The 115343-nt window shown below is 71.3% G+C and carries 84 protein-coding genes, 2 pseudogenes and 1 riboswitch (1 of these 87 cut by a window edge); of the genes and pseudogenes, 40 read left to right on the top strand and 46 right to left on the bottom strand.

Annotation, left to right across the window (positions count from 1 at the left end):
* Positions 1–1655, top strand: the 3' portion of a protein-coding gene (locus tag RPQ07_RS33765; protein ID WP_313949116.1) for a penicillin acylase family protein. It extends 676 nt beyond the left edge of the window; 1655 of the gene's 2331 nt are visible here — the last part of the coding sequence; its start codon lies beyond the left edge, outside the window; it ends in the stop codon at positions 1653–1655.
* A gap of 18 nt (positions 1656–1673) precedes the next feature.
* Here the strand turns inward: RPQ07_RS33765 and RPQ07_RS33760 are convergent, their stop codons facing one another.
* The 3 genes from RPQ07_RS33760 to RPQ07_RS33750 all read right to left on the bottom strand — a co-directional run bounded on the left by RPQ07_RS33760 (position 1674) and on the right by RPQ07_RS33750 (position 5608).
* Complete coding sequence (locus RPQ07_RS33760; protein ID WP_313948041.1) at positions 1674–2774, bottom strand: calcium:proton antiporter; 1101 nt, start codon at positions 2772–2774, stop codon at positions 1674–1676.
* A 186-nt stretch (positions 2775–2960) separates the two neighbouring features.
* Positions 2961–4502, bottom strand: a complete 1542-nt coding sequence (locus tag RPQ07_RS33755; RefSeq protein WP_313948040.1) for an acyl-CoA synthetase — start codon at positions 4500–4502, stop codon at positions 2961–2963.
* Positions 4502–5608 carry a nitronate monooxygenase gene (locus RPQ07_RS33750; protein ID WP_313948039.1) on the bottom strand — a complete coding sequence of 369 codons (1107 nt, stop codon included), beginning with the start codon at positions 5606–5608 and terminating at the stop codon, positions 4502–4504. Before RPQ07_RS33750 ends, RPQ07_RS33755 begins: the two co-directional genes overlap by 1 nt.
* Positions 5609–5763: 155 nt before the next feature.
* Between RPQ07_RS33750 and RPQ07_RS33745 the strand changes: the two genes are divergently transcribed.
* Complete coding sequence (locus RPQ07_RS33745; protein ID WP_313948038.1) at positions 5764–7602, top strand: serine hydrolase; 1839 nt, start codon at positions 5764–5766, stop codon at positions 7600–7602.
* Between the two features lie 7 nt (positions 7603–7609).
* Here RPQ07_RS33745 and RPQ07_RS33740 read toward each other — a convergent pair whose 3' ends face one another.
* The 3 genes from RPQ07_RS33740 to RPQ07_RS33730 all read right to left on the bottom strand — a co-directional run bounded on the left by RPQ07_RS33740 (position 7610) and on the right by RPQ07_RS33730 (position 12400).
* The gene (locus RPQ07_RS33740) at positions 7610–9163 is read right to left on the bottom strand and encodes a phytoene desaturase family protein (RefSeq protein WP_413777861.1); all 1554 of its coding nucleotides are present in this window, start codon (positions 9161–9163) and stop codon (positions 7610–7612) included.
* A gap of 94 nt (positions 9164–9257) precedes the next feature.
* A complete protein-coding gene (locus RPQ07_RS33735) occupies positions 9258–11492 on the bottom strand; it encodes a tetratricopeptide repeat protein (protein WP_313948036.1) in 2235 nt (744 codons plus the stop codon).
* Positions 11474–12400: an oxygenase MpaB family protein gene (locus RPQ07_RS33730; RefSeq protein ID WP_313948035.1), complete on the bottom strand. Its 927-nt coding sequence runs from the start codon at positions 12398–12400 to the stop codon at positions 11474–11476. The genes RPQ07_RS33735 and RPQ07_RS33730 overlap by 19 nt, the downstream gene beginning before the upstream one ends.
* A 149-nt stretch (positions 12401–12549) precedes the next feature.
* On the opposite strand from RPQ07_RS33730, the gene RPQ07_RS33725 reads away from it, so the two are divergent.
* Entirely contained in the window at positions 12550–13356 is an 807-nt protein-coding gene (locus RPQ07_RS33725) for a glucose 1-dehydrogenase (RefSeq protein WP_313948034.1), read from the top strand.
* Positions 13357–13717: 361 nt separating this feature from the next.
* Here RPQ07_RS33725 and RPQ07_RS33720 read toward each other — a convergent pair whose 3' ends face one another.
* The 3 genes from RPQ07_RS33720 to RPQ07_RS33710 form a co-directional block, all read right to left on the bottom strand.
* The gene (locus RPQ07_RS33720; RefSeq protein ID WP_313948033.1) at positions 13718–14830 is read right to left on the bottom strand and encodes a cation diffusion facilitator family transporter; all 1113 of its coding nucleotides are present in this window, start codon (positions 14828–14830) and stop codon (positions 13718–13720) included.
* Between the two features lie 143 nt (positions 14831–14973).
* Positions 14974–15465 carry a hypothetical protein gene (locus RPQ07_RS33715; protein ID WP_313948032.1) on the bottom strand — a complete coding sequence of 164 codons (492 nt, stop codon included), beginning with the start codon at positions 15463–15465 and terminating at the stop codon, positions 14974–14976.
* Between the two features lie 331 nt (positions 15466–15796).
* Positions 15797–16102 (bottom strand): hypothetical protein, encoded by a 306-nt coding sequence (locus RPQ07_RS33710; protein WP_313948031.1) that lies wholly within the window; start codon positions 16100–16102, stop codon positions 15797–15799.
* Between the two features lie 54 nt (positions 16103–16156).
* On the opposite strand from RPQ07_RS33710, the gene RPQ07_RS33705 reads away from it, so the two are divergent.
* Positions 16157–16888, top strand: coding sequence for a MerR family transcriptional regulator (locus RPQ07_RS33705; RefSeq protein ID WP_313948030.1), 732 nt, complete (start codon positions 16157–16159; stop codon positions 16886–16888).
* Positions 16889–16990: 102 nt separating this feature from the next.
* On the opposite strand, the gene RPQ07_RS33700 is transcribed toward RPQ07_RS33705, so the two are convergent.
* Positions 16991–18124: a glutathione-independent formaldehyde dehydrogenase gene (locus tag RPQ07_RS33700; protein ID WP_313948029.1), complete on the bottom strand. Its 1134-nt coding sequence runs from the start codon at positions 18122–18124 to the stop codon at positions 16991–16993.
* A 153-nt stretch (positions 18125–18277) separates the two neighbouring features.
* Between RPQ07_RS33700 and RPQ07_RS33695 the strand changes: the two genes are divergently transcribed.
* Positions 18278–18469 (top strand): hypothetical protein, encoded by a 192-nt coding sequence (locus RPQ07_RS33695; protein WP_313948028.1) that lies wholly within the window; start codon positions 18278–18280, stop codon positions 18467–18469.
* 435 nt (positions 18470–18904) lie between these two features.
* On the opposite strand, the gene RPQ07_RS33690 is transcribed toward RPQ07_RS33695, so the two are convergent.
* The gene (locus RPQ07_RS33690; RefSeq protein WP_313948027.1) at positions 18905–20245 is read right to left on the bottom strand and encodes a lysine N(6)-hydroxylase/L-ornithine N(5)-oxygenase family protein; all 1341 of its coding nucleotides are present in this window, start codon (positions 20243–20245) and stop codon (positions 18905–18907) included.
* A 75-nt stretch (positions 20246–20320) separates the two neighbouring features.
* Between RPQ07_RS33690 and RPQ07_RS33685 the strand changes: the two genes are divergently transcribed.
* Entirely contained in the window at positions 20321–21268 is a 948-nt protein-coding gene (locus RPQ07_RS33685) for a methionyl-tRNA formyltransferase (protein WP_313948026.1), read from the top strand.
* A gap of 115 nt (positions 21269–21383) precedes the next feature.
* Here the strand turns inward: RPQ07_RS33685 and RPQ07_RS33680 are convergent, their stop codons facing one another.
* Genes RPQ07_RS33680 through RPQ07_RS33670 form a run of 3 tightly spaced genes read right to left on the bottom strand, consistent with a single transcriptional unit; the run spans position 21384 to position 24365 of the window.
* Positions 21384–22280: an ABC transporter ATP-binding protein gene (locus RPQ07_RS33680; protein ID WP_313949115.1), complete on the bottom strand. Its 897-nt coding sequence runs from the start codon at positions 22278–22280 to the stop codon at positions 21384–21386.
* A gap of 19 nt (positions 22281–22299) precedes the next feature.
* Entirely contained in the window at positions 22300–23364 is a 1065-nt protein-coding gene (locus RPQ07_RS33675) for a FecCD family ABC transporter permease (protein ID WP_313948025.1), read from the bottom strand.
* A 2-nt stretch (positions 23365–23366) separates the two neighbouring features.
* Entirely contained in the window at positions 23367–24365 is a 999-nt protein-coding gene (locus RPQ07_RS33670; RefSeq protein WP_413777860.1) for a FecCD family ABC transporter permease, read from the bottom strand.
* A 201-nt stretch (positions 24366–24566) separates the two neighbouring features.
* Between RPQ07_RS33670 and RPQ07_RS33665 the strand changes: the two genes are divergently transcribed.
* Both RPQ07_RS33665 and RPQ07_RS33660 read left to right on the top strand, forming a co-directional pair.
* The gene (locus RPQ07_RS33665; RefSeq protein WP_313948024.1) at positions 24567–43532 is read left to right on the top strand and encodes a non-ribosomal peptide synthetase; all 18966 of its coding nucleotides are present in this window, start codon (positions 24567–24569) and stop codon (positions 43530–43532) included.
* A gap of 36 nt (positions 43533–43568) precedes the next feature.
* Positions 43569–43778 carry an MbtH family protein gene (locus RPQ07_RS33660; RefSeq protein WP_313948023.1) on the top strand — a complete coding sequence of 70 codons (210 nt, stop codon included), beginning with the start codon at positions 43569–43571 and terminating at the stop codon, positions 43776–43778.
* A 114-nt stretch (positions 43779–43892) separates the two neighbouring features.
* Here RPQ07_RS33660 and RPQ07_RS33655 read toward each other — a convergent pair whose 3' ends face one another.
* The 4 genes from RPQ07_RS33655 to RPQ07_RS33640 all read right to left on the bottom strand — a co-directional run bounded on the left by RPQ07_RS33655 (position 43893) and on the right by RPQ07_RS33640 (position 49385).
* On the bottom strand, positions 43893–44957 hold the full coding sequence (locus RPQ07_RS33655; protein WP_313948022.1) for an iron-siderophore ABC transporter substrate-binding protein: 1065 nt from the start codon (positions 44955–44957) through the stop codon (positions 43893–43895).
* A gap of 59 nt (positions 44958–45016) precedes the next feature.
* Positions 45017–46921, bottom strand: a complete 1905-nt coding sequence (locus RPQ07_RS33650; RefSeq protein WP_313948021.1) for an ABC transporter ATP-binding protein — start codon at positions 46919–46921, stop codon at positions 45017–45019.
* The gene (locus tag RPQ07_RS33645) at positions 46918–48612 is read right to left on the bottom strand and encodes an ABC transporter ATP-binding protein (RefSeq protein WP_413777803.1); all 1695 of its coding nucleotides are present in this window, start codon (positions 48610–48612) and stop codon (positions 46918–46920) included. Before RPQ07_RS33645 ends, RPQ07_RS33650 begins: the two co-directional genes overlap by 4 nt.
* Before the next feature lie 149 nt (positions 48613–48761).
* The gene (locus RPQ07_RS33640) at positions 48762–49385 is read right to left on the bottom strand and encodes a hypothetical protein (RefSeq protein ID WP_313948019.1); all 624 of its coding nucleotides are present in this window, start codon (positions 49383–49385) and stop codon (positions 48762–48764) included.
* Between the two features lie 81 nt (positions 49386–49466).
* On the opposite strand from RPQ07_RS33640, the gene RPQ07_RS33635 reads away from it, so the two are divergent.
* Both RPQ07_RS33635 and RPQ07_RS33630 read left to right on the top strand, forming a co-directional pair.
* Complete coding sequence (locus tag RPQ07_RS33635) at positions 49467–51044, top strand: amidohydrolase (protein WP_313948018.1); 1578 nt, start codon at positions 49467–49469, stop codon at positions 51042–51044.
* 190 nt (positions 51045–51234) lie between these two features.
* Entirely contained in the window at positions 51235–51429 is a 195-nt protein-coding gene (locus tag RPQ07_RS33630) for a DUF6381 family protein (RefSeq protein WP_313948017.1), read from the top strand.
* 140 nt (positions 51430–51569) lie between these two features.
* Here the strand turns inward: RPQ07_RS33630 and RPQ07_RS33625 are convergent, their stop codons facing one another.
* From RPQ07_RS33625 to RPQ07_RS33615, 3 genes and pseudogenes are all read right to left on the bottom strand, one after another.
* Positions 51570–53363, bottom strand: a complete 1794-nt coding sequence (locus RPQ07_RS33625) for a serine/threonine-protein kinase (RefSeq protein WP_313948016.1) — start codon at positions 53361–53363, stop codon at positions 51570–51572.
* A gap of 258 nt (positions 53364–53621) precedes the next feature.
* Complete coding sequence (locus RPQ07_RS33620) at positions 53622–53780, bottom strand: hypothetical protein (protein WP_313948015.1); 159 nt, start codon at positions 53778–53780, stop codon at positions 53622–53624.
* A 41-nt stretch (positions 53781–53821) separates the two neighbouring features.
* Positions 53822–54345: pseudogene (locus RPQ07_RS33615) on the bottom strand (ATP-binding cassette domain-containing protein); the annotation flags it as partial.
* Between the two features lie 291 nt (positions 54346–54636).
* Here RPQ07_RS33615 and RPQ07_RS33610 point away from each other — a divergent pair.
* From RPQ07_RS33610 to RPQ07_RS33590, 5 genes are all read left to right on the top strand, one after another.
* A complete protein-coding gene (locus tag RPQ07_RS33610; RefSeq protein WP_313948014.1) occupies positions 54637–55221 on the top strand; it encodes a sigma-70 family RNA polymerase sigma factor in 585 nt (194 codons plus the stop codon).
* The gene (locus RPQ07_RS33605) at positions 55212–55799 is read left to right on the top strand and encodes an Asp23/Gls24 family envelope stress response protein (RefSeq protein ID WP_313948013.1); all 588 of its coding nucleotides are present in this window, start codon (positions 55212–55214) and stop codon (positions 55797–55799) included. Before RPQ07_RS33610 ends, RPQ07_RS33605 begins: the two co-directional genes overlap by 10 nt.
* Positions 55800–55831: 32 nt before the next feature.
* Positions 55832–56251: an Asp23/Gls24 family envelope stress response protein gene (locus RPQ07_RS33600; protein WP_313948012.1), complete on the top strand. Its 420-nt coding sequence runs from the start codon at positions 55832–55834 to the stop codon at positions 56249–56251.
* The gene (locus RPQ07_RS33595) at positions 56248–56568 is read left to right on the top strand and encodes a hypothetical protein (RefSeq protein ID WP_313948011.1); all 321 of its coding nucleotides are present in this window, start codon (positions 56248–56250) and stop codon (positions 56566–56568) included. Before RPQ07_RS33600 ends, RPQ07_RS33595 begins: the two co-directional genes overlap by 4 nt.
* Before the next feature lie 98 nt (positions 56569–56666).
* The gene (locus tag RPQ07_RS33590) at positions 56667–57152 is read left to right on the top strand and encodes an Asp23/Gls24 family envelope stress response protein (protein ID WP_313948010.1); all 486 of its coding nucleotides are present in this window, start codon (positions 56667–56669) and stop codon (positions 57150–57152) included.
* Positions 57153–57190: 38 nt separating this feature from the next.
* Here RPQ07_RS33590 and RPQ07_RS33585 read toward each other — a convergent pair whose 3' ends face one another.
* From RPQ07_RS33585 to RPQ07_RS33575, 3 genes are all read right to left on the bottom strand, one after another.
* On the bottom strand, positions 57191–58180 hold the full coding sequence (locus tag RPQ07_RS33585; protein WP_313948009.1) for an SRPBCC family protein: 990 nt from the start codon (positions 58178–58180) through the stop codon (positions 57191–57193).
* Positions 58181–58186: 6 nt separating this feature from the next.
* Positions 58187–59008: a histone protein gene (locus RPQ07_RS33580; RefSeq protein WP_313948008.1), complete on the bottom strand. Its 822-nt coding sequence runs from the start codon at positions 59006–59008 to the stop codon at positions 58187–58189.
* Positions 59009–59382: 374 nt separating this feature from the next.
* The gene (locus tag RPQ07_RS33575) at positions 59383–60432 is read right to left on the bottom strand and encodes an acyl-CoA desaturase (RefSeq protein ID WP_313948007.1); all 1050 of its coding nucleotides are present in this window, start codon (positions 60430–60432) and stop codon (positions 59383–59385) included.
* A gap of 545 nt (positions 60433–60977) precedes the next feature.
* Between RPQ07_RS33575 and RPQ07_RS33570 the strand changes: the two genes are divergently transcribed.
* Positions 60978–63116: an FG-GAP-like repeat-containing protein gene (locus RPQ07_RS33570; RefSeq protein WP_313948006.1), complete on the top strand. Its 2139-nt coding sequence runs from the start codon at positions 60978–60980 to the stop codon at positions 63114–63116.
* Between the two features lie 139 nt (positions 63117–63255).
* Here RPQ07_RS33570 and RPQ07_RS33565 read toward each other — a convergent pair whose 3' ends face one another.
* The 4 genes from RPQ07_RS33565 to RPQ07_RS33550 form a co-directional block, all read right to left on the bottom strand.
* Positions 63256–65283, bottom strand: a complete 2028-nt coding sequence (locus tag RPQ07_RS33565; RefSeq protein ID WP_313948005.1) for a SpoIIE family protein phosphatase — start codon at positions 65281–65283, stop codon at positions 63256–63258.
* Positions 65284–65476: 193 nt separating this feature from the next.
* Positions 65477–67714 carry a xanthine dehydrogenase family protein molybdopterin-binding subunit gene (locus RPQ07_RS33560; RefSeq protein ID WP_313948004.1) on the bottom strand — a complete coding sequence of 746 codons (2238 nt, stop codon included), beginning with the start codon at positions 67712–67714 and terminating at the stop codon, positions 65477–65479.
* A complete protein-coding gene (locus tag RPQ07_RS33555) occupies positions 67711–68739 on the bottom strand; it encodes a xanthine dehydrogenase family protein subunit M (protein WP_313948003.1) in 1029 nt (342 codons plus the stop codon). Before RPQ07_RS33555 ends, RPQ07_RS33560 begins: the two co-directional genes overlap by 4 nt.
* An 11-nt stretch (positions 68740–68750) precedes the next feature.
* Positions 68751–69275 carry a (2Fe-2S)-binding protein gene (locus RPQ07_RS33550; RefSeq protein WP_313948002.1) on the bottom strand — a complete coding sequence of 175 codons (525 nt, stop codon included), beginning with the start codon at positions 69273–69275 and terminating at the stop codon, positions 68751–68753.
* A 73-nt stretch (positions 69276–69348) separates the two neighbouring features.
* Here RPQ07_RS33550 and RPQ07_RS33545 point away from each other — a divergent pair, with 73 nt between their 5' ends.
* Both RPQ07_RS33545 and RPQ07_RS33540 read left to right on the top strand, forming a co-directional pair.
* Positions 69349–69921, top strand: coding sequence for an antibiotic biosynthesis monooxygenase (locus tag RPQ07_RS33545; RefSeq protein ID WP_313948001.1), 573 nt, complete (start codon positions 69349–69351; stop codon positions 69919–69921).
* 193 nt (positions 69922–70114) lie between these two features.
* A complete protein-coding gene (locus tag RPQ07_RS33540; protein ID WP_313948000.1) occupies positions 70115–70276 on the top strand; it encodes a hypothetical protein in 162 nt (53 codons plus the stop codon).
* A gap of 18 nt (positions 70277–70294) precedes the next feature.
* Here the strand turns inward: RPQ07_RS33540 and RPQ07_RS33535 are convergent, their stop codons facing one another.
* From RPQ07_RS33535 to RPQ07_RS33525, 3 genes are all read right to left on the bottom strand, one after another.
* On the bottom strand, positions 70295–70882 hold the full coding sequence (locus tag RPQ07_RS33535) for a class I SAM-dependent methyltransferase (protein WP_313947999.1): 588 nt from the start codon (positions 70880–70882) through the stop codon (positions 70295–70297).
* A gap of 176 nt (positions 70883–71058) precedes the next feature.
* Positions 71059–71883, bottom strand: coding sequence for a DUF427 domain-containing protein (locus tag RPQ07_RS33530; protein WP_313947998.1), 825 nt, complete (start codon positions 71881–71883; stop codon positions 71059–71061).
* Positions 71884–71984: 101 nt separating this feature from the next.
* On the bottom strand, positions 71985–72437 hold the full coding sequence (locus tag RPQ07_RS33525; protein WP_313947997.1) for a MarR family winged helix-turn-helix transcriptional regulator: 453 nt from the start codon (positions 72435–72437) through the stop codon (positions 71985–71987).
* Positions 72438–72699: 262 nt separating this feature from the next.
* Here RPQ07_RS33525 and RPQ07_RS33520 point away from each other — a divergent pair, with 262 nt between their 5' ends.
* Positions 72700–73689, top strand: a complete 990-nt coding sequence (locus RPQ07_RS33520; RefSeq protein WP_313947996.1) for a hypothetical protein — start codon at positions 72700–72702, stop codon at positions 73687–73689.
* A 42-nt stretch (positions 73690–73731) separates the two neighbouring features.
* On the opposite strand, the gene RPQ07_RS33515 is transcribed toward RPQ07_RS33520, so the two are convergent.
* The gene (locus RPQ07_RS33515) at positions 73732–74295 is read right to left on the bottom strand and encodes a hypothetical protein (RefSeq protein WP_313947995.1); all 564 of its coding nucleotides are present in this window, start codon (positions 74293–74295) and stop codon (positions 73732–73734) included.
* Between the two features lie 271 nt (positions 74296–74566).
* On the opposite strand from RPQ07_RS33515, the gene RPQ07_RS33510 reads away from it, so the two are divergent.
* Entirely contained in the window at positions 74567–75124 is a 558-nt protein-coding gene (locus RPQ07_RS33510; RefSeq protein ID WP_313947994.1) for a hypothetical protein, read from the top strand.
* Positions 75125–75208: 84 nt separating this feature from the next.
* Here the strand turns inward: RPQ07_RS33510 and RPQ07_RS33505 are convergent, their stop codons facing one another.
* The 3 genes from RPQ07_RS33505 to RPQ07_RS33495 form a co-directional block, all read right to left on the bottom strand.
* A complete protein-coding gene (locus RPQ07_RS33505) occupies positions 75209–77323 on the bottom strand; it encodes an MMPL family transporter (RefSeq protein WP_313947993.1) in 2115 nt (704 codons plus the stop codon).
* A 218-nt stretch (positions 77324–77541) separates the two neighbouring features.
* Entirely contained in the window at positions 77542–77799 is a 258-nt protein-coding gene (locus tag RPQ07_RS33500; RefSeq protein WP_313947992.1) for a hypothetical protein, read from the bottom strand.
* The gene (locus RPQ07_RS33495) at positions 77796–78152 is read right to left on the bottom strand and encodes a winged helix-turn-helix domain-containing protein (protein WP_313947991.1); all 357 of its coding nucleotides are present in this window, start codon (positions 78150–78152) and stop codon (positions 77796–77798) included. The genes RPQ07_RS33500 and RPQ07_RS33495 overlap by 4 nt, the downstream gene beginning before the upstream one ends.
* Positions 78153–78426: 274 nt before the next feature.
* On the opposite strand from RPQ07_RS33495, the gene RPQ07_RS33490 reads away from it, so the two are divergent.
* Both RPQ07_RS33490 and RPQ07_RS33485 read left to right on the top strand, forming a co-directional pair.
* Complete coding sequence (locus tag RPQ07_RS33490; RefSeq protein ID WP_313947990.1) at positions 78427–78726, top strand: putative quinol monooxygenase; 300 nt, start codon at positions 78427–78429, stop codon at positions 78724–78726.
* Between the two features lie 460 nt (positions 78727–79186).
* Positions 79187–81493, top strand: coding sequence for an ATP-binding protein (locus RPQ07_RS33485; RefSeq protein ID WP_313947989.1), 2307 nt, complete (start codon positions 79187–79189; stop codon positions 81491–81493).
* 115 nt (positions 81494–81608) lie between these two features.
* On the opposite strand, the gene RPQ07_RS33480 is transcribed toward RPQ07_RS33485, so the two are convergent.
* Positions 81609–82190, bottom strand: coding sequence for a sigma-70 family RNA polymerase sigma factor (locus RPQ07_RS33480; RefSeq protein ID WP_313947988.1), 582 nt, complete (start codon positions 82188–82190; stop codon positions 81609–81611).
* Between the two features lie 516 nt (positions 82191–82706).
* Here RPQ07_RS33480 and RPQ07_RS33475 point away from each other — a divergent pair.
* Positions 82707–83420, top strand: a complete 714-nt coding sequence (locus RPQ07_RS33475; protein ID WP_313947987.1) for a serine hydrolase — start codon at positions 82707–82709, stop codon at positions 83418–83420.
* Positions 83421–83554: 134 nt separating this feature from the next.
* Positions 83555–86450: pseudogene (locus RPQ07_RS33470) on the top strand (ATP-binding protein).
* Here the strand turns inward: RPQ07_RS33470 and RPQ07_RS33465 are convergent.
* Positions 86431–87222 (bottom strand): ABC transporter permease, encoded by a 792-nt coding sequence (locus RPQ07_RS33465; protein ID WP_313947986.1) that lies wholly within the window; start codon positions 87220–87222, stop codon positions 86431–86433. The pseudogene RPQ07_RS33470 and the gene RPQ07_RS33465 overlap by 20 nt on opposite strands.
* Positions 87219–88196 carry an ATP-binding cassette domain-containing protein gene (locus tag RPQ07_RS33460; protein ID WP_313947985.1) on the bottom strand — a complete coding sequence of 326 codons (978 nt, stop codon included), beginning with the start codon at positions 88194–88196 and terminating at the stop codon, positions 87219–87221. The genes RPQ07_RS33465 and RPQ07_RS33460 overlap by 4 nt, the downstream gene beginning before the upstream one ends.
* A gap of 180 nt (positions 88197–88376) precedes the next feature.
* Between RPQ07_RS33460 and RPQ07_RS33455 the strand changes: the two genes are divergently transcribed.
* A complete protein-coding gene (locus tag RPQ07_RS33455; protein WP_313947984.1) occupies positions 88377–89294 on the top strand; it encodes a hypothetical protein in 918 nt (305 codons plus the stop codon).
* Between the two features lie 112 nt (positions 89295–89406).
* A riboswitch (cobalamin riboswitch) is annotated at positions 89407–89633 on the top strand.
* A 152-nt stretch (positions 89634–89785) separates the two neighbouring features.
* Positions 89786–92104, top strand: a complete 2319-nt coding sequence (gene metE / locus RPQ07_RS33450; RefSeq protein WP_313947983.1) for a 5-methyltetrahydropteroyltriglutamate--homocysteine S-methyltransferase — start codon at positions 89786–89788, stop codon at positions 92102–92104.
* A 56-nt stretch (positions 92105–92160) separates the two neighbouring features.
* Here metE and RPQ07_RS33445 read toward each other — a convergent pair whose 3' ends face one another.
* Positions 92161–92436 (bottom strand): hypothetical protein, encoded by a 276-nt coding sequence (locus tag RPQ07_RS33445; RefSeq protein ID WP_313947982.1) that lies wholly within the window; start codon positions 92434–92436, stop codon positions 92161–92163.
* Between the two features lie 415 nt (positions 92437–92851).
* Between RPQ07_RS33445 and RPQ07_RS33440 the strand changes: the two genes are divergently transcribed.
* The 8 genes from RPQ07_RS33440 (at position 92852) to RPQ07_RS33405 (ending at position 99817) form a co-directional block, all read left to right on the top strand.
* Positions 92852–93823 (top strand): pyridoxal-phosphate dependent enzyme, encoded by a 972-nt coding sequence (locus RPQ07_RS33440; protein ID WP_313947981.1) that lies wholly within the window; start codon positions 92852–92854, stop codon positions 93821–93823.
* A gap of 126 nt (positions 93824–93949) precedes the next feature.
* The gene (locus RPQ07_RS33435) at positions 93950–94582 is read left to right on the top strand and encodes a dihydrofolate reductase family protein (protein WP_313947980.1); all 633 of its coding nucleotides are present in this window, start codon (positions 93950–93952) and stop codon (positions 94580–94582) included.
* A gap of 268 nt (positions 94583–94850) precedes the next feature.
* Entirely contained in the window at positions 94851–95678 is an 828-nt protein-coding gene (locus RPQ07_RS33430) for an alpha/beta hydrolase (RefSeq protein WP_313947979.1), read from the top strand.
* A 97-nt stretch (positions 95679–95775) separates the two neighbouring features.
* Positions 95776–96645, top strand: a complete 870-nt coding sequence (locus RPQ07_RS33425; RefSeq protein WP_313947978.1) for an SDR family NAD(P)-dependent oxidoreductase — start codon at positions 95776–95778, stop codon at positions 96643–96645.
* A 77-nt stretch (positions 96646–96722) separates the two neighbouring features.
* On the top strand, positions 96723–97334 hold the full coding sequence (locus tag RPQ07_RS33420; protein ID WP_313947977.1) for a DUF998 domain-containing protein: 612 nt from the start codon (positions 96723–96725) through the stop codon (positions 97332–97334).
* A gap of 223 nt (positions 97335–97557) precedes the next feature.
* The gene (locus RPQ07_RS33415; protein ID WP_313947976.1) at positions 97558–98193 is read left to right on the top strand and encodes a metal ABC transporter ATP-binding protein; all 636 of its coding nucleotides are present in this window, start codon (positions 97558–97560) and stop codon (positions 98191–98193) included.
* The gene (locus tag RPQ07_RS33410; protein WP_313947975.1) at positions 98190–99056 is read left to right on the top strand and encodes a metal ABC transporter permease; all 867 of its coding nucleotides are present in this window, start codon (positions 98190–98192) and stop codon (positions 99054–99056) included. Before RPQ07_RS33415 ends, RPQ07_RS33410 begins: the two co-directional genes overlap by 4 nt.
* Positions 99014–99817: a metal ABC transporter solute-binding protein, Zn/Mn family gene (locus RPQ07_RS33405; protein WP_313947974.1), complete on the top strand. Its 804-nt coding sequence runs from the start codon at positions 99014–99016 to the stop codon at positions 99815–99817. Before RPQ07_RS33410 ends, RPQ07_RS33405 begins: the two co-directional genes overlap by 43 nt.
* An 87-nt stretch (positions 99818–99904) precedes the next feature.
* Here the strand turns inward: RPQ07_RS33405 and RPQ07_RS33400 are convergent, their stop codons facing one another.
* The 3 genes from RPQ07_RS33400 to RPQ07_RS33390 form a co-directional block, all read right to left on the bottom strand.
* A complete protein-coding gene (locus RPQ07_RS33400; RefSeq protein ID WP_313947973.1) occupies positions 99905–100651 on the bottom strand; it encodes a DJ-1/PfpI family protein in 747 nt (248 codons plus the stop codon).
* Between the two features lie 69 nt (positions 100652–100720).
* Positions 100721–102472 (bottom strand): class I adenylate-forming enzyme family protein, encoded by a 1752-nt coding sequence (locus RPQ07_RS33395; RefSeq protein WP_313947972.1) that lies wholly within the window; start codon positions 102470–102472, stop codon positions 100721–100723.
* Positions 102469–104247: a CoA transferase gene (locus tag RPQ07_RS33390; RefSeq protein ID WP_313947971.1), complete on the bottom strand. Its 1779-nt coding sequence runs from the start codon at positions 104245–104247 to the stop codon at positions 102469–102471. The genes RPQ07_RS33395 and RPQ07_RS33390 overlap by 4 nt, the downstream gene beginning before the upstream one ends.
* Positions 104248–104421: 174 nt before the next feature.
* Here RPQ07_RS33390 and RPQ07_RS33385 point away from each other — a divergent pair, with 174 nt between their 5' ends.
* Positions 104422–105624: an acyl-CoA dehydrogenase family protein gene (locus tag RPQ07_RS33385; protein WP_313947970.1), complete on the top strand. Its 1203-nt coding sequence runs from the start codon at positions 104422–104424 to the stop codon at positions 105622–105624.
* On the opposite strand, the gene RPQ07_RS33380 is transcribed toward RPQ07_RS33385, so the two are convergent.
* Together RPQ07_RS33380 and RPQ07_RS33375 are read right to left on the bottom strand one after the other, a co-directional pair.
* A complete protein-coding gene (locus tag RPQ07_RS33380; protein ID WP_313947969.1) occupies positions 105611–106729 on the bottom strand; it encodes a sugar ABC transporter permease in 1119 nt (372 codons plus the stop codon). The two genes, RPQ07_RS33385 and RPQ07_RS33380, sit on opposite strands and share 14 nt — an antisense overlap.
* The gene (locus RPQ07_RS33375; RefSeq protein WP_313949113.1) at positions 106726–107853 is read right to left on the bottom strand and encodes an MFS transporter; all 1128 of its coding nucleotides are present in this window, start codon (positions 107851–107853) and stop codon (positions 106726–106728) included. The genes RPQ07_RS33380 and RPQ07_RS33375 overlap by 4 nt, the downstream gene beginning before the upstream one ends.
* 276 nt (positions 107854–108129) lie before the next feature.
* Between RPQ07_RS33375 and RPQ07_RS33370 the strand changes: the two genes are divergently transcribed.
* From RPQ07_RS33370 to RPQ07_RS33355, 4 genes are all read left to right on the top strand, one after another.
* Positions 108130–108906 (top strand): hypothetical protein, encoded by a 777-nt coding sequence (locus tag RPQ07_RS33370; RefSeq protein ID WP_313947968.1) that lies wholly within the window; start codon positions 108130–108132, stop codon positions 108904–108906.
* A gap of 138 nt (positions 108907–109044) precedes the next feature.
* Positions 109045–109743, top strand: a complete 699-nt coding sequence (locus RPQ07_RS33365; RefSeq protein WP_313947967.1) for a sigma-70 family RNA polymerase sigma factor — start codon at positions 109045–109047, stop codon at positions 109741–109743.
* A 199-nt stretch (positions 109744–109942) separates the two neighbouring features.
* The gene (locus RPQ07_RS33360; RefSeq protein WP_313947966.1) at positions 109943–110515 is read left to right on the top strand and encodes a dihydrofolate reductase family protein; all 573 of its coding nucleotides are present in this window, start codon (positions 109943–109945) and stop codon (positions 110513–110515) included.
* Between the two features lie 217 nt (positions 110516–110732).
* Positions 110733–111380 carry a hypothetical protein gene (locus tag RPQ07_RS33355; RefSeq protein WP_313947965.1) on the top strand — a complete coding sequence of 216 codons (648 nt, stop codon included), beginning with the start codon at positions 110733–110735 and terminating at the stop codon, positions 111378–111380.
* Between the two features lie 172 nt (positions 111381–111552).
* Here the strand turns inward: RPQ07_RS33355 and RPQ07_RS33350 are convergent, their stop codons facing one another.
* Complete coding sequence (locus RPQ07_RS33350; RefSeq protein WP_313947964.1) at positions 111553–112743, bottom strand: acyl-CoA dehydrogenase family protein; 1191 nt, start codon at positions 112741–112743, stop codon at positions 111553–111555.
* A 167-nt stretch (positions 112744–112910) separates the two neighbouring features.
* Positions 112911–114077, bottom strand: coding sequence for a serine hydrolase domain-containing protein (locus RPQ07_RS33345; RefSeq protein WP_313947963.1), 1167 nt, complete (start codon positions 114075–114077; stop codon positions 112911–112913).
* Between the two features lie 160 nt (positions 114078–114237).
* Here RPQ07_RS33345 and RPQ07_RS33340 point away from each other — a divergent pair, with 160 nt between their 5' ends.
* Positions 114238–115284, top strand: coding sequence for an enoyl-CoA hydratase/isomerase family protein (locus tag RPQ07_RS33340; protein WP_313947962.1), 1047 nt, complete (start codon positions 114238–114240; stop codon positions 115282–115284).
* The last annotated feature ends 59 nt before the right edge of the window (positions 115285–115343 follow it).

The raw sequence follows: 115343 nt of genomic DNA, 5'->3' as shown, positions 1-115343 counted from the left end.
CCGTCGCGTTCAGCGGCGCCACGACCGCGAACAGGCGCGGTCTGCTGCTCGGCAACCCGCACTACCCCTGGCAGGGCGGCCGCCGCTTCTGGCAGTCGCAGCAGACCATCCCCGGCGAGCTGAACGTCTCCGGCGCCTCCCTGCTCGGCACCGCGGTCGTCAACATCGGCTTCAACGACAAGGTGGCCTGGAGCCACACCGTCGCGACCGGCGTCACGCTCAATCTGCACCAGCTCGTCCTGGACCCCGCCGATCCCACGACGTACCTGGTGGACGGCAGTCCGGAGCGGATGCGCAAGCGGACGGTGACCGTGGGGGTCAAGGGCGGGGAGCCCGTGACGCGCACGCAGTGGTGGACCCGGTACGGGCCGGTCGTCACCTCGCTCGGTCCGTCGCTGCCGCTGCCGTGGTCGGCGACGACCGCGTACGCGCTGAACGACCCCAACGCCGCGAATCTGCGGGCGTCCGACACCGCGCTCGCGTTCGGCAAGGCCCGCTCGACCGACGACATGGTCCGTGCCCTGCGGCGAACGCAGGGCCTGCCCTGGATCAACACCATCGCCGCCGACGCCCAGGGACACTCGCTGTTCACCCAGTCCCAGGTGCTGCCCCGGATCACGGACGACCTCGCCCAGCGCTGTTCCACTCCGCTGGGCAAGGTCACCTATCCGGCCTCGGGCGTGGCCGTGCTGGACGGTTCACGGACGGACTGCGCGCTCGGCTCGGACAAGGACGCGGTGCAGCCCGGGATCTTCGGACCGTCGACGATGCCGACGCTGCGGGACGCCCCGTACGCGGAGAACTCCAACGACAGCGCCTGGCTCGCCAACGCCGACCGTCCGCTGACCGGCTACGAACGGGTCTTCGGGAACCTCGCCACGCCGCGTTCGCTGCGCACCCGGGGCGCGATCCAGGACGTGGCGGCGATGGCCGAGCGGCGTGGGCTGACCGTGGCCGACCTCCAGCGGCAGCAGTTCGCCAATCGGGTGCCCGCAGCCGATCTGGCGGCCGCCGATGCCGCGCGGGCCTGCCCCGCCGTACTGCCCGGCGACACCGCGGCATGCGCGGCGCTCGCGGCGTGGGACCGCCGGGCCGACACGGACAGCCGCGGCGCGCTGCTGTTCGACCGCTTCTGGCGCGGCTTCGCCACGCTGCCGCTCGCCGAACAATGGAAGGTGCCGTTCTCCGCGGCCGATCCGGTGAACACGCCGAACACGCTCAACACCCCGTCCCCCGGCTTCGCCAAGGCCCTGACGGGCGCCGTCGCCGAACTGCGGGCCGCGGGCATCCCGCTCGACGCCCCGCTCGGTGCCCACCAGTTCGTGGTACGCGACGGCAAGCGCATCCCGGTCCACGGCGGTACGGAGGCGCTGGGCGTGTGGAACAAGGTCGAGCCGGTGTGGAACGCGGCCGGCGGCGGCTACACGGAGGTCTCGACGGGGTCCAGCCACATCCAGGCGGTCGGCTGGAACGGCGGCCGCTGCCCCGTGGCCCGCACCCTGCTGACGTACTCCCAGTCGTCGAATCCGGCGTCGCCGCACTACAGCGACCAGACCGTGCTGTTCTCGGGCGAGCGGTGGGTGTCGTCCCGGTTCTGCGAGAAGGACATCCTCCGCTCGCCGCAGCTGAGGATCGTGAAGGTGCGGGAGCGCTGACGGCAAGGGCTCAACGCATCACGGGCTGAAGGAGAGGAAGACGAACGCGGCGAACAGCGCCAGATGGACGCCGCCCTGGAGCAGAGTGGCTCGTCCGGGCACCACGGTCAGCGCGCTCACCACCGCCGTGAGCACGAGGAGCACCATATGGGTGGCGTCCTCACCGAGGACCAGGGGCCCGGACAGCCAGATCGAAGCGAGCGCGATGGCCGGAATCGTGAGACCGATGCTGGCGATGGCGGATCCGTACGCGAGGTTGAGGCTCGTCTGCACCCGGTTCCGGCGCGCGGCGCGGACCGCGGCGAGGGTCTCGGGCGCCAGCACCATGAGGGCGATGACGACACCGACGACCGCCGTGGGGAGCCCGGCCGACTCCACGGCGTTCTCGATGGTCGGCGAGACGAGCTTGGCGTTTCCGACGACGGCGACGAGCGCCACCATCAGCAGGCCGAGGCTCGCCGCCGTCTGCCTGTCGGTGGGCGGGGGCGCGTGCTCGTCGGCGGCGGGCTCCTGGCCGTCGCGTTCGACGGGCAGGAAGTAGTCCCGGTGCCGCACGGTCTGGACGGCGACGAAGAGGCCGTACAGACAGATCGAGGCGACGGCGGCGAAGGTCAGCTGCGCCCCGGTGAACTCCGGGCCCGGCTGACTCGTGGTGAACGTGGGCAGCACCAGGGTCATGGTCGCGAGGGTGCAGACGGTCGCGAGGGCGCCGCCGGAGCCCTCGGCGTTGAAGACGACGACACGGTTGCGCAGGGCTCCGACCAGCACACACAGTCCGACGATGCCGTTGCAGGTGATCATGACGGCGGCGAAGACGGTGTCCCTGGCGTACGTCGACACCTTGTCCCCGCCGCCCGCCATGAGGGTGACGATCAGTCCCACCTCGATGACGGTGACCGCCACGGCGAGCACCAGGGAGCCGAAGGGTTCGCCGACGCGGTGCGCGATGACCTCGGCGTGGTGCACGGCGGCGAGGACGGCGCCCACCAGACAGAGCCCGACGAGGGCGACGACGAACCCGGGCAGCTCGCGCCCCCAGGCCAGCACGAGCGCGACCACGGCGACGACCGGCACCCAAGTGGTCCACTGAGCCGCGAGCGGTGCGGTGCCGGTCTTCATGACGGCCACGCTGCCAGGGGCACGGGCGGGACGCGCGAGGTGCTCCGCCAACGGGGTCCCGGCGCGGCTCCGGGGCGAGTCCCCCTGGGAACGTGGCGATCGCCGACCGGGTACCGGCCGAACGCCGGTACCCGGTCGGCAGGCCTCACGGGAAAAGCCGGGAAGCCGCCCGCCCGGCCCGGCGCGTCACATCGCGCGTTCGTGGCCCTCCCAGTACGGCTCGCGCAGCCGGCGCTTGTAGAGCTTGCCGTTCGGGTCCCGCGGCATGACCTCGATGAAGTCCACCGTCTTCGGGCGCTTGTACGCGGCGAGGTGCTGCTCGCAGTGGTCGAGGATGTCGGCGGCGAGTGCGTCGCCGGCCTCGTGACCGTCGGCGGGTTCGACGACGGCCTTGACCTCTTCTCCCCAGTCGGCGTGCGGTATCCCGAAGGCCGCCGCGTCGGCGACCGCCGGATGGGTGAGCAGCGCGGATTCGATCTCGGCCGGGTAGATGTTGACACCGCCCGAGATGATCATGTCGATCTTGCGGTCACGGAGGAAGAGATAGCCGTCCTCGTCGAGAAGGCCGAGGTCGCCGACGGTGAAGAAGTCGCCGATCCGGTTCTTCCGCGTCTTGGCCTCGTCCTTGTGGTAGCTGAAGCCGCCGGTGGACATCTTCATGTAGACGGTGCCCAGTTCACCGGGGGCCAGGCGGTTGCCGTCGTCGTCGAAGACGGCGAGTTCACTGATGGGCCAGGCCTTGCCGACGGTGCCGGGCTTCTTCAGCCAGTCCTCGGCGGTGGCGAAGGCGCCGCCTCCCTCACTCGCCGCGTAGTACTCCTCGACGCAGGTCCCCCACCAGTCGATCATCGCCCGCTTCACATGGTCGGGGCAGGGGGCAGCACCGTGGATCGCGTGCCGCATCGACGTCACGTCGTACCGCGCCTTGACGTCGTCGGGCAGGGCGAGCAGCCGGTGGAACTGTGTCGGCACCATGTGCGTGTGCGTGCACCTGTGTCGGTCGATCAGCCGCAGCATCTCCTCGGGCGTCCACTTGTCCATCAGGACCAGCGGATGCCCGATGTGCAGGGCCGCGCCCGCGAACTGGAGCACGGCCGTGTGGTAGAGCGGGGAGCAGACGAGGTGGACGTTGCCGTCGAAGGGCTTGATGCCGAAGATGCCGAGGAACCCGCCGAGGTAGGTCTCCTCCGGGGCCTTGCCGGACAGCGGCCGGCGGATGCCGCGCGGCCGTCCGGTGGTGCCCGAGGTGTAGTTCATGACCCAGCCGAGCGTGCGGCCCTCGGGGGCGGATTCCGGTTGTCCGTCGAGGAGTTCGGCGTACGGACGGAAGCCGTCGACGGCGCCGACCGCGTACCGGTGGCTCACGGGCAGCTTCGCCTCGTCGGCCGCTGCCGTCGCCGCGTCGCCGAACCGCTCGTGCGCGATGAGGACCTTGGCGCCGGAGTCGGCGACGATCCAGGCGATCTCGGGGCCGACGAGGTGGTGGTTGACGGGGACGAGGTACAGCCCGGACTGGGAGGCCGCGAGGTAGGCGGTGAGGAGTTCGACGCCGTTGGGGAGCACGACGGCGAAGGCGTCACCGCGCTCGAGACCCGCGGCGCGCAGCCCGTGGACGAGCTGGTTGACGACGGCGTGCAGCCGGCCCGCGGTCCAGGCCGTACCGTCGGGCGCGGTCAGGATCGTGCGGCCGGGGTCGGCTGCCGCCTGGGCCCAGAAACCGTTGGGCATCACTGACTCCTTCCGGCAATGCGGTTGATGCGGTCCACGGCCCGTTCGAAGCCGCGGGTCAGATCGTCGAAGACGGTCTGCACAGCACGCTCGGACGTCATCCGTCCGACGATCTGGCCGACCGGTGTGCCGAGCAGCGGCACCACCTCGTGCTTCTGGATACGGGAGACGGCCTCGGCGACGAGCAGGCCCTGGAGCGGCATCGGGAGGGTGCCGGGTCCGTCCGGGCCGTCCCAGGCGTCGGTCCATTCCGTCCGCAGCTGGCGCGCGGGCTTGCCGGTGAGGGCCCGCGAGCGGACGGTGTCGCCGGAGCCGGCGGCGAGGAGTTTGGCGGTCAGTGCGCGGGAGTGCAGGTCGGCCTCGGTGGTGGTGAGCCAGAGCGACCCGAGCCAGGCTCCCTGTGCGCCGAGCGCGAGTGCCGCGGCGATCTGTTCACCGCTGCCGATGCCGCCGGCGGCGAGTACGGGCAACGGGTCGACGGCGTCGACCACTTCGGGAGTGAGCACCATGGAGGCGATCTCGCCGGTGTGCCCGCCCGCCTCGTAGCCCTGGGCGACCACGATGTCGATGCCCGCCTCGGCGTGGCGCTCGGCGTGGTGTGCGCTGCCGGCGAGTGCGGCGACCAGGACGTCCTGGTCGTGGGCGCGGTGCACGACGTCGCCCGGCGGGGAACCGAGGGCGTTGGCGAGCAGCCTGATCGGGTACTGGAAGGCGACGTCGAGCTGTGTGCGGGCGACTTCTTCCATCCATCCGGTGATGCGCCACCCCGCCGCCTCGCCCTCGGCGAGTTCGGGCACCCCGTGTTTGGCCAGGGTGTCGCGGACGAACTTCCGGTGCCCCTCCGGAATCATCGCCTCGACATCGGCCTCGGTGACGCCTTCGACCTTCTTGGCGGGCATGACGACGTCGAGTCCGTACGGCTTGCCGTCGCTGTGCTCCTGCATCCAGTCGAGATCGCGTCTGAGGTCGTCGGGGGCGGTGTAGCGGACGGCCCCGAGGACGCCGAACCCGCCGGCCCTGGTGATGGCGGCGGCCACCGCGGGGAACGGCGTGAAGCCGAAGATGGCGTGTTCGATCCCCAGTCTCTTGCTCAGCTCCGTCTCCATGGGCGGCAGGATGCCGCAGCCGGAGGGACGAGGGAAGAGATTTTCTGATGCTGTGTCAGATTCTTTGAGGTGGTTGACACCGCCCGAGCCCCGCAAGAAAGTTTCACTGCTGATCGTGATCCCGAAAGATACTTTCAGGAGAGGGTAGGTTCCGGATGACACAGGGCGCGGAGGGCAGAGGGATCAGCCGACGGAGACTGGGCAGCGGAGTGCTGGCCCTGGGCGGAGCGCTCGCGCTGGGGCCGATCCCGTTCGCCGACGCGGCGGCCGCCGAGAGCGGTGGGGCTCCCGGCGGAGGTGCGAGTCCGGCCGGCGGGCGGCCGACCCTGCGGCGCGGCAGCCCGGAGCAGGCCGGTCTGATCCCCCGCCACCTGGAGCAACTCGTCACCGACGCACAGACGTTCCTCGGCCCGTCGCCGAAGCACCCCTGGTACGCGGGGGCGGTACTGCTCGCGGGACGCGGCGGCACCGTGGCGCTGCACCGGCCGATCGGCAAAGCGGTGCGCTACGCCGCGTACGACGAGAAGACCGACACCGGCGTGGAGTTCCCGCCCGAGCGGCAGATCCCCATGGCCGAGGACACGGTCTTCGATCTGGCGTCCGTGTCGAAACTGTTCACCTCGCTGCTCGCCGTGCAGCAGATCGAGCGGGGCGCACTGCGGCTGGAGGCGGCGGTCACCGCGTATCTGCCGGACTTCGGAGCCGGGGGGAAGCAGGACATCACCGTCCGACAGCTGCTCACCCACACCTCGGGGCTGCGCGCCTGGATTCCGCTCTTCAAGGAGCCCACCCGTGAGGGCAAGCTCCGGCTGCTCTGGAACGAGGTTCCGGTCACGCCGCCGGGCACCGCCTACCTCTACTCCGACCTCAATCTGATCTCCCTCCAGCTGATCCTGGAGAAGATCACCGGTCTCCCACTGGATGTACTGCTCCGGGACGAGATCACCGCTCCGCTCGGGATGCACCGGACGCGTTTCAATCCACCCGCCTCCTGGCGGCCCAAGATCGCCGCCACCGAGGATGCCCGGCTGCCCTGGTCTGGCCTGGACCGCGGACTCGTGTGGGGAGAGGTGCACGACGAGAACGCCTTCGGCTTCGGCGGCGTCGCCGGTCACGCCGGCGTCTTCTCCTGCGCCTGGGACCTCGCGGTCCTGGCCCGGACACTCCTCAACGGCGGTGTCTACGGGCGGTCCCGCATCCTGCGCCCGTCCTCCGTCGAGTTGATGTTCACCGACTTCAACACCGCCTTCCCGGGCGACGAGCACGGCCTCGGCTTCGAGCTCTACCAGCACTGGTACATGGGAGCCATGGCCACCCCGCGCACCGCCGGGCACACCGGATTCACGGGCACCAGTCTGGTCCTCGACCCCGGCTCCGACTCGTTCCTGATCGTGCTCGGCAACTCGGTCCACCCGGTGCGCAGTTGGCGGAGTGGCAGCGCGCCACGGGCCGCCGCGGCCAACAACCTCGCCCGTGCCGTCCCCGTACGTCCCGACCACGGCCGCAGGGCCTGGTTCGCGGGCATGGCCGCCGCCTCGTCCGCGACGCTCACCCTGCCCGGGCTCGCGCTGGCGTCCGCGCCTGCCTCCGGGTCCGGGTCCGGGTCTGCCCGGCTCGGATGCTCCCTGTGGTGGGACACCGAGCCGGGCTCCGACGGCCTGTTCCTCGAAGCGTCGTCGGACGACGGCGCGAGCTGGCAGCCGGTGCCGTTCACGACCGCACGGGACGGTGCGGCGCCCCAGCCGCATCCGGCGGGCACCGCGACCGGCTGGTCGGGCCGCCGCTGGCACCGGCTGACCGCGGACCTCGCCGCCTGGCGCGGCACCACCGTCCGGCTGCGCTGGCGTTACGCCACCGACCAGCTCTATGTGGGCCGCGGCGTCTATGTGGACGCGATCAAGGTCACGGACCGGGGCCGCACCGTCTTCGACGAACGCAGGCCCCGGGACGCAGCCCGGATCGAGGCCACGGGCTGGACGGCGTCCACGGACTGACGCGGTGTCACCGGCCCAGCACCGCCATGGCGGCGTTGTGGCCGGGCACCCCGCTCACGCCTCCGCCACGCACCGCGCCCGCACCGCAGAGCAGGACGTTGGCGTGCGCGGTCTCGACGCCCCACCGCCCGGTCGACTCGGTGGCGTAGGGGAAGGACAGGTCGCGGTGGAAGATGTTGCCGCCGGGGAGCAGCAGTTCGCGGTCCAGATCGAGCGGCGTCTTGGCCTCGATGCACGGCTCGCCGTTCTCGTCGAGCGCCAGACAGTCCGCGAGCGGCTCGTCGAGATAGGTGTCCAGTTCAGCGATGGTGGCGGCGAGCAGCTCCGTGCGCGCGGCGTCATTGTCGGCGGTGAACAGCCTGGCCGGGGTGTGCAGTCCGAACAGTGTCAGTGTCTGGTAGCCCTGCGCGGCGAGTTCGGGGCCGAGGATGGAGGGGTCGGTCAGGGAGTGGCAGTAGATCTCCGACGGCGGCGCGCTGGGCAGCCTGCCCGAGGCCGCTTCCCGGTACGCGGTGGCCAGTTGGCCGTACCCCTCGGAGACGTGGAACGTCCCGGAGAACGCGTCGCGCGGGTCGACGGAGCGGTCCTTGAGCCGCGGCAGCCTCCGCAGCAGCATGTTCACCTTGAGCTGTGCGCCCTCGGCCGGCTCGGGCGCCTCGTCGCCGAGCAGGGCGGCCAGCTCCCGCGGTGAGGCGTTGACCAGCACATGCCCCGCGTCGACCGTTCCCTCGGCGTCGTGCGAGCGGTAGGTGACGGTGGCGTGCTCGCCGTCCGTCTCGATGCGGGTCGCCTCGTGCAGGGTGACGATCTTCGCGCCGGCGTCCCGGGCGGCGGCGGCCAGGGCGTCGGTCAGCGCGCCCATCCCGCCGACGGGCACGTCCCAGTCGCCCGTCCCGCCGCCGATCACGTGGTACAGGAAGCAGCGGTTCTGGGCGAGGCCCGGATCATGGGCGTCGGCGAACGTCCCGATCAGGGCGTCGGTGAGGACGACACCCCGGACGAGGTCGTCGCTGAACCGCTTCTCGATCGCCTCACCGATGGGCTCCTCGAAGAGGATCCGCCAGGCGGTCTCGTCGTCGATCCGGGCCCGCAGCGCGTCCCGGGTCGGCAGGGGTTCCGTGAGGGTGGGGAAGACCCGCTCGGCGAGGCGGGCGGTCATGCCGTAGAAGTCCTCCCAGGCGGCGTACTCGCCCTCGCCACCGGTGAGCGCGGCGAACGACTCCCGGGTCCGGCCGGCGCCGACGAGGAGGCCGCCGGTGCCCTTGGGGGTGTAGGAGGAGACGGTGCGCTTGCGCACGGAGAAGCGCAGACCGAGCTCGCTGACGATCTTCTCCGGCAGCAGCGACACGAGGTAGGAGTAACGCGAGAGCCGCGCGTCGACCCCGGCGAAGGGCCGTGTGGATACGGCCGCTCCCCCGGTGTTCTCCCGGCGCTCCAGGACGAGCACCGAGCGACCGGCGCGGGCGAGGTAGGCGGCGGCGACCAGGCCGTTGTGGCCTCCACCGACGATCACGACGTCATACGCAGTGTGTGCGGACATGGGCGGACGATATCCCCTGATGGGGGCCGGGGTCCTGCCCTGTGGACACCCGGTCCGACTCGTTGGGATCAGTACGACGGTCGCTGCCGGCCGTGGGTGCCCACCCTGCGAACACCTACCGCCCGTGCGTGCCCCGCCGTTCCCGGAGCGCGGCCACCGTGCGGTAGAGCTCCACCGCCTCCTCCTGGCGGCCGAGTTGCTCCAGGCAGTGCGCCTCGTCGTTCCGGCTGGCCAGGGCGTCGGGGTGGTCCGGGCCGAAGATGCTTTCGCGGGCCGTCGCGACGTGCCGGTGAGTGGTGAGCGCATCCGCCCAGCGGCCCAGCCAGCCGAGGCCGACGGCCACTTCGCGGTGGCTGACGAGGGTGTCGGGGTGGTCGGCGCCGAGGACACGTTCGCGCAGCGCGCTGACGTCCTGCGCCTCCGCGAGCGCCTCTTCCCAGCGCGCGAGCCTGCCCAGGTTCACGCCGACACCGTGCCGGGCGCGCAGGGTTTCCGGGTCGGTGGGGCCCTGGATGCGGGTGCGGTCGGCGACGAGCGAGCGGTAGAGCTCCAGCGCCTCGGCGCTGTGACCGAGCCGGCCGAGGCTGATGCCGACCTCGTAGCGGGCGGCGAGGGTGTCGGGATGGTCGGGGCCGAGCGCCCGGGCACGGGCGGCCGCCACCTCGCGGTACGTCTGGAGCGCCTCCGACCAGCGGCCCAGGCGGCCGAGCGCGTAGGCGACCTCGTACTGCGTGACCAGGGTGTCGGGGTGGTCGGCGCCGAGGACCCTGGAGCGGGCCGCCGCGACGTCCTGGGCCATGCGGAACGAGTCCTCCAGCCGTCCCAGCCTGCTGAGGTTGAAGGCGAGGTTGTGCCGGCAGCGCAGTGTGTCGGGGTGGTCGGGGCCCATGGTGCGCTCACGGGCGGCGAGCACCGAGGCGTAGACGTCGTGCGCCTCGAAGTGGCGGCCCAGCTGCCCGAGGACGTACGCCGTCTCCTGGCGCGCGGCCAGCGCCTCGGGGTGGTCGGCGCCCATGGTCCGCTCGCGCCCCTCGGCCACCCGGCCGAACTCGCGCAGCGCGTCCGCGGCCCGCCCGGTCCTGCTGAGCGTGAAGGCGACCTCGTAGCGGCTGGCGAGAGTGTCCGGATGGTCGGGCCCCAGCGCGTGTTCGCGCTCGGCGGCGACCGCGCGGTGCACCTCGCCCGCCTCCTCCCAGCGGCCGAGGCGGCCGAGGCTCAGGCCCGCGCTGTGCCGGCCGGCGAGGACGGCGACCAGTTCGGGCGGCGGAGTGGGCCGCTCGGGTCCGGCGGACGCCGGCAGCACCGGACCACCCCGCGGGTCGGTGAGCGTGGTCCACTCCCCCGTCAGCCCGGCGGTGTGGTCGGGCAGCGAGGTCCGCAGCACCGAGGTCGCGGTGGCCTTGTGCCCGGTGGTCATCCCGCGGGTCCAGGACGGCAGACGGGGTGCGGGCGCCGGTCCCTCCGCCGGGCTCTGCGGCGGCGGGGCGTGCGCCACGCCCGGGCGCGCCGCCGCGCCGATCCGGAGGGTGAGGTGCTTGGCGTCGGTGGGCCGGTCCTCGGGCGGTTTGGCCAGCAGGTCCAGCACGATCTCCTGGAAGGAGTCCGGGATCTCCGATCGGTGCGTACGCAGCGGCTCCGGCGTCGTGTCGCGGTGGCCGACGAGGACGGCCCAGGCGTCGTCGTGGTCGAACGGCGGGACCCCGGTGGCGATCTCGTAGAGCACGCACCCGAGCGAGTACAGATCGCTGCGGTGGTCGACATGGCCGCCGCTGATCTGCTCGGGCGACATGTAGTGCGGCGTGCCCATGGCGATGCCCGTACCGGTGAGACGGGAGGTGAACCCGATGTCCTCGCCGAGCCGGGCGATACCGAAGTCGCAGATCTTCACCGCGCCGTCGGTGAGCCGCATGATGTTGGCGGGCTTCAGGTCGCGGTGGACGATGCCCTGCCCGTGCGTGTACGCGAGAGCGTCGGACACCTGCTCGGCGATGTCGAGTACATCCCGTACGGGCAGTGGGCGCTGGCTGTTCTCCTCCAGCAACTGGCTGAGGTTGCGGCCCTCCAGCAGCTCCATGACCAGGTACAGCACGCCGTCGTACTCGCCGAAGTCGTGGACGACGGTGACCCCGCGGTGCTGGAGGGCGGCCGCCACCCGGGCCTCGCGGCGGAAGCGTTCGCGCAGGACCGTGGCGAAGCCGGCGTCGTGCTGCGGACCCATCGGCTTGAGGCACTTGACCGCGACATGACGCCCGAGCGCCTCGTCGACAGCTCGCCACACCTCGCCCATGCCGCCGCGCCCGATGCGTTCGAGCAGCCGGTAGCGGCCTTGGATCAGCCTGGATTCCGCCATCGCGTGCTGTCGCCCCCGTTGCTCTGCTGCGCCCCACCCGGCCCGTTCAGTATGGCCTCCTGTCTGCGGAGTTTGTACGGGGCGGGGCGGGTGTCCGGTCCGAGACGGGCCATTGCTTTCAGGATGTGACCCGGCGGGAGCTGCCAGCGGACGCGGGAGGGGATGCAGCGCAACAGTCTGCCGGTGGCGGCCAGCTGACGGCTGACGCGCCGCGGTGGGGGCGCCGGACGGCCGTACAGCTCGTGGGCGAACGGCGGCAGAGTGTTGTACGCGAGGTTCGCCACGCGCCTCCACAGCAGTTCCCGTGCGGGCACGAGCAGGGCGGGCGTCGGCGGACGCCGGAGGAAGTCGTCCACGTCCCGCGCGTCGGACCCGGCCGCGAGCAGCGGCAGTGTCGTACGGAAGTACTCGGCGAGGTGGGCGGCCGTGGCGGGTACGGCCTCGGGATCGAGGCCGACGAGGCGTGCGCTCTCGCGGTGTTCGTCGATGTAGCGGTCGGCCTGGGCGTCGCTGAGGGGAAACCCGGAGCGGCGGGCGACATGGAGGTAGGAGTCGATCTCGGCGCAGTGCACCCACAGCAGCAGGTCCGGTTCGTCGACGCCGTACCGCTCGCCGGTGGCGGGGTCGGTGGCCTTCAGCCGCGAGTGGATCCGCCGCACCCGGGCGCCCGCCTTCTCGGCCGCCTCGGTGGTGCCGTAGCTGATGGTGCCGACGAAGTCGGCGGTACGCAGGAGCCTGCCCCAGGCGTCCTTGCGGAAGTCGGAGTTCTCCATGACCCCGCGGACGGCGCGGGGGTGCAGCGCCTGGAGGTACAGGGCGCGGACGCCCGCCACCCACATCATCGGGTCGCCGTGCAGGTGCCAGGTGACGGAGTCGGGCCCGAACAGCCCGGGGTCGGCATCGCTCATGTGTGACCAGGATTTCTCGTGGGGACCATGCGGCGTCCGCGACGTGCGCTTCTGTCAACGACGGTAACGGCAGAGCGGCCGGGATGAGGAGTACGCCGGCGGGTCGAACACCGATGCGACAACACCCGTGATCTACATATGCTCGTCCGATGACCGGAGAAGAGATCACACAGGGGAACCACCAGGGCATGCTCGCGGGCCAGGTGGCGATGATCACGGGCGCGTCCAGCGGGATCGGCGCCGCCGCCGCGCATCTGTTCGCGCAGGAGGGGGCCGCCGTCGTACTGATGGCACGCCGTGCCGAGAAGCTGCGCGCCATTGCCGAGGAGATCACCGCCAAGGGCGGCCGCGCGCTCGCCGTTCCGGGTGACGTCGCCGATTCCGGCGACGTGCGCCGGGTGGTGGAGGCGGCCGTCGAACAGTTCGGCGGGCTCGACTGCGCCTTCAACAACGCCGGCTACGCCACGGTCGGGACACTGCTGCACGAGACCGAGGACGAGATCTTCGACCGCACGATGGACGTCAACGTCCGGGGGGTGTGGAACTGCATGAAGCACCAGCTGCCGGTGATGCTGGCGTCGGGCAGGGGCGGCTCGGTGGTCAACACCAGTAGTACCGCGGGGCGTTACGCGACGGGCGCGTCCGTGCCGTACGTGGCGGCCAAGCACGCGATCCTCGGCATCACACGCGCGGCGGCGGCCGAGTACGGCGCGCAGGGCATCCGCGTCAACGCCCTCGTGGTCGGCACCACGCGCAGCGAGATGATCGACGAGGCGGTCCGCCAATTCCCGCACCTGGAACAGGCGTTCATCGCCCCGCAGATCCAGAAGCGCATGGCGGATCCGCGGGAGATAGCGGAGGCGGCGGTGTGGCTGTGCAGTGGGCGTGCCTCTTTCGTCACCGGGACGGCGATGCCGGTGGACGGGGGCATCTCGGCGCAGGCGAAGGCCGAATGACGTCCGGCTGACCTTGGGAGTGCACCACGGCGTCTCGCGGGGCGGGGGCCTCGCGAGGTGCCGTGGGCGTGCCGTCTCGCGCCCGGACGTGGACCGTCGTCCCAGGCCGTCGCTCAGTCGGTACCCCGAGTTCCTCCCCCGCAGCGACGAGCCGAGGCCGCCCTGGCTCGCGTCTCCGCTCGCTGTGGGGACCGACCACGTGATCATCCTCATGAGTGGAGCGATGAGCGCCGTACCCGCACTCCTGCGGATCCACGAGCCGGCGCAGGACCATGGGCTGCACATCGTCGACGCAGCTGATCCGGCGTCGGCCCCCGACAGCCGGAAGAGCTGTCGACCGGCTGAGGCAGCATCGGGGCCGTCAGGGGGCACCGGCACCAGCGGGGCCGGCCGCGACCACATCCACCCGGCCCGTGTGATGTGCGAGGGCCTCGTGCGGGTCGCCGTCCGCCGCCGTGTGGTCGGTGTGGACGGTCGCGGCGGTCAGCCGGGGTACCGCGTGGATCAGTGCATGCTCCGCGGCGACGGCCAGCCGGTGTGCTTCGACGACGGTCAGGTGCGGGTCGACGACGATATCGGCTTCCGCGCGCAGGGTGTGGCCGATCCATCGCATCCGCACCGGTCCGACGCCTCGCAGGCCGTCCACCGCGTGCAGCGCGGTCTCCGCGGTCTCGATGAGACGGGGATCGACGCTGTCCATCAGGCGCCGGTACACCTCGCGGGCAGCATCCTTGAGGACGAACAGGATGGCGGCGGTGATCAGCAGACCGATGACGGGGTCCGCCAGGCGCAGGCCGAGGGCGGCGCCGCCCGCGCCCAACAGCACGGCCAGTGAGGTGAATCCGTCCGTACGGGCGTGCAGTCCGTCGGCGACCAGGGCCGCGGAGCCGATCTTCCGGCCGGTGCGGATGCGGTAGCGGGCCACCCACTCGTTGCCGATGAACCCGGCGACCGCGGCCCCGGCCACGGCCCACAGGTGTGTGATGTCGCGCGGGTGCAGCAGGCGGTCGACGGCGGCATAGGCGGCCAGTGCGGCGGAGGCGGCGATGGCCGCCACGATCAGGATGCCGGCGAGGTCTTCGGCCCGGCCGTAGCCGTACGGGTAACGGCGGTTGGCCGCTCGCCGGCCGAGGACGAAGGCGATGCCGAGCGGGAGCGCGGTCAGTGCGTCGGTGGCGTTGTGGATCGTGTCGCCGAGCAGGGCGACCGACCCGGACAGGGCGACGATCACGGCCTGGATGAGGGTGGTGGCGCCGAGGACGGCGAGGGAGAGCCAGAGCGTGCGCATGCCCTCGCGGGAGGTCTCCATCGCTGTGTCGACCTTGTCCACCGACTCGTGGCTGTGCGGCCGGACCAGGTGAGCCAGCCGGTGGCGTACCCGGGCCGGGCGGGACGCATGTGGCTCATGTCGATGCCCGGCCTCGGCGTGGCCGTGGTGTCCGTGGTGGTGCCGGTTCCCCTCCATGGCGTCCATGCAGCCACCGTGGCACAGGAAGGGCATTGCGGCTACCACCGTCATACGGCCTCTGACCAGCTGCGATCGACTCGCAAGTACGTCCCGCACGTGGGTGCTCATCAGCCTCGGCAACGAGAGCGGTCAGCGTGGGCGGTCCGCGGTCATGCTTCGGGGTTGATCTTCGACGACAGGAAGAACAGGCCGAGGGCAGCCACCAGGAACACCGCCGCCAGCTCGCTGTCCCGCACATACAGAACTACGGTCACGACGACGGAGACGAGACCGAGCACCGCGGTGACACAGCCGGCGGCCTTCCGGGCGCCGGCGGGCGGCGCGGACAGCCGCGCCAGGGCCGGGTCCTCGGGGTTCTGCCAGTACGGGAAGGGCCCGGGCCTGTACTTCCAGCCGTCCTCCCTGAGTTCCTGGACCCCCGGGTGCCGGCGCGCGTGGCGCAGGTGGCGAGGTGCGAGGCGCTGCCAGGGCAGCCACGCCTGCCGGGTGGCGATCCAGGCCAGTGCGGGGAGACAGGCCACCGCTGCCCACACCGCCGAGAGGACCCTGCCGGACGAGGTACTCGGCAGGATGCCCAGGAGCCTGTCCAGTTGCCCACTGGCGGAATACGCGGTCACCGCGGCGGCGGCGAGCACCATCATCGCCTGCTCGATCCGGTGACCTCCACGGCAGCGCGCGCAACGCGGTACACGGATGCCGGTCCTGTGCCATCTGGTGCGGACACCGAGAGTCCAGGTCGGACTGCTGTCGACGTCCCGGTGCATCCCGATGACACGATCGTGCTGCGGTGCCGCCGCTTCACTCCCGCAGAACCAGCACTCTCGTGCCATGAGCATCCCCTGTGAACCGCGCCGCCTCCGCCGGACCGGATCGACCCTAGCTGTCGGCACGTGACCGTGGGAGTCCATCCGTCACGGAATGCGCGGAGAGCGCAGGGGGAGCGTCGTCCGTCGACGCGCTGCTGACCGCCTCTCAGTCCTTCGGCCCGTCGGCCGGTGCCCTCAGCAGCCGGTCCAGCTCCCTCCCGGCCTCGTCGTACCCGGCGTCGGAGATCCGTTGTAGCTCGCGCAGGTCGCCGGCTGCGGCCGCGCGCCGCGTGAGCAGGAACCCGGCCCGCAGGGATCCCTCGTCCAGCAGTTCGCTCAGCTCCCCGACGTCACCGGTCGCGTCGGCGAGATCGGCCAGCCGGTCCAGAGCGGTTTCGCTGCCCTCGTCGGCCAGCTCGCGCAGGGTCTCCCGGTCGACGTCGGTGTTCCTGTTCGTGTTCGTGTTCGGCATGACGCCATGCTGCAACCCTGCCCCGGGGGAAAGGTCAAGTGCGACGATGGCCGGGTGATCACCATCGGGCAGCTGGCCAAGTACGTCGGCGTGTCGACCAAGACCATCCGCGTCTACCACGACAAGGGGCTGCTCCCCGAGCCCGCCCGCGACGCGTCCGGCTACCGACGCTACGGCGCGGACGATGCCATCGATCTGATCAAGATCCGCACTCTCACCGAAGCCGGTGTCCCCCTGGCCCGTATCCGCGACCTGCGATCGGCGACCGACGAGGAGTTCCAGCAGGCCCTGCGCGAGATCGACGATGCGCTCACCACCCGCATCGACGCCCTGCGGGCGACGCGGGGGCGCCTGCACCGGCTCGCCGCCGGGCGATTGGGCTCGCTCCCCGCCGAGGTCGGCGCCCATCTGGAACGCCTGGCCCGCTGGGGATTCACTCCCCGATGGGTCGATCTGCAACGCGACCTGTGGATCCTCGTGTTCGCCACACACCCGGACGACGCCACCACACTGTTCCAGGACCAAGCCGAGACCCTGGCCGATCCCGCGCTGCGGCAGCTCTTCCTCGCCTACGACAGTGCGCACGACCTCGACGCCGACGACCCCCGCCTCGACGACCTGGCCCGCCGGATCGCCGAGGCGACGCGCCAGCGCTACGGTCCCGGCGAGATGCCCGAACTGGGTACGGCCTCCGAGATCCCGGGCCTCATCCAGAGCACGGTCAACGCCGCCTCCCCGGCATGGCAGCGACTCGACACGCTCATTCGCCGGCAACTGGACGCGTGAGTCGACGCCTGGGCCTCGGCCGGAGCGGCCGGCCATGCCGGGGGGCGCACCGCGTGCGGCGGGCCGCGGGCATTCAACGGCCCGCGGCCCGCGCTGCGGTGCCTACGGGTGCAGCACCACCTTGGTGTAGCCCTCGACCCGCTGGTCGAACTTCTCGTACGCCGAAGGCGCCTGGTCCAGGGGCAGTTCGTGGGAGACGACGAAGCTGGGCTCCGCCCTGCCTTCGATGATCATGTCGCGCAGGAAGCGGTTGTAGCGCTTCACGTTGCACTGCCCCGTACCCATCCGCAGACCCTTCTCGAAGAGCCTGCCGACCGACACGAGAAGCATGCCCTTCTTGGAGTCCTCGTCGGGGCCTCCGGGGTCGGCTGGGACGTACAGACCCGGGACTCCGAGTGCACCGGTGGCCCGGACCGTGCCGACGAGCGAGTTCAGGACGGTCGCCGGTTCCTCGCGGTCCGTGCCCTGTGCCGTCGCCTGGTAGCCGACGGCGTCGACACCCTTGTCCGTGCCGACGCCTCCGGTCTGGTCCTTGATCTGCTCGATCGGGTCGCCCTCGGCGAAGTTGATCGGCACCGCGCCTATCTCCTCGGCCTTCGCCAGACGCTCGGCGACCCGGTCCACGACGAATACCTTCTTCGCGCCGCGCAGCATGGCCGAATAGGCGGCCATGAGCCCGACCGGACCGCCGCCGTACACCGCGACGCTTTCGCCGGGACGGACCTGGGCGAGTTCGCAGCCGTGGTAGCCGGTGGGAAAGATGTCGGCGAGCAGAATGAAATCGCGCTCGTGCTCCTCACCCGGCGGCAATTTCAGGCAGTTGAAGTCGGCGTAGGGGACGCGGAGGTATTCCGCCTGGCCGCCGGTCCAGGGGCCCATGGCGACGTATCCATAAGCACCGCCTGCGAAACCGGGATTGACGGTCAGACAGTAACCGGTGTATCCGTCGACGCAGTTGGTGCAGAACCCGCAGGCGACATTGAAGGGCATGACCACACGGTCGCCCTCCTCGAGAGAGGTGACTCCCGGACCGCAGTCCTCGATGATCCCCATGTTCTCGTGGCCGAAGACGATGCCGGGCTCGGCAGCGGTACGGCCCTCGTACATGTGCAGATCGGAGCCGCATATGGCGGTGGAGGTGATCCTGACGATCACATCGTTGGGATGCTGAATACTGGGCTTTTCAACATCTTCGACCGCTACGCTGAACGGTCCCTGATAAACGACTGCCTTCATGGCTGCCACCTCGCTTCGACCGGTTCTCGGTTCCCCCCGATTTCCCCACGTGACCTATTTCTCATGATTCTCCCGACTGCACGATCGGACAAGCCGGTAGCCTCGGCACATTCGATCGGATTTCTGCCGAGACAGTGAGATGGAGGGCCCAAGGTGTCAGCACAGCGACTCGGAACCCTGCTCGTCCCCGTACCCGGGCTCTCAGGCACCGTGTACCCGCCGGGAACGACCGTGACTGTCCGCGGTCGCGGCGCGACAGTCGATGCCTTTGTCGACGGCGACTGGCTTCCCATGTCGTGGTGGGAATTCTCCGACGGTCTCCGCGAGGACATCGCGGACCGCTGATCCCCCGTGGCAGCCGGTGCCTCCGCAGAGCACCGGCCCCCTGAGGAGCACCCCGCCCGTCACCCGACGATCAGCACGATGATCGCGCGCCGGGTCCGCTCCCCGCGCCGGCCGTGATCACCGAGCCCCACCCTTCGCGGTCGCCCTGTCACGGACAGCCTCCGCGTGTCGAACCGGTCCGGTGGGCCTGATCCACGACGGCGGCCCCGCACGGGCGTGGACCTGGGGTACCACCCCGGGCCCAGAGAAGGATTCCCGCCCGGCCGTGGCCACACCAGGCCGTCGGTCCCGCCGTCGCGCAGCCGCTCGGAAAGAGGCGGCGGCCACGAACCCGGACCGAGTCCATGGCGTGCCCGCCGCCTCACCTCATGCCGTACTGACTCATGTCGTACGCATCCGCCGACCACCCGTCCGCGAGGCCGGCAATCCGTTCCTTCAGCTGATGCCGTTCGCCACCCGTCCCCTCGTCATGCGCCGGGCGACGAGTGACGCGCGGATCTCTCCGGCGCGCACCGCCGTGTTCGACAGCAGCGTCGACGTGATGCCGTGCGTGTGCTCCGTGCCGCCCTGGAGGTAGATGTCGGAGGCGACGCCCGGCAGTGTGGCGACCCGGTGGTCCCTGCCCACCAGGAGGGCGTCCTCCTCGTCGCGCATGCAGAGCTTGCTGATGTCCCCCAACCGCTCGCCGATGCCGCGCGGTTGATAGCCCGTCGCGTGGACGAGCAGGTCGGCCGTGAGCACGTCCCGGTCGCCGGTCGGCAGGTACTCCACCGTGATGTCGAGCCGGTCGTCGCTCGTCTCGACCTCCCGGATGCGGGAGACGTTGAGCATCCGCAGCCGCTCACGGCCCTGGACCTTCTCCTGGTACATCGTTCTGGACAGGGCCTCGATGAGATCCATGTCCACGACGGAGTAGTTGGTCCCGCGGTGGTAGTCGAAGAGCGCCTGCTTCACGTCCCGCGGCGCCTGGTAGTAGATGTCGACCGCCTCGGGGTCGAAGATCCGGTTGGCGAAGGGGCTGTCGTCGGCCGGGGTGTAGCCGTACTTGGCGAAGACGGAGCAGATCTCGGCGGCCGGGAAGCTGCGGTGGAGATAGTCGACCGCCTCGGCGGCGCTCTGTCCGGCACCGAGGACGACGGCCCGGCGTACGGGGGTTCCCTCGCCGACGAGTTGGGCCACGCGCGGCATCAACTCGCTGTTGTGCCAGACGCGGTCGGACAGCACGGTCCCCGGCGGGAGGTGAGGCTCCATGCCGGTCGCGATGACCAGATTGTGCGCCCTGCGCACGATCGGCCGCTGCGGGTCCGCCGGGTTGCGGCCGGTGACCTCGAACCAGCGGACCTCGCCGTCCTCGGTCACGGGCTTCACCGAGACGACCTCCGTCGCGTACTCCACCAGGCCGGAGACGCGGGCAGCGGCCCACTCGAAGTAGTCGTGGAACTCGATGCGGAGCGGGAAGAGCGTCTTCTGGTTGAGGAAGTCGACCAACCGTTCCCGCTCCCGCAGGTAGCACAGGAAGCTGAAGTCGCTGGTGGGGTCACGCATCGTCACCAGGTCCTTGAGGAACGACACCTGCATCGTGGCGTCGTCGATGAGCATGCCCCGGTGCCAGCCGAAGCGGGGCTGCTTCTCGAGGAACGTCGCCTCGAGCCTGTCCTCTTCGGATACTTGTGCGTTGTACTCCTGGATCGCTATCGCGAGAGCAAGATTCGACGGACCGAACCCAATGCCCAGAACGTCGTGGATGGTGCCCGGCCCACTCTGCAGTGTGTTCACCGCGTCATCGCCTCCCTAAGCACGCACATGTTAGATAAGGTTAGCCTTACCTTGCAATGTCTGAGGAGGATTCACATGCGGGTCGTCATGTTCGGCTATCAGACCTGGGGCCACCGCACGCTGCAGGCTCTGCTGGACTCCGAACACGAAGTGGTCCTCGTCGTCACCCACCCCAAGAGCGAGCACGCCTACGAGAAGATCTGGGACGACTCCGTCGCGGACCTGGCCGAGAAGCACGGCGTGCCGGTCCTGCTGCGCAACCGCCCCGGGGACGACGAACTGCTCAGCGCTCTCAGGGACGTCGAGCCCGACATCATCGTGGCCAACAACTGGCGGACCTGGCTGCCACCGGAGATCTTCGACCTGCCGCCGCACGGCACGCTCAACGTCCACGACTCGCTGCTGCCCACGTACGCGGGCTTCTCGCCGCTGATCTGGGCGCTGATCAACGGCGAGCCGGAGGTGGGTGTCACGGCCCATCGCATGGACGGTGAGCTCGACATGGGCGACATCGTGCTCCAGCGTTCGGTGTCCGTCGGACCCGAGGACACCGCAACAGACCTGTTCCGCAAGACGGTTGACCTCATCGGACCGATCGTCCACGACGCGCTCGACCACATCGCCGCCGGCACGGCGGTGTGGACGCCGCAGGACCGCTCGAAGTCCACCTTCTTCCACAAGCGTTCCGTGGAGGACAGCAGGATCGATTGGAGCTGGCCGGCGGAGGATCTGGAGAGGTTCGTCCGCGCGCAGTCGGACCCCTACCCCAACGCCTTCACCCACCACCGTGGACAGCGGCTGCGCGTCGTCTCCGCGGCGGTGTCGGAAGGGCGCTACGGAGGCACCCCGGGGCGGATCTTCATACGCGAGGGGGACGGCATCGTCATCGTCGCCGGTGCGGACGCCCGTACCGGACGCAACCACGGCCTCCTGCTGAAGCGCGTACGGACCGAGGACGGCACCGAACTCGCCGCCACCGACTACTTCCGCACCATGGGCGGCTATCTGACGGACCGTCCGTGATGGATCCCGTGTGACGACCGGAGGCCGTGACGGGCCGTCCTGACGTCATCGGGCCGGCGGGAGCGGGCACCCACCCGTTCCCGCCGGGCCGTTCGTCTCCCCGGCCGCTCGTGCGTCAGCCGGCAGATCCGGTGACGGCGACCGCGCCGGCGCCGGCCTCATCGACCGCGTGGGCATCGGCATCGACATCGGCCGGAGGGACCGCGTCCGCGACCTCGTGGTGGCGCCCCATGGGAATGATCATCGGGGTGCCGCTGACCGGGTCCTTGGCCACCTGACAGCGCAACCCGAAGACGTCCTCGACCGTGGTCGCGGTGATGACGTCCCCCGGCGCACCCTCGGCCACGATCCGCCCCTTCTTCATGGCGATGACGTGATCGGCGTACCGGAAGGCCTGGTTGAGGTCGTGGAGGACCATGACCACCGTGCGGTTCTGATGCCGGTTGAGGTCGGTGACCAGGTCCAGCACATCGATCTGGTGCGCGAGGTCGAGGTACGTCGTCGGCTCGTCGAGCAGCATCACCGGCGTCCCCTGCGCCACCGCCATCGCGATCCAGGCGCGCTGCCGCTGTCCGCCGGAGAGTTCGTCGACGGGACGGTCGGCGAGATCCGCCATCGACGTGGCGCGCAGGGCGTCGTGAACGGCCTGCTCGTCAGACCGGCTCCACTGCCGCCACCAGGTCTGGTGCGGTGAACGGCCCCGCCCCACCAGGTCGATGACCGTCAGTCCCTCCGGCGCGACCGGTGACTGCGGCAGGATGCCGAGCCGCTGGGCCAGTTCCCGGGTGGGGATGGACTGCACGGCGCGGCCGTCGAGATGGACGGAGCCGGCCTTCGGCGCCAGCAGCCTTGCCAGGGCGCGCAACAGGGTCGACTTGCCGCAGGCGTTCGCCCCGACGATCGCCGTGACCCGGCCGGGCGGGATCACCACATCGAGGCCGTCGACGACGACCCGGCTCTCGTACGCCAGCCGCAGGCCTTCGGCCCGCAGATCGGGGCCCGCGGGGTCCACAGACTTCGATGACACGTGTTCAGCCTCCTGAGCCGGCGCGGTTGGCACGGACGAGCAGCCACAACAGGACGGGAGCGCCCAGCACTCCCGTGACGATCCCGACCGGAAGCTCCGTTCCGGAGATCAGCTTCCGCGCGATCAGGTCCGAAACGAGCACCGCCAGCGCTCCGGTGAGCCCGGAGGCCACCGGCGGCGGCCAGGCAGTACGCGCCAGACGCTGGGCGATCTGGGGCGCGGCGAGCGCCACGAACGCGACGGGGCCGGCCGCGGCGGTGCCGAACGCCACCAGTCCGACTCCCGCGAGCAGGACGGCCAGTCGGACCGGCTGCACACGTGTGCCGAGGCCTCGTGCGACGTCGTCGCCGAGCTGGAGCGTGCGCATCAGCCGGCCGAGCAACAGCGCCATGGGGACGAGAACCGCCATGGCGGCGGCCAGCGGGCCGACCTGGTCCCAGCCTCGGCCGTTGAGATTGCCGACGAGCCAGCCGAGCGCGGCCTGCGCCTGGAACCGCTCGCCGCGGGCCATCAGGTAGTCCGTGGCACTGGTGCAGATCCAGGCGATGCCGATGCCGACGAGAACGATGCGGTAGCCCGTCGTGCCGCGCTTCCAGGCGAGGACGTACACCAGCAGCGCCGCGGTCAGCGCCCCGATCAGGCCGAGCGCCTGGGTGCTCAGCCCTCCGTCCCAGCCGAGCACGATGCCGGCGACCACGGCGGCGCCCGCGCCCTGGGTGATGCCGATCATGTCCGGGCTGGCCAGGGGGTTGAGTGTCATCGTCTGGAACAGCGCTCCGGAGACACCGAAGGCGAACCCGACGAGCAGACCGGCCACGGCGCGTGGCAGCCGCAGTTCCTGGACGATGAGCTGGGTGCCGGGATCCGCCGTACCGAGCAGGGCCCGTACGACGTCCATGAACGAGTACGGGATGTCCCCGATCGTCATGCCCAGGCAGAACACCAGGAAGGTGGCGACGGCGAGTAGGCCGCTCACCCACATCAGGCGCGGCCGCAGCACTCCGGAGACGGGCGGGACGCCGAGCCGGAAGGTGACCCGGCCGGGGGTGCGGGACAGCAGATCGGTCATGCTCACAGCTCCGCGAGTCGTCGACGGCGCACCATGGCGATGAAGAAGGGGCCGCCGATGAAGGCGACGAGAATGCCGGCCTGGATCTCCGTCGGCCGCGCGAGAAGGCGTCCCACGATGTCGGCGGCGAGCAGCAGACAGGGCGCGAGCGCCGCCGACAGGGGCAGGAGCCAGCGGTGGTCGGGGCCCACACCGGCGTACTGGGCCAGAACGCGGGCGATGTGGGGGACGACGAGGCCGACGAACACCACCGGCCCGATGACGGCGACGGCGCCGCCGGTGAGGAGTGTGACGGCGAGGACGCCCTGGATCCGGGTCAGGCCCAGCCTCAGCCCCAGCGAGGCGGCCACGTCGTCGCCGAGCGCCATGCTGTTGAGTGCGGGGGCGCAGGCCAGGGCGAGCACGGCGCCGACGGCGAGGAACGGCAGGACGCGTACGAGGACTTCCTCGTTCTGGTTGGCCAGCGATCCCGCGGACCAGAAGCGGTAGCGGTTGAGGGCGTCCGGGTCGGTCAGGGCGATCGCGCTGGTCAGTGAGAAGAGCAGCGAGGTCACGGCCACGCCGGCGAGGGCGAGTTTGACGGGCGTGGTGCCCGAGCGGCCCAGTCCGCCGAGGAGGTAGACCAGGACGCTGGCGGCCATCGCCCCGGCGAAGGCGAACCAGATGTAGCCGTAGACCGAGCCCAGTCCGAGAACGCCGACGGAGAAGACGATGGCGAACGCGGCTCCCGCGCTCACGCCGAGAACTCCGGGGTCGGCGAGGGGGTTTCTGGTCAGTGCCTGCATCAGCGCGCCCGACAGGCCGAGAGCCGCTCCGGCGGCGAGGCCGAGCGCCGTTCTCGGTACGCGGACGGACCAGACCACGTTCTCGATCCGGGTGCTGGGGGCCTGGCCGACAAGTGTGTTCCACACCTGGTCGAGGGGAACGCTCAGTGCGCCGAAGGCCAACGACAGGGCGCACAGGGCCACAAGGGCGGTGGCGGGCAGCACCATGAGGAGCATGCCGCGGGGCCTTCTGGCGCCGATCACTGTGCTCCCCACGTCAACATCCTTAGGTTAGGCAGGCCTTAAATGTAAGGGCTGCTCGGCCGCTCGGCCCACTGCCGCATGAAAGCCTGTCTAATTAGGTAATCCTTACCTTAGTATGACGCGGACCGACCCCGGCCGGGGGCCGGGACCGACTGCTGGGGAGGCTCGGCCACTGTGTCCGGTTCAGAAGAAGTCCTGGCGTACTGGCAGCAGTTGCTCACACCTCTCCCGCAGGAGACGGTGCTGCCCGCCGACCGGCCCTATCCGCCGGCCCCGACCGGCGGGCACAGGGTGCGGACGCTTCCCCTCGGACACGACACCTCCGACGACCTGTTGCTGGCCGCCTTCGTCGCCCTGCTGCACCGCTACGGCGGCGCCCCCGACGTCACCGTGGGGCACGGACCGCTGGCCGTGCGCGTCTCGTGCGAGGGGGAGCCCACCTTCGCCGATCTCGTACGCCGGACGACGGCGGCCCGTGATGAGGCCGAGGCGCGTCCAGTCGAGCTGTCGGCCCTGGTCGAAGCGCTGCGACCCGAACCGACCCGGGGCGGCGGGCTGTTCTTCAACACCGCGTTCGCGACCGCCGCCAGGCCGTTCACCGCCGCGCCCGGCCCGGTCGATCTGGTACTGGAAGCCCTGCCGGGAGAGGTGCGGGCGCACTACCGTGCCGACCTCTTCGACGATGCGACCGTGGACCGGCTTCTCGGCCACTACGTGACCCTGCTGGCCGACGGTTCCACTCGCCCCGAGACGCCGGTCGGCGCTCTGACGCTGATGACACCGGACGAGTACCGGCGCGTGGTCGTGGAGTGGAACGCCACCGCTCACACCGTCCCGTCCGCCACCTGGCCCGCCATGTTCGCGGAGCAGGTACGCCGGCGTCCCGACGACATCGCGCTCGTCTTCGAGGACGAACGCCTCACCTACGCCGAGCTGGACGAGCGCGCCAACCGGCTGGCGCACGCCCTGATCTCCCGCGGTGCCGGCCCTGAGCGCATCGTCGCACTGGCACTCCCCCGCTCGGCCGACCTGATCGTCGCCGAGGTCGCCGTCCTCAAGTCCGGGGCCGCGTACCTCCCGATCGACCACGACTATCCGGCCGACCGCATCGCCTACATGCTGGGGGACGCGGCACCGGCGGTCCTGGTGACGACGGCGGACACCGCCAGGGACGTCCCCGAGCACGAGGGGATGGCTCGGCTTCTGCTCGACTTCCCCGCCACCGCCGCGGAGTTGGCGGACCGGCCCGTCCACGACCCGACCGACGAGGACCGCGGTGGGGCTCTCACCGTCCTCAACGCCGCGTATGTCATCTACACCTCGGGCTCGACCGGCAGGCCCAAGGGCGTCGTCCTCGCGCACAGCGGTGTGGCGAAGCTCGTCGCGACACAGAGCAAGCGGTTCGGCATCGGTCCGCACAGCCGCGTCCTGCAGTTCGCCTCGCCCAGCTTCGACGTGGCCTTCTGGGACCTGTGCCTCGGTCTGCTGTCCGGCGGCCGTCTCGTCGTCGTCCCCGCCGAACGCCGGGTGCCCGGCGCGGCGCTCGCGGACTACGCCAACGACAACGGCATCACCTTCATGATCCTGCCGCCCGCCCTGCTCGCGGCGATGCCGGACGACGTCGTCCTTCCCCCGGCCGCGACCCTGCTGGCCGGAACCGAGCGGGTCTCCCCCGAGCTGGTCGGCCGCTATGCCGGCGGCCGGATGATGTTCAACGCCTACGGCCCGACCGAGGCCACCACCAACTCCACCCTCGGGCTGTGCGATCCCGACACCCCGGCCGGCTCCGTCGTCCCCATCGGCATCCCCGACCCCGGCACCCGCGCCTATGTGCTGGACGCCCGGCTCCAGCCGGTCCCCGCCGGTGTCGCCGGCGAGTTGTACCTGGCCGGGGACGGTCTGGCGCGCGGCTACCTCGGCAGGCCCGACCTCACCGCCGAACGATTCGTCGCCGACCCCTTCGGCGACGCGGACACCCCCGGCGGGCGGCTCTACCGCACCGGCGACCTGGTCCGCTGGAAGGCCGACGGACGGCTGGAGTTCCTCGGACGCGCCGACACCCAGGTCAAGATCCGGGGCTTCCGGATCGAGCCGGGCGAGATCGAGTCCGTCCTGCGCCGCCACCCCGCCGTCGACCAGGTCACGGTGATCGCCCGCGAGGACCGGCCGGGCGACCGGCGGCTCGCCGCCTACGTCGTACCCTCCCTGGAGGCGCGGCCCGGTCACGACGAGGGCGAGCAGGTCGAGGAGTGGAAGGACCTGCACGAACTCCTCTACAGCGCCGCCGGGTCCGAGGGCTTCCGCGAGAACTTCGCGGGCTGGAACAGCATGTACGACGGACGTCCGATCCCCGTGGCCGAGATGCGGGAGTGGCGGGACGAGACCATCGCCCGCATCGCCGAACTCGGCAGCCCCCGCCGGGTCCTGGAGATCGGCGTCGGCAGCGGCCTTCTGCTGTCCCGGATCGCGCCCGGCTGCGAGACCTACTGGGGCACGGACGTCTCCCACGAGGCGGTGCGCGCGCTGCGTACGCAGGTGGACGCGGTGCCCGAGCTGGCGGGCCGCGTCGAACTGAGCGCCCGGCCGGCGCACGACACCGACGGGCTGCCGCAGGGGTTCTTCGACACCGTCGTCATCAACTCCGTGGCCCAGTACTTCCCGAGCTCCGCCTATCTCACGGACGTCCTGCGCAAGGTGTCGGCCCTGCTGGCGCCCGGCGGCAGGGTGTTCGTCGGCGACATCCGCAATCTGCGGCTGCTGCGCACCCTGCGCGCCGCCGTGGAGAGCCGGCGCGCCGACGGTGACGGCGAGACGGACAAGAACGCCCTGCGCACCGCCGTCGAGCGGTCCGTGCGCTGGGAGGGCGAACTGCTGCTCGACCCGGACTACTTCGCCGGGCTCGACGGCTTCGACGCCCAGATACGGGTCAAGCGGGCCGCACACCACAACGAGCTGAGCCGCTATCGCTACGACGTCGTCCTGAGCCCGAGCGACGGCTCCGCGCGTCCGGCTCCCGCCGAGCGGGAGATCCACTGGTCCGTGACCGGCGGGACGGCCGAGGTGGCCACCCTGCTGGCGGAGCGGCCCGGGCGGCTGCGCGTGACCGGGATACCCAACGCCCGTCTCACCGACGACCTGTCGGCACTGCGCAGGCTGGAGGACACCAGCCGTCCCGCGGAGCTCGGCGTGGACCCCGAGGAACTGCTCGCGCTCGCCGCCGAGCACGGCCGCCGGGTGGACATCACCTGGAACGGTCAGGCCGACGACGGTTCGCTGGACGCCGTTTTCACCGACGGGACGGACGAGACGGCGGCCGGGGCGCTCGACGGGCTGTACCGCCCCGGCGGCCGGTTCCCGCAGGCCAACCGGCCGGTGCCGTTCCGCGATGTCACCGTGCTGATGAAGACCCTGCGCGGGCACGCCACCGAATGGCTGCCCGACTACATGGTGCCGTCCGCCTTCGTCCCGCTGCACGCGCTGCCGGTCACTCCCAGCGGCAAGCTGGACGCCAACGCCCTGCCCGTGCCCGACTACGGCGCGCTCAGCTCGGGCCGCGCCCCGCGCAACGCCCGCGAGGAACTGCTCTGCCGCCTGTACGCCGAGGTGCTGGGGCTGCGTGCGGTCACCGTCGACGACGACTTCCTCGCCCTCGGCGGGGACAGCATCACCGCCATCCAGCTGCTGATCCGCGCCAGGGGCGCGGGTCTGCGCCTCACCCCCCGTGATGTCTTCCGGCACCGCACCGTGGCCGCGCTCGCGGAGGTGGCCGTCGACCTCGTCACCGCTCCCGCCGCCGACGCGCGCCAGCCGCTGGTCGAACTCGCCCCCGGCGACCTCGCCGAGATCCAGCGCAGTATGCCGCTCACGGTGCAGGAACTGCTGCCCCTGAGCCCGCTCCAGGAAGGCTTCTACTTCCACTCCCTGATCGGCGCGGCCGACAGTGACGCCTACGTCGTCCAGCAGGTGCTCGACCTGTCGGGTCCCCTCGACGGGGAGACCCTGCGCCGGGCGGCGCAGGCTCTGCTCGACCGGCATGCCCCGCTGCGTGCGGGATTCCGCCGCCGTTCCGACGGCACCCCTGTGCAGATCGTGCCCCGCGACGCCGAACTGCCGTGGCGCGAGGTCGACCTGTCGGCGCAGGACGGCGGCGTCCGCGAGACGCTGGCCGACGCGGTAGCCGCGGACGAGCGCGCCGGACGGTTCGACCTGGCCCGGCCCCCGCTGCTGCGCTGCGCCCTGGTCCGGCTCGGGCCGGAGCACTGCCGACTGGTGTTGACGTTCCATCACATCGTGGCTGATGGCTGGTCGTTGCCCGTGCTGCACCGCGAACTCATGGCGTACTACGGCACACCCGAACCCGGACTGCCCGAGGTGACCCCGTACGCCGACCATCTGGCCCGGCTCGCCCGGCAGGACCCTGACGCGGCGCGCGATGCCTGGCGCGCGGCGCTCGCGGGTGTCGACGAGCCGACGCGGCTGGTCGGGACTCCGGCGGACGGCACCGCCCTGGTGCCCGGCCAGGTCCGGGTCGAACTGTCCGAAGGGACCACGAGGCGGCTGACCGAACGTGCCCGCGAGCACGGCGTCACCCTCGGCACCGTGGTCCAGGCCGCGTGGGGTCTGCTGATCGGCAGGCTCACCGGACGCCAGGACGTGGTGTTCGGCACCACCGTCTCGGGCCGGGACAGCGAGGTCGACGGCATCGAGTCCATGGTGGGCCTGTTCATCAACACCCTTCCCACCCGGTTCCGCTGGCAGGCCGGCGAGTCACTCGGTGTGCTGCTCGCCCGCCTCCAGGACGAGCAAGCGCAACTGATGGACCATCAGCACCTGGGACTCGCGGAGATCCAGCGGCTGACGGGCACGGCCGGCGGCACGGAACTCTTCGACACCCTGGTGGTGTTCGAGAACTACCCCGCCGACGGGGACCTGCGCGATGCCTCCGGGACAGTGCGCATCACGGGCCACGCATTCCACGACGCGGTGCACTACCCCCTCGCGCTCATCGTGAAGCCGGGCAGGCGGCTCGACCTGCGGCTGAAGCACCACGTCGCGCGGCTGGACGGCGAAGCCGTCCGCGCGCTGGGCGACCGGCTGACGCGGATTCTGGAGGCGGTGGCGGCCGACCCTTCCGCCGTCGCCGCATCCGTCGAACTGCTCTCCGGGCAGGAGCGGGCGCGAGCCCTGCCCGCCGGGGACGAGCGGGCCGTCCCGGTCGCCACCCTGGCCTCGGCCATCGCCGAGCAGGTGGCCCGCACCCCAGACGCCGTGGCCGTCGTCTTCGAGGGCGAGGAGCTGACGTACGCCGAACTGGACGCGAGGGCCGAAGCACTGGCGCGCCGGCTGCGCGCCCGAGGCGCCGCTCCCGAGTCCTTCGTGGCCGTCGCCGTCCCGCGGTCGGCCGAGCTGATGGTGGCTCTGCTCGGCGTGCTGAAGTCCGGCGCCGCCTATCTGCCGGTCGACCCCGACTACCCGGCCGACCGCGTCGCCCACATGCTGGCCGACTCCGGTACCACGCTCGCCGTCACGGTGCCCGGGACTGCCGGGCGGCTGCCGCGGGCCGATGGCGTCACCGTGCTCGTCCTCGACGGAGCGACGACGCCGGATACGGAGACGGAACCCGTCGCCGTCCGGGCCGCCGGTCCCGACAGCCCCGCCTATCTGATCTACACGTCCGGCTCCACGGGACGCCCCAAGGGCGTCACGGTCACCCACCGCGCCATCGTCAACCGGCTCGCCTGGATGCAGGGCGCCTACGGGCTGCGGCCGGACGACCGGGTGCTCCAGAAGACGCCGTCCAGCTTCGACGTCTCCGTCTGGGAGTTCTTCTGGCCCCTGCTCCAGGGCGCGGCCGTCGTCCTGGCCCGCCCGGACGGCCATCGCGACCCCGCCCATCTGACCGCTCTGGTCCGCGAACGGCGGGTCACCACCCTGCACTTCGTCCCCTCCATGCTGGAGGCCTTCCTCCAGGCGGACGAGATCACCGGCGACCCTTCCTGGTCCGCGTCGCTGCGGCGTGCCTTCAGCAGCGGCGAGGCGCTGCCCGTGTCCGCCGCGCAGCGCTGGCAGTCGCTCACCGGGGTGCCGCTGCACAACCTGTACGGGCCGACCGAGGCCGCCGTCGATGTCACCCATCACACCTACGACGGTGACGAGGGCGTCGTCGTGCCCATCGGACGGCCGGTGTGGAACACCGGACTGCGCGTCCTCGACGCCTGCCTGCGGCCCGTTCCCGACGGTGTCCCGGGCGAGCTCTACCTCTGCGGCGTCCAGTTGGCGCGCGGCTATCACGCCCGCCCCGCACTGACCGCGGAACGGTTCACCGCCGACCCGTACGGACCGGCGGGCAGCCGGATGTACCGCACCGGGGACCTGGTGCGCCGCCGGGCCGACGGGGTGATCGAGTACCTGGGCCGTACCGACCGCCAGGTCAAGCTCCGCGGCAACCGCATCGAGCTCGGCGAGATCGAGGCCGCGCTGGTGGACACGGCACCGGTCGCGCAGGCCGCCGTGACCATCCGCGACGAGGCGCTGGTCGCCTATGTCGTGCCGGCCGGCGGGGCCCGCCCGGAGGCGGTGGAACTGCGCGACGCCCTGACCGCCGTGCTGCCCGCACCGATGGTGCCGAGTGCCTATGTGGTCCTCGACGCCCTCCCCCTCACCCCGAGCGGCAAGCTGGACCGGGCCGCACTGCCCGAGCCCCACGCCGTACGCGCCGCCGTCCGCGCCCCGCGCGACGCACGGGAACAGGTGCTGACCGAGATCTTCGCGGCCGTGCTGAAGCTGCCGGAGGTGAGCGTCGACGACGACTTCTTCCTGCTGGGCGGCGACAGCATCAGCTCCATCGGCGTGTCCAGCCGTGCCCGCCGGGCAGGTCTGGCGCTCGATCCGCGCGACATCTTCGACCACCGCACCCCCGCCGCCCTCGCGGCCGCCGCGACCGTCACCGAGGACCGGGAGACCGAACCGGCGGCGGCCGCGATCGACCTCACCCCCGAGGAGCGGTCCCGGGTGGAGCGGCTCGCACCGGGCCGGATCGACGACGTGTGGCCCCTCGCGCCGCTCCAGGAAGGCCTGTTCTTCCACTCGACGTACGACGACGGTTCGCTGGACGTGTACACCGTGCACGAGTCGTTCGACTTCGCGCGGCGCGTCGACGCCGACCGGCTGCGGACGGCCGCGAGCGTGCTGCTCGACCGCAACCCCAGTCTGCGCGCCGGGTTCACCAGTGAAGGGCTGCGCCAGCCCGTCCAGTTCATCGTGCGTGACCCGCACATCCCTCTCGAAGAGGTCGACCTCTCCTCGCTCCCGGCCGCGGAACAGGACGCCCGGCTGGGCGCGTTGATGGACGAGGAGCGCTCCCGGCGCTTCGATCTGGCACGGCCTCTGCTCTTCCGCATGCTGCTGGTGCGCCTCGGCGACGAGCGCGGCGACCGGCTCGTCATCGGCCGTCACCTCATCCTGTGGGACGGCTGGTCCGCCTGGCTCTTCCTCGACCAGCTCTTCGCCCTGTACGAGAGCGGCGGCGACGCGGCGGCGCTGGCGCGCCCCGGCTCCTACCGCAACTACCTGACCTGGCTGGAGCACCAGGACGACAGCCGGGCCACAGCGGCCTGGCGCAGCGCGCTGGACGGTCTGGAGGAGCCGACGCTCCTCGTGCCGTCCGCCGCGGACCGGGGTCTGGAACCGGTGATCCCCGAGCATCTGGAGACCGTGCTCGCCGCGGAAGCGGGCGAGCGGCTGCGGGAGACCGCGCGGAGTCACGGGCTGACCCTCAACACCGTGCTCAACGCGGCGTGGGGCCTGGCGCTCGCGAGCGCCACGGGCCGTGCCGACGTCGTCTTCGGGACCACGGTGGCGGGGCGGCCCAGCGAGGTGCCGGACGTCGAGAACGTCATCGGCATGTTCCTCAACACCGTGCCCGCGCGTATCGCCTTCGATCCGCGCGAGAGCGTCCTGGACCTGCTGCGCCGTATCCAGGGCGAGCGTCTGGAGCTGATGCCGCACGAGTACCTGGGGCTCGGTGTGCTCCAGGCCGAGACGGGTCACCGGCGGCTCTTCGACACGCTGTTCGTGCTCCGCAACGCCGACACGGACGAGCGGCTCGCCGAACTGCGGGACAGGCACGGCGCGACGGCCGTGGCCAACGTCGACGCCACGCACTACCCCGTCAACCTCGTCGTCACGCCCGGCGAGAGCGTCCGTGTCACCCTGGCGTACCGTCCCGACCTCGTCGACGGCCCCTCCGTCCGGACCCTCCTGGAGCGATTCACCCTGCTGCTGGACCGCCTCATCGCCGACCCGTCCGCACCGGTGGGCTCGCTCGACGCGCTGCTGCCCGGCGAGGCCGCCACGCTGGCCCGCGAGGATGTGGCGGGACGTGAGCCGGTGCCGCACGAGACCGTGGCGGACATGCTGGCCGCGCAGGCCGGCCGGACCCCGGACGAGAGCGCCCTCGTCTTCGGCGAGCAGGTCCTCACCTACGCCGAACTCGACGCCCGGTGCAACCGGATGGCCCGGCTGCTGCTGGCGCACGGCGCCGGCCCCGAGACGGTCGTTGCCCTGGGTCTGCCGCGTTCCGTCGACATGGTGGTGGCCCTGTTCGCGGTGCTGCGCACCGGCGCGGCCTATCTGCCGCTGGAGCTGGACCACCCGGCGGACCGGCTGGCGCTGATGCTCCAGGACGCGAAGCCTCTGCTCCTTCTGACGACGGAGGGCGTCTCACGGACCCTGACCGGCGACGTGCCGCGGGTACTGCTGGACGGCCCCGGCACCGCCGCCGACCTGGCGGCCCGCTCCGCCGATGCCGTCGAGGTGCGCTTCAGCCTGGACCACCCCGCCTACGTCATCTACACCTCCGGCTCGACCGGCCGCCCCAAGGGCGTGGTGACGCCGTACATCGGGCTGACGAACATGCAGCTCAACCACCAGAAGGAGATCTTCGCGCCGGCCATCGCCTCGGCCGGCGGGCGCAGGCTGCGTATCGCGCACACCGTCTCCTTCGCCTTCGACATGTCCTGGGAGGAGCTGCTGTGGCTCGTCGAGGGCCACGAGGTGCACATCTGTGACGAGGAGCTGCGGCGCGACGCGATCGCCCTGGTCGCCTACTGCGAGACGCACCGCATCGACGTCGTCAACGTCACCCCGACGTACGCCCATGTGCTCATCGAGGAAGGGCTGTTGGAGGGGCACCGCCCGCCGCTCGTCCTCCTCGGCGGCGAGGCCGTCACGGAGACCGTGTGGAACGCCCTGCGGGACACGGAGGGCACCTACGGCTACAACCTGTACGGGCCCACCGAGTACACGATCAACACCCTCGGCGGCGGCACGCACGACAGCGCCACGCCCACGGTGGGCCGTCCCATCCGCAGCACACGCGCCCGCATCCTGGACACCTGGCTGCGGCCCGTCCCCGACGGGGTCCCCGGCGAGCTGTACATCGCCGGGGTCGGGCTGGCCCGCGGCTATCTGGACCGGCCCGGCCTGACGGCAGAGCGCTTCGTCGCCGACCCGTACGGTCTGCCCGGCGAGCGCATGTACCGGACCGGCGACCTGGTGCGCCGCCGCGCAGACGGCAATCTCGACTTCCTCGGCCGCACCGACGACCAGGTCAAGATCCGCGGTCACCGGGTCGAGCTGGGTGAGATCGAGACGGTCCTCGCGCAGCATCACGAGGTGGTGCAGGCGGCCGTCATCGCGCGCGACGACACGGCAGCGCCCGGCACCCAGCGGCTCGTGGCCTACGTCGTGCCGGCCGAACCGGACGACGAGGCACGGGAGACGGCCGAGCGCGAGCAGATCGGCGAGTGGCAGGAGATCTACTCCGCCGAGTACAGCGAGATCGGCACCGCGGTCTTCACCGAGGACTTCGCGGGCTGGGACAGCTCGTACGACGGAACGCCCATTCCGGTGGAGCACATGCGCGAGTGGCGCGCGGCCACCGTGGAACGGATCCGCGAGCTGCGGCCCAGGCACATCCTGGAGATCGGCGTCGGATCCGGTCTGCTGCTCTCCCAGCTCGCTCCGGACGCCGAGTCCTACTGGGCGACCGACTTCGCCGCCCCCGTCATCCGCAAGATCGGCGAGGACCTGCGGCGCGACCCCTCACTCGCCGGAAAGGTCGAACTGCGCTGCCAGAGCGCCGATGTGACGGACGGGCTGCCCGTCGGTCACTTCGACACGATCGTCATCAACTCGGTCGTGCAGTACTTCCCGAGCCTCGACCACCTCGCCCAGGTCATCACCGGGGCGATGGGTCTGCTCGCCCCCGGTGGCCATCTGTTCATCGGCGATGTGCGCAATCTGCGACTGGCACGGCCCTTCCAGACCGGGATCCAGGTCACGCGGGCCGGCTCCGACGCCGATCCGGACACGGTCCGCAAGGCCGTCGACCGGGGCATCGCCCTGGAGAAGGAACTCCTCGTCGACCCGGACTGGTTCGCCACGCTCGGTTTCGGCGTCGAGCTGCGCACCAAGGCCGGCCGGCACCACAACGAACTGACCCGCTACCGCTACGACGTCGTGCTGTACGCCGATACCGCGACTGCGCTGGACCTCGGCGACGCTCCGGAGTCCGACTGGAACGGCGTCGGCGAGCTCACGGTACGGCTGGACGAGGAGCGCCCGCAGTGCCTGCGGGTGCGACGGGTGCCCGACGCCCGGACCGCGGGCGAACTCGCCGCCATGCGGGCGGTGGACGCCGGCCGGCTTCCCGGCGGCGCGCCCGAGGGCGTGGAGACCGAGACCCTGGGCCTGCTCGGAGCCGAGCGCGGCTACCGGGTCCTGACCACATGGTCCAGTGAACTCGGCTGCTTCGACGCGGTGTTCGTGCAGGAGTCGGTGGCCGTGCGGGACGGGGCGGTCCGGCGTACGTCCGGGCTGCTGCTGCCGTCGACCGACGGCACGGCCGTGCACGCCAACACCCCGGCCACGGCCCGCGGCGCCGGGGCTCTCGTGCGACGGCTGCGCGAGGACCTGGGCGGACGTCTGCCCGGCTACATGGTGCCGGCCGCGTTCGTCGTGCTGCCCCGGCTGCCGATGAACGACAACGGCAAGCTCGATGTCCGGGCTCTGCCGGACGCCGAACCGGCAGTCGCCCTGTCGACCGGTCGCGGGCCGCGCACCCCCGGCGAGGAGGTGCTGTGCCGGCTGTTCGCCGAGGTGCTCGGTCTGGCACGGACCGGCGCGGAGGACAACTTCTTCGACCTGGGCGGCCATTCGCTGCTCGCGACCCGGCTCATCAGCCGGGCCCGTACCGAGCTGGGCGCCGAACTCGCCATCCGTGACCTGTTCGAGGCGCCGACACCCGAACTGCTGGCCGGCCGTGCCGACATGGGCCGGCCCGCGAGGCCCGCCCTGGGAAGGGCCGCCGAGCGCCCGGAGCGCATCCCGCTCTCGGCGGCGCAGCGCCGGCTGTGGCTCGTCGAGCGGATCACCGGTGGCGGAGCGGCGTACAACTTCCCGCTGGTCTTCCGGCTGCGCGGCGAACTCGACCTGGAGGCCCTGCGGGCCGCCCTGCGGGATGTGGCGGGACGCCACGAGGCTCTGCGGACCCGCTTCGTGGAGCACAACGGTGAGCCGTACCAGGTCATCGTCCCGGCCGGGGAGGCCGCTTTGGAGTTCCTCGTGGCCGAGTGCGACGCGGCCGGGCTCGCCGGGCGGATCGAGTCGGCCCAGCGCCGTCCGTTCGACCTCGGGCGCGAACTGCCCCTCCGCGCCGAGGTGCTGCGCCTGGGACCGGCCGATCACGTGGTGGCCGTGGTGCTGCACCACATCACCACCGACGAGTGGTCGGACCGGCCGTTCCTGGCCGATCTGAATGCGGCGTACGCGGCGCGCGCCACGGGCACCGCTCCGGACTGGGCGCCCCTGCCGGTGCAGTACGCGGACTACACGCTGTGGCAGGAACGGCTGCTGGCGGAGGTGGGCGAGCGGCAGCTCGGCCACTGGACCGAGGCTCTGCGGGACCTGCCGGAGGAGCTCGACCTGCCGCTGGACCGTCCGGGGGCGGCCCGGACGACGGGCCGGGGCGCCGTCGTGCGCACCACACTCGCCGACGCGACCGCCACAAAGCTGCGCGATCTGGCCGCCGCCCACAACTGCAGCATGTTCATGGTGTTCCAGGCGGCGACGGCGGTGCTGCTGCACCGGCTGGGCGCCGGCGACGACATCCCGCTCGGAGCTCCGATCGCGGGGCGTACCGACAGTGCCGTGGACGAGCTGGTCGGCTTCTTCGTCAACACGCTCGTCCTGCGCACGGATCTGTCCGGTGACCCGTCGTTCGCCGAACTCCTGGACCGGGTACGGGAGTCGGCGCTCGCGGCCTTCGAGCACCAGGACGTGCCGTTCGACCGGGTGGTGGAGGCGGTGAACCCGGCCCGGGTGGCCGACCGCAACCCGCTGTTCCAGGTCATGCTCGGCTACCACCACCGCCCCGACGGGGACCCGGATCTGCTCGGTATGCCGACCGAGTGGTTCCACATGGACACCGGTACGGCCAAATTCGACCTCGACTTCACCTTCGTCGACCACGGCGCCGGGCACGACATGGCGCTGCTGCTGGAGTACGCCACGGATCTGACCGAACCGGGCACGGCTGCCCGGCTCGTGGACCGGCTGGTGGGCCTCCTGGAGCAGATCGTGCACGACCCGGGCCGGCCGGTCGGCGCTCTGACGGTGCTCACCGACGAGGAGGAGTCGGCGGCCACGACGGTGTGGAACGACACCGCCCGGCCACGGGAGACCCGTACCGTGCCGGAGCTGTTCGCCGACGTGGCGCGGCGCCGCGCCGACGCGACCGCTGTGGTGTCCGGTGCCTCGCGGCTGACCTTCGGTGAGCTGGCCGCGCGGGCGGACGCGATCTCCCGACTGCTGCTGCGGCGCGGCGCGGGCCCCGAGACCGTGATCGGTCTGGCTCTGCCCAGGGCGGAGACGGTCCCGGCGATTCTCGGTGTGCTGGGCGCCGGTGCCGCGTATCTGCCGCTCGACCCCGGCTATCCCCCGGACCGACTGGAGATGATGCTCGCGGACACGGCTCCGCTGTGCGTTCTCACCACGACGGCGCTGGCGGAAGAGCTGTCCGTGTCGGACTGTCCGACGGTGCTGCTGGACGATCCGGCCGCCTACGAGGGCGCGAGCGCGGCCCCCGCGCCCCGCCCGGAGCCGGACCAGGCCGCCTACGTGATCTTCACTTCGGGTTCCACGGGCCGGCCCAAGGGCGTCGTGGGCACCCACCGCGGTCTGAGCAACTTCTTCGCGGCGCAGTACACGGACGTCATCGAGCCCGCCGAACAGGCGGCGGAAGGCGCCCCGCTGCGCGCCCTGCACGCCGCGTCGTTCAGCTTCGACGGCTCCTGGGAGCCACTGCTGTGGCTGCTGGCCGGGCACGAGCTGCATGTGCCGGACGAGCCGACGATGGCCGACCCTGCCGCTCTGCTCGCGCTGATCGACGGGGCACGGCTGGACTACGTCGACCTCACCCCGAGCCATCTGCGCGAACTCACCCACCACGGCTTCCTCTCCGCCGACCGGCACCTCCCGCGCACCCTCACCGTGGGCGGCGAGGCCACCCCCGCCGCCCTCTGGCAGCGGCTGTGCTCCCTGCCCGGCGTCCAGGTGCACGACCTGTACGGGCCGACCGAGTGCAGCGTCGACGCGTACGGCTGGCACGGCGGCGCCGACGGTTCGTGGGCGGCTCCGGTGGGCAACATCCGCGCCCATGTCCTGGACGAGCGGCTGCGGCCCGTGCCGGTGGGTGTCGGGGGTGAGCTGTATCTCGCGGGCGAAGGCGTGGTGCGGGGCTACCTCGGCCGGCCGGGACTCACCGCGGAGCGCTTCACCGCGGACCCGTACGGCCCGCCCGGAACGCGCATGTACCGCACGGGCGACCGGGCCCGGCGACGAAGCGACGGGACCCTGGAGTTCCTCGGCCGCACCGACGACCAGGTGAAACTGCGCGGCTTCCGCATCGAGCTCGGTGAGATCGCGTCCGTCCTCGACACCCACCCGGACACCGCCGCCTCGGCCGTGGTCGTACGGGAGGACTCCCCCGGAGTGCCCCGGCTCGTCGGGTACGTCGTGCCCGCGCCCGGCCGCACACCCGACCTCGCGGCACTGCGCGCCCATCTCGCGCGGGCACTGCCCGGGCACATGGTCCCGGCGGCGTTCGTGGTGCTGGACGCGCTGCCGCTCGGCGTCAGCGGCAAGCTGGACCGGGCCGCCCTCCCCGCGCCCGATCTTGCGGCGCTGTCGTCGGGGCGGCGGCCGCGCACGCCGCGCGAGGAGTTGCTGTGTGCGGAGTTCGCCGGCGTCCTCGGACTGCCGGGGGTCGGCGTCGACGACGATTTCTTCGCACTCGGCGGCCACTCGCTGCTCGCCATGCGGCTGGTCGCCAGGATCCGTTCCGTGTTCGGGGCGGAGGTGTCGCTGCGGACCGTCTTCGACGCGCCGACCGTGGGCCGGCTCGCCGAGCACCTGTCGGGCGCGGTGGAGGAGGCCCGTCCCGCCCTGACCGCCCGCACCACCCGGCCGGAACGACTGCCCCTGTCGTCGGCGCAGCGCCGCCTGTGGGTGCTCTACCAGGTGGAGGGCCCCAGCGCGACGTACAACATCCCGTCCGCCTGGCGTCTGACGGGGCCGCTCGACATGGCCGCGCTGCGGGCCGCGGTGGCGGACCTCGTCGAGCGGCACGAGACACTGCGCACGGTCTTCCCCGACGAGGGCGGACGCCCCTACCAGCTGGTGCTCGACCCGCACGAGGCGCTCGTGCCGGTGGAGTTCGAGGAAACGAACGAGGACGAGCTGCCCGGGCGGCTGGCGCAGGCGGCGGCGTACGGATTCGCCCTGGACCGTGAGGCTCCGCTGCGGGTCCAGGTGTTCCGGACGGGCGAGGAGGAGTACACCCTGCTGCTCCTGCTGCATCACATCGCCGGGGACGAGTGGTCGGAGCTGCCGCTGAACCGGGACCTCGCGATCGCCTACGGGGCACGCACCGCCGGGCTGGCGCCCGACTGGCAGCCGATGCCGGTCCAGTACGCCGACTACACGCTGTGGCACCTGGAGTCGCTCGGCGACGAGCAGGACCCCAGCAGTCTGACGTCCCGCCAGATCGCCCACTGGAAGCAGGCGTTGGCGGGTCTGCCGGAGGAGCTGGCACTCCCCGTCGACCGGCAGCGGCCGCAGGAGTCGAGCTACCGGGGAGGCTCGGCCGATCTCTCGCTCGACGCCGAACTGACCGCGGACCTGACGCGGCTGGCGCGCGCCGGCGACGTCAGTATGTTCATGCTGCTCCAGGCCGCGGTGGCCACGCTGCTGACGCGGCTGGGCGCCGGTCACGACATCCCGATCGGCAGCCCGATCTCGGGGCGCACGGACGCGGCGCTGGACGACCTGGTCGGCTTCTTCCTCAACACGCTGGTGCTGCGCACCGACACCTCCGGCGACCCGACCTTCCGTGAGCTGCTGGCCCGGGTCAGGGAGGGCGACCTGGCCGCCTTCGACCACCAGGACGTGCCGTTCGAGCGGCTGGTGGAGGTGCTCAATCCGGCACGGTCGCTCGCCCGCCACCCGCTGTTCCAGGTGATGGTCGTCTATCTGGCGGCCGGCGGCGACGAGGCGTCTCTGCCGGGTCTGCGATCACGGCGGGTGGACGTCGGCCAGACGACGGCGAAGTTCGACCTGTCCTTCGACTTCGTCGAACGGGCCGACGGGACCGGGGTCGACGGTGTGCTGGAGTACAGCGCCGACCTCTTCGACGAGACGACCGCCCGGTCGTTCGCCGATCGGCTCCTGCGCATCCTGCGGGCCGTGGCGGCCGACCCGGACACCCCCGTGACACGGATCGGCGTGCTCGCGGACGCCGAGCGCCGGCGCATCCTCCATGAGTGGAACGACCGGCCGCTCACCGCGCTGCCGACCACGGTGCCCCAGCTCTTCGAGGACCAGGTCCGGCTGTCCCCCGAGGCGCCGGCGGTCGCATCCGACGGAGTGGAACTCACCTACGCGCAGGCGAACGCCGAGGCCAACCGGCTGGCGCGGCTGCTCGTGGCGCACGGCGCGGGGCCGGAGCGGTACGTGGCCCTGGCCCTGCCGCGCACGGCCCACACCCTGGTGGCGATCCTCGCGGTCCACAAGGCGGGCGCGGGCTATCTGCCGCTCGATCCCGACGCGCCCCACGGCCGCACCACGGAGATGCTCGTCGACGCCCGTCCGGTCGTGCTGCTCACCACCCGCGCGCTCGCCGGCGAACTGCCGCGTACGGACGTGCCCGTGCTGGTCGTGGACGATCCGGCGACCGTCGAGCGCACCGCAGCCCTGGACACGGCTGACGTGACCGACACCGACCGCACGGCGCCTCTCGCGCCGGGCCATCCGGCGTACGTCATCTACACCTCGGGTTCCACCGGCCGACCCAAGGGCGTGGTGGTCACCCACGAGAGTGTCGGCAACCTCTTCCACAGTCACCGCGAGACGCTGTACCGGCCGGCGGTCGCGGCCACCGGCAGACGGCATCTGCGGGCCGGTCACGCCTGGTCGTTCTCGTTCGACGCCTCCTGGCAGCCCCAGTTGTGGCTGCTCGACGGGCACTGCGTCCATGTGGTGTCCGAGGAGACGCGCCGCGACCCGGAGCTGCTCGCCGCCGACGTCACCCGGCACGGCTTCGACTTCCTGGAGGTCACCCCGTCGTTCTTCGCGCAGATGGCGGAGACCGGGCTGCTGCGGGACGGTCACTGCCCGCTCACCGTGGTCGGCGTCGGTGGTGAAGCCGTGCCCACGGCACTGTGGCAGCAGCTCGCCGCTCTCGACGGAACCGAGGCGTTCAATCTGTACGGGCCGACCGAGTCGACCGTCGATGCCCTGGTGGCGCGGGTCCGGGACAGCGAACGGCCGCTCGTGGGACGGGCGGTGGCCGGTACCAGGGCGTACATCCTGGACGCCTCGCTCCAGCCGGTGCCGCCCGGAGTCACGGGTGAGCTGTATCTGGCGGGCGGCGGCCTGGCCCGCGGATATCTGGGCAGTCCGGGGCTCACGGCCGAGCGGTTCGTCGCCGACCCGTTCGGAGGGCAGGGTTCGCGGCTCTACCGCACCGGCGACCTGGCGCGCTGGACGGCGGAGGGCCGGATCGACTACCTCGGTCGCGCCGACGACCAGGTCAAGATTCGCGGTTTCCGTATCGAACTGGCCGAGATCGAGTCCGTTCTCGCGGCCCATCCGGCAGTCGGCCACGCCGTGGTGACGGCACGTCAGGACGGTCCCCGCAAGCAACTCGTCGCCTATGTCGTCCCGGCCGCCGGGCAGTCACCGGACCCGGGTCGGCTTCGCGGTCATCTCGCGGCGACGCTGCCGGACTACATGGTCCCGGCCGCGACGGTCCTGCTGGACCAGCTGCCGAAGCTGCCCAACGGGAAGCTCGACCGCGGGTCGTTGCCCGCACCCGACTTCTCCGCGCTGTCCTCGGGGCGGCAGCCCGCGACACCGCTGGAGAAGGCCCTGTGCACGGTCTTCGCCGATGTGCTGGGACTCGAACAGGTGGGCGCCGACGACGACTTCTTCTCTCTGGGCGGCGACAGCATCGTGGCCATGCAGCTGGTCAGCAGGGCTCGCGCGGCGGGTGTGCGGATCACACCGCGGCTGGTCTTCCGGCACCGCACCGCGGCAGGGCTGAGCACGGTCGCCGAACTCACCGGCGCGGACGAGGCACACGCATCCGACGACGGCACGGGCAGTGTGCCCCTGACCCCCGTCATGCACTGGCTGCGGGAACTCGGCGGACCCTTCGGGAGCTACCACCAGGCGGCGCTCGTCCGCACTCCGGCGGAGCTGGAAGTGTCCTCGCTGACCTCGGTGCTCCAGGCGCTGGCGGACCGGCACGACCTGCTGCGGGCCCGGCTCGTGCGGCCGTCGATCGACGACACCACGAGCTGGAGCCTGGACGTTCCGGAGGCCGGTGCTCTCGACGCCGGCACGTGGATCGAGCGGGTGGATGTGTCCGGAGCGGACGACGAGACGCTGCGGACGACGATCGCGGAGCACGCCCACCTCGCCCGGACCCGGCTGGACCCGGACGCGGGCGAGATGGTGAGGGCCGTGTGGTTCGACGCGGGCACGGAGCCCGGTCGCCTGCTGCTGATGGCCCACCACCTGGTGGTGGACGGTGTCTCCTGGCGGGTGCTCCTGCCGGACCTGGCCGCGGCCTGGCAGGACGTGGCTGCGGGCCGCCCGGCGCAACTGGCTCCCGTCGACACGTCGTTCGCCCGCTGGTCCCGGCATCTGACCGAGCTGGCGCGGGACCCGGCGAGGGAGGCCGAGCTGCCCGTCTGGACCGCCGTCCTCGACGGCGGTTCGGAGCCCTTCCCGCTGGCGCGCGAGCTGGACCCGGCACACGACACGACCGCCTCGATGCGCGAGCTGGACCTGCGTATGCCGACGGGGCGCACGGCACCGCTGCTCTCGACCGTCCCGGCGGCGTTCGGCGCGACGGTCAACGACGTGCTGCTGGCCGGTCTGGGGCTGGCGGTCGCCGACTGGCGCCGTCGCCACGGCGGCAGCGACACCTCGGTGCTGGTCGACCTCGAAGGACACGGACGCGAGGAGGAACTCGCGGGTGACAGCGCGGACCTGTCGCGTACGGTCGGCTGGTTCACCAGTGTCTTCCCCGTCCGTCTCGACCCCGGTCCCGTCGACCTGGCCGACGCCTTCGCGGGCGGCCCGGCGGTCGAGGAGGCGGTGGCGAGCGTACGGGAGCATCTGACCGCACTGCCGGCGAACGGCGTCGGCTACGGTCTGCTGCGGCATCTCAATCCGCACACCCGTGAGGTGCTGGCACAACGGGAAGCGCCGAGGATCGAGTTCAACTACCTGGGCCGCTTCGGTATCCCGGAAGCGGTGGACTGGTCGTACGCCCCCGAGGAGGACGTGGCCGACATCGGCCCGGAGCCCGCGATGCGTGAGGGCCACGCACTGAGCATCAACGTCGTGACGGAGGACCGCGCGGACGGGCCGGTGCTGGCCGCCCACTGGTCCTACCTTGACGGGCCGCTCTCCCGGGAGACCGTCCAGGACCTGGCCGAGACCTGGTTCCGGGCACTCGAAGGACTGCTCGCCCGGGCCGCCCGCACAACGCCCGCGGCCCCGAAGAACTGACCGGACCCACACATCCGTACCGAGGAGAAGGACACCATGAGCAACCCGTTCGAGAACCCCGAGGGCGTGTACTCGGTGCTGGTCAACGACGAGAACCAGCACAGCCTGTGGCCGGACTTCGTGGACGTCCCGGCCGGCTGGACCGTCGCCCACGGGCCGGCGTCGCGGCAGGCGTGCCTGGAGTACATCGAGACCAACTGGACGGACATGCGGCCGAGGAGTCTCGCGCAGTCGATGGACAGCTGACCCCGCCGGGTGGGCCGCCGACAGGGTCGGCGGCCCACCCGGAGACGGCGAAGGAGCCGGTCCGCGAGTGATCTCGCGGCCCGGCTCCTTCACATACGAACCGGTCGGGCCGGGTCAGGAAGCGGGCTGCTCCACCTTGGTGGCCGGCTTGCCGTCGACCGCGGCCGCGAGCTGCGGGACCAGCCGCTCCATGACGTAGGGCAGGCTCAGGACGGAGACGAACGACGTCGCGTTGCCGTAGTCACTGGTCTCCGGGATGTAGACCTCACGGCCTTCCTTGACCACCTTCAGGTCGCCGTACGAGGCGTCCTTGTGGAGCTTCGCGGTGTCCTTGGCGACGTCGCCGACGATCCACACGACCGCCTGCTGGTCGAGCAGGTCCATGCGTTCCTTGCTGATGTTCGCCCCGAACTTGTCGCCGATCGCCTTGTCCAGGCCGGTCGGCAGCTTGAGCCCGAGGTTGGTGAGCAGGCGCGAGCGCGAGTCCTGGCTGCCGAAGACGAACGTGCCCTCGTACGGCGTCGCCATCACGCTGGTGGCGCCCTTGAACTCGGGGTGCTGCGCCGCGGCCGCGGCGATCTTCGCCTCGACGTCGGCGACGGCCTTCGTGGCCTCGGCGGGCTTGCCGACCGCGGTGCCGACCCGCTTCGTCAGCTCCTGCCACGGGATGCCGAAGTCGTTGTACTCCTTCGGCTGCGCGACGACCGGGGCGAACTTCGACAGGGACGCGTACTGCTCCTTGGTGAGACCGCCGTACAGGGCGAGGATCAGGTCGGGCTTCAGGGCCGCGATCTTCTCGACCTGCGGGCCGGTGCCGGTGTCCTTCAGCACCGTCGGCGCGGCGGCTCCGGCCAGTTTGTCCGTGGCCCAGGGGCCGATGGCGCCCTTGTAGCCGCCCAGCCACTCGGTGGTGCCCACCGGCACCTTGCCGAGCGCCAGCAGGGCGTCCTGGTCGGTGAGTCCGACCGTCACGATCCGCTGGGGCTCGGACTTGATCGTCGTGTTCCCGTACTTGTGCGGGATCGTCACAGGGAAGGCCTTGCCGGCCGACGCGTCCTTGCCGGTGGACGTGGACGTGTCCGAATCGGAGTCGCCCCCGCAGGCAGTGGCGGTTCCGAAGAGAAGCAGAACGGAGGCGAGCGCGGCGGCGAGCCGGGGAGCTCTGAGGGAGCGGGCCATCGGTGGTCCTTCGGTTCGGGTTCCTGTGGAGCAGTGACGGTGTGGGGGGCTGTGTTTCCTCAGACGCCGCGGTCGCGGCTGTCCGACCACGCCTCCCACAGGGCTGCGTAGCGTCCTTGTGTACGGCGGAGTTCCTCGTGGGTGCCGGTCTCGACGATGCGTCCGCCGTCCATGACGACGATGCGGTCGGCGGTCGCGGCCTGGGTGAGGCGGTGCGCCACGATCAGTGCCGTACGGCCGTCGACAGCGCGTGCGACGGCCTTCTCCAGGGCGCGGGCCCCGGTGCTGCCGGCCTCGGCGGTCGCCTCGTCGAGGATCGCGACGGGCGGGTCCGCGAGGATCAGCCGTGCGAGCGCGAGCGCTTGTGTCTGTGCGCTGCTGAGCCGGTGTCCGCCCTCGCCCACCACGGTGGCGAGTCCGTCGGGAAGGGCTTCGGCCCAGCCCAGCGCGTCGACCCGGTCCAGTGCGCTGCGCAGTTCGCCGTCGCTCGCCCCGGGCTTGGCCAGCCGGAGGTCGTCGGTGAGCGTCCCGGCGAAGACGTGGGTCTCCTGGGTGATCAGGGCGACCGTACGGCGGGTGACGGCCGGGCCGAGTTCGTGGAGCGCGGCGCCGCCGAGCCGCACGGTGCCGGCCGAGGGCCGGTGCACTCCCGCGATGATCTTGGCCAGGGTGGTCTTGCCGGCACCGCTCGCCCCGACGAGCGCGACGCGTTCTCCGGGCAGCAGGGTCAGGTCGACGTCGTGCAGCACGGGATGCCCGGTCTCGTACGCATGGCAGAGGCCGGTGACGGTGATGGACGCGTCACGCGGGGTCGCGGGGCGCGCGGGCTGCTCGGGGAGCGGCTGATCGGCCACGCCGACGAGCCGGGCGAGGCCCGCGGCGGCCGACAGGGCGTCGTCGATGAGGACGAGCGCGGAGTTGATGGGGGTGAAGAGGCTGTGGAAGTACAGCGCGGCGGCGGTCGCCGTGCCGAGGGACGCGGATCCGTCGCGCACCAGCCAGAAGCCGGTGACGAGGACGGCGGCGAGACCGATGAACTCCCCCACGTGCAAACGGCTGTAGAAGCCCAGCACGAGCTGGACACCGCGCATGGTGAGCTGGACGACGGACCAGGAACGCCCGGCGGCCCGTTCGCTGTGCTCCCCCTCCAGCCGGAACGCCTTGACGGTCGTGCTGCCGCCGATGGTGTCGAGCAGTTGCTGCTGCTGGGCGCCGGTGGCGATGCGCTGTTCCGCGTAGAGCGGTACGGCCCGTCGGACGTACCAGCGTGCCGTGTGTACCTGGACCGGCACGGCGAGCAGCGCGGCGAGCAGGAACCTCCAGTCGAGCACCGCGAGTGCGCCGAGGGTCAGGACGATCGCGAGCAGTGAACGGGCCAGCTCCGGCAGGGCGTTGCGGACGGCGTCGGCGATCAGCGACACGTCGGCGGTGACCCGTACGGTCAGGTCGCCGGAGCCCGCCTTCTCCACCTGCTCCAGGGGCAGCCCCAGGGCCCGTTCGACGAACCGTTCGCGCAGACGGGCCAGGACGGTTTCGCCGAGCCGGGAGATCAGCGAGAGGCCGAGGCCGGTGGTGAGTCCCTGGACGACGGCGACGGCGGCGAGCAGCACCACGATCGTGGTGATCGCGTCCGGCGGCCGGTGGTCCGCCGCCAGGTCGACGACGCGCCCGAGCAGCGGCTGGATCAGCAGTCCGACGGCCGTCGCGCCGACCATGACGGCGAAGCCGCACAGCGCGAGGAGCCGGTGGGGGCGCACGAGTTCACCGACGGCGGCGCGGGTTCGCGCCGCGGTCGCCGTCGGCAGCAGCTGCCGGACGGGCTCGCCGCTGGCGGCGGTCTCCTGCACGGTCTGTCGCTCCGTGTTCACGTCGGCGGGCGTCGAGGACTGCTGGTGCTCCGGATTCGCGTCGGCGGGCGTCGAGGCCTGACCGTCGGCCTGTCGGCCGGTCTGACGTGGTGTCATGAGAGAACTGCCGAACGGTAGGAGATGCGGTCACGGACGAGTTCGGCGTGGGCGGCGCAGCCCGCCACCCGGCCGTCCTCGATGAGGACGACCCGGTCGGTCACGGACAGCAGCGCCGGACTCGTGGTCACCAGGACGGTGGTGCGGTCGCGGCGGATGTCCCTCAGGCCGGCCGCGATCCTGGCCTCGGTGACCGCGTCGACCGCCGTGGCCGGGTCGTGCACCACCAGGACGGGTGTGTCGGCGGCCAGAGCGCGGGCGAGCGCGACGCGCTGGCGCTGTCCGCCGGACAGCGAGCGCCCGCGTTCGGTCACGATCGTGTCGCCGCCCTGGGGCAGCGTCCCGGCCACCTCGTCCGCGCCCGACGCGGCGAGCGCCGGACCGATGTCGTGCTCGGGCGGCGCCGCGGCACGGACGTTGCCGGTGAGCGTGCCTTCGAAGAGGTCCGCGTCGTGTTCCGCGACGAGGATCGCGGTGCGGACGTCCGCGGGGTCGAGGGTGGTCAGCGGTACGCCGTCCAGTTCGACCGAGCCGCTGTCGGGGTCGGAGCGCCGGGCCAGGCAGAGCAGCAGCGCGGTCGCGTCGGCGGAGTCGGTGGCGACCACGCCGACGAGGTCGCCGGGTGCGATGTCGAGATCGAGGTCCCGGAGTGTGCCGTACGAGACGCCGCGCAGGCGGACCGCGCCGCGGACGGGCTGCGGCAGCCGGCCGGCGCCGGGGAGTACCGCACCGTCCGCGCCGAGCACTCCGGCGATGCGCGTGGCGGAGGCACGGCCCTGCGCGAGCTCGGAGTTGATCCAGGAGAATTCCGAGAGCGGTCCGAGCAGGAACAGCGCGAGGCCGACCGCCGAGACCAGTTCGCCGAGGCTGATGTCCCCCTGCGTCGCGAGGCGTCCGCCGACGAGGGCCACGAGGGCGATGAACACGCCGGTGAGCGCGAGCACGATGCCGTTCTGCCATGCCCGCGCCCGTGCGGCCCGGAGAGTGGCGGACAGGGACTCACTGCTGGTCTGCCGGTAGCGCGCGACAGCGGCGGATTCGGCGCCGATGCCCTTGAGCACCCGTAGCCCGGCCACCAGGTCCGCGGCGATACCGGACGCCTGTGCCGCTCGTTCCTGTTCGGCCTCGCTCCGGCGCTCCAGCGGTTTGCTCAGCAGGTGGCCGAGCCACAGAAGAAGGGGTGTGCCGAGGAGCACCACGAGTCCGAGCAGGACCGAGATGCGGACCAGGACCACCGCGCTGACGAGGAGTCCGGTCATCGCCGCGACGGCGACGATCACGGCCATGTTGACGGCGCCGACCCGCTTGGCGTCCTCGGTCGCGATGTTCGTGAGCTCTCCGGGAAGCCGTCCGCTGTCCGCGCCGCCCTCCGGCGCCAGGATCCGGCCGACGAGCCGGGTCCTGAGACGGTGGGCCGCGGTCTCCGCCGCCCGTTCACCGGCACGGGCGCCGAACCGGAAGCTGAACGACAGTCCCACGTAGACGACGGCCAGCGCCGCGATGCCCAGCAGCAGCCCGCCGGTGTCGCTCTTGGCGACACCCTGGTCGATCACGACACCGATGAGCACGGGGACCAGGGCCTCGCCCGCCTGGTGCCCGGCGCCTAGCAGCGAGCCGATGGCCACGTCGCGACGCTGTCCTGTGACAGAGCTCCGCAGAACATCCCGCCCCGACAGGTCTGTTGCCCCCACCGCACTCCTCCGGACCTGCTTGGCAGTGCCCATGGACCGAGCACGAGAACTTAGGTAAGGCTAGACTAACCATGACCTGATGGGCCACCCCTCGTCGACGATCGAGGCAGTTGCGTGATCCGGCGGCGGGACGGCGTGGACGACGGCACTCAGAGCGGGCCCGAGTGCGCCGATTCCGGGGGCACTTGAGCCGCCTGCGCCGCGCCGTCGGGACCGTCGATCCGCACCAGCCGGTAGTGCTGCTCGTATGTGGACCTCTTGCGCCGGTCCGCCTTCTTCGGCCTCGCCCGACGGGCGGCCGCCACGAGCGCGCCGACCTCGGGACGCTCCCTGCGCAGCCGGTAGAACGCGCGCCCGGACATCCCGACGAGTGCGGCCGCCGGGCCGTGCAGGGCGCCGCCGCGCATGGCCGTCAACAGGACCCGCAGCGCCGTCGGGTTGAGGGTCGTCGCACCCGGGGCCGGTCCGCGCGCCCTGGCCATCGTGACCGCGGCAGCCATCGCGGCCGCGAACGTGGGGTCGTGCTCCTGCCAGGCCGCCAGCAACCGCTCGGAGACGCCGGCCGCCACCGCGCACCCCGGCGGCCCCAGCCCGAGAGCGGCAGCCCGTACGGCGTCGGCCATCCGCGCGGCGGTCTCCTCGCGCAGAGTCGGTTTCGCACCCAACGCGTGGAGCAGGGCCCTGTCGACGTCCTCTTGTGCGTCGAGGTCTGCCACCACACCATCGGCCCACGACTCCAGCCGGTTCGCGGGGTCGACTCGTCGCTCATCCACTCGCAACACCTTCTTAGGTTAGCCTCACCTAAGCACATTCCGGAGTGGGATGACGACCCGTTCACAGGAAAGGATCAGCTTGTGCTCTGCACCAGGTTGACCAACGCACGTGTCATCACGATGGACCCGGCACGCCCCACCGCCCGTGAGATCGGCATCTGGCGGGGACGCATCGTGGGCCTGGACGAGGAGGTGGCCGCACTCCCCGCCCGGCAGGTGGTGGACCTGGACGGGGCGACCGTGCTGCCGGGCTTCATCGACAGCCATGTGCACCTCGCCTGGACGGGACTGAAGGCGCGGACACCGGACATCGCCCCCAGCACGTGCGTCGACGACATCCTGGGCATCGTCGCGCAGGCCGTCGCCGACGCACCGGCCGGCAGCTGGGTCGACCTGGGCGGCTACGACCAGCGCACCCTCGACCGCCCCCTGGGCGCCGCGGAACTGGACACCGTGAGCCACGGGCGCAAGGTGTACCTCGGACACATCTCCGGACATGCGTGCCTGGTCAACACCGCGATCCTGGACCTGCTTCCGCAGAGCGTCCCGCACACGAACGGCTTTCTCGCCGAGGAGGCCATGGGTGCGGCCCTGCGGCTGCGGCCACCGCATTCCCTGACCGAACTCGTCGACGCGATCGAGACCGCCGGGTGGACGTGCCGGAGCGAGGGTGTGACGGCGTGTGCCGAAGCCGGCATCGGCAGCGAGCTCTTCGCCCACAGCCCCGTCGAAGCCGCTGCCTACCAACTCGCCCACGAGGCCGGGCGATTGCCGATCCGGCTCCAGCTCATGGTGGCCGCGGACGCCCTGAAGCCCGTCGACGCCGCGCGGGAGGACATGACGTCGCGCGCCTTCGGCCTCGGTCTGCGCACCGGCTTCGGGGACGGGCACCTGTCGCTCGGCGCCCTCAAGGTCTTCACCGACGGCGGCATGATGGCGCGGACCGCCGCACTCACCGAGCCCTACCTCGGCACACAGTCGGCGGGTCAGCTCCAGATGCCCGCCGAGCAGCTCGAGGACACCATCGTCCAGGGCCACCTCGCGGGCTGGCAGCTCGCCGTGCACGCCATCGGGGACCGCGCGGTCGATGTCGCGCTGGGCGCCCTGGAGAAGGCGCAGCGCCTGCACCACCGCCCGGAGGCCCGGCACCGCGTCGAACACGCCGGTCTTGTCCGCCCGGACCAGCTGGCCCGGTTCGCCGCCGTGGGGGCCACCGCCGTCGTCCAGCCCAGCTTCCTGCGGTACTTCGGCGACGACTACGCGGCGATCATGGGCAGTGAGCGGGCACCGTGGCTCTACCGGGGCCGCGGCTTCCTCGACAACGGCGTCCGCCTGGTCGGGAGTTCGGACCGTCCTGTCGCCGACGGCGCGCCACTGCGGGCCATCCAGTTCATGGTGGAGCGGGCCTCCGAGTCGGGCCGGCCGATCGGCGCGGACGAGGGCATCGGTGTCGAGGAGGCGCTGCGCGCCTACACCTCGGACGGCGCGTATGCGTGCCACTGGGAGGACAGCGCGGGCAGCATCACCGCCGGCAAGCGCGCCGACTTCGTCGTCCTGGAGGACGATCCGCGACGGGTGCCCATCTCGAAGATCGGCGACATCGCGGTGATCGGTACCTGGCTGGAGGGGAACCGGTCGTCCAAGGGGCCAACGGCCTGACGTCACCGGCGTCCCCACCCTCCCCGGGGGCGCCGCACTTGCGGGGCGGCGGGCAGGGCGCCGCACCGGGCTCACCTCACTCACCGAGCGTCCGGGGATTCGTGACAGTGGGTAGCCGTTCGACGTGCGTCCGGTCCTGGGCACTGTTTGGCTGTTGGGGGGACCGCATCTCCGTCACGAAGGAGTGACCATGAGCCCGGAAAACCCGTCACACGGCTCCACCGAGGACATGAAGCAGCAGGCGCTGAAGATGGAACAGGCCGCGGAACAGTCCACCGACCCCCATGTGCGCCGGCGCCTGCGCGAGAAGGCCAGTGAGCTGCGCCGCCGGACCAGCCGGCAGCAGGGCGAGGCACCGCCCGAGGGATTCAACCCCACGCGCTGACCGTCGCGCTCAGAACGGGGTCCGCTCGGAACGGGGCGGTCAACAGGCCCGCTCAGGAACGACGACCGGCCAGAAACGGGCCGCTCAGAGCGGGGGCCGCGGGAAACCCCGGCCCCCGTTCTGCGGCGTCCGGCCCGTCCTCAGCCGTCCGAGGTCCCGCTCGCCGCGTTCCGCCACACCGTCAGGTCCAGGGTGAGGTACTTGCTCGGTGAGTCCTCGGCCGAGAAACCCTGCACCGTCAGCAGACCCAAGTGACCCGTCCCGGTCGTGATGCAGATCTGACGGCCCTTCGACAGCCTGTTCACATAGACGTTCTTGGTGAACCGGGTGTCCTTGCGGCACGTTTCGAGGGACCCCTGCTGGCCCGGGTCGAGCAGGACCAGATTGCCCTCGTTGCTCTCCGCGTCGAGGTAACCGCCTGTGTCGTAGGAGAGTTCGTACCCGCCGTCCTCGCCCTCCTGCGGCCGGACGTCGTCGTCACTGAGCGTCAGATGGAAGCCGGCCGTGAGATTGATACCCGGGTACTCCACGGGCTTCGGCGGCGCCGGCGCCGGGTCCGGCTTCGGGGCGGACTCCTCCTTGCCGCCGGTGCCGCTCTCCCCCGTGTCCGAGGACGAACCGCCCTGGGATGTACCGCTCCCCTGCGAGTTGTCGTCGTCCTTCATCGCCAGGTACGCCGTCCCGCCCCCGATACCGAAGACCAGCAGGACGGCCAGGGCGATGAGCGCCGCGCGTTTGCCGCCACCGCCGGTGGGGCGCCGGGCATGGGGATCGACGTAAGGGGCCGGGCGCGGGTTCGGGTTCGGGTTCGCCGGGACCTGGGTCTGGGCGTAGGCGTGGGCATGGCCGGGGTTGGTGGGCTGGTGGTGCTGCGGGGGCGGGTACTGCGGGGAGGGCCCGTGCGCGGCGGGAGGGCCGTAGCCCGGGGGCGGGGTGCCTGGCGTCACCGGGGTGGTGGGCGAGTACGCCGCCGGAGGGGTGGTGGCGGGCGGCGGCGGTGTCTGGGCCGGGGCCGGTGCCGCCGCGCGTCCGGTGATGTCGGCGCTGACGGCCGCGGGCAGCCAGTCCTCGGGCCGCCGCAGTACCGTCTCCGCGTTCGCCGACTGGCAGAGTCCGATGATGTCGGCGATCGACGGCCTGGCCGCGGGGTCCTTCGCCAGGCAGCGGGTGACGAGTTCCCTCAGCCGGTCCGGCACCCCGCTGAGATCCGGCTCCTCGTGGACGATCCGGTACAGCACGCCGTGCGAGGTGCCCTCGCCGAAGGCCGGGATACCGGCCGCGGCATACGCCGCGACCTGCCCGAGCGCGAAGATGTCGGTCGCCGCCGTGACCCGCTGCCCCGCGGCCTGTTCGGGGGCCATGAACGACGGTGTGCCGATGGTGACGCCGCTGCCGGTGAGCGATGTCGCGTCGGCGGCGTAGGCGATACCGAAGTCGATGACGCGCGGTCCGTCGGCCGCGAGCAGCACGTTCGACGGCTTGAGGTCACGGTGCACGATGCCGGCGCCGTGGATGACGTGCAGGGCCTCGGCGATGCCGGCGACGAGCAGCAGCACCGCCTCGACCGGAAGCGCACCGTGCCGGGCGACCGCGTCGGCGAGCGAGGGACCCGGGACGTACGCCGTGGCCAGCCAGGGCTGCTGCCCGTCGGTGTCCGCGTCGATCACGGGGGCGGTGAACAGGCCCTGCACGCGCTGCGCTGACTTCACCTCCTGCGCGAAACGGCGGCGGAACTCCGGGTCCTCGCCGAACTCCGGGCGGATCACCTTGATGGCCACCGGCCGTCCGCCGGGCGTGTACGAGAGGTAGACCTTGCCCATGCCTCCGGCACCGAGCTTCGCGGTCAGCCGGTATCCGGCGATGGTCGCCGGGTCGTCTCCCGCGAGCGGCTGAAAGACCTCGGCCTTCCCCCGGTCGTGCTGCTGACCACTCATCACGCAATTCCCCCTACACAAGACACCGATGTCGCACGGCACCCTACCCAAGGGAAAGCGGTGTCCCTCGCTCCAGGGCGCCCGTCGCAGGCGTGGCGCATGGCCGGCGGGATGCGCGGAGGCGCGTGACCGGCACGACGCGCGCTTGCCGTGATCAGGGCCGACGTACGTCCAGGGGCGTCTTTTCGGCCGACCCGCCGCCCGCCCGGTCGCCTTCGGGCCGACCGTTGCCGAACCCTTCCCGATCGGGCCGCCTCCTCACGTACGCAGAAAGCGCAGGACCGCCGGTACCCGCCGGTTGTCGTCCTCCGAGGGCGGCAGGCCCAACTTCCGGAAAATGCTTGCCACATGCTTCTCCACGTTTCCGGCCGAGACCACGAGCGTCTGGGCGATACCGGCGTGAATCTGCCTCGGCATCAGGGAGAGCACGGTTCTCTCGCGGCCCGTCAGGGAGCCCTCGCCGCCGGCGACCTCATCAGGTTGCTGATCCAGTGCACGCCCTCGGGGTCGAGTCCGTTGACCGGCTCGTCGAAGAGCAGCACTCCGGGATCGCCCAGCAACACACCGGCGATGCCGAGCTGTTGCGCCATGCCGAGCGAGAACACCCCCGCGCGCCTGCGGGCGACGCCGGCAATACCGACGGTCCCGAGCACCTCGCCGACCCGTGACGGGTCCATCCCGCCGCCCGCCGCGAGGGCGCCAGATGGTGGTGGGCGCTGCGACCGGGGTGGAAGGAGCGGGCTTCGAACAGCGCCCCGACCTCGGACAGCGGCCAGGAGAGCTCGCCATATGGACGGCCGTTGCTACGGACGTGCCCGCCGTCCGGTCCGTCCAGGCCGAGGATCAAGCGCATGGTGGTGGACTTGCCCGAGCCGTCGGTCCCGAGGATTCCGGTGACGGCGCCCGGCCGCACATCGAAGCCCAGGCCGTCGACGGCGACCGTGGTGCCGTACCGCCTGGTGAGAGAGCCCACCTCGATCATGCGGGCCCCGGATCGGTCGCCGGACCGTGGCAGACCTCCGTCTTGCCTCCGTCTTGAGCTGGGGGTTTTCCCCCACCGCGGGGAGGCGGCCCGTCGGCCCGTCCATCCGTGGCGGTGGCTCGGAGGGCCGGGCAGTCCTACCGTGGAAGGGACATCGTCACCGGCCGGCACGACGCGCAGGCGGACGCGCGGCGCGGCGTGATGCGCCGTGACGAAAGCGCCGCCCTCGTGTCTTCTCCAGTGCCCGGCACGCGGGGGCGATGGTGCAGGAAGGTGTTGCAGGTGACATCGATGGCCGATATCGGCTCCCAGCCCCTCGTGCCCGGCGTGCACGAGACGGCTCTGGACGATGCCACCCTGGTCGTACGCGCCCGTGACGGCGATGTGAGGGCCTTCGAGGTACTGGTGCTTCGCTATCAGGGCCCGATGTACCGCCTGGCGCTGCGCATGCTCGCCAGTCGTGGCGATGCCGAGGACGTGGTGCAGGAGGTCTTCCTGACCGCCTGGCGCCGCCTGGGCCGGCTACGGGAGAGTGCCGCGTTCGTGGGCTGGCTCTACCGGATGACGACCAACCGGTGTCTGAATGTCATCCGGGCACGCAGGCCCATGGCCGTGGCGGATCTGGACGCTCGCGCATCGGGCGACGCAGCCGGATCCCCGGAACGGTCGGCACAGGTCGGTGAACAGCTGGTCGCGCTCTCCGACGGCCTCCAGCAACTGACTGCCGAACAGCGCGCCTGCTGGCTGCTGCGGGAGGTGCACGGGCGTTCCTACGACGAGATCGCGAGAGCGACGGGCACGACCCGGACTGCGGTGCGCGGACGCATCGCACGCGCCCGCGCCCACCTGGCGGAGGTGATGGATCCATGGAAATGAACGACGCGCAGGGCTCCACGCTCCCGTGCGGCCGCGACATCGAGACGGTGTGGGAGCGGCCCTCGCCGAGGGGCGGCGACGAGTCGGACGGCCACGACCCCGGTTGCGAGTACTGCGCTGCCGCCCGGGAGAGCCTGGCGGTGCTGCGGGAGGTGACGGGCGAGCTCGCCGCGGAGGAGATCCATCCGCCGGCCGGGGTCACTGCCCGGATCATGTCCGCGGTGCGGGCGGAGAGAGGCCGCCATCACATGCTGCTTCTACCCAGTACGGAGCCCGGCGAGGTCCGGGTCAGCGAACAGGCGGTAGCCGCCGTGCTGCGGTCCGCCGCCGATTCCGTCGACGGTGTGCGCGCCCGGCACTGCCGGATCACCGCCACCGAGACGGATGGCGCCGTCCGGGTCGAACTGACCATCGCTGTCGGCTATCGCGGCTTCCACTCCGAGGCGGTCGAGGACGTACGTGAGCGCGTGCGGGCCGCCGCATCGGCACGCGTCGGAGTGTCCCTCGTGCACGTGGACCTGACGGTGGAGGACCTCTACGACGCACAACACCACCGGGACGAGGCTTCCGGCCTCTGAGACCGGCCGACGCACAAGGACAGGTGCTCGCGATGGGAACACCCCTCCCCCACGACAGGACCGGGGCTCCGCGCACCCAGTGGGTGATGGCCGATCCGGTGATCGCCGCGGTCGCCGCTCATGCCGCGGGCGGTGTCACCGGTGTGGTGCGACTCGAACCCGGCCTCACCGGCCTCGCCACTCAGGTGGCACGCTCGGCCCGGCAGAAGATCTACGGCCTGACACCCGCGCCGACCGAGGGCGTACACGTGAGGGTGGACCGGTCGGCCGAACCACCGGTGCTGCGCGTCTCCGTCGACCTCGTCACCTCGGCGCAGGACCAGGCAGCGGCCGTGGCGCAGGCAGTTCAGCGCGAGGTCACACGTGCGGTCGCCGATGCCACCGGGCTGGTCCCACACTCCGTCGGGGTCTCGATCACCGACATCGAGCCGTACGGGGCCGGTACGAGGTGACACCTCGTACGGACCTGACACGTTCCCTCCTGGCCGCCGTTGCCGGGATTCCGGGCCTGCGTCCGGCGACGTCCTCCACCACCCCCATCGGCTCACGCGTGCCGTGGAACCTCGACGCGTCGGCGGTTGCCGTCCGCGACGATGTCGTCGAGATCCGTCTGGTCGCCCTCGTCCTCCCCCTTCCCGCGGTCCTCAGCAGGGCCGAGGCGGCCCTGCACGCGGTGCTGGAGGGAACCAGGTGGAAGGACGCCCGACTACGCCTGGTCGTCACCGACATCGACGCCGCCGCCCTCAACCCCGCGGATCAGGCACGGTGAGGATGATTCCGCCAATATCGTGACGTTCTTCCCTGCCAGGGGTCCTACCGGTACGACGAGCGCGACACCGCCTCGTACGGGAGCCCGAGGAGGGCGTCATGAAGATTGCCGATCACTCCACGTTCGCCGCCGGTGACACCGGCAAGAGCACCGGCCCTACGGCGGTGTCGCGAGGCCAGAACTCCGAAGAGGGGCAGGGCAGCACCACCATCGCCGATGTCGTGGTCCAGAAGATCGCCGGAATCGCCACCCGCGAGGTACCCGGTGTGTACCAGCTGGGCGGTGGCGCGTCACGTGCGTACGGCGCGATGAAGGGACGGATCCCCGGAGCCTCGGCCAGTGCCGGACAGGGTGTGTCCGTCGAGGTCGGCCAGAAGCAGGCGGCCGTGGACCTCCAGATCCTCGTCGAGTACGGCGCGTCCATACCCGACCTGTCCCGCGCGGTCCGCAACAACGTCGTCGACACGGTCGAGCAGATGACCGGCCTGGAGGTCGTCGAGGTCAACATCAACGTCAACGACGTCCACATCCCCGGTGACGACTCGGACAGCGGTGACAAGGGCCGCACCGACCGCGTCGAGTAGAGCGGAGAGCTCCGGGCGGGCGCCGGCGGATCGGGTTTCTACCGATCGTCGGCGTCCTCCTCGTCCTCCCACTCCTCCTCTTCGTCGGCGTCCTCCGCGTCCTCGTCGGCTTCCTCGCCGTCCTCGTCGTATTCCTCGTCCTCGTCGGCTTCCTCGCCGTCCTCGTCGTACTCGGCGTCCTCGTCGTCGTATTCGGCATCCTCGTCGCTCTCGGCTTCTTCTTCCTCCGCCACGGCGTCCTCGTGGGACACGACCACTTCGCCGTCCCGGATCTCACCGCGCCAGCCCTCGGGCTCATCGTCGGTGAGGGACACGTAGCGCTGGAAGTGCTTGAAGTCCAGGCGCATACGGCGCCCTTGGGCCCGCCACAGATTGCCTGTCTTCTCGAAGAAGCCCGACGGGTAGTACTCCACGACCAGGACGATCCGCGTCAGCGCGGGCGCCAGCTCATGGAAGCTGACCGCGCCCTTGGTGCTCCCCTTGGCACCCTCGGACGTCCACGCGATGCGGTCGTCGGGTATCTGCTCCTGGACCTTCGACTTGAAGCTGCGGTTGGACAGAGCGATCTTGACCTTCCAGTCGCTCTCCACCTCATCACCCGCCGAAACGCTCTGGACACCCTTCATGAAGCCGCCGAACTGGTCGTACTGGGTCCAGAAGTCGTAGGCCGTGCGCAAGGGCACTCCGACATCGAGCACTTCGATGATGTTCATGGACTTGCCGCTCGACTTGCCTTTGCCCTTGCCGCCGCCGAACGCTCCCTTGACCTTATCCATGACGCCCTTCGCCTTCCCGGACACGATTGCCTTGAGAGGAGACTCACCCCCGAGGATTTTCGAGCCGATGGCAGGCAATGACCCGCCGTTCTCGGCCACGTCGGTCAGCTGCCCAGTGACGTCCTTGAGCTTGTCCCCCGCCTTGTCGGCAAGCCGCCCCATCTGAGCATTGGCGTACCCCGACAATTCCTCACGCAGCCGGTCCATGCCCGACGGTTGCGTCCCCGACCCTGCGTCTTCCTTTCCCGTCATGACTGCCTACCTCCGACGCCCGGAACGCGAGGATGTCTTCTTGGCCGGGGCAGACTTCTTCGCCGCGGCTTTCTTGGCCGGCGCTGCTTTCTTGGCCGCTGTCTTTTTGGCCGCCGTCTTCTTGGCGGGGGCCTTCTTGGCCGGCGTCTTCTTGGCCGGAGCCGACTTCTTGGCCGGGGCCGACTTCTTCGCCGGCGCCTTCTTGGCCGGAGCCGCTTTCTTGGCCGGAGCCGACTTCTTGGCCGCCGCCTTCTTCGCCGGGGCCGACTTCTTCGCACGGCGAGGCGGTTGCCGATCCGGCTCCTCGTCCTCGTCCGGCTCTTCGTCCTCGTCCGGCTCTTCGTCGAGCTCGTCCTCCGGCTCTTCGTCGAGCTCGTCCTCCGGCTCTTCGTCCTCGTCGAGCTCGTCCTCCGGCTCCTCGTCGAGCTCGTCCTCCGGCTCCTCGTCCTCCGGCTCTTCGTCCTCGTCCCAGTCCTCGTCCTCGGGCTCCTCGTCCCCCTCCGGAATCCGCACCTTGTCACCGAGTGCGCTCGTGCGGCTCTGGAGAGTGTCGGCGAGGGAGCTCATACCGCGGTCGGCGACGGCCGCAACGGCCTTCCGCCCTGCCTCCAGGACATCGCCCTTGAACTGCTCCTGAAGCTCGGCGACCTGCGGGAGCTGACCCAGACGACTCACGGCCTCAGCCGCCAGCTGACGAGGTTCCAGCCCGAATCGTCTGCCCGCCAGATACGTGGCCACTGTCAGCGCGAGCTTGCCCTTCTTCGACCGGCCCAGCACGTACCCGCCCGCAACAGCCGCCGCCAGAGCCACCTTGGTCTGGTTGTCCATGAATCCATCACCTTCCATCGGCGCTTTCACACGGTGCGGATTGCCGCCGGAATGCGGGGACTTCGCCGCCCGGGCGCGTCAACTGCCGTCTCTCGAAAGGGGCAGCCCCCGGGTAGGCACCTTCGGTGGCCCCTCACATCAGGCGACCGGGGCGGCCGGCACCCGCAGCAGGCACATCACACCGGGGCCGCCGGCTTTCTTATCAGCCCCACGTTGTCCAGTCTGTACCCAAATGAGACAGCCGCATCCCGAGAACTGCCGCACCCCCGCCTCCGGTGACACACAATTCGGAGCCGTCACTCACAGCCACCGGCGAGGTCGCTGCGACCGCGCGGGACGGGGACCGCCGGCCCCACCGGACTCCATGCCCCGAACTACGCGGGGACAGCCTGTCGGATGGGGGCGCCGGCGTGGTGGAGGCTGGCGAGAGCCTGCCGGTAGGACGTGATCAGGCTGGTCTCCAGGTAGTCCACTCCCAGCTCCTGGCAGTGGCGCCGGACGATGACCTGCGCCTTGCGCAGATGCGGGCTGGGCATGCTCGGGAACAGGTGGTGCTCGATCTGGTAGTTCAGTCCGCCGAGTGCGACATCGGTGAACCAACCGCCGCGGACATTGCGCGAGGTGAGCACCTGGCGCCGCAGGAAGTCCGGGCGGTCGTCACCGGTCAGGATCGGCATGCCCTTGTGGTTGGGGGCGAAGATCGAGCCCAGGTAGACCCCGAACAGGCACTGGTGAACCGCGAGGAAGGCAAGGGCCATACCGGGCGGCAGCACCAGCAGCAGTGCACCCAGGTAGAGGGCGAAATGCGCGAACAGCATGCTTCCCTCCGCCACACGGTTCTTGAGCGAACGATCAGCCAGCGACCTCACACCGGACAGGTGCAGATTGAAGCCCTCGAGCGTCAGGAGGGGGAAGAACAGGAACGCCTGGTACCGACCGAGCAGACGGGGCAGCCCTGTTGAGGCGTGCGCCTGCTTCCTCGACCAGACCAGGACATCGGGGATGAGGTCGGGGTCCAGCTCCTCGTGATTGGGGTTGGCGTGGTGGCGTGTGTGCTTGTCCTGCCACCACCCGTAACCCATGCCGATACCGGCGTTGCCCGCGATACGGCCGGTTCGTTCGCTGGCCTTGCGCAGCCGGAACACCTGCCGGTGTGCCACGTCGTGCGCGAGGAGGGCGACCTGGCCGAAGACGACGGCCAGGAACGCCGCCACCGCGAGCGTCCACCAGCTGTCGCCGACGAGGACGAACGCGACCCAGCCGCCGGCGTACAGCGCGGCCACCGAGGCGATCCGGGCCGCGTAGTAGCCCGGGCGACGGCCCATGAGACCCGCGTCGGCGATCTTCCGGGACAGCCGGGCGAAATCGCTCCCCGCCTCCTGTCGGACATCGGGCGGGGCAGGGTGAACGGTCTGCGAATCCATGAAAACGAGCTCCCTCACGGGTGTCGGATGCGGCCGGCACTGACGTCCGCAGTGGTCAGGAATGACCTTGATCCAATCGCCCCGTACGAATCGGCCGTCGCTGCCGGGAAGGCGGCCCTGTCACAGGGCGCCGTCCACGGGCACAGATCAGGCCGACTATTCAGAGGGTCTCGGCGCGCTCACCGAGCGCGCGGTTCGGCCGCCGCACACGCCCCGGACAGCACAGCCCTTCCCAGGGCACACGGGTCGCAGCGACCGTCTTGCCCCTTCCAACGAACGGCGGCCACCACACGTGCCCGGAACCCGCCCCGCATCTCACCACGGGCCCGGGACCGGGGCTCCACGGCCGAAGGCTGCCGGGCCGCACGGTCGGAAGCCGGGCCCGGCCCCCGGTCGGCGCCGGCTCCTCGGACGGGCGAAGGTTCCGCGGAAGGCCGGCGGCACCCGTGACCCGGGTTTCGCGTTCACGGCGTTGCGTACAACCCATCGGCGGTCCCCGGTGTCGTACGCACCAACACGACGGAACCGCTCGATGGGGGATCGGGATGAAGAGCTCCGGACACAGAACCCGTACCGCTCTTGTCATTGCCTGCGCACTCGTGGTGGGCGCCTCGCTGGTGTCGGCCGGCCCGGCGGTCGCCGGGCCGGGCACCGCCGGGACGGCCGCCTCCGGGACGGCGGAGGACGTGGTCATCACCCTGGGCGTCAGGGACGGCCGCGTCGTCCCTCCCGAGGCACTGGCTCTTGCCGGTGGGCGGCTGCATGTCACCGGCCGCGCGGACGACGCGACCAAGCGCAGCCTGTACGAGTACGACCTCGCCGTCACCGGTACGCCCACCGCCGGGCCCCGGCGCCTCGTCGTCGACAACTTCTGGAACGACTATCCGTGCCGGGACGACCCCGGCACCTTCTGCTCGGAGCTCGACTCGAGACTGTGGGGGCTCGGCGACGGCCGGATCGGCTATCAGGAGCCGTGGGGCAGCCACAATTCCGTCGGCGGTACACGGCCGCCGCGGCAGGTCTCGCTCCAAACCGAATGGCGGCAGGACCGGTTGACCTCGGCGGCCGGCCGTTACGTCGCCGTCTTCGACGGCTTCGACACCCGGGTGGGAGACCTCGACGGCGATGCCGGCGCACAGCACATCGCCGACGGCCGTCCGGCGTCCGTGTGGGCCACCAAGGTGTGGACCCGGGGCGAACAGCCGGGCGCCGTCCAGTCGTACGACCTGAAGACCGGCGCGAAGTCCGGGGACATCGCACTCGGGACGGGCTGCACCGCCGAGGAGCTCCAAGTGGTGGGGCGGTGGCTGTACTGGCGTTGCCCGGGAGTCGACAAGGCCGGGGTGTGGGACTTCGGGACCCGCAAGAACGTCGCGGTGCCTTCGCAGGACGGCGTCAGGATGGGTGACGGCTATCTGGTCTGGTACGAGCCGTCGGAGCGCCGGCTGGAGCTGGTCGACTTCCATCGGGGCGGCGGATTTCCGTACGTGGAGCAGACGTTGGCCTCCGACGTACCGTCCGCAGCCTGGGACGTCGACCGGTTCGGCGGCCATGTGGCGTTCACCGACGCCGAGGGACGGATCCGCATCAGGCCGGTGACCGTGCCCCGCCAGTCGGTCACGGTGACCGACCTGGCCCCCGAAGCCGGGTTCGGGCCCTGGCGGGGCGACTGGCGGCTCAGCCGTCCGGCGGCCTCCTGGACGGTCACCATCAAGGATCCGTACGGCAACGTGGTGAGGGAGATCCGCGGCCGGGACCGGGAAGGCGCCTCCGTGCAGGCCGGATGGGACGGAAAGGACTCCGACAACCAACCGGTCCCCAGCGGGGCGTACACCTGGACGCTCGGCGTCGACTCGGGCGACGGCACGGGGACGCAGGAGCTGACGAGCCGCGGACTGGAGCACACCCGGGCGGCGGGCGGACGCAGTGCGTTCCGGGACACCGACGCCGACGGGTACGGCGAGATGTTCTCCATGACGACCGCCGGCAAGCTGGCCGTCCACCATCTCTCCCGGGACAGCGGCTCCTGGACCTCCACCGGCTGGGACACGACCACCCGCTTCGTGTCCGCGGGTGACCTGACCAATGACGGCTGCGGTGATGTGGTGGCCCGTACCCCGGACGGCAACCTCTGGCGGTACGCCCCGGGCTGCGGGGCCCGGGTCACCCCCGAGACTCCGCGGACCCTGGTCGGCGCAGGCTGGGCGGGATTCGACGCGATCGTCCCGGCTGCCGACAACGACCCTTTCCGCACACCTGACCTGATTGCCCGTCAGGCATCGACCGGACGTCTCTATCTGTATCCGGGGAACGCGGGAATGACCGGATACGGCAGGCCGATCCTGATCGGACCCGGCTGGAACGGCTACACCATCATGGGCGCGGCCGATCTGACCGGTGACGGGATCGGCGACCTGGTGGCCCGGGACAGCGGCGGCGAGGTCTGGCGCTACGACGGCCTGGGGGAAGGGAAGTTCCTGCCCCGCAAGCTGCTGCTCCAGGACTGGGGCGCGGGACGCCGGGAGATGATGGTGGTCGGTGACGTGACCCGGGACGGTTATCCGGACCTGGTGTCACGGCACGGGGACGGCAGTCTGCTGCGGAACAAGGGCAACGCCGCGGGCGGTTTCGGGGCGACGGTGACGATCGGTACGGGCTGGGGTGCGTACGCCCGGCTGTACTGAGAGAGCATCGCGGGCCACAGGCGGCTCACGATGCCACGGCGCCCGCCCCGGCCTCGGCCGGGCGGGCGCTCCGTCGGGACACTCCCCTGCCGACCGGCCGAGCCCATGGGCGCGGCGCACGAAGACCTGCACGACAGGATCACGGAAGGGCGCGGGCCAGCAGCAGGGTGACGTCGTCGGACGTGGTCTCGGTCGGCAGCGTGTCGATCACCACCGAGCAGAGGTCGTCCACGGACAGACCGGTCCGGCTGAGAGCGTTGCTCACCCGCTCCATGCCGACGCCGATGTCCTGGCGGCGGTCCTCCACGAGCCCGTCGGTGTAGAGGGCGATGAGGCTTCCCGCGGGCAGGTCCAACTCCGCGGCCTCATAAGGCAGCATCCCGAGACCGAGGGGTGTTCCGGTCGGCAGCTCGGCGAAGGTGACACCGCCCCCGGGGTCGACGAGGGCGGGCGGCGGATGCCCCGCCAGCGCTACCGTGCAGCGCCGTGCGACGGGGTCGTAGACCGCGTACACACAGGTGGCGCCCATGGAGGGCAGGGGCATGTCGGAGTCCGGTTCGTCCTCGACGAGTCCGATGAACGTCCGGTCCACCCGGGTCAGCAGTTCCCCCGGGGGCAGATCCAGGTCGGCGAGTGTGCGGATCGCCGTGCGCAGCCGGCCCATGGTGGCGGCGGCGTCGATGCCGTGGCCGACGACGTCGCCGACGACCAGCCCCACCCGGCCGCCGGGCAGCCCGATGACGTCGAACCAGTCGCCGCCGACTCCGCGGACGCCGTCCGCCGCGTCCGCCGGCAGATAGCGGGCCGCCACCTCCATGGCGGTTCCGCCGCTCACGGAGCTCGGCAGCAGACTGCGCTGGAGGGCGAGGGCGGTGGCCCGCTCGCGGGTGTACCGGCGGGCGTTGTCCAGGCTCAGTGCGGCCCGGGACACCAGTTCCGCGGCGAGCTGGTGATCGCTTTCGTCGAACGGCATCGGGTTGTCCGTCCGGACGAACACGGCCACACCCAGCAGGACGCCGCGCGCCCGGATCGGGAGGACCATCAGGGAGTGCATGCCGAAAGCGCGGATCTTCTCCGCCCGCGCCGGGTCGTTGGCCAGCCAGGAGTCCGCCGAGGTGTCGAGTATCGGCTCCAGCACCGGGCCTCCCGTCGACAGCACCTGCATGAACGGCGACGCCTTGGGGACGTAGACCACTTCGCCGCGGGTCCACAGGGACTCCGGGGCACCGGTGTGGATGGACGCCCTGCCCGCGCGGCGGAACGTGGGGATGCGTCCCTGGGACGGCTCCAGCCGTTCCAGCGGCTCCTCGCCCAGCTGCACCGCCTCGGTCAGGTCGACGGTGACGTAGTCGGCGACGAGGGGAACGGTGAAGTCGGCCAGCTCCTGTGCCGTGCGCATCACGTCCAGCGTGGTGCCGATGCGGGCGCCGGCCTCGCTCACGACGGCCAGCCGGTCCCCCGCCCACCGCCTGTCGCGGACGGCCAGGACCACCAGGCACACGCCCAGGGGGCGGCCGTCGGCATCGTCCAGACGGACGAAGGAGGCGGAGTAGGCACTGTCGCGCACCGTGCCCGCCGCGGCAGGCACCCGGTACTCGCGGCCGGTCAGGCCGGAGCCGGTGGCCAGCACCTGCCGCATCGCCGTCTCGAGGTCTTCGGCGTCGCCGGGCAGCGCATCCCGGGGTCCGCGCCCCAGTCGGGACTCCCGGGCGATTCCGTCGTACTGCCCCAGGGTGTCGTTCACCCAGACGCACCGCAGGTCGGTGTCCCAGACGGCGAACCCGGCCGCGGAGCGGGTCAGGAGGGCCGCCAGTGCCGCTCCTGCGACATCATCCGCGCTCTCCAGCAGGGCGGTCAGGGTGGTCGTGCCGAGCGTGGGGTCCGGTGATTCCATGGCCGTTCCCGATCCTTCGGATGTGCTCTGTCGTGGTGCGGGCGGTCGCTGTCGCGCGGACACGGCCCAGGGCCGGATCAGGTCCGCCGCCCGTTCGGCGACGGCGCGGACCGTGACGACGGTGCCGGCCGACGGGACGGTCCGCGGGACCGAGGCGTCGGCCGCGCGGAGTCCGCCGATGCCATGGACTCGCAGATCGCCGTCGGCGAGGGCGTCGTCGCCGGTACGGCACGGGCCGAGCGGGTGCACGGACGAGGCGACGGTCGGGCGCACCGACAAAGACCGCGGGTCCGGCGCATCGGCCGTCGTCAGCGACCGGGCGGCCGCCCTCCGCGAAACGCTCGGCGCCACCCCTCCTGACGTCCAGACCGTCGGTGAGCAGGCGGTCATGACCGAATGGCTCAACCGCCCGGCCGACTCCCCGACGCGACAGCCATGAGCTCATCACTTCTGGCTCGCCCGGGGCTCAGAGCGTGTCCTCGATGGTGATCGGCAGCTTGCGGATCCGGCGTCCGGTGGCGTGGTGAACGGCGTTGGCGATCGCGGCCGCCGCGCCGACCTGGCCGATCTCGCCGACTCCCTTCACGCCCAGGGGGTTGACGATGCCGTCCTCGATCTCGACCAGCTCGATGTCGACGTCCGGCGCGTCCGCGTTGACGGGCACGAGGTACTCACCGAGGTTCGAGTTGACCCAGCGGCCGGTGTCCGGCGACATGTAGTTGGCTTCCAGGAGCGCCTGCCCCAGACCCCACAGCATGCCGCCCATCAACTGGCTGTGAGCCGTCTTGGCGTTGAGCACCCGGCCGGGTGCGAAGGCGCCGGTCATGCGCCGCACCCGGATCAGGCCGAGTTCGGCGTCCACCCCGACCTCGGCGAACTGGGCGCCGAAGGTCATCATTCCGTAGGGGACGTCGGGGGGCGGCGGGCTCCACTGCCCCGATGCCTCGGCGTCCGACAGGAAGTTGCGCTGCATCAGATCGGTGTACGGGTCGGATGATGTGCCGGCCGTCATGACGCCGTCCTGCACCACCACATCGACGGGGTCCGTGCCGTACAGCGGCGAACCGGAATCGGCGACGGCCCGTTTGATGAGTTGCTCGCGCAGGGCCGTGGCCGCGCTGTGCACGGCCGCGCTGATCATGCCGGCGCCCGCGGAGCCCACTGCCGCGTTGATGTTGGGCAGATCGGTGTCACCGTCCTCGAAACGGCAGCGGTCCACGCTCATGCCGAGACCGTCCGCGGCGACCTGGGCCATCACCGTGGCAACACCGGTGCCGAAGTCGGGGGTTGCGGCCTGGACGACCGCGGTCCCGTCGGCGTACAGACGCGCGCGGGCGCGCTGGGCGTTGGGGAGCGGCGGCACCGGGTACGCGGCGGTGGCCATGCCCGTACCGATCAGCCAGTTGCCCTCACGGCGTGCGCCCGGGAGGGGATCGCGTCCCTGCCAGCCGAAGCGCCGCGCTCCCCGCTCGTAGCACTCCCGCAGACCACTGCTGGACCAGGGAAGCCCCGACATCGCGTCGACGTCGGAGTGGTTGCGCAGCCGCAGTTCGATGGGGTCCAGGCCGAGTTCGTGGGCGAGCTCGTCCATCGAGCACTCGAGCGCGAACATACCGCTCGCCTCTCCCGGTGCCCGCATGAACGTGGGGGTCATGGTGTTGGCCCGGAACAGCCGGTAGACGCCCTCGTAGTTCGGGCAGGCGTAGAGCTGCGAGGAGATGCCGATGGAGGGTTCCGCCCAGTCGTCGAAGTGGGATGTCGGGGACAGCTTGTGGTGCCGGACGGCGGTCAGCCGGCCCTCGCTCGTCGCACCGATCGCCACATGCTGCTCCTGCTCCTCACGGTGTCCCACCGAAGTGAACATCTGCTCGCGGGTGAGGGCGAGCTTGACGGGCCTGCCGACCTCGCGGGCCGCCATGGCGGCGAGCGCCGAGTGGGCATGGATCATCGCCTTGCTGCCGAAACTGCCGCCGACGTAGTGGCCGATGACCCGGATCTTCGACATCGGGATGCCGAGCAGCCGGGAGACGGTCATCTGCGTGGCATTGACCCCCTGGGTGGCGTCGTACAGAAGCAGCTCGTCGCCTTCCCACTCGGCCGTGGTGCAGGAGGGTTCGATGGGGTTGTGATTGTTCGCGGCGTATGTGTACGTGCCTTCCACCCGTATGTCGGCGTCGGCCAGCCCGGCTTCCACGTCACCGCGCTCGAGGCGGCCCGGTATCCAGCCGCCGAAGATCCTCTCGGGCTCGTACGCGTGGTCCCGGCCCTGGTCGAGGGTGGTGACCGGGGCGGTCTCCTCGTAGGAGACGCTCAGCAGCTGCGCGGCGTGCTGGGCGCGTTCCCAGGTGTCGGCGATGACGATCGCGATCTGCTGGCCGGCGTAGTGGACGGTGTCGTCCTGCATCGGGAAGAAGGTCTGCGCGGGTGCCGCCGTGCCGCCGAGCGACGGCACGAGCGGCGGCTGTTCGGCGATCTTCGGAAGGTTCTGGTGGGTGAGGACGGCAAGTACGCCCTCCTCGGCCTGTGCGGCACTCGCGTCGATGCCGGTGACCCGTCCGGCGGCGACACGGGAGCCCACCACATACGCATACGCCATGTCCGGCATGGGGATCTCGGCGGAGTAGCGGGCGCCCCCGGTGACCTTGGGGCGACCGTCCACGCGGTCGAGCGGCTGTCCGATGGCAGAGGGGGTGGTCGTGGTCATGACGGGCTCCCGCTCTCGCTTCCGGACGCGGACGCGGTTCCCGTTCCGTTGCTGAGCATGTCGAGGGCGCGGACGATCGCGCGCTGCGCGAGTTCGACCTTGAAGGCGTTCATGGAGGTCGGCCGGGCGGCGGCCATCTCCACACGGGCGGCCATGGCGAAGTTGTCCCGCATGATGGTCGCGCCGATCAGGAAGTCCTCGGCCCGCTCGGCACGCCATGGCTTGGTGGCCACACCACCCAGCGCCATCCGAACGTCCACGATCCTGCCGTCGGCGACGGACATCGCGGCCGCGACCGAGACGAGCGCGAACTCGTACGACTCGCGGTCCCGGACCTTCAGATAGAGGGAGCGCCGGGCGAGGGGTGTGGGAGGCACCTCGATCTCCGTGATCAGTTCGCCGTGCTCCAAGGGGTGCTCGCGGTGCGGCGAGTCCCCGGGGAGGAGGAAGAAGTCGTCGATGGGATAAGCCCGTTCGCCGCTCGGACCCATCGTGTGCACACGCGTGTCCAGCGCCATGAGGGCCACGGCCACGTCCGAGGGGTGGGTGGCGATGCAGTGCTCGCTGGTGCCGAGCACCGCGTGACCGCGGCTGAAGCCGTCGATGGCCGAGCAGCCGGTGCCGGGCTCGCGCTTGTTGCACGCGGAGTGCGCGTCGCGGAAGTACGAACACCGCACGCGCTGGAGGAGGTTGCCTCCCATGGACGCCATGTTGCGCAGCTGCGCGGACGCACCGAGCTCCAGGGCCTGGGCGATCAGCGGGAAGCGCTCACGGACGACGGGAGCGGCGGCGACCTCACTCATCCGGGCCAGCGAGCCGATCCGCAGGCCGCCTTCCTCGGTGCCCTCGATGCCCGTCAGCGGAAGTTCGTTGATGTCGACGAGCCGGCGGGGATTCAGCACGTTCTGGCGGAGCAGATCGACCTCGGTGGTGCCGCCGGCGAGGAAGTCGCTGGTGGGGTCGCTGCTCACGGCGGCAACGGCGGTCGCCGTGTCGGTCGCGCGGAGGTAGGTGATCGGCCGCACGTCGGGCCTCCCTACGGTTGGTCGCGGACGGAGCGGATCGCGGCCCGGATATGGGGATAGGCGGCGCAGCGGCAGATGTTGCCGCTCATCCACTCCTTGATCTCGGCGTCGTCCCCGGCGTGACCCTCGCGCATCAGCGCCACGGCGGACATGATCTGGCCGGGGGTGCAGTAACCGCACTGGAACGCGTCCTCGGCGATGAAGGCCCGCTGCATCTCGTGCAGTTCGCCCTCGTCGGCCAGGCCCTCGACGGTGGTCACCTCACGACCCTCGCAGGTCATGGCGAGGGTGAGGCAGGCGAGCACCCGTTTCCCGTCGACCCACAGCGTGCACGCGCCACAAGTGCCCTGGTCACACCCCTTCTTGGCGCCCGTCAGGTCCAGACGTTCACGAAGGGCGTCCAACAGACTGACGCGGGGCTCGATGTCGAGAGTGTGCTCGGTGCCGTTGATCGACAAGGTGACCCGGACCGGACCGGGACCTCGTTCCTCGAGTGCTGCCCCTCGTTCCGTGAGGGCCGGGCCGCGTGCGGACATAGCACACCTCCAGAGAAAGCACCCCTCCATGCTCATACACATACAAACCTGGCGCAACCGTAAGATTTGCGGTATGAGCCAAAGCGTGCGAGAAGCAGCCCGAGAAGCGGTGACGGTCGTCTACACCTGGGAGGTGGTGCCCGGCAGGGAAGAGCAATTCGAGGAGTGGGCCCACGAGATCGAGACGGAGGCCGCCGCGTTCACCGGCCACCGCGGAGTGACCTGGCTGCACCCGGAGGGCGACAGCCACCGCTACCACGCGGTCGTCCGGTTCGCGGACACCGAGACCCTGGACCGGTGGATGACATCACCTCAGCGGGCAGCCTGGCAGGAGCGCGTCAAACCTTTCGCCCGCTCGGCTCATCCGAAGCTGACGACCACGGGCCTGGAGACTTGGTTCAACGTCCCCAACGGCCCGGCCCGGCCACCGGCGCGCTGGAAGATGTCGATCGTGACGATCGTGGCGGTCTACCCCTTCGCGCTGCTCTACGACGGGGTGTTCGCCGAGTACTTCCACGCTTGGCCGCTCCTGGCCCGCACCCTCGTCTTCCCCGTGATCCTGGCCCCGCTCCTGACGTACGCGGTCATGCCGTTCATGAGCCGGGCCCTGCGGCGGTGGCTGTACCCGGACTATCCGCAGGAATGACGGGAGCTGTCGCCCAGGCCCGCAGCCGACGGCATTACCGACGGGTACGCCGTCGCGGAGCCCGGCAGGCCCGCCGATCTCTGCGTTCGCCGGCAGCGTGACGCCACGGGGACACGACCGCGCCACCCACGCGCCGCGACCGTGCTCGATGCCCCCGGCGCACAGGAGTTGGCGGTGTTCGGGACGGCAGCAGATGATCCACCTCGACATCGAGGTGGATCTGCCCCAGGCCGTCGCCCGCGCCCGGGGCGCCACCCTCGCGGAGGTCCAGCCCCGGGAGGACGTTCCGGTGCCGCTCTGCCCGGTGGGCCGCCCGTTCCGCCTCTTCGCGCCCGCGGACAGCTCCGGCGACTGATGCCACACCTGCTTCCCCTCAGCGGCGGGCGGGCTTCCGAGCCACAAGGTATGCCTGCCGCCCCTGCCGGGGCTTCTCCTCCTCGCTGGGCTCACGGATCATCCGGGCGTCCACCTCGAGCCCGGCCCGGCTCAGCAGCTCTTCGATGCGGTCGGGAGACACCCAGTACACATCGAGCGAGAGCTCGTGACCGTACGCGTTCTCCAAGTGCCGGTGTCTGTCACCGGCCTTGAAGCCGACCAGCAGATGGCCGCCCGGGGCCAGGACTCGGTGGAACTCGGCGAACACCACCGGCAGCAGCTCCGGAGGGGTGTGAACGATCGAGTACCAGGAGAGGATGCCGCCCAGAGCACCGTCGGCCAGGTCCAGATCGGTCATCGACCCTTCGTCGAACGTCAAGTGCGGGTGCATCCGACGGGCAACGGCCAGGGTCTCCGGAGACAGGTCGATGCCGAACGCGTCCACCCCGAGCGAGTGCAGATGCGCCGTCACATGCCCGGGCCCGCACCCGAGATCAGCGACGGGCCCGCCGCCGCCTCGTGTGAGCTCGGCGAGTGCGCTGATCATCGCGCGGCCGTACAGGTCGCTCCCGAAGGCGGGAGGCACGAGTTCGGCTTAGTCGGCGGCGACGGTGTCGTAGGCCACGCGTGTGGCGTGCAGGTAGGTCGACTCGGTCATGGCCGAGGACAGTAGCGGGTGTGTGCGGTCGCGGTGTCCAGGCATCGAGCCAACTCGCACACCGCGCCCGGAGTTGCGACGCGGGCACCATCCCCCGCGCGGATTCAGGAACGCGACCGCTTGCTGAAGAACGTGACCGGGCGCTCCTGCCGTTCTCCGTCGACGATGATGTCCACCGACTCGTTGTAGAAGGCCACCCGGTCCTTGATGATCTCCACTTGGCGCAGAGGGTCCGGGTAGCTCCATGCGATGTCCGGCAGTACGGCTCCGTCGCCCTCCCAGGACCAGTACTCCGTCGCCACACCCTTGTACGGGCAGCGGGTGTGAGCGTCGGTCGGGGTGAGCAGATCGAGGCGGACGTCATCCCGCGGGAAGTAGTAGCGGACCGGCAGATGGGTCTCGAACAGCAGAACCGGCGTGTGCGTGTCCGCGACCGTCGTGCCCTCGATCTCGACCCGGACGTGACGGGTGCTCGGCAGGGCATCCACCCGTTTGTGCGGGTCGCGCGGGTGGACGAAGATCTCCTCGTCCTCCTCGTACCAGTGGTCGAGAACATCGTGGCCGAACCATTCGAAGCTGATGTGTCCGGCCAGCTCCTCGCCGGGATAGGTCCAGGCCGCCGCCTTGATGGACTGGCCGGCGAGGGCGAGGTCGTAGAAGACCGTCGCTCCCGCATGCCGGCGCGGGTTGGCCGGCCGCTCCGTCCTGTGCAGCAGATCCGTCCGGACGTCCTCGGCAGGGAAGGCGTACAGAGGCACGGGACGGCCCGGCTCCCACACGAGAACCGGTCGCCGGCTGTCCACGACCGTGACCTCGCCCTTGGTCGCCCGCACCCACCGCTCGCTCGGCTCCCACACCACGCTGTCGATCACTTCGGACCGGCGGTGCGCGGCCGGCAGGGCATCCGAACTGTCGCTGGTCGTCGCCATCGGTCTGCCTCCTCGGTCCCGGCACCTGTCCCTGAAACCCAGTGTCGCGCCCCGACCACTGCTTGCGCCGGGCGAAGCGGGCGGCCGGCCACAGGGCCGGGTCACTCGGCCCAGGGCTGGAAGCCGGTGTCGAGCACCTCGTCGAGCAGGGCGCGCAGCCGGGAGGCCTTGCCGGCGCCGAAGGTGTCCTCGAACTGAACCTGCACGGTGCGCCACAGCGGTAGCGCCGTCTTCAGGCGGGCGTTGCCCTCCGGCGTGAGCGCGACGATGCGCGCCCGGCGATCGGCTGCCGAGCGCTCGACGGTCACCAGCCCTTCCCGGGCGAGCGGCTTGAGATTGGTGGCCAGTGTCGTGCGGTCCATGGCGATCATGTCGGCGAGGTGGGTGATCGTCGTCTCGCCCTCGTTGCTGAGCTTCTGGAGGATGCCGAACTGCGTCGCGCGAAGGCCGACCGGGGCGAGGGCCTTGTCGTACGTCGCACCGAGATACCGGGCCGCCTTGCGCAGGGCCATGCTGTTGCAGGCGGGGGCCGTCTGTGCGGGCGTTGCGGCCATGATCTCCTCCGTAGCTTCACCGAGACAATAAGAGTATATGCACCTAATCGAAGAAGGCGGCTCGATCGCGGCGCGAGGCACACACTCGGGGCAGGTCCACGTCGGATGCCCATCTTTGCGATTTCAGAGATACGAGCATATGCTCGTATCTCCGCAGGTTGCTCCCGCCTGCCGTCCGCATTCCTCCTCCGCCCCCACGAGAGAGCCCTTCATGACAGTTCCCGCCGGATCCGTGACCGAGCGTCATCAAACGCCCCCCGCGGTGGCCGAGACATCGTCCAAGCTCAGTTCGGACAACCGTCGGCCGCCGGTGCGGGCATGGCTCCAGCCGACGGTGATCGCGCTGATCGTGGTGGCGGCGTTCATCGCGTGCTACGTCGGTCTCCAGCGTGACCCCCAGCCCCACCAGGTCCCCGTCGCCGTCACCGGGTCCGACCTGCCGGGCGAGATACGTCAGGCTCTCGGCGAGGCCGTCGAGGTCCACCCTGCGACGGACGCCGACGCGGCCCGGAGCGCGCTGGTGCACAACAATGTCGTCGCCGTGCTCAGCGCCGACGGACCGGACCAGCTGCGGCTGGAGGTCGCCGGGGCGGCCGGAGCGTCCACGACCGCGGCCGTGAGCGGCCTCGTCGATGCGTACGCCCACGGCGCGGGCGCACATGTGACCACCGAGAACGTCGTGCCGCTGGCGCACTTCGACTCGCGGGGACTGGCCGGCTTCTACATGGCCTTCGGCGTGACGCTCGCCGGTTTCGTGCTGGGCTCGAACGCTCTCGGCCTCGTCAGCGTCCTCCGTCTGCGCCACCGGTTCTGGCTGCTGACGGGCGCCTCCGCGGCCATCGGCACCGTCGCGGCGGTCATCTCCGGACCCGTCCTGGGAGCAGTTCCGGCCCCGCTGCTTCCACTGATCCTCACCCTCACCCTCTTGGCAGCTGCCGCGGCCTTCACCACCAAGTTCCTCGGCACCGCTCTCGGGCCTGTCGGGCTCCCGGTCACCACGCTCCTGCTGCTCACCGTCGGCAATGCGACCAGTGGTGCCGTCATCGGTGCCGATCTGCTCCCCGCCCCCGCCCGGATCATCTCCGCGCTCCTGCCGCCCGGGGCCGCCGTCCGGGCCATCAACGACCTGAGCTACTTCAACGGCGCACACATGTCAGGCCCGCTCATCACACTCACCCTGTGGGCTGCCATCGCCGCGATCCTGCTCGCCCTGCACCCTCGGCTGCTCCAGCGGCGCAAGGCCGCCGCCTGAGCCGTGGCGGACGTGCGGCGGACCCGTGGCGGCCGGACCGGCTCAGCCGGAAGCACCCGCGGGAGGGGGTCCCGGGCAGCCGACAGCAGCGGCGACGCGGCCTGCGAGGTCCTTGGTCAGCTCGATGCGCTTGCCGGCATCACGCGGGCGAAGGACCTCGAGATGGAGCAGAGCGCTCTTGCAGGTCCACCAGGCTGCCGCGCCGTCCTCGTCCTGATCCGGATCCACGGCACCCTTGCCTCCGGCAGCGGTGAAGCGCCTGTCCGCCGGTCGTTCGGCGAGCTGTGCCGCGGCGTTGACGACCCGGTCGGCCGGCGGGACCTCGGCCAGGAACCGGCCGATCTGCTCGTCACCGGAGTACACAACGCATCTCGCGGTGGCGGTGGTGTACGCCGTCTGCGTGGGCTTCGGCAGCGGCAGTCCGCCGCGCAGCCGGCCCGACAGATCGCCGGCGCCCGTCGCGTCGAACCACCAACTCGCCATGGTGACACCGCACAGCCTGGCCTCGGGGGACGGTGGTTTCGCGTCCTCGTCGGCGCAGGCGGTAGCTGTCAGGAGCAGGGGCAAGGCCGCGAGCGGCGCTGCCCATCGGGTGACTCGACGCATGTGTTGATCCCCCGAGGTAGGGCATGGCACCGGTGCGAGGCGTCCGTACGACGGCGACCGGCCCTCCCGCTCCCCCACATCACCAGGAACGTCGATCGCCCGCCGTCGCGTCCGGTACACGACTGAAACCGTGCCGCCGGTTCCGCCGGGCGTTCCCTGAACCCCGCGCCCCGGGCTCGGCCGGTCGCGTACGCCCCGGTGTCGCCGGCGAGGTGACGGGCAAGCTCCCTTCGCACAGAAACTCGCGGACAGGGCAGGCCAGGTGACGTACATGCGGGCACGGCGCATCGTGGGTGTGGTGGCGGTGCTGCTGGCGGTGGCCGGCTGCGGCGGCGGGCCCGTGGCGGACGCGGAGGATCCCCCGGCCTCTCCCACCGCCCCCTCGCATGCTCCCTTCGACGAGCAGGTCGTGATGGACGGAGGCCGACGCGTCGGTATGTACTACAGCCCCGGCCGCGGCCTCATGGAGCAGCACGTCGACCCCGGGGCCACGGCATGGAGCAAGCCCCACCTGGTGCACAGGACCACCGCTGACCCGTGCGGGAGCATGAAGCTCACGGCGTTCGGCGGTGTGGTGGCGGTCATCGCCGACTGGGGCCCCTACTGCGCCGATGGGGAACCACCGACCGAGTCCCTCGCCGCGGTCGGGGAGACGAACCGGTCGGCATGGCACACCGAGGTGACTGAGAACTTCGACGGCTGGGAGAAGGTCACCGCCTCGGGAAACGCCCGGCAACTCACCTTCACCAGACGGTCCGTCGAGTGGCTGACACAGCTCCGGTGGGACCGGGCGAGCGGCTTCGCGAAGGTGGAGGACATCCGTCGCTGACGAGGCGCGGGGATCGACCGGCAGCCCCGACAGGAGAGCCGGCTGCCGGACCGCGGTCCGGCAGCCGGCTCTCCCGCCTCGGGTTCAGGCATGTTCCGGCGTCAGCCCTGCCTCCTGCCGCGTGGCGGCCTCCCTGGGCTCCGGGTCCGGGTCGCGGAAGAGGCGGCCCGGCCACCAGAACCAGCGGCCCAGGTCGAGGGCCAGGGCCGGTACCAGGACCGTGCGGACGAGGAAGGTGTCGAGCAGGACCCCGATCCCGACGATGACGCCCATCTGCGCCATGGTCACCAGTGGCAGTCCCGCGAAGACCGCGAACGTCGCGGCGAGGACGACGCCGGCGGAGGTGATGACACCTCCGGTGCTCGTCAGGCCTTCCAGTACGCCGCGGCTGCGGCCGAGACGGATGGATTCCTCCCTCACCCGGTGCATCAGGAAGATGTTGTAGTCGATGCCGAGGGCGACGAGGAACACGAAGCCCATCAGGGGAATGGACCAGTCGACCCCCGCGAAGCCGAGTACGTGCTCGAAGACGAGGTTCGAGGCGCCGAGCGCCGCGAAGTACGAGAGCACCACGGTGGCGAGCAGCAGCAGCGGGGCGACGACGGCGCGCAACAACCAGACCAGGACGAGGAGTACGACCAGGAGCACCACGGGGATGACGGTCCGCAGGTCGCGGTCCGCGGCCCGCTGGGTGTCCAGGGTCTGGGCGGTGGTGCCGCCGACCAGGGCATCGGCGCCGGACACGCGGTGGACGGCATCCCGTACGCCGTCGATGGTGTTCTTGGCGGCCGGGCTGTCCGGGGTGTCCTTCAACACCACGGCAAGAGTGGTCAGTTCGCCGTCGGAGGTGCGATCGCCGTCCTCGACGCGGGCGACGCCCGCGACCGCCGCCGCGGCGGTCTTCACCTGGGGCGTCTGGGCGGAAGCGGTGACGATCGTCGCCGGGTCGGAGGCGCCCGACGGGTAGTGCGCGGAGATCCGTTCCTGGGCGATGACCGACTCGGGCTTGTCCTGGAACATCTCGGACTGGGTGAGGCCCATGCTGATGCCGAAGGCGCTGAGCGCGAGCACGCCGGTGACGGCGACCGACATCATCCAGGACCAGCGGGGACGCCGGGCGACGGCGGACCCGATGCGGGACCAGACGGTGGTCGCCTTGCGGGCCGGTGTGCCGAACCGCGGGACGAACGGCCAGAAGACCCAGCGGCCCGCGATCACCAGCAGCGCCGGGAGAACCGTGATCATCGCGATGAATCCGCAGATCACTCCGACGGCTCCGACCAGACCCATGGAGCGCGAGGAGTTGATGTCGGCGAGCGAGAGGCAGGCGAGTCCGACCGCGATGGTGCCGGCGGAGGCGAGGATCGCCGGACCGGAGCGGCGGAGCGCGATGGTCATCGCCCGGTGCCGGTCCTCGTGGCGGTGCAGTTCCTCACGGTATCGGGCGATGAGCAGCAGGGCGTAGTCCGTTCCGACGCCGAAGACCAGGACCATCAGGATGCCCGCGCTCTGCGGGTCGACAGGCAGATGGGCGTGCTTGGCGAGCAGGTACGTGCAGACCTGGGTGAGAACGGCGGCGATGCCGACCGACATCAGCGGGAAGAGCCACAGGACCGGACTGCGGTAGGTGATCAGCAGAAGGGCGGCGACGACGAGGCCGGTGGCGATCATCAGGGTGGAGTCGAGCGAGTCGAAGACGGCCACCTGGTCGACGAGCGAGCCGGCGGGGCCGCCGACCTCGACCTCCACGCCGGGTGGTGCGTTGGAGCCGGCGATGTCCCGCAACTCCTTGACGGCATCGGTGACTTCACCCTTGGTGTCGAGGGGGACGACGGTCATGAGAGCGTCGCCGTCCTGCGACCGAAGGGGCAAGGTCACCTGCTCGCCCGACGCGGCGAGGCGGGTGAAGGCACTGCGGTCGGCCGTCGCCTTCGCGGAGGCCGCTGCCGCGTCCGTGCCGGTGTAGACGATGACGGCCGGCATCAGCGCGTCGTCACGGAACCTCTTCAGCTCGGTGTTGACCTGGGCGGATTCCGCACCGCGCGGCAGGAAGGCGTTGGGCCCGGTGTCCTCGACGTCGCCGAGCTTGCCGGCCAGCGGGCCCAGCGCAACGGCGAGGATCAGCCACGCGGCGAGGACGAGCCACTTGGTGCGTCGGCCGCCGGGGGCGGTCGCCACCCGCTTGAACAGCGCTTTCATGAGTAGTCTCCTGGATGTGGAGTGCTGCCGGTCGATGACCGGCTCGGGGCGCACAGGACCCGCACCGCGGCGTGATGGTTTGCCGACCTGCCGCGGTGTCCGGGTGGGATGTGCCTGGGACGAGTTCTCCATGGACACGGCCGGGAGTTGGCGCTCCCGGCCGTGTCACTGCTGCGGTACCGACGGACGTGCCGCGCTTCCGTACCGCCTGCGTACCGCTACTCGATCTCGCGCATCATCTTCTCCATCGACCTGATCGAGGTGCGGGCCTGCGTCAGTTCGTCGAGGGTGCGGCGGTGCAACTCGACGTTGTCCTCGAGGAGTTGCGCGTATTTGCCCGCGAGCTCCTTGTACTGCTGCTCTCGGGATGCCAGCATGCGCGCCCGCCAGGTCGCGGCGATCTGCCACACGACCACGATGAGGAACAGGAAGACACCGCCGGCGCCGGCCACTCCCGCCCAGTCCGCTCCGTTCATCGCGCAGTCTCCTTCACGGTCTCTCTCGCTTCCTCGGTGATCGTCCGCGCCGCCTCGGCGACGGTCTCGGGGGTCAGTGCGTAACAGAAGGGCGTCACCTCGAAGTACTTCATGGCCTTTCCGCCCTCCGACAGCTCCAGCTCGCCGGTGACGAGCCCCGCCGCCTCCAGTCGTTGCAGGTGCATGTGCAGGAGCGGGCGACCGATGCCGAGTTCCCGGGCGAGACGGCTGACGTAGTTGCGGCCTCCGTCGACGAGGGCGGCGATGATCCGCATGCGATGCGGATTTCCGAGCGCCCCGAGGATCTTCAGCAGTTCGTCCCCGCTCGGCTGCGGGTCCGGGACTCCGGTCATCGGGGCTCCCCTCCTGCGTACCTGTCACTCAAAGCTGACACCCCTCTCGGACACCTGTCAAAGGAAGCTGACACATATCAGGGAAACCTAGGGGAACGGTCAGGGGCGACTCCGGGTGCGGGCCTACAAGCGCGGTGTGCCGCGGTGCGGCCCGGCCCGATCGGGGGATGGCCGGGCGATCAGTTTCGGGAGCGCCGCCAGTCGGTACTGGTGGGGCCGCCACCCTGTCGGCCGTGCCGGGGCCCGGAGCCCTGGGGACACAGGAGGAGTGAAGATGACCGTGGCAGTGATCGTCGCCGGGACGGTGCACGTGGAGCCGAGCGAGCGGGACCGGTTCGTCGAGGGCCACCGCGACATCGTCGAGCAGTCGCGCCGGGCGCCCGGCTGTCTCGACGTGTCGATCTCGCCCGATCCGGTCGACGCGGGGCGGGTGAACATCTTCGAGCACTGGGAGTCGCAGGAGACGCTGGACGCCTGGCGGGCCGCCGCTCCGCCTCCCACCACCTCGATCGACGCCCGGGACGTCCAGGTGTTCAAGCACGACATCGCCAGGTCCGGGCCGCCGTTCGACTGATGGGCGGCCGCCGCGCACGTCCGGGCTCGCCGCCCGGGCCGCGGCAGGCGCCGTTACGCTCATGACCCGTCGCCGCTAGAGTGACGGCTCGAACAACCATGAGCGAATGCAAGGGCGTTGATGCTGGAAACGGCGCCCGCAGTCCGACACAGCGCCTGACGGAGAGTAGGGGCCCGTGCCGTCCGCGACCGGTCACTGCGCCATCTGTGGAGTGGGCCTGGACGTCGGGCCCACCAAGGCCGGCGGTCGCGTGGGCCGCCCCGCCCGATACTGCTCCAGCGCATGCCGGCAACGTGCTTACCGGCAACGGGCGTCCGCGGGCCGGAGCAAGAAGGCCGCCTCGACGCCTTCGCCACGACCGCAGCAGGAGTCCTCGCCGGAGCCCGCAGGCGTACGGACAGGGACGCCACCACCAAGGGCGTCCGATCCGGATCACCCCGCCGCACACGCACCCGGGACGGTGGGCCGACTGCCCCTTCCGCTCGACAGTTTCGTGGGCCGCAATACCGAACTGGGCGAACTTCAGGCCTTGTTGTCGCGCCACCGGCTGGTCACGCTCACCGGGCCCGGCGGCGCCGGGAAGACGCGGCTGGCCGTGGAACTGGGCCTGCGGGTGCAGCCCCGCTACCCGGCCGGTGTGTGGCTCGTCGAACTGGCCGCCCTCACCGACGGTGCGCTGCTCGTCCAGAGCGTCGCGGACTGCCTGGGCATCTCCGAGGAAATCGGCCGACCCATACTCGACACGGTCACCGACACGCTCGCCCCGCACCGGGCCGTGCTGCTCCTCGACAACTGTGAACACCTCGTCCTGCCGGCGGCACGGCTCACCGAGGCGCTGCTGAGCCGCTGCCCGCACTTGCGGGTGCTGACGACGAGCCGGGAACCGCTGGACGTTCCGGGCGAGACCGTCGTACGGGTGGGCGAACTGCCGCTGCCGGGGTCCCGCCGGAACCGCACACGTACCGACCTGCTCACCTCGGCCGCCGTCCGGCTGTTCGTGGAGCGGGCACGCGCCGCCGCTCCCGACTTCCAGCTCACCGACGAGAACGTGGACGACGTCGCCGCCCTGTGCACCCGGCTGGACGGGATACCGCTGGCCATCGAGCTGGCGGCCCGGCGCGTGCGGCTGCTGACAGTGGCGGAGATCAACGCCCGGCTGGACGACCGTTTCCGCCTTCTCACCCGTGGCTCACGGACCGCGGCGGACCGGCACCGGGACCTGCGAACCACCATCGAGTGGAGCCACGACCTCCTGGAGGCGCACGAACAGGCGGCGATGCGGCGACTGTCGGTGCTGGTCGGCGGGTTCGGCCTGAACACCGCGACAGCCGCGTGCGCCGACGGGCGGACCGTCCTGGCGGAGGACATGATCGACCTGCTGGCCGATCTGGAAGCGCGCTCACTGATCGTGCCGCAACGAGCGTCGGCGGCGAACCGATTCCGACAGCTGGAGTCCATCCGGATGTACGGACGCGAACGGCTGGACCTGGCCGACGAGACCGACGCCACGTTCGACCGGCTGGCGAGTCATCTGCTGCGGCTCGCCGAACCGATCGTCGGTGACGACATGCTGCACTGCTACGAGGAGCTCGAACCGCTCGACATCGAGCGCGCCAACCTCACCGCGACCGTGGACTGGGCGGCACGCGTCGGCGACAGCCGTCATCTGCCGCTCGCGGCCGCCCTCGGCCGTTGCTGGCGGCACCATGGACAGGCCGCCGAGGGTCGCGCGCTGCTGCGGACCGCACTGGAGAGCACCGGTCCGGCGCATCCGGCCCGGGTCGCGGCACTCGAACAGGCGGCAGCGCTGGCCGCGGGTCAGGGAGATCACACCGAAGCCATGGCTCTGGTGACCGAGGCGACCCGGCTCGCCCTCGGGGCGGGGCACCCCATCCCGCTCGTCCGGGCTCTGAGCACGCTGGCCCGGGTCCATCTGTCCTGCGACCGGAACGCCGACGCCTATGCCGCGTCAGCACGGTGCCTGGAGATCGTGGAGCCGCTCGGCCGCCCCCTGGACACCGCCGTGTGTCTGCACAATCTGGCCTGGACGGCACTGCAGTGCGGCAACACGGACCGGGCAGGGGAGCTGATGGAGAGCTGTCTGCCCCTCTACCGCCGGCACTCCCCGCACCCGCTGCCCCCGGAGTGGTTGCACACCGCGGGTGCCCACGCGCTGGCGCGCAAGGACGCGAAGGCCGCGGAGCAGCATCTTCGCCAAGGACTCCGGGCCTATCTGGTCTCGGCCGACTCCGGAATCCTCCCGGTCACCGGCGTGCTCACGCTGGAGAGCCTCGCGGTGGCGGCCTCCCAGCGCGAGCAGCCCCGCCGCGCGCTGCGACTCGGTGCGGTGACTTCGGCTCTGCGGCGGGCCCGTCGACTGCACAGCGACCCGGCCACGGAACGTGAGCTGCGGCAGGCCCTGACCGAGGCCCGCGCCCGCCTCTCACCGGCCGGCGCGCGGGAGGCCGAGCGGGAGGGACATGCGCTGAGTCTGCCGCGGGCTCTCGACTACGCGGTGCACGACGTGTGGCAGGAGCATGGCGACGGTCCCCTGCCGCTGACCGACCGCGAGCGCGAAATCGCCCGGCTCGTGGCGGTGGGGCTGACGAACCGTGAACTCGCCCAGCGGATCCATGTGTCCCAGCGGACGGTGGAATCGCATCTGGAGAACATCCGCGCCCGTCTGGACCTGCGGTCGCGTGCGCAGTTGGCTGCGTGGGCGACGCGGCATCTGGGTGCCGGAGCCCCGGACTCCGCTCGGGGCTGAGATCCGCCCCAGGGGGGTGATCCGGTTCCGGCGCCGATCTGCCGACGGACCGATTGCGGGGGCGGTCTTCTCGCGGGCCGGTTCCGGAGCGCTCCGCCCAGCCGGGCGGCGTCCCTCAGCGCCTGATGCGGACGTCCCGCTCGTCCAGCGCCGCCCGCAGGGCCCGCAGAGCGTAGTAGATGCGCGATTTGACGGTGCCCGGCGGAATGCCGAGCGCCGTGGCGGCCTCGTGGACGGTGCGCTGCCGGAAGTACGTCTCCCGCAGCACCTCGCGATGCCGCTCCGACAGGGCGTCCAGGGCATCGGTGAGGACCACCGAGCAGAGCATGGCGTCGATGTGGTCCGCCTCGGCCACGACGTGCTCGTCCAGACCGCTGCCGTCCACTTCCTCGGGGCGCGCCCTGCGCCGTCGATAGGTCTCGATCGCGAGCCGGCGGGCCACCGTGTACAGCCAGGGCCGTACGGGCCGCGTGCCGTCGAACACCTCCTTGTCCCACGCGCGCAGCAGGGTCTCCTGCACGATGTCCTCCGCCTGCTGCCGGTCCCCACCGACCAGGCGGACGACGAACCGGAGCAGCACCGCCGCGTGCTCGTCGTAGAGCGTTCGCAGGGTTCTCTCCCGCTCGCAGGAGGCTCCTGCGGACCCGATGACCTTCCAGCTCGCCGGCGCCGCTCGTTCCACCGCGATGACCCCCATGGTTTCCCTCTCTCCTCCCGATCGACGATGCGCCCAGCATGCGATCGACGGGTACGCGCGCACATGGGGCATCACCGCACCGTTGGTTGCGTGACACGGAGGTGCCCGCGGAACGTCGCTGACCAGGGGCGATGCCGTGTCGCCGGGACGCGGTTCCGGTCCGTGCGAAGAGGCGTGACGAAAGGAGGCGTTACGCAATGGCGTGCCCGGCAGGCTCCCGGCGCATCTCATCGCCGGACAGGAGGGCGATACACCACGTCGCCCGGGGAACCGGAGAGCGCCTGTCGGCGAGTCGCTGGGCCCAACGGGTGCTTTCTCGCGCCCATAAGAGTGCCGACCCGGGCCGACGCCCCGCAATGGTGCGACGCATTAAGCATGAAAACGCATTATCAGAGATTCAGACGGCGTTGGGTGTTGCTCGCCGGCACCGTCCTCCTGGGAGCCGCCTGCACGGCCGCCCCCTTGCCCGCGGACCCACCCGTAGCCCCCGTGGCGGGGGCCCCGAAACCAGCACCCGTGCTGCCCGTCGCGAAGGCGCGGTTGTCCGTCGCCGTGGCGGCGCTGGACGGCGACGACTGGGGCGTCGAGGTGTACGGCGACGCCTCCACGTACGACACCGCGAGCATCGTCAAGGTCAACATTCTCGCGGCGCTCCTGCTGAAGGTGCAGGACGAGGACCGGAAACTGACCATACGGGAGCACACCTACGCGACCGCGATGATCGAGCACAGTGACAACGACTCGGCAGACGCCCTGTGGCGCAAGATCGGCCGCGCCGAGGGTCTGGACGCGGCGAACAAGCGCCTGGGCCTGACGTCGACCAAGGGCGGCAAGGGAATGCACTGGGGTCTCACCCAGACCACGGCGGAGGACCAGCTCATCCTGTTGCGGGCGGCGTTCGCGGAGGACTCGGCGACGGCCTCCTCCGGTACCCCTCCGGAGCTGAGCCGGCCCTCTCGTGCGTATATCCAGAGGCTGATGAGCCGGACCGAGGCGGAACAGGACTGGGGCGTATCGGCCGCGGCAGGTTCCGGATGGGCTCTGAAGAACGGCTGGCTTCCACGCACCAAGACCGGATTGTGGGACATCAACAGCGTGGGACGCGTGACCATCGACGGACGCAGATATCTGATCGCGGTGCTCTCCGACGGCCATGCGTCGATGGAGTCCGGGATCTCGCTGGTCGAGAAGACGGCGAAGGAGGCGATCGCCACGGTACGGGGGCGGTAGGGCCGGGGTGTTCTCGTGACACCGCGGCGTCCGCTGCAACGAGGCCAACAGCGGCCCGGCCGCGCGCTGGTGGCCCACCGTCACTTCGCACAGGCGGGATCCGGTCACCCGGGAGCGTTGGCTAGTCTGCACCGGTGACCACCGACCTGACCCTGCTGCCGCGTGTCGCCTTCCGCGGACAGGAGGTCACAGCGCCCCGGCTCCGCGGCCTGCTCGCGCTGCTCGCGGGCGACCTGCGTACGGGCTGCAGCACCGAGCGGCTGGTGGCGGGGCTGTGGCCGGTCGAGTTGCCGGAGCGACCGGGGAAGGCGGTGCAGGTCCTCGTGTCCAGGGCGCGGGCGCAGCTGGGCGCCGACGTCCTGGCGAGCACACCGACCGGATACCGGCTCGCCCTGGCCGAGGATCAGGTCGACAGTTCCGCCCTGCTGCTGCACGCCGCCGCCGGCGCGGACCGGGCGAGGGCCGGGGACCACGCCGGATCGCTGGCCGCGGCCGAGGCCGGGCTCGCGCTCTGGCGCGGCACCCCCGACGAGGCCGGCAACGACCCCGTGGCCGCGTTGCGCTCCGAGCGCGCTCCCGTCCGCGGCGCACTCATACGTACGCAGGCGCTCGCGCTCGCCCGGCTGGGCCGGCACGCGGAGGCGGCGGGCCCGCTGGCCCTGGCCGCCGCGGAGCATCCGCGGGACGAGGAAGTGCTCGCCGAGGTGCTGCGCGGCGAGGCGGCGAAGGCCGGCCCGTCCGCCGCGCTGATGCGGTACGAGGCGTACCGCCGCGAGCTGCGCGACGAGCTCGGCACCGATCCGGGCGCCGGGCTCAAGGCCGTCCAGCAGGAACTGCTGCGCGGCGAGGCGCCGGTGGTCAGACACGGCGTGCCCCACGAGCCGAACCCTCTCCTCGGCCGGGACGAGGACATCGCCGCGGTGGAGCGGCTGCTGCGCCCCTCCCGCGCCGTCACCGTCGTCGGCCCCGGCGGCCTCGGCAAGACCCGGCTCGCGCACGCCATCAGCCGCCGGGCCGAGCAGCGCGTGGTGTATTTCGTGCCGCTCGCCGGTGTCACGGCGGACGAGGACGTGGCCGCGGAGGTGGCGTCCGCGCTCGGCGCGGGCGACGGGCGGCACGCCGCAGGAGGCAACCCCGGCCGAAGTCCCGGGGAGAGCGGCCACTCCCCCGCCGATCCGGTGCCCGGCATCCTCGGCGCGCTGGGCTCCGGGCCCGCGCTGCTGGTCCTCGACAACTGCGAACAGGTCGTCCAGGGCGCTGCCGACCTCGTACGGACCCTGGTCTCCTCCTCCGACGACCTGCGGGTGCTCGCCACCAGCCGGGCCCCGCTGGGGCTCACATCGGAGGCGGTGTACGCCCTGCCGGAGCTCGCTCCCGACACCTCTGCCGAACTGTTCACGCAGCGGGCCCGGGCCGCCAGGAGCGGGGTGCAGCTGCCGCCGGACGCGGTGGCCGAGCTGTGCAGCCATCTCGACGGACTGCCGCTCGCCGTCGAGCTGGCCGCGGCGCGGGTGCGGGTCATGTCGGTTCCGGAGATCGCCCGCCGCCTCGGCGACCGGTTCGCGCTGCTGCGCGGCGGTGCGCGGGACGTGCCGGAGCGTCACCGCACGCTGCACGCGGTCGTGGAGTGGAGCTGGAACCTTCTCGCCGAGGACGCCAGGGCGGCGCTGCGCACCCTGTCCGTCTTCCCCGGCGGAATCTCCGGCGAGGCTGCGGAGCATGTGCTCGGCGAGGACGCACTGCTTCTGCTCGAGCAGCTGGCCGACCAGTCGCTGATCACCGTCGCCGACACCCCGGCCGGGGTGCGGTTCCGGATGCTGGAGACCGTGAGGGAGTTCAGCGCGGCCCGGCGCGCGGAAGCGGGCGAGGACGCGGAGGCCATCGGCCGATTCCTCGCCTGGGCGCGGGACTTCGGGGTCGCGTACCACGACTGGTTCTTCGGCCCTGAACCGCGTGCCGCCTGGGAGCGGATCAGGGGCGAGCAGGACAACCTCGTGCCGGCCCTGCGGCACGCCCTGGACCGTACGGACCGCCCCACCATCGCCGCCCTCACCGCCGTCCTCGCCGCTCTGTGGTCCACCGACTCCGGCTTCCACCGACTCTCCGCCCTCGCGGCGGACACCGGCCCGCCGCTCTCGCACTACTACCCCGAGCCCGAAGATGTCGAAGTGGCCCGCGCCGCCGCGGTGTTGTGCACGGCGGCCCTGTTCATGGGGCACGGGCCGACCGCCGTACGCCAGCTGGTCATCCTCCGGCGGCTGCCCCCGGCCCCGCCGGACACGCTGCTGCGCGCCATCGCGGTCGTCCTGAGCGCGGTCCCCGAGATGCTGCCGCCCGACTACGACGTGCTGCGACGGCTCTGCGACGACGAGCAGCCACTGGTCGCCGGCGTCGCCGAATGCATCGCCACCTATGTCTGGGAGTACGGGCACGACATCGACCGCGCGCTCGCCTCCGCCCGCCGGATACTCGCGGAACTGGCTTCCGCCGACAATCCGTCCATGCAGCTCATGGGGCATTCCCGGCTGAGCGAGCTGTGCTTGCGTACGGGGCAGGGCGAGGAGGCGTACGAACACCTCAAGGCCGCGCTCGAGGTCGTGCCGCGGCTCGGCGACGGGCACGACTACGTCTTCATCCGCACCAGTCTCGTCCTCGCCTGCCTGCAGCGCGGCGACCCCGACGAGGCCGACTACTGGCTGCGGCAGACGGAGAGCGACACCACCCCTGAGCCGGACGCCCTCTACCGGCCCGGCCTCGGCGGGCGGGCCGAGATCGCGCTCACCCGGGGACTGACGGAGGGCCGCCGGTGCCGGTGCCGGTGCCGGTGCCGTACGGATGATCGCGCTGGCCGAACACCTGCAGGTGTTCCGTGAGTTCCCGACCATGGCGGCGGCCCGCGCCCGGCAGGCGGTCGAAGCCGCCGGGAACGCCGCCGGGGCGGCGTACGCCGACGCGTTGTCGGAGTACGCCGCCCTGGAGCGGGACGAACTGCGGGAAGCAGCCCGTGAGCTCATCTCGGGTCGCGGTTGAACGACGCGCTCGACCAGCGGTATCCGAGCGCCGCCAGGCCGATGGACCAGGCGACGGCGAGCCAGCCGTTGTGGCCGATCTCGGTGCCGAGCAGCAGGCCGCGCAGGGTCTCGATGGCCGGTGTGAAGGGCTGGTACTCGGCGATGGGCTGGAACCAGCCCGGCATCGCGTCGATCGGCGTGAACGCACTGGAGATGAGCGGGAGCAGGATCAGCGGCATCGCACTGTTGCCGGCCGCCTCGGCGTTCGGGCTCGCCATTCCCATTCCTACGGCGATCCAGGTGAGCGCCAGGGCGAAGAGCACGAGCAGTCCGAAGGCCGCGAGCCACTCCAGGGCGGTGGCATCGGTCGAGCGGAAGCCGATGGCGACCGCGACGGCGCCGACGAGAACCACACTGGCGACCGACTGCAGGACGCTGCCGACGACGTGTCCGATCAGCACCGAGCCACGGTGGATGGCCATGGTGCGGAAGCGGGCGATGATGCCCTCGGACATGTCGGTGGAGACGGACACCGCCGCCCCGATGACCGTGCTGCCGATGGTCATCAACAGGATGCCCGGGACGACATAGGCGATGTACTCGGATCTGTCGGCTCCGCCGCCGCCGATGCCCGCGCTCATCACCTCGCCGAAGATGTAGACGAAGAGCAGCAGCAGCATGACCGGCGTGAGCAGCAGGTTCAAGGTGAGCGAGGGATAGCGCCGCGCGTGGAGCAGGTTGCGCCGCAGCATGGTGTTCGAGTCGCGGACGGCGAGGGAGAAGGCGCTCATCGGGCGGTCTCCTTGGACTGGTTGGGGACGGCAGTGGTGCCGGCAGGGCCGGTCAGGGCGAAGAACACGTCGTCGAGGTCGGGGGTGTGCACGGTCAGTTCATCCGCCTCGACGCCGGCGGAGTCCAGCCAGTCGAGGATCGAGCGCAGTTCGCGCTGACTGCCGTCGCTCGGGATCTGAAGCGACAGCGACTCGTCGTCCCGGGTGACCTCACGCAGGGCGACGGCGGCCGACTGATACGCCGTCGGATCGGTGAACCGCAGCCGCACGTGCCCGCCCGGGATGCGCCGCTTCAGCTCGTCCGCGCTTCCTTCGGCGACGATCTTCCCGTCGCTCAGGACGGCGATGCGGTCGGCGAGTTCGTCCGCCTCTTCGAGGTACTGCGTGGTGAGGAAGACGGTGACACCGCCGGAGACCAACTCGCGGATGATGCCCCACATGTTGTGACGGGCACGCGGGTCGAGTCCGGTGGTCGGCTCGTCGAGGAAGATGATCCGGGGGTCACCGACCAGCGTCATGGCGATGTCGAGACGTCGCTTCATACCGCCGGAGTAGGTGGAGGCGGGCTTCTTCGCCGCGTCGGTGAGGTCGAAGCGCTCCAGCAACTCGGCGGCGGTACGCCGGCCTTCGGCACGGGAGAGATGGTGCAGGTCCGCCATCAGAAGCATGTTCTCCTCGCCGGTGATCAGACCGTCGACGGCGGAGAACTGCCCGGTGACACCGATCGCGGCCCGCACCGCCTGCGGCTCGGCGGTCAGATCGTGGCCGCCGACGTGCAGTTCGCCGGCGTCGGCCGCGATGAGCGTGGAGAGGATCTTCACGGCGGTGGTCTTGCCGGCGCCGTTCGGGCCCAGGAGGGAGAAGATCGTGCCCTGCGGCACGGCCAGGTCGATGCCGTCGAGGACCTTCTTCTCGCCGAAGGCCTTGTGCAGCCCCGTGGCTGCGATGGCGAGTTCGTTCGATGTCGATGTCATGCCGCAGAGCTTGCGGCACAGCGGGTTCAGCGCGGTTTCAGAGCGGTTTCAGTGCCCTGGAACCGACCGGCGAGCGGCAGCCGCGACGTACGCCGCGGCCCGGTGCCGGCCCAACTCCTCACGTCACAGCGCAGACACCTGCGTCTTCGCCGGTCAGAGGCGACCCTTAGGGTTCCCCTCATGTGGTCACAGCAGCCGGGGGACGGCCAGAACCCGTACGCGGGGCAGAACAATCCGTATCAGCAGACGGGCCCCTACGGGCCTCCGCAGCAGGCACCGTGGGCGGGCTCGCCGACGATGCCGGCCGGTGCGCCGCAGCCGCCTCCTCGTGGCGGCCGTCGTACGTCCACGGTCATCGCCGTCGCTGCCGCCCTCGTCGTGGTCGTCGCCGCCGGAGTGACCGGATTCGTGGTCCTGGGCGGGGACGAGGGAAAGACCGCGGATCCCGGCCCGACGACGTCCGCCTCGGGCAGCCCGGCCGACGACAACCCGCGTGACACGGACGATCCGAAGCCGGTCGTCGCGGGCTGGAAGGTGGTGGTGAATCCCAAGCGGGGCATCGCCTTCGACGTTCCCCCGCAGTGGGGTCTGAAGGGACCTGGCTGGGTCAACTACGTCGCCGACGACCGGGATCCGGAGGAGAAGCCCCTCATCGGGATGTCGAGCCCCGCGATGCTCAAGGAGAAGTGGTGCCGGTCCGACGCCGCCATGGACGGTTCTCCCGAGGACACGGCACTCGCGTCAGCGGGCACCCGCGGGGACAGCGGCGCGAAGACCATCGAGGACGCGGCGCGCAGCAGTGTGTCCCTGTGGCTCTACGGCGCGTACACCCAGCCGGACAGGACGAGCATCAAGGCCGGTGCGGTGGAGCCGTACACCACGGCCTCCGGGATCACGGGGAGCCTGGCGACGGGCGTGTCCACGGGCGCGCCGAAGAAGGACAAGTGCGACACCGACGGCAAGGTCACCACCTTCGCGTTCAAGGACCCCGGCGGCGACTTCGTCTCCTGGACGTTCGTGGGCGCGAAGGGTGTGGCGGACGAGGTTCCGGACGCGACGGTGCGGAAGATCCTGGGGACGGTCCGGCTGACCTCGTAGGGGCATCGGGCCGACACCGGACCGCGCCGTCGGGCGGCGGTACCGCGGTCGCCCGCATGTCGATCACCGTCCGGATGATGAGCGGTGGTGTCGGTGCGGCCTGCGGGGCTCTAGGCTGGCGCATGCAGCTGGTTCGCCGTGCCTGCCAGGTACGTGCGTCGCAAGAGGGAACCCGGTGGGAATCCGGGACTGCCCCGCAGCGGTGAGCGGGAACGACCGCCGTCATACGCACTGGGTCCGGTACGGGCCCGGGAAGCGACGGCCAGTAGGTGTCCGCCGGGAGATGTCCGGCAGGCGTGCCCGTGAGTCCGAAGACCTGCCCGCTGTCCGCGCACGACCGATCGTGCGCGGATATCCCGGTGACCTCGAGGGCGGGTCGGCGTACACACCGACGGGCACGTGCGTCACCGACGCATCACTCCCCCGTCCGGTCTGTGCTCCCTTCGCCTTCCCCCTCGCCGGGTGACAGGCAACTCGCGAAGGAGAGTTCAGTGACAGCGAAGCCCGCAGCCGCGGCAGCACGGTCCACCGTCCACGGATACCCCCGTCAGGGGCCGAACCGTGAACTGAAGAAGGCCATCGAGGGCTACTGGAAGGGCCGCGTCTCCGCCGCGGCCCTGGAAGAGACCGCCCGGGACCTGCGTCGTTCGAACTGGCAGCAACTGGCCGAAGCCGGGATCCACGAGGTCCCGACCGGTGACTTCTCGTACTACGACCACGTCCTCGACACGAGCGTGATGGTCGGCGCCCTCCCCTCCCGCCACCGCGCGGCCGTCGAGGCGGACGCCCTGGCCGGGTACTTCGCCATGGCGCGCGGTACCCAGGACGTCGCCCCGCTCGAGATGACCAAGTGGTTCGACACCAACTACCACTACCTCGTTCCGGAACTGGGACCCGGCACCGTCTTCACCGCCGACTCCACCAAGCAGGTCACCGAGCTGAAGGAAGCGCTGGCCCTCGGTCACACCGCCCGGCCGGTGCTGGTCGGCCCGATCACCTACCTCCTCCTGGCCAAGCCCGCCCCCGGCGTGGCGCCCGGTTTCGACCCCCTGACCCTGCTCGACCGGCTGCTGCCGGTGTACGCGGAGGTGCTCGCCGATCTGCGGGCGGCCGGGGCGGACTGGGTGCAACTGGACGAGCCCGCACTGGTGCAGGACCGCACGCCGGCCGAACTGAACGCCGCCGAACGCGCCTACCGCGACCTCGGCACCCTCACCGACCGGCCCAGGCTCCTGGTGGCCTCGTACTTCGACCGGCTCGGCGAGGCGCTGCCCGTACTCGCCAAGGCTCCCGTGGACGGACTGGCACTCGACTTCACCAACGCCGCAGCGGCCAATCTCGACGCTCTGGCCGCCGTCGGCGGACTGCCCGGCAAGCGCCTGGTCGCGGGCGTCGTCAACGGGCGCAACATCTGGATCAACGACATCGAGAAGTCGCTGGCCACCCTCGGCACCCTGCTCGGCCTCGCCGACCGGGTCGACGTGGCCTCCTCCTGCTCGCTGCTGCACGTCCCGCTGGACAGTTCCGCGGAACGTGACATCGACCCGCAGATCCACCGCTGGCTCGCCTTCGCCCGGCAGAAGACCTCCGAGATCGTCACCCTGGCCAGGGGCCTGGGCCGGGGGACCGACACCATCGCGGCCGAACTCGCCGCCAACCGCGCCGATCTCGCCTCCCGCGCCGGTTCCGCCCTCACGCGGGACCCGGCGGTCCGGGCCCGGGTTGCCGGGGTGACGGACACCGACCGGCGCCGCTCCCAGCCGTACGCCGAACGCGCCGCCGCCCAGCGTGCCCACCTCGGCCTGCCTCTGCTGCCCACCACCACGATCGGCTCCTTCCCGCAGACCACCGAACTGCGCACCGCACGCGCCGACCTGCGCCGCGGACGGATCGACACCGCTGCCTACGAGGAGCGGATCAAGGCCGAGATCCAGGAGGTGATCGCCTTCCAGGAGAAGACGGGCATCGACGTCCTGGTCCACGGGGAGCCCGAACGCAACGACATGGTGCAGTACTTCGCCGAGCAGCTCACCGGCTATCTCGCCACCCAGCACGGCTGGGTCCAGTCCTACGGCACGCGGTACGTCCGGCCGCCGATCCTCGCGGGCGACATCTCCCGCCCCGAGCCGATGACGGTTCGCTGGACCTCGTACGCCCAGTCCCTGACCAGCCGTCCGGTCAAGGGCATGCTCACCGGCCCGGTCACCATGCTCGCCTGGTCCTTCGTCCGCGACGACCAGCCGCTCGGCGACACCGCCCGTCAGGTCGCTCTCGCCCTGCGCGACGAGGTGAACGACCTGGAGACAGCGGGCAGTCCGGTGATCCAGGTCGACGAGCCGGCCCTGCGGGAGACCCTTCCGCTGCGCTCGGCCGACCACGCGGACTACCTGGCCTGGGCCACGGAGTCCTTCCGTCTGGCGACCAGTGGCGTGCGTCCGGACACCCAGATCCACACCCATATGTGCTACGCCGAGTTCGGCGACATCGTGCAGGCCATCGACGACCTCGACGCCGACGTGATCAGCCTGGAGGCCGCCCGCTCGCACATGCAGGTGGCGCGTGAACTCGCCGAGCACGGCTACCCGCGCGAAGCCGGCCCCGGTGTGTACGACATCCACTCACCGCGCATCCCCGGTGTCTCCGAGGCGGCGGACCTGCTCCGCAAGGGCCTCGAAGCCATCCCGGCCGAACGCCTGTGGGTCAACCCCGACTGCGGCCTCAAGACGCGCGACTGGCCGGAGACCCGCGCGTCCCTCGAGAACCTCGTCGCCGCGGCACGCGAGGTGAGGTCGGAACTGCCCGCCTCCTGAGGCGGGGGCAGGGTGGGGAGGAAGCGCCGTTCCTCCCCACCCTGCCGGCTTCGCTCCTACTCCGCGATGAGCGCGACGACCTGCCAGGCCCATACGAGGTGGACCAGAACGCAGGTGCCCCATGCGGTGTTTCCCCGGATCCCGTGCTGCCGCAGTGCGGCCCATCCGGCGGCCAGGAGCAGCGCGGAGGCCACACACAGGGCCCAGGACAGGGCGAGCCACGGCGTGGACGGCTCGGTCAGCAGCCTGAGCAGCACCAGCGGGGCCAGCGCCGCCAGGGGCAGGGCCCACATGCTGTCGTTCGCTCGGCGCGTGGTCTTGATTTCGGTCACAGGTCCCCCCGGACTCGTTCCCCCGGTTGTCGTGTCGGGCGCCTCGTGGTCACGGAGGTCTCGACATTGCCCGGCACCGGTGTGATCCGGGCGCCCAGCACGCAGGGGACTTTACCTTCGCACTGATCACTTGGCTACGGCCGAACGACCCTGGGGCAGGCGAGGTTTGCGCATCGCGGGCCATATTCTGCAGATGTGCCTCTCGGTGGGCGTTCTGCGCGGAAGCCCTCCTGCGGCTCCCCTTCGCCATCGCGATCCTCAAGGCCTGTGGCATCGGTCGGCCGAAGAGATCCACAGTTGAATACGGTGGTTTGACGGTCGTCCGGTCGTCCGGTCGTCCGCAAGGGGGTTCCGGACACCGGTCGTGCGACCGCTGTCGCCTCGTTCCCCCACCACCACCCCATGGAGGACAACCATGACGGCGAACAACCCACCGGTCACTCCGGACGACGTCCGGGACGCCGCCGCTCGTATCAAGGGGGTCGCGCACCGCACCCCGGTGGTGCACTCGCGCACGCTGGACGCGCTCGTCGGCGCCGAGGTCTTCCTCAAGTGCGAGAACTTCCAGCGCATCGGCGCCTTCAAGTTCCGGGGTGCGTACAACGCCGCCTCACGCCTGACGCCCGATCAGCTCTCCCGTGGCATCGCCGCGTACTCCTCGGGCAACCATGCCCAAGCGGTCGCCCTCGCGGCGCGGGAGTTGGGCACCACGGCGGTGATCCTCATGCCGGAGGACACCCCGCAGTCCAAGACCGACGCCGCCCTCGGCTATGGCGCCGAGATCGTCACCTACGACCGCTACACCGGCGACCGGGTCGCCATCGGCAACGCCCTTGCCATCGAGCGCGGCCTCGCGCTCGTCCCGCCGTACGAGCATCCGCATGTCATCGCCGGACAGGGCACGGCCGCACTGGAGTTGATGGACGAGGTGGGCGAACTCGACGCCCTGGTGGTGCCGGTCGGCGGCGGCGGACTCATCGCGGGCAGTGCTACCGCGGCGAAGGGTGTGCATCCACGGACCCGCGTGATCGGGGTCGAACCGGAGGCCGGGGACGACACCAAGCGGTCCCTCGAGGCGGGCACACGGGTCGCCATTCCCGTACCGCGCACGATCGCCGACGGCCAGGCGGCGGAGACACCGGGCGAGCTGACGTTCTCGATCAACCGGCGCCTGGTCGACGGGATCGCCCTCGTCAGTGACGACGAGATCCGTGAGGCGATGCGGTTCGCCTTCGAACGCCTGAAGATCGTCCTCGAACCCAGCGGCGCGACTGCCCTGGCAGCCCTGCTGGCAGGTGCGGTGGACCGCCTGCCGGGCCGCGTCGGCCTGGTCCTCTCCGGGGGCAACATCAGCACGCGTCGCTTCGCGGAACTCTGCGCGAGCTGATCGGGGCGGGCGGGCGTCGCCTCGTGTGCGTTCGGTAGTCGGCCGGCCACGCCGGTGACGCATCCGACTGCGCAAAGATTTTTTGCGCAGGATGTCGAAAGCGAGGGCACTGGCTACGACCTATCCATGAGAACCACAGAAACCGAAGGAGAGAACGACATGGGCAAGATCGTCACCGGCGCCACGATGTCCCTCGACGGCTACATCGCCGGCCCCGGAGAGAGCGGCTTCGACCTGCTGTTCCAGTGGTACGGCAACGGCGACGTCGAGATCCCGTCCGCCAGTCCCGATGTGCCGCCGATCCGCGTCTCCGCCGCGAGCGCCGGGCTGGTCAAGCCGGAGTGGGAGAACACCGGTGCACTCGTCGTCGGGCGGTACCTGTACGACATGACGAAGGCCTGGGGCGGGCGCCACCCGATGGACGTGACCACCGTCGTGCTCACCCACCAGCGCCCTGACGACCGCCCCGAGGACGACGAGAACTTCGTCTTCGTCACCGAGGGCATCGAGGCCGCGGTGACGAGGGCGAAGGAGGTCGCCGGGGACAAGAACGTCGTCGTCAACGGTGGGCAGATGGCGCGGCAGTGCCTGGAGGCCGGGCTGCTCGACGAGGTCGGCGTCGAGCTCGTACCGGTCGTCCTGGGCGGCGGGAAGACGCTGTTCGGTGAACTCGGCACCACGCCTGTGGAGTTCGAGGGGCCCGTCGCGGTGGTCGAAGGCACCGGCGTCACCCACTTGCGGTACCGGGTGAAGAAGTAGGGCGACGGTGTCGCCCAGCGGCCGCCCGCCGGTTCGGCGCTGTGCCGGCACAGCGCCGTACGCGCGCCCGCTCGACGCGCTGAAGCGCCGACACTCGGATACCGTTGTTCGAACGACGTGCCCATCCCGGTCGCCTTTCGCTGCCGACCTCCTCTCCGTCGCCCTCCTGCACGTCTGCTGCTGGTTCGCGGCGTGACATCCGGCGTTCCGTCCGGGGGCCGAATTCCGCGGAAGCGCCGGGTTCAGGACCAGTGCGAAAGGAACGGACATGCCCTTCGTCACCGCCAAGGACGGCACCGAGATCTACTACAAGGACTGGGGGTCGGGGCAGCCTGTCGTCTTCTCCCACGGCTGGCCTCTCACCGCGGACTCATGGGACCCGCAGCTGAAGCTGATGGCGGAGAACGGCTTCCGTGCCATCGCTCACGACCGGCGTGGAGGCGGACGCTCCGGCCAGCCCTGGGACGGGAACGACCTCGACACCTACGCCGACGACCTGGCAGCGGTCATCGAGGGCCTGGACCTGCAGAACGTCATCCTGGTCGGCCATTCGACCGGTGGCGGCGAGGTCACGCGCTATGTCGGCCGGCACGGCACGGGCCGCGTCGCCAAGGTGGTGCTGCTCGGCGCGATCCCCCCGCTGATGCTCAAGACCGAGGCGAACCCCGAAGGCCTCCCGATCGACGTCTTCGACGAGATCCGGGCGGGTGTGGCGACGGACCGCTCCCAGTACTACAAGGACCTGAGCGCCCCCTTCTACGGCGCCAATCGCGACGACTCGACCGTGACACAGGGGACCCGTGACGAGTTCTGGCTCTGGTCGATGACGGTGGGCATCAAGGGCGCCTACGACTGCGTGAAGGCGTTCTCCGAGTCCGACACCACCGAGGATCTCAAGAAGATCGACGTTCCCACGCTGATCGTCCACGGCGACGACGACCAGATCGTTCCGATCGTGGCCTCCGGTGAGAAGTCCTCCAAGATCGTCAAGGACGCGGTCTACAAGGTCTACGAGGGCGCACCCCACGGCCTGTCCATGGTCCCCAAGTATGCCGATCGGTTCAACGCCGACCTCCTCGACTTCGCGCGCAGCTGAGGCAGGCACGCGCCCGAGCGGGACCGGGTGACGGGGGATCTCGCAGGCCCCGTGTCGGGCCCGCCTGCCGCCCTCACGAAGGTCTGGAGTGTGACCCATGCCGTCCGTCTTCCTCGTCAGCGGCGCCTCCCGGGGCCTGGGGCGCGAGATCGTCCGCGCGGCGGCGCAGGCGGGCCACCAGGTCGTGGCCGGCCTGCGCAACCCGCAGGCCCTGGACGATCTGGTGGCCGAGTTCGGTGACCGGATCGCGGTCGCACCTCTCGATGTCACAGACGCGGCCCAGGCGAAGGCTGCCGTGCGCACCGCCCTCGACCGGTTCGGCGGACTCGATGTGCTGGTGAACAACGCCGGATACGCCAACATCGCCTCTGTCGAGGATGTCGACTTCGACGACTTCTCGGCACAGGTGGACACCAACCTCCTCGGCGTCGTCCGGCTGACCCAGGCCGCGCTGCCGGTCATGCGCGAGCAGCGATCGGGCCACATCGTCCAGGTGTCGTCGGTCGGCGGACGCCTCGCGACCCCCGGCCTTGCCGCGTACCAGAGCGCCAAGTGGGCCGTGGGCGGCTTCTCCTTGGTGCTCGCCAAGGAGGTCGCGCCGCTGGGCATCAAGGTCACCGTGCTGGAGCCGGGCGGGATGGCGACCGACTGGTCGGGGTCGTCCATGAAGGTGGCGCCGATACGGCCCGAGTACGCCGACACCGTGGGTGCCTCGGCGGCCATGCACAACACGGACACGCTGACTGCCAGCGACCCGGCGAAAGTGGCCCGCCTGCTCCTCGACGTCGTGGCCATGGACGATCCGCCCCTGCGTCTCCTCGTCGGCGCGGACGCCTTCCGCTACGCGACGGCCGCCGCACGCGAGCAACTCGCCGCGGATGAGAGCCGGCGCGTGCTGAGCGAGTCCACCAGCGCCAACGACGCGACGGCGGCCCAGTTGGACCCCCTGGGCCACGGCGAGAACTGATGCCCGGCTCGGCCGCGACCATGAGGCCACCGCCATGAGGGTGGACGCACGCACCCACGTCAACCTATGTTGACAGGGTGGGCAATCAAGCGCTGCTCGTCTGCGGGATGGCCGCCGGTCCTCTCTTCACCCTCGCGTACGTGGTGGAGGGCGCCACGCGTGCCGACTACAAGCCCCTGCGCCATCCCGTCAGTTCGCTCGCTCTCGGCCGCGCCGGGTGGGCGCAGAGCGTCAACTTCCTGTTGTCGGGCCTGTTGTCGCTGACCTTCGCGGTGGGCCTGTGGCGCGATGGGCCTTCCCCTGCGGGTGCGGTGCTGATCGGCGTATGGGGGGCCGGTCTGCTGGGCGCGGGCGCCTTTCTCACGGACCCGGTGAGCGGCTACCCGGCCGGCACCCCCGACCGGCTCGAACACCCCACCCGGGCGGGGACGCTGCACGACCTCTTCTCCGTCATCGGATTTCTCGCCCTGGCCGCGGCCTGTTTCGTCTTCGCTCCGTCCGCCTCGCCGGGCTGGGCCGTGTATTCGATCGCCGGCGGGGTGCTCTTCGCCACGACGATGGTGTCGGCGAGTGCCGTGTTCAGCCGGCAGGGACGCTGGGTGGACCGGGGCGGCCTGATCCAGCGCGTCTCGCTCACGATCGGCTGGACCTGGCAGACGGCGCTCGCCGTGCGCCTCCTGGGCAGCTGACGGTCGTCCGCGCGGATGACGTGCCGGTGACCGGTGGCCCGACTCGCCGACGAGCAGCCGGCTTTCGGACCGCACGAGCCGCGGACGGCACGCCGGTCGCATGACACTCCACGGCACGGAAGATCTCCGGGAACTCCCCGGGCCCGCCGTCCGACTACTGCCGCGTGGGAGGGCGCAGCATCCGGCCTCTCCCGCTCGGAGTCGGAGCGAAGAGGGGCATGGGATGGGTGGGCTGGATGTGCGCATGCGGGAGGTCGCGTGCCGTCACGGCCGGGTGGACGCCGTCGCCGCCGTCGATCTGGAGATCGCGGCCGGTGAGCGGGTGGCGCTGACCGGCACCAACGGCTCGGGAAAGACCACCCTGCTCCGCGCCGTCCTGGGCCTGCACCGGCAGGTGACCGGCACCATCCTGGTCGGGGGCCGCGGTACGCGCACATCGGCCGAGTGGGCCTGGCGGCGGCGGGTCTGTGCCTGGATTCCGCAGAAGCCGGCAGGGGGCCGGTTTCCGCTCCTGGGTGAGGAGTTGCTGGCCAGCAGCGCGGCGCCCACCGAAGCCGGGGAGGCCGCGGAGCGGCTCGGCGTGGGGGCGTTGACCGGACGACCGTTGCACACCCTCTCCGGGGGCCAGTTGCAGCGCATGTACCTGGCGCGGGCGATCGGCTGTGTCGCGGCGGGTGCCCAGGTGCTGCTCGCCGACGAGCCCACCGCGGCTCTCGACTTCACCGGTCAGGAGGAGGCCGCCGATGTCCTCACCGCGCTGCCCGTCACCCTGCTCGTGGTGACCCACGACCGGACGCTCGCCGAGCGGTGCGACCGGGTGCTGGACATGGCCGCCGGACGGCTGCGGGAGGTCCGGTGAATCCGGCTGCCGCCGATGTGGGCGCGCTCCTCCAGCTCCTGCCCGTCCAGCGGGCCGGCATCGCCCTCCTGCTGGCGGCGATCGGGCTGCCGGTGATCGGTGTGGTGATCGTCGGCCTGGACATCATGCCGGTGCGGTTCGCGATGATGCACGTGGCGTTGCTGGGGATCGCGGTCGGCCTGCTGACCGGGCTCGATCCGATGCTGTGCGCATTGGTCGCGTGTGCTCTCTCGGGCGCGGGGGTGGCTCCGCTCGCCCGTACGCCCGACGGCCTGTCAGGTGCCATGGGACTGTTGATGAGTCTGGCCATCGCGGCCGCGCTGCTCGTCCTCGCGGTCTCGGGCGTCAACGCCTCCGGCGCGTTCGCGCTGTTGTGGGGCTCCATCCTGTCCGTGGGCACCGCGGATCTCGTCGTCCTCGCCGTGCTGGCGGTCGTCGTGCCCGGTCTGTTCTGGTGGCGTCGCCGTGACGTGGGTCTGCTCCTGTACGACCGTGAGCTGGCCGAGTGCTCCGGCGTACCCGTACGCGGGCTGACCGTCGTCCTGCTGGTCCTGGTCGCGGTCGCCGTCGCCGGGGCGATCAAGCTGACCGGCGCGCTGCTGGTCGACGCCCTCACGCTCCTGCCCGCCCTCGCGGCACGCCGCCTCGGCGGCTCGCTGAAGTCGATCACTCTGTGGGCGGTCGGCATCGGCATCGTCGTGAATCTGACGGGGTTCCTTGTGGCCCTGTGGCTGGACTGGCCGCCCGGCCCGGTCCTCGTCCTGACGGCGGGGGCCGTGGTCCTCGCCGTCCATCTCGTACCCGAACGGAGAATCACCTCATGGCGCGCAACCGCCTCCGCATCCCTTCCCTCGTCGCACTGAGCGCGGCACTGGCCCTGGTCACCGGCTGCGGGGGCGACAGTGACACGTCGGCGGGCAGCGCCAGCGGCAAGGACAAGGGGAAGCCGTCGGTGGTCGTGACCACCACCTGGGAAGGCGCCTTCGCCAAGGCCGCCGGTGCCGAGAACATCAAGGTCATCGTCCCCAAGTCCGTGCACCACGCGCCCGATTACGACCCGAAGCCGTCGGACCTGGCGGCCGTGGCCGAGGCCGACTTCGTGCTGTACGCGCCCTTCGAGCCGTACGCCGAGAAGATCAAGGAAGCCGCCGGCTCCAAGGCCGAGCTGGTCGAGGTGAATCTGGACAACGACGCCGACAAGGTGAAGGCGGAGGTCGACAAACTGGCGAAGCTGTTCGGCACCGGCAAGGCCGCGGCGACGTGGAAGGCCGCCTTCGACACCGAGTACGCCAAGCTCGCGAAGGACCTCAAGGCCGCCTGGCCCGGCGGGAAGAGCCCGAATGTCGTCAGCCAGGTCTTCACGGGCTGGTCGGCCGAGCTGGCTGGTGCCACCACCGTCGGGACCTACGGGCCGGAGGCCGTGACCCCGGCGCAGCTCGCGGAACTCGCGAAGAAGGAACCGGCCTTCGTCCTGGACAACGCGCACATGTCGACGGGGACGGTCCTGCCGGACTCCGGAGCGAAGCAGGTGAAGATCGTCAACTATCCGGGCGACGACTTCGACCTGCTGCCCGTCTACAGCAATGCCGCGGCCGAGCTCAAGAAGGCCATGGGCGCCTCCTGAGCGGCGCGTTGCCGGCCGGCGCAGGTGTCCGGCCGCACAGAGGCGGGAGGGCAGCGTGTCGCCTTCCCGCCTCTCCTGGTCGCGCGACTACCGGGGCCGGGGTGGTGCGGGCGGGGTCCAGACCGTGCCGCGGGCCTCGTATTCGAGCATGGCCTCCACACCGGTCGCCACCTCGGCGCCCAGTTCACGGCGTACGAGCCACAGGGCGAGGTCCAGGCCCGACGTGATGCCGCCGGCGGTGACCAGGTCGCCGTCGTCCACCACGCGTCCGTTCTTCAGCAGGCCTCCCTGCTTCTCGAGGTCGGGCCGCGCCTTGTGGTGGGTGGTGCACGGGCGGCTTCTCGTCAGACCTGCCGCGGACAGCAGCATGGTGCCTGTGCACACGGCGCTGACGGTCAGGCCGGGGCGCACCGCCGAGGCCAGGGCGCGCGGAAGGGTGCCGCGCGCGATCTCCGCCCGGACGCCGGGGCCTTCACTGCGTGCGTACCCTCCTCCGGGGACGACCAGGACGTCCGCGGTGCGCGGGGCCCAGCCGTGCTCGACGCGGACCTTCGTTCCGTAGGCGGCCTGCACGGCGCGGGGGCCGGACACGGTGACGTAGCGGACGTCGATCTCGCGCTCCGTGAAGAAGCGGGCGGCGGAGAAGACTTCCCAGGGAGCGGCGAAGTCGAGCTCCTCCACACCGTCGTACATCACGACGTGCACCCTCAGGGGTCCACCGGCCTCCTGGACGGGCTGGACGGCCGCGGCCGCGGCCGGTGCGGCGGCGACTCCCGCCATCGCCCCCGCGGCTCCGATCGCGGTCGAGGCCCGGAGCAGTTTCCTGCGGTTCATTCGGTTCTCCTGTCCCGATGGTCGTCGTACGGATGGGCACGGGCGCCGCGCGCCGCGCCCGGAATCGGCTCAGCCGGCCTGGGCGAGTGACGGCGCGGCGGGTGCCTCGTGGACGGGCGGCGGGGCCTGCGCCAGGTGCTCACGCAGGGCGGCACGGTCGGGCTTGCCCGCCGGTGTCAACGGCAACTCGGCGACCACCAACAGCCGTTCGGGGTGCTTGCGCTGCTCCAGACCCCGCCGTGTCAGATGCCGGCCGAGCGAGTCGAGCGTGGGCACCTCGCCGGAGCGGGGAACGACGCACGCGGCGAGGCGCTCACCCATCAGGCGGTCCGGAACGCCGACGCACACCACGTCCCGTATCCGGGGATGGGAGCGCAACTCCCGCTCCACCTCGGCCGGGCTGATGTTGGCGCCGCCGCGGATGACGACGTCCTTGAGCCGTCCCACGATGTGCAGGGTGCCGTCCTCGTCGAGGAAGCCGAGGTCTCCGGTGCGCACCCAGCCGTCGGGCGTGCGGTAGCGGGCGTCGAGGTCGGGGGCGCCGACATAGCAGAGGGGGGTCATCGGGCCGCGGGCGATGATCTCACCGATGCCGCCCTCCGGCACCTCGGCGTGGGTGTCGGTGTCGGCGATACGGATCTCGGCCACCCGGGGGTCGGGGCGGCCGGCGACCACGCCGGACTCGTCGGTGGGCGGGGTCGTACTGCCCAGTCCCGTATGGCAGTTGACGCCGTCGGCGGAGCCGTAGAGGTTGACGACAGGGCAGCCGAACGCCTGAGCCGCGGCAGCCGCGGTGGGCTCGTCGAGCGGCGCCCCGCCGAGGATCAGCGCGGTGGGCGCAGGCAGCCTCTCGCCCTGCTTCTCGCCGGTGACCGGCTTCCTGTCGGTGACCGGCTTCCCACCGCTGACCGGCTTCTCGCTCGTGGCGTCGAGGCGTTCGAGCATCATGCGCACCATGGTCGGCACGCCGAGGATGTGCGTCGGCTCGTGTTCCGCCACCGCCGCGAGGGCTGCTTCGGGGGTGAAGTGGTCGAGGAGGATGAGCGTTCCGCCGTGCCGGGCAAGCGTGACCGCGGTGCCGTTGGAGCCGAAGGCGGAGGCGAGCGGTACCAGGAACAGACAGCGGGGCGGGGTCCCGTCGGGGATGAGTGAGGCGAGGAAGTTGCCGCGTCCGCCCGCGAGTGCGTTGTGCGAGTACGCGACCATCTTGGGCTCGGCCTCCGAGCCGGAGGACACGAGGATGCGGGCGGCGCTGTCGGGGTCGGGCCGTGCGGGGACGAAGCCGCTCGGGTCGGAGCGCAGCAGCGCGGAGAGCGGAATCGTGCCCTCGGGTGCGGCGCCCGGTCCCGCGGCGATCACGTGCCGCAGGGCGGGCAGCGCCGTGGACAGGGTGTGCAGTTCGGCCGCGTGGTGGGCGCCCCGGTGCTCGGTCGCCGCGATGACTGCCACGGCTTCGGCGCGGCGCAGCAGGCAATCGGCCTCCCGGCTGCCGCGCCCGACGGGGAACGGCAGGGCGACCGCGCCGAGGGCGGCGAGCGCCAGATCGGCGATGACGGCGTTGCGGCTATTGGGGAGCTGGACGCCGACCACGTCACCCGGGCGTATGCCGAGGTCTCTGAGGCCGGTGGCCAGACATCGCACCTTGCGGTCCAGCGCGGTGTAACAGAGTTTCCCCTTGGCATCGAGGACCGCGGTGTGGTGCAGGTCCATGATCTGACGGGCCCGGAAGAGGCTGTAGAGGTCCAGATCGGGGCAGGTGCCGTCGAGCACCCAGGACCGGCGCAGGTCCGCGGGCAGCAGGTCGTGCAGTTCGACGGTCATATGAAGCTCCAGGGGTCGGGAACGGCGGGGGCACCGTGCGCGTCGCGGCTGATCGAGCCGGCGAAGCGCGGGTCGTCGTGCAGTTCGGCGAGGTCGGTGGTGACACGGGTGGCGGTGAGACCGTGCGCACGCAGCTGCCGCAGCGCGTCGTCCGTCGGAAGGTCACGCAGGTCGTACGCGGCTGCCGCGGCGGCGCACGTGTCGCTCGACGCGACCCAGCCGTCGGCCGTGGGCAGCGGACGCCGGAACCCGGCGGGCCGCCTCGGGCTCTCACCGCGAGCCGCCCGGCTCAGGAAGGGGGTGGTCAGTGTGTCCGCGGCGCCGAGCAGCGAGGAGTCGACGCGCACGCCGTGCCCGGTGCGTTCCCGCAGGAGCAGCCCCGCGAGCACCGCCTCCGTGCCGAGCAGTCCGCCGAGTACGTCGAGCAGTGTCATCAGGGAGGGCGCGGGCGTCTCCCCGTCCGGGCGGACCGCCTCGCCGACACCGGTACGGGCCTGGACCATGAAGTCGGTGCCCATGGGGGCATCGGACAGGCGGCCGGCCCAGCCGCTGGTGTACGCGTAGACCAGGGCGGGGTTCACGGAGGCGAAGTCGCCCGCGTCCAGGCCGAGTTCCGCGGCCTTGTCCGGTGCCCAGTTGTGCAGGAACACATCGGCTTCCGCCGCCATCTCCCGCAGCAGACGGCGGCCGGCGGGCGCCTTGATGTCGGCCTCCACAGCCTGCTTGCCGCGATTGAGGGCGAGCCAGCGGGCGGAGACACCGGAGCACGCCGGCGGCATGCCCCGCAGCGGATCACCGCCCGGCGGCTCGATGCGGATCACGTCGGCGCCGAGCAGTCCCAGCAGGTGCGCGGCGAGCGGGGCCTGGATCCGGCGTCCTGCCTCCAGCACGGTCAGACCGGCGAGGGGGCGTTCGGGAGAGGGTGCGGACGCCGGGTGCGGACGGCCGGGGCCGAGGAGGTCCATGGACCAGGGCGGGGCACCGTCGTATTCGACGGCCCGTTCGGCGAGTGTGCGCAGGGCGCAGACCTCGGCCCCCGACAGGGAGGCGGCCTGGAGGATCCGCTGCCAGGGATGCGCCTGTGCCCTGGTGTGCAGTGCCTGGGGGAAGGGGGCACAGGCCGTGGCATAGCGGAACTGGAAGGGCCGCCAGCCGGCGCGTATTGCCTCCGGCGGCGCGCCCAGAGCACGCCAGAACGCGGCCCAGGCACCCGGGTCCAGGGTCTCCAGTTCGAAGTGGAGACCCTCGGACGAGACGAACGGCGGCCCGCCGGGGGCGAGTTCGGCTGCCTCGCCCTCGTCGGCCCCGGAGGCGGCGAGGTACTGGGAGACGGCGAGCAGCCCTGCACGCTGCGCGCTGGTGGTGACGTCGGCGGGCCCATCGCCACCGCGCGCCTGGGCCAGCAGCGCGGCGAGGAGGCCCTGCACGGTGAGCACGCCGGTGGCGACGGACGCATAGTCGACGGCCAGGCCACGCGGGTCGCCGTCGCGGCGGCCGTGCACGCTCATGATGCCGGTGGCGGCCTGCACGGTGGCCTCGTCGTCGATCCCAGTCCCCGGGGAGGCCCACGTCGCGCGGGCCCGAACGGGCGCGAAGTCCTCTCCGCTCAGCACCGTGCGGCCTGCCGACCCGGTCCCCGGCGCGGTGCCGGCCGGCTGCGCGCCGAGAAGGCGTAGATGCTCCGAGACCACGGTCATGAGCTGCGGCGGTCCCGAGGCGTCGAACCGCAGCGTGTCGAGTGGCCGGACCGCCTGCGTGGTGGCGGGTGATGCCATGCCTCTCCTCTCCTGGCGCGGCGGTGGCCGGCGCCCGGTCGTCCGGAACCCGGGAACTCGGGAACTCGGGAACCCGGGAACTCGGGGAACTCGGGAGCGTCCGCACCCGACCAGTTCCACGTGGAGACAGTCGGACAACCGTTCCCACAAGTTCCCGGCAACTCGAGGAGAGGCATGGCAGGTCGAGGCAGTGAGGGCGCGGGCCAACGGGGCGGACAACTGGCCGAGTTGCGTGAGCGTGTCGGCGCGTTCGTCCGCGATCGCGTGATTCCGTACGAACGGGTGTTGGACGCGGGTGGACCCGATGCCGTCGCCGCCTTGGGCGAGTTGCAGGGCAGAGCGAAGCAGGAGGGGCTGTGGGCCTTGCCGTTGCCCGTGCACCTGGGAGGCCGCGGCCTCACGTTCGGCGAGTACGCCGAACTGGCCGAGGCGGAGGGGGCGAGCGACCACGGACCCGCGGCACTGGGCTCCGCTCCCCTCCTGGATGTGTCGATGCTGGAGCGGCACGCGCAGAGCGGTGTCCGTGACCGGTATCTGCGGCGGCTCGTGGCCGGGGAGGCACGGACCTGCTACGCGATGACGGAGCCCGATGTTCCCGGCACGGACCCGTTCATGACCGAGACCCGTGCGGTGCGACAACGGGACGGCCGGTGGGCCGTCACGGGGCGCAAGTGGTTCACCTCCGGAGCCGCCGGCGCTGACCTCGTCACGGTGCTGGCCCGCACCGACGGGCGGGCGGGCGATCGCGAGGGGCTCTCCCTGCTGCTGGTGCCCACCGGCTCCCCCGGTTTCCGCGTCGTCCGTGAACTCCCGGTTCTCGGCGCGGCCGGCCAGTGGGAGATCGAACTCGACCAGGTCGGTGTACCCGCCGACCATCTCGTCGGCGCACGCGGCCAGGCGCTCACCGTTGCCGGTGAGCGCCTCCAGCGGGGCCGCACCCTACGGTGTCTGCGCTGGCTCGGCCAGGCCCGGCGGGCGTTCGATCTGATGTGTGAGCGGGCGGTCTCCCGCGGCGGATCCCGTGGCCCGCTCGCCGGCCACCAGCTCGTCCAGCAGCAGGTGTTCGACGCCCTGCTCGCCCTGCGCACCACGCGCCCTCTCGTCCATGAGGCAGTCGCTCTCATCGATTCGGGGAAGGACGCACACATCGAGGTGGGCCTCGCCAAGGTCGCGGCGGCCCGGATGCTCCAGCAGGTCACGGATGCGGCGATCCAGGTCCACGGCGCCGCCGGACTGGGCCCGGATACGGCACTGCCCGCACTCTTCCGCACGGGCCGCACCGCTCGCATCCTGGACGGGCCGGACGAGCTGCACATCACCGCTGTGGCGCGGCGGGTCCTGCGCGGGTACGGCGGGCCGAGTCCTACACGTCCGTGATGTCGACCGAGCCGGTGAGCGCCGCAAGCCCCAGGGCGAGGAAGAAGTCGCCCCAGACCAGTTCGTGCCGGACGGCGGTGCCCCGGCCGGCGTCGTAGCAGCCGTCCAGCAACATACCGGCGGGCCGATGTGCGCGAGGTCCGGACAGATGGGTGCCGACCAGGCGGCGCAGGATCTCGACGGCCCGGTCCGCGTACTGGGTCGCCCTCGGGCCCGGCAGACGGGCGAGTTTCAGCAGGGCGACAGCGGTGATCGCGGCGGCCGACGTGTCGAGGGGACCGTCGGGACGGGACGGGTCGGCATGCGGGACGAGCGGTTCGTCCAGCGCATGCGGGACGAGCGGTCCGTCCAGCACGGCCCCGAGCGCCAACAGGCGCTCGGCCGCCCCTGAGAGAGGCGCGGCCCGCGGTCCGGGGAGCGTCGGGAGATGCAGTGCGTCGGCGACCGCCAGGAGCAGCCATGCCCTCCCCCGGCTCCAGCCCCGCGGCGGGTCCTCGCAGGGCTGCCATCCCGACCCCGCGTCGTAGCACCAGGCGGGCTGTGTCCAGGGCCGGTGCTCGCTGCCGTCACCGAGGCAGAGTTCGAGATGGCGGTGCAGGTGTGCGCCTGCTGCCGCGGCTCCCTCGGGCCCGGCACCTGCCAGCAAGGGCACCATCCCCGGCACACCGTCCGCGCGGGCGAGGAGGCGAGGGCCTCCCAGCGCCGATCCCCAGGGGACGAGGCCGAGTTCGGGGTCCATGGCCTCCAGGCAGGTGCGCGCCGACCGCTCGCGCAGTGCAGTGGCCTGCGCGTCGTGGGAGGCCAGGGCGGTCCCGTACCAGAGGATCAGGCCCCGGGTGGCGGTGTCGGCGTCCGCCCACGGCGCCAGGCGCGCGGTGCACCGGGATGCGGCCGCCCGGTCGGCCGCGGCGCCCGTGTACCGCGCCCGCAACCACAACAGCCCGGCCCAGAATCCGCCCGTCCACGACCCGCGCCCCGTCGTTGCCCACCGCCCGCTGTCGGGGTCGGCGAACAGGGGAAAGCGTGTGCCGACCTCGAACTCGGTGACCGTCACGCGGCCGATCACCGCCTTCAGGGCGTCACCGGCCCAGTCCGTCGACGTCACGACGACCGGTCCGCGCGTCCTCGCCGGTCCCGTACGGCCCAGGTGAAGGCGACGGCACCCGCGGCGGCGAATTCCACCGCCACCAGAATCCAGCCGGCGCCGTACCGTCCCGCCTCCGCGAACAGGCCGAAGAGCGGGGGCCCCACCGCGAATCCGGCGAAGAATCCCGCGGCGACCAGCGCCGAGTCCTGTCCCGCCCGGCCCGGTGCGGCGCGTTGCACGACCAGCACCATGGAGACCGCGTTGCCCGACACCGCGAAGACACCGACCGCGACGGCAGCGGCCCACGCCAGGGGAGCTGCCGACAGCGCCGCCACGAGGAGAGCGGCCGCGCCCACGGCACCGACCGCAAGCCATCCGGGCAGCCATGCGGCGCGCCCGGGCCGGGCTGCCTTCGACCACCCCACCCGGCCGGCGATTCCCGCCACGCCGAGCACGGCCACGAGAGCGGCTGCCGTGCCGGGGCCCATCTCCAACTCCCGTACGCCGAACAGCGCGAGGTAGGTGTTGACCGAAGCGATACCGCTCCCCAGAAACAGCGAGAAGACGGCCAGCCAGGCGACGAAACCACGCGGCACCAGGGACGGCCGTGTGGCGGTCTGCGGTGGCGGCGGGTCGGCCGGAAGAGTGCGCAGCGCCCACAGTCCGGTCAGCAGGGCGGCGCCCGCGGCCGTCCAGACCGCGCCCCGCCACCCGATGCCTGCGGCCGCGGCGGCCAGCGGCAACCCCGCGGCGAACGCGCCCAGTTGGACACCGGACTGCTTCGTCCCTGTCACCGATCCGCGGCGTGCGGGTGGGACCGACCCGAGAATGGCCTTGTTCGTGGCCGGGTTGGCGAGCGCCTGGGGAACACCGCCCAGCGCGACCGCCGCCAGCAGCAGACCGGCGCCGGGCGCGGCGCCGATGAGGGCGAGTGCGACCGCGGACACCACCAGCAGGACGGCCATTGCGCGCCGCGGACCGATCCGGTCCACGATGCGCCCACCCACAGGGGACAGCACGGCGGCCGTCCCGAATCCGATCGTGGTGGTGAGGCCCAGCACGGTCGGTGATATCCCCAGTTCGTCCACGAGCCGAGGTCCGAGCGCGCCCAGCAGGAACAACTGAAGCATCGAGAAGGCCATGGCACAGGTCAGCAGTGCGGTGAGTGCACGGGCCTGCCGCTTGTCCGGCGGCGGCGCCGACGCCGTTGCCGCTGAGCCCTCTGCCGCCACCGTGTCTCCGTTCCCGCCACCGACATCTCCCCACCCGCCGCACCAGGAGTCGGACGCCCCAACGCCCTGGTTCCCCTGGGCAGTTGTGGCCTGCACCACATATCCGGCCCAGCATGAGGGGGCGCGTGGTGAATTCCGTACCGACGGGTGCCCGGCCACGAGGGGGAATGCAAGGATGAGGCCGCCATGATGTCGGGCCGGGGGTGTCGAGCGTTACGGGCCGCGGTGTTCGCCGCCGTCTGTGTGCTGCTCGCTGCCTTCGGCCACATCCTCATGTCCGGGACATCGGTTCCCTGGTGGGCGATGTCCACCGCGTTCGGCGCGACAACGGCCGGGGCCTGGGCCCTCGGCGGGCGCGAACGCGGACTACTCGTCGTCACCTCGGCGACCGTCGTGGCTCAGGCGGGGATGCACGCGTGCTTCTCCCTGGCACAGGCCATGGTGTACCCGTCGCCGCCGACGGCCAGTTCGCTGGCCCGGCAATGGGCCCGGTCCTTGGCGCTCGGGACGGCGGATTCCTCCGCACCGGCCTCCGGTACGGCCCTTGGGGGCGTCGGCAACGGCGGCCCTGCTCACCAGCCCGGCATGACGATGCCCCATGAGGGCATGGACGTCCACGATCACGCGCTGCACGGGTCGGCGGACGGGGCCACCGCCACCACGGCGTTGAGCGGCCACGACATGGGCGACATGTCACCGACCGGAATGCTGTCGGCGCACCTGCTGGCGTCACTGCTGTGCGGTCTGTGGCTCGCGTACGGAGAGCGGGCGGCGTTCCGCGTTCTGCGTTCGCTGGCCGGATGGCTGGTCGCTCCCCTGCGGCTGATGCTCCCTCGGCCCGCCCCGGTGCCCGGTTCACGCATCCGCGTACGCCGGAGCAGGCGAGCCCACGCGCCACGACGGCTCCTTCTCGCCCACGCCATCACCTCACGGGGTCCACCACCGGGGATCGCTGTCTTCTGACAGCTGGTTCCCCGGTGCCGCGGAGTCTTCCACGACGCGCATCGGGCATCGGCCGTGCCGTCCGGCAGGCCGTACCCCTCACCGGCCTCGCCCGTCGGCGCGACGCCGGAACCCGATTTCCCGTGAGGACTTCTGGCGATGACCCCTGCCTCGTACCCCTTGCACCGTCCCGTCGCAACCAGGCCGCCGCGCCATACCCCCGAAGGCGACGCGGCCGTGACCCGCCTGGCGCTCTCCGCTCGCGACGGCGATCCGGTGCGGGTCGACCGCTTCGTCCGCGCACTGCACCGCGACGTCTGGCGCTATGTGGCCTACCTCAGCGCCGACCCTCAGGCGGCCGACGACCTCACCCAGGACGTCTTCCTCCGGGCGCTCGGCAGCCTCCACCGTTTCGAGGGCCGTTCGTCCGCCCGCACCTGGCTGCTGTCCATCGCACGCCGCACCGTGGTGGACAGCCTGCGCCACGCGGCTGCCCGGCCGAAGCTCTCCGACAGGACCGACTGGCAGGCCGCCGCGGAACAGGCCCAGCCGCGGCACAGCCCCGGCTTCGAGGACGGCATCGCCCTCGCGGAACTCCTGGCCACGATCTCGGCCGAGCGCCGCGAGGCCTTCATCCTCACGCAGCTCCTGGGTCTGCCCTACGCGGAGGCGGCCGAGGCCCTCAACTGCCCGGTGGGAACGGTCCGTTCCCGGGTGGCCCGCGCGCGTGCCTCGCTCATCGAGCTGCTCGGCGACCCGGACGTCCCCCTCACCGCACCCGAGGGACGGGCGGCGCGGCGAGGCGTCGGCGGAGGCCGGTTCACGAACGGTCCCGAGCTCGTGGCCGTGACCGGCTGACCACCGGCTCCCCCGGGCACCCGCGGCGCGCCACGTGCCTCACCTCGGGTGCCCGGGCCGGCGGAGTGGTGACGACCGATGAGTTCCACCACGATCAGCGGTCAGTGAGGGAGAGTTGCGTAGCGCAGGGGAAGTCCGGTCGAAGCCGACCGGGCGAACCTGCCGACACCCGATCACGAGACACCTGGGAGACACTTCGATGCGCACCCTGATCAGCACCGCCTTCGTCTCGCTCGACGGCGTGGTGGAGGCCCCGGGCGGTGAGCCGGGCTACCGGAACTCGGGCTGGACCTTCAAGGACATGGAGTTCCTTCCCGAGGCGTACGAGATCAAGGGCAGGGAGCAGCAGGAAGCCACCGCGATGCTGCTGGGGCGGACCAGCTACGAGGCGTTCAGCCCGGTCTGGCCGGGCATGGAGGACTTCTCCGACTACAAGGAGATGCCGAAGTACGTCGTCTCCTCCACGCTGACCGACGACGACCTGGTGTCGGACTGGGGCCGGACCACCATCCTGCGTTCGCTCGACGAGGTTGCGGCCCTGAAGGAGACCGAGGGCGGCCCGATCATCATGCACGGCAGCGCCACCCTCAACCGGAGCCTCTCGGACGCCGGCCTGATCGACCGGTACCACCTGCTGGTCTTCCCGCTCCTGCTCGGCGCGGGCAAGCGCCTGTTCAGCGACACGGACAAGGACACCCAGAAGCTGGAGCTCGTCGAGCACGAGGCCTACGCCAACGGTCTGCAGAAGAACGTCTTCGACGTCGTCCGCTGACGACAGCCTCCTGGCGCGTGCCCGCACCGACGAGCCCTCGGCGAGTCCGTTGGTACAGGCGAGGGCATTGCGTGGGCGATCGGGTGACGTGGACGCCGGCCCCAGTGGCCGGCTGTCCGCCGGCGCGTTGTCCATGTGCAGTCCTCCCGCGTCCGGCGCCCCAGCTCTCATGCCACGGGGCGAGCCACGCGGTACTTCACGCGACAGGAGAATGTTCATGGCAATGAGGCATCCGTTGGGGCGGCGCATGGCCGCCCTGGCCACAGTGTTCGGGGCGAGTGTCGTCCTTCCGTTCGCGGTGGGCGCCACACCGGCACTGGCAGCGCCGGTGCTCGCCGTCGCGAAGTTCCACTCGGGCGACTTCGCCCGGGGCGAAACCGGGGTCTACAGCTTCCAGGTGAGCAACCGCAGCACCATCGACTCGACCGCCGGAACAGTGACCCTCACGGACACGCTGCCGGCGGGCCTGACCGTGAGCGGCACGCTGTCGCAGTCTTCCTGGGACTGCGACGTGAGCACGACGTCGATCACGTGCACCAACAACACCGTGGTGGAGCCGTTCCAGTCCTTTCCGGTACTCGAGCTGACGGTGTCGGTCGCCGAGGACGCTCCGTGCACGGTGACCAACACGGTCACGGTCTCGGGTGGAGGGAGCGCCGCGGCCTCGTACTCCGACCCCACGAACATCACCGGGGGCGACTGCGACGACGACAACGGCGGAGGCGGGGGCGGGGGCGAATCGATTCTTCCCATCAACCTCAACGGTGTCATCCCGCTGTTCAACAACATCAGCACGAACAGCAACATCAACAGCCCGGCCGCCGGCAACACCAGCCATCAGGTGTTCGGGCTGAACGCCCCGTGAGCAACCCCGGCCTCGCCGCGGGTACCCCAGGTACCCACCCCGTGGCCGGGATCAGAGGTGACACAGGCCAAGGCCCCCGGAGAGATCCGGGGGCCTCCTGGCAGGCAGGAATGACGGCACCTTCGATCCCCATGGATCCCGGTGCCGGCTGTGAGCCCTCGTCACGGCATCGTCATCGCCGCACCCGCGGCATCCCCAGTCCGATCCACGAAATGATCTCGCGCTGGATCTCGTTGTTCCCGCCGCCGAACGTGAAGATCACGGCCGACCGGTACCCGCGCTCCAGCTCGCCGTGGAGCACGGTGCCGGCCGAGCCCTCCTTGAGCGGGCCGGCCGCGCCCACCACTTCCATGAGCCAGGCGTAGGCGTCGCGGCGGGCCTCGGAGCCGAAGACCTTGACCGCGGAGGCGTCCTGCGGGGTGAGCGTGCCCTGCTGGACGGCGTTCACCATCTGCCAGTTGAGCAGCTTCATCGCGTCCAGCCGGGTGTGGGTGCGGGCCAGCCGGCCGCGCACCCAGCCGAGGTCGATGACCCGGCGGCCGTCCGCGAGTTTGGTGTCGGCCGCCCAGCGCTGGACGTTGTGCAGTGCCCGGATCGCCATGGTGCCGTGCGCGGCCAGGGTGACGCGTTCGTGGTTGAGCTGGTTGGTGATCAACCGCCAGCCCTTGTTCTCCTGGCCGACGCGGCGGGAGGCGGGGACGCGGATGTCCTCGTAGTAGCTGGCCGTCGTGTCGTGGGAGGCCAGGGTGTTGATCAGGGTGCAGGAGTAGCCGGGGTCGGACGTCGGCACGAGGAGCATGGTGATGCCCTTGTGGGGCGGTGCGCCGGGGTCGGTCCGCACGGCGAGCCACACCCAGTCGGCCGTGTCGCCGTTGGTGGTCCAGATCTTCTGTCCGTTGACGGTGTAGTGGCCGGTCTCCTCGTCGCCCTCGCGCACCGCGCGGGTCTTGAGAGCGGCGAGGTCCGTACCGGCGTCGGGCTCGCTGTAGCCGATGGCGAAGTCGATCTCGCCGGAGAGGATCTTCGGCAGGAAGTACGCCTTCTGCTCCTCGGTGCCGAACTGCATGATCGTCGGGCCGACCGTGTTCAGGGCCATCAGCGGCAGCGGTACGCCCGCCTGAGCGGCCTCGTCGAAGAAGATGAACTGCTCCATGGGGCTCAGCCCGCGCCCGCCGTACTCCGTCGGCCAGCCGACGCCGAGCCAGCCGTCCGTGCCGAGGCGGCGGACGGTCTCGCGGTAGAAGCGCTTCTGCTCGCCGGGGTCGGCGTAGCGGGCGTACACGTTGTCCGGCACCAGCCGGGCGAAGTAGGTGCGCAGTTCGGCGCGCAACTGCTGCTGTTCAGGCGTGTATTCGAGGTGCACGGCCCCTCCAGAGTCTCGCGACCGTCACGGCGCGGCGCACACGGTAGAACGTGTTGCAAGAATCCGGAAGGGCCACGGCCGCACGGAGGGGCGGGAGTCCGCCGGCCCCGGCCGTCGAACCCACCGGTCTCGGCCGTCGAACCCGACGGCCCCGGCCCCGAACCCGCCTACAGCGATGCGTATACGGCGGTCACCAGAGCCATCTTCCGGGGGTCGTCCGCGATGTGCGGACCCATACGGTTCATCACATAGCCGAGGCTCAGACCCGCCTCCGGATCGGCCAGACCGCACGAGCCGCCGAAGCCGTCGTGGCCCACGGCACGGGGGTTGGGGCCGTACGAACCGTTCTCGCCGCTGAGCCAGAGGCCGAGCGCCACCTCGGTGTCGTGCTGGAAACCCCTGCCGAGCACCAGGTCACGGCAGCTGCCCTGGCCCTCGCGGACCCGTTCGGCGGCCTCCGGGGACAGGATGCGCCGGCCGCCGTGCTCGCCCCGCCCGGCGAAGATCCCGTAGAGCGCGGCGACTCCACGGGCCGTGCCGTGTCCGTTGGCCGCCGGGATCTGGGCCGCGCGCCACTCGGGGGTGTTGGCGTCCGCCGCGCCGACGATCGGGTTGACCAGCGCGGCCAGCGCGACGGGAGTCATCTGGGCGAAGATCGCGGCCTGTTCGCTCGACGGCGCGGCCGGGGGATGCACCAGGTCGGCGGCCCGCCCCGCCTCCTTCTCCGGCAGCCCGATGGTGAAGTCGATGCCGAGCGGTCCGGTGACCTCCTTCTGGAGCAACTCCCCCGGGAGCAGCCCGCAGACACGTCTGACGACCTCGCCGACCAGGAAGCCGTACGTCATGGCGTGGTAGCCGGACTGGGTGCCTGGCTCCCACCACGGCTCCTCGGCGGCGAGAGCGGCGCAGGTCAGCTCCCAGTCGTAGAGGTCCTCAAGGGTGTGCAGTTCACGCAGTCCCGCGAGTCCGGCACGGTGGGAGAGGAGGTGGCGGACGAGGATGCCGTTCTTGCCCGCCGCGGCGAACTCGGGCCAGTACGTGGCGACGGGCGCGTCCAGGTCCAACTCGCCCCGGTCGGCGAGCAGATGGGCGCACAGGGCGGTGGCGCCCTTGGTGGTCGACCAGACGTTGACCAGGGTCTCGCGCTCCCAGGGCCGGGTGCGGGCCTCGTCCGCCCAGCCGCCCCACAGGTCGACCACGGTTTCGCCGTCGTGGATCACGGAGACGGCGGCCCCCAGCTCGCCCCGGTCGCGGAAGTTCTCCTCGAAGGCCTCGCGCACCGACCGGAAGCGGTCGTCGCAGTGTCCGTCGATCGTGGGTGCGCTCTGAGACATGGGCCCTCCGTCGCCTCGGCCGGGTGGTCCGGCCTGCCGTGTCCGACTGATACCGAACATACCGACCGGTCGGACTGCCGGGAAGGGTTCCGCTTCGTGTGCACGGGGTCGCGTGCGCGAGGATGGGACCGAAGATCCGCACCCGGGAAGGACCTTATCGATGGCCCGCGACGACTCCGTACTCCTGCACACCGAGGGCCACGCCGCGTACATCACGCTCAATCGCCCCCGGGCGATCAACGCCCTCACCCATCCCATGGTTCACGCCGTCGACGAGGCGCTCACCGCATGGGAGCACGACGACGCCGTGCGCGTCGTCGTGATCGCCGGTGCGGGCGAGCGGGGGCTGTGCGCGGGAGGCGACATCCGGGCCATCCGCACGGCGGCGCTCGCCGGGGACCGGACCGCCACGGACTTCTGGCGGGACGAGTACCGGCTCAACGCCCGTATCGCGCGCTACCCCAAGCCGTACGTCGCCGTGATGGACGGAATCGTCATGGGCGGCGGGGTCGGCATCTCCGCGCACGGCGACGTCCGGATCGTCACCGAGCGCTCCAGGGTCGCCATGCCCGAGACCGGCATCGGCTTCGTACCCGACGTCGGCGGTACGCATCTGCTGTCCCGTGCGCCGGGCGAGCTGGGCACCCATCTCGCGCTCACCGGGCTTCCGGTGGGCGCGGGCGACGCCTTGCTGTGCGGGCTCGCCGATCACTTCGTGCCGTCCGGGCGTCTGCCGGAGCTCACCGCATCGCTCGCCCGGCTGGAGGTGGCGGACGCGCTGCGCACGTACACCGGACACGCGCCCGAGGGTGAACTGGCCGCGCACCGCGGGTGGATCGACGCCTGCTACGCGAGCGACTCGGTGGAGGAGATCCTCGACCGGCTGGTCGCTTACGGCGAGCCGGCGGCGAAGGAAGCAGCCGAGACGATCCTGACGCGGTCGCCCACCGCCGTGAAGGTGACCCTGGCGGCGCTGCGGCGGGCCCGGGCGCTCGGCGCGCTCGAACCGGTCCTGGACCAGGAGTTCCGGGTGTCGTCGGCCGCCTTCTCCCGGCCGGATCTGGCCGAGGGGGTGCGTGCCCAGGTCGTCGACAAGGACCGCAGGCCGCAGTGGTCGCCGGCGCTGCTGTCGCAGGTGACGGACGAGGACGTGGAGCGGTTCTTCGAGCCGCTGGGGGATGACGAACTCGGGCTGGCAAAGGGCTGACCGGGCCCCGGGCGGGCCGGCGACAGCACGGTCTGCGTCCGGGCCGGTGCCCGCGGTCG

It is taken from the genome of Streptomyces sp. AM8-1-1, assembly GCF_032229325.1.
Lineage (GTDB): Bacteria > Actinomycetota > Actinomycetes > Streptomycetales > Streptomycetaceae > Streptomyces > Streptomyces achmelvichensis.
Note: the sequence above shows the minus strand (reverse complement) of the source record. Positions and strands in the feature narration are given on the sequence as shown.

What these genes read in the sequence shown, in the direction of transcription:
- RPQ07_RS33760 (WP_313948041.1), bottom strand. Translation starts at nt 2,774, where the DNA reads ATGAAGACCGGCACCGCACCGCTCGCGGCTCAGTGGACCACTTGGGTG.
- RPQ07_RS33755 (WP_313948040.1), bottom strand. Translation starts at nt 4,502, where the DNA reads ATGCCCAACGGTTTCTGGGCCCAGGCGGCAGCCGACCCCGGCCGCACG.
- RPQ07_RS33750 (WP_313948039.1), bottom strand. Translation starts at nt 5,608, where the DNA reads ATGGAGACGGAGCTGAGCAAGAGACTGGGGATCGAACACGCCATCTTC.
- RPQ07_RS33745 (WP_313948038.1), top strand. Translation starts at nt 5,764, where the DNA reads ATGACACAGGGCGCGGAGGGCAGAGGGATCAGCCGACGGAGACTGGGC.
- RPQ07_RS33735 (WP_313948036.1), bottom strand. Translation starts at nt 11,492, where the DNA reads ATGGCGGAATCCAGGCTGATCCAAGGCCGCTACCGGCTGCTCGAACGC.
- RPQ07_RS33730 (WP_313948035.1), bottom strand. Translation starts at nt 12,400, where the DNA reads ATGAGCGATGCCGACCCCGGGCTGTTCGGGCCCGACTCCGTCACCTGG.
- RPQ07_RS33725 (WP_313948034.1), top strand. Translation starts at nt 12,550, where the DNA reads ATGACCGGAGAAGAGATCACACAGGGGAACCACCAGGGCATGCTCGCG.
- RPQ07_RS33720 (WP_313948033.1), bottom strand. Translation starts at nt 14,830, where the DNA reads ATGGACGCCATGGAGGGGAACCGGCACCACCACGGACACCACGGCCAC.
- RPQ07_RS33715 (WP_313948032.1), bottom strand. Translation starts at nt 15,465, where the DNA reads ATGATGGTGCTCGCCGCCGCCGCGGTGACCGCGTATTCCGCCAGTGGG.
- RPQ07_RS33710 (WP_313948031.1), bottom strand. Translation starts at nt 16,102, where the DNA reads ATGCCGAACACGAACACGAACAGGAACACCGACGTCGACCGGGAGACC.
- RPQ07_RS33700 (WP_313948029.1), bottom strand. Translation starts at nt 18,124, where the DNA reads ATGAAGGCAGTCGTTTATCAGGGACCGTTCAGCGTAGCGGTCGAAGAT.
- RPQ07_RS33685 (WP_313948026.1), top strand. Translation starts at nt 20,321, where the DNA reads ATGCGGGTCGTCATGTTCGGCTATCAGACCTGGGGCCACCGCACGCTG.
- RPQ07_RS33675 (WP_313948025.1), bottom strand. Translation starts at nt 23,364, where the DNA reads ATGACCGATCTGCTGTCCCGCACCCCCGGCCGGGTCACCTTCCGGCTC.
- RPQ07_RS33670 (WP_413777860.1), bottom strand. Translation starts at nt 24,365, where the DNA reads ATGCTCCTCATGGTGCTGCCCGCCACCGCCCTTGTGGCCCTGTGCGCC.
- RPQ07_RS33660 (WP_313948023.1), top strand. Translation starts at nt 43,569, where the DNA reads ATGAGCAACCCGTTCGAGAACCCCGAGGGCGTGTACTCGGTGCTGGTC.
- RPQ07_RS33655 (WP_313948022.1), bottom strand. Translation starts at nt 44,957, where the DNA reads ATGGCCCGCTCCCTCAGAGCTCCCCGGCTCGCCGCCGCGCTCGCCTCC.
- RPQ07_RS33650 (WP_313948021.1), bottom strand. Translation starts at nt 46,921, where the DNA reads ATGACACCACGTCAGACCGGCCGACAGGCCGACGGTCAGGCCTCGACG.
- RPQ07_RS33630 (WP_313948017.1), top strand. Translation starts at nt 51,235, where the DNA reads ATGAGCCCGGAAAACCCGTCACACGGCTCCACCGAGGACATGAAGCAG.
- RPQ07_RS33625 (WP_313948016.1), bottom strand. Translation starts at nt 53,363, where the DNA reads ATGAGTGGTCAGCAGCACGACCGGGGGAAGGCCGAGGTCTTTCAGCCG.
- RPQ07_RS33620 (WP_313948015.1), bottom strand. Translation starts at nt 53,780, where the DNA reads ATGCCGAGGCAGATTCACGCCGGTATCGCCCAGACGCTCGTGGTCTCG.
- RPQ07_RS33610 (WP_313948014.1), top strand. Translation starts at nt 54,637, where the DNA reads ATGGCCGATATCGGCTCCCAGCCCCTCGTGCCCGGCGTGCACGAGACG.
- RPQ07_RS33605 (WP_313948013.1), top strand. Translation starts at nt 55,212, where the DNA reads ATGGAAATGAACGACGCGCAGGGCTCCACGCTCCCGTGCGGCCGCGAC.
- RPQ07_RS33600 (WP_313948012.1), top strand. Translation starts at nt 55,832, where the DNA reads ATGGGAACACCCCTCCCCCACGACAGGACCGGGGCTCCGCGCACCCAG.
- RPQ07_RS33590 (WP_313948010.1), top strand. Translation starts at nt 56,667, where the DNA reads ATGAAGATTGCCGATCACTCCACGTTCGCCGCCGGTGACACCGGCAAG.
- RPQ07_RS33585 (WP_313948009.1), bottom strand. Translation starts at nt 58,180, where the DNA reads ATGACGGGAAAGGAAGACGCAGGGTCGGGGACGCAACCGTCGGGCATG.
- RPQ07_RS33580 (WP_313948008.1), bottom strand. Translation starts at nt 59,008, where the DNA reads ATGGACAACCAGACCAAGGTGGCTCTGGCGGCGGCTGTTGCGGGCGGG.
- RPQ07_RS33575 (WP_313948007.1), bottom strand. Translation starts at nt 60,432, where the DNA reads ATGGATTCGCAGACCGTTCACCCTGCCCCGCCCGATGTCCGACAGGAG.
- RPQ07_RS33570 (WP_313948006.1), top strand. Translation starts at nt 60,978, where the DNA reads ATGAAGAGCTCCGGACACAGAACCCGTACCGCTCTTGTCATTGCCTGC.
- RPQ07_RS33560 (WP_313948004.1), bottom strand. Translation starts at nt 67,714, where the DNA reads ATGACCACGACCACCCCCTCTGCCATCGGACAGCCGCTCGACCGCGTG.
- RPQ07_RS33550 (WP_313948002.1), bottom strand. Translation starts at nt 69,275, where the DNA reads ATGTCCGCACGCGGCCCGGCCCTCACGGAACGAGGGGCAGCACTCGAG.
- RPQ07_RS33545 (WP_313948001.1), top strand. Translation starts at nt 69,349, where the DNA reads ATGAGCCAAAGCGTGCGAGAAGCAGCCCGAGAAGCGGTGACGGTCGTC.
- RPQ07_RS33540 (WP_313948000.1), top strand. Translation starts at nt 70,115, where the DNA reads ATGATCCACCTCGACATCGAGGTGGATCTGCCCCAGGCCGTCGCCCGC.
- RPQ07_RS33530 (WP_313947998.1), bottom strand. Translation starts at nt 71,883, where the DNA reads ATGGCGACGACCAGCGACAGTTCGGATGCCCTGCCGGCCGCGCACCGC.
- RPQ07_RS33525 (WP_313947997.1), bottom strand. Translation starts at nt 72,437, where the DNA reads ATGGCCGCAACGCCCGCACAGACGGCCCCCGCCTGCAACAGCATGGCC.
- RPQ07_RS33515 (WP_313947995.1), bottom strand. Translation starts at nt 74,295, where the DNA reads ATGCGTCGAGTCACCCGATGGGCAGCGCCGCTCGCGGCCTTGCCCCTG.
- RPQ07_RS33510 (WP_313947994.1), top strand. Translation starts at nt 74,567, where the DNA reads ATGCGGGCACGGCGCATCGTGGGTGTGGTGGCGGTGCTGCTGGCGGTG.
- RPQ07_RS33505 (WP_313947993.1), bottom strand. Translation starts at nt 77,323, where the DNA reads ATGAAAGCGCTGTTCAAGCGGGTGGCGACCGCCCCCGGCGGCCGACGC.
- RPQ07_RS33500 (WP_313947992.1), bottom strand. Translation starts at nt 77,799, where the DNA reads ATGAACGGAGCGGACTGGGCGGGAGTGGCCGGCGCCGGCGGTGTCTTC.
- RPQ07_RS33495 (WP_313947991.1), bottom strand. Translation starts at nt 78,152, where the DNA reads ATGACCGGAGTCCCGGACCCGCAGCCGAGCGGGGACGAACTGCTGAAG.
- RPQ07_RS33490 (WP_313947990.1), top strand. Translation starts at nt 78,427, where the DNA reads ATGACCGTGGCAGTGATCGTCGCCGGGACGGTGCACGTGGAGCCGAGC.
- RPQ07_RS33480 (WP_313947988.1), bottom strand. Translation starts at nt 82,190, where the DNA reads ATGGGGGTCATCGCGGTGGAACGAGCGGCGCCGGCGAGCTGGAAGGTC.
- RPQ07_RS33465 (WP_313947986.1), bottom strand. Translation starts at nt 87,222, where the DNA reads ATGAGCGCCTTCTCCCTCGCCGTCCGCGACTCGAACACCATGCTGCGG.
- RPQ07_RS33460 (WP_313947985.1), bottom strand. Translation starts at nt 88,196, where the DNA reads ATGACATCGACATCGAACGAACTCGCCATCGCAGCCACGGGGCTGCAC.
- RPQ07_RS33455 (WP_313947984.1), top strand. Translation starts at nt 88,377, where the DNA reads ATGTGGTCACAGCAGCCGGGGGACGGCCAGAACCCGTACGCGGGGCAG.
- RPQ07_RS33440 (WP_313947981.1), top strand. Translation starts at nt 92,852, where the DNA reads ATGACGGCGAACAACCCACCGGTCACTCCGGACGACGTCCGGGACGCC.
- RPQ07_RS33435 (WP_313947980.1), top strand. Translation starts at nt 93,950, where the DNA reads ATGAGAACCACAGAAACCGAAGGAGAGAACGACATGGGCAAGATCGTC.
- RPQ07_RS33430 (WP_313947979.1), top strand. Translation starts at nt 94,851, where the DNA reads ATGCCCTTCGTCACCGCCAAGGACGGCACCGAGATCTACTACAAGGAC.
- RPQ07_RS33425 (WP_313947978.1), top strand. Translation starts at nt 95,776, where the DNA reads ATGCCGTCCGTCTTCCTCGTCAGCGGCGCCTCCCGGGGCCTGGGGCGC.
- RPQ07_RS33415 (WP_313947976.1), top strand. Translation starts at nt 97,558, where the DNA reads ATGGGTGGGCTGGATGTGCGCATGCGGGAGGTCGCGTGCCGTCACGGC.
- RPQ07_RS33405 (WP_313947974.1), top strand. Translation starts at nt 99,014, where the DNA reads ATGGCGCGCAACCGCCTCCGCATCCCTTCCCTCGTCGCACTGAGCGCG.
- RPQ07_RS33400 (WP_313947973.1), bottom strand. Translation starts at nt 100,651, where the DNA reads ATGAACCGCAGGAAACTGCTCCGGGCCTCGACCGCGATCGGAGCCGCG.
- RPQ07_RS33395 (WP_313947972.1), bottom strand. Translation starts at nt 102,472, where the DNA reads ATGACCGTCGAACTGCACGACCTGCTGCCCGCGGACCTGCGCCGGTCC.
- RPQ07_RS33390 (WP_313947971.1), bottom strand. Translation starts at nt 104,247, where the DNA reads ATGGCATCACCCGCCACCACGCAGGCGGTCCGGCCACTCGACACGCTG.
- RPQ07_RS33385 (WP_313947970.1), top strand. Translation starts at nt 104,422, where the DNA reads ATGGCAGGTCGAGGCAGTGAGGGCGCGGGCCAACGGGGCGGACAACTG.
- RPQ07_RS33375 (WP_313949113.1), bottom strand. Translation starts at nt 107,853, where the DNA reads ATGGCCTTCTCGATGCTTCAGTTGTTCCTGCTGGGCGCGCTCGGACCT.
- RPQ07_RS33370 (WP_313947968.1), top strand. Translation starts at nt 108,130, where the DNA reads ATGATGTCGGGCCGGGGGTGTCGAGCGTTACGGGCCGCGGTGTTCGCC.
- RPQ07_RS33365 (WP_313947967.1), top strand. Translation starts at nt 109,045, where the DNA reads ATGACCCCTGCCTCGTACCCCTTGCACCGTCCCGTCGCAACCAGGCCG.
- RPQ07_RS33360 (WP_313947966.1), top strand. Translation starts at nt 109,943, where the DNA reads ATGCGCACCCTGATCAGCACCGCCTTCGTCTCGCTCGACGGCGTGGTG.
- RPQ07_RS33355 (WP_313947965.1), top strand. Translation starts at nt 110,733, where the DNA reads ATGGCAATGAGGCATCCGTTGGGGCGGCGCATGGCCGCCCTGGCCACA.
- RPQ07_RS33345 (WP_313947963.1), bottom strand. Translation starts at nt 114,077, where the DNA reads ATGTCTCAGAGCGCACCCACGATCGACGGACACTGCGACGACCGCTTC.
- RPQ07_RS33340 (WP_313947962.1), top strand. Translation starts at nt 114,238, where the DNA reads ATGGCCCGCGACGACTCCGTACTCCTGCACACCGAGGGCCACGCCGCG.